The following is a 115343-nucleotide window of genomic DNA, read 5'->3' on the forward strand; positions in this document are numbered from 1 at the left end:
GAAATCTACCTTGTGTATCTTATTAACCTCACAGGTTTCAATGTTATTAATGTATGACCCAAACTCTTCTTTATATTTATACAAAAGAAGCTGAGCACTGCCTTTTCCTGAAGAACAAACTAGCAAAATATTTTTCTTATTTATTTTTGTTTTCTGTCTCTCAAGAGCTAGTGCAATTGGAAGTGCAATATAGCCTATTTCATCATCTTTAATCTGTTTGTTATAATGTTTACTTAAGATGCTACAAGCTTGGCTTGCCATTATATAAGCTAAAGCATACTTTTCCTTAATTTCATTTAATAATGGATTTTTCATATTCATATCGTATTTAATTCTAATATCCAAAGGAACAATATGTTGACTTAAAGACATTCTCAATTCAAAATTATCTCTAAAATCATATTTAAATACATCGTATATTGTCTGTAGCATTTCTGTAACAATATTACTTATATTTTGACTTATAACTAAATTGCTTTTACCTTTATTATAATTTCCATAAGTTTTTTTCCCTGCCAGATGAATAGTTATATATCCTATTTCTGATTGTGGAAAGTCAACATTGAAATTTTTTTTAAGTTTAGAAACAATCTCATGTGCAATTTTATATTCCTTTTGTTTTAAAAGTTCTTCTATATGGTTTTGTTCAAGTGGTACATAATGGCCATCTTCAATACGTTTCATGGCTATATATATGTGCACTATAAGGTTTTCAAAGGACATATCTGAAATACTAAATTCTTTCTCTCTAAGACATTCAGACACACATTTAGCTATTACTCCCATGGTACTATTTTTTTCTTTAGCGTCAAATTTAATGTATCTTATTAAATCATTTTCCTCTATATAATTAGCGATACATAAACGTAGATTAAATTCTTCCCCTTGAACCTTAATGCCATAGTATGGCTTCCTTAAAAGTGTTAAATTATATTCTTTTAATAACTTTTCAGTAACTTTCAAGTCCGCTGCCAGTGTTTTTTTTGATATATAAAGACACTCACTTAAATCATCAAGCTTCACATAATTCTTGGTATACAATAAATATTCCAAAAGATACCTAATTCGTTCTTCAGATGTTCCTGGTAAATCATTGTCATATTGCTTAAGATATGAGTCTTTGAATTCTTCAAATTTCTTAAAATCCTTTACAATAATCTTAGATCCAGATCCATACTTGGAATCAATGTGGGCGCCCTGATTAATCAATTCTTTTTCAAGTATTTTTATCAGATTTCTAATCGTTTTGCTACTTACTTTTAATTGTGAAGCCAATACCTCTGCAGTTAGGTATTCTTTGGTACTAAGTAATTGCAGCAGATTGTTTAATCTTTTATCTTTCATCTTCTCCTCCATAATCTACAAAGTAACATCCTTTATTAAATATATATTTCAGCTGTATTTTTATTGTGGTTTGTCGAATTAAGTCATATTTTATTGTAATCTTATTATATCATTATAAAATTTATATCTCCATTACCATTTTTAGCACATTTAAAGTGGAATTTGTTTCAACTAATGACTAGTGAGAGGAAGCCAGATTAATCAATCATGTTACGAAATTTAAAATAAGCTAATATTGCTGTCAGTTGATTTAGCGTTAGTTTAATAATTCTCAAATAACACTTTCAATATAATCCTTTAATCAAAATCATACATTCATTTGTTTTATTATTTTTAAACTAGCTAAAATATCTATTACTTTCTTATTAGATAAATTTTCATGAAAATTATAATCTATAAACTTAATTATGTTAAAAATAAAAAGCTATTTATAGCTTATAAAATATAAATATAGTATTTGGTGATATTTCAGATGAAAAATGAGAAATTAAAAAGAACTATAAATTTACTACTACCGTAAATTTATAGTTCTTTTAAAATTTGTGATATATATTTTTCTACATTTATAGAAATAATATACATATCATAAAACAAAATATCCATATAATAATATAATTTATTAAAAAATATATTATTTTAAAATAGAACCTTTTCTCATTTCTAAAAATGCTATTATACTATATGGAAACTTTTATATTACTCTCAGTAATGTATTTCATTTATAATGCATAATTAACTAAAATATTTTCATTTTGATTTTCCACTTTCTTATCTTAGTAAAGATTATCTTACAAGTAGAACACATGAAAGAAAATGATACAAAACAATTAAACTATACTAATATCTAATGCTTATAATAATAAACCTTAAAGTTGAAATAGTTATCTAGATTTGTTAGGTCCTATAGGGATGATTGCAATATCATCAAGGTAACTATCTATCTTATTTACATCATTATTTCTCTTTATTAATTTAATGGAATCAAGTATATAATCATAAGAAATATTTTGTGTTTCTATAGTAAATTTTTTAAATTTACCCCCAGAATTTTGTGTAAAAATTGATGTTCCAATGTTCCAACTTTCATGATTGTCCTTTTTTGTGAAGGCAATTATATTTAATGATTCATCATCAGTGGTAAAATCATGTTTTATATAACCAGTAATTAAATAATCATAATTGGGTTTTACTTTATCTTTAGGAATGGTATATTTAGACTCTTGAGGTATAGCTAAAGAACCAAGTCTAAGATTACCTAATTTATCAGACCAAGTTGCATTTTCCCATGGATAAGAACTGAATTTATCATCAAATCCAAGTGTCAAAGTAGCTAATCTGATAGTAATATTCATTTTAGGTGTTAATTTTATATCATATAATCCTTTAGCACTTCCATCAGATAATTGTCTCTTGAATTCTTTTGAGGTATCTTCATCTGTATATGTCATAACACTTTCTTCACTAAGTTGTTTTTTATTGCTTTTACCTTCATTGTCTGTATATTCATAAAATAGTATTCCATCTTTATCTTCACTAATTGCTTCAGGATACGCTATTTTAAGGCCTTCTTTAATTGTTAAGCTTGGAGTTTTATCTTCAGGGTTTTTATAATTTTTAGCAGCTATTCTTGTTTCCAAAGCTTTTCCGTCATCTGGATCAATAATAATTGAAGCTGTTCTTCCCTTTATTTGATCCATAATAGGAGCCCATCGATCACCTATTTCAGGCTTACCATCTGATTTAATTATTCCATATCTACCATCAGTTTGATCAGTATTTATTTTTATTACTTCATTATTTAATACTGCATTTAATTGAGATTTGTTTAAAGTAATAGGATGAGAATTAAAATCATCCATAGTCTTTAAAGAAATTCCTTCTTTGCTTGCAGGGTATCGACTTTCTGAAGGTATGCTTAAAGCAGTGGCATTAGATTTTGCTGTAATAGTTGCAATTGTAGAGTCTTTCAAAATAAAACTAGTAGTTGGCTGTGCATCATATATTCCACCAGTACCCACATTATTATAATGGACATTAGCATTTAAATAACCAGCTGAAGCAGAATTAAATTGTTCAGTATTACTTTTAGAACTTCCCCAATCAGAACCAACTGTTTCCGTATGTTGATAATTAGCACTGGCTCCAACGGAAAACCCTTTAGGCCCAAAGCCAGCTTCAATACTTGCCCCTTCACTATTTGCATAAGTATAGCTATTATTTGAATGTGACTCAGCAGAGTTTGATAAATTAGAATCCTTAGATAAAATCATTTTTCTCATATCTACATTTATACTAGGGAAAGCTGCTACTAATGGGTTATGTGTTGCAGCTGCATTAGATGCTGGAATATCTCCAGCTGCTTTTTCCCAGTCAGTATAAGGATCTCCTGCTGTATAAGCTTGATAAGGATTTGATAAATATTTAATGTATCCTTGTTCAGCAAATTTATCATCCCATTTTACAGCGACTTTTCTTTGTATGGTATATCCATTTTCTTCCCATAAATCAGGTATAGAATCACCATCTGTATCAGTATCTTCATCAATTTCTTCATTATCTGAAGATAAACTTTTTTTAGATGATGAAATCATATTTTTTTCAGATAATGGTTTTGAATTATCTGGAGTTAATAATTCATCTCGGTTAATTTCTATTTCTTCACCCTCGTTATTAATCTTAAAAATCTGCATGTTTTTAAATGTATCATTGTTAAAGGTCTTATCACTATTTATTCTATAATTAATTTCAATGAAAACAGGTTTGTCCTTTTCTAAGGTTATTTCTTTTTTATCATTACCTAAATTAGATACTATGTCTCCATTTATTGCAATTATCATATTTTCATCATGGGAACATTTAAACTTATATGTCCCATTTTTATTAGTATTTATTAATCCAACCCACCTAACTGATGCAAACTTTTGATCATCTTCGTTGATTAATTCATGAACCTTATCTTGGTCATAACTTAAGTTTTCACTTTGGGTTTGTGCAAAGAAAATCAAATTTTTAAAATCTTTTCCTTTATAGTAGTAACCCAATAACCCTTTACGATCTATATTATTACCATCTTGTTCTTTCTCATTAATACTAGTATTAGCTGATTCATCATTTTTAGCGGCATAAGCAGGAAAACTACTTATTGTAGATAATATAACTGAACAGGTTAAAATTCCAATTAAAGCTCTTTTCATATTTATTCCCTCCTTTTATTAAATCAATTATTTTTTTAATGTAGCATCGATAACGAATTTTTCTCCTTTGTTTGTTGTAGTTGTTGTTACTACCTTTGTAACCCTATTGATTTCATACTTACTTCCTTTATTTAATATTATTTCTTTTTCGTCTTTCTGTTTTGCTATTTCACCTACATAAGCTCCATTATAACCTTTGGGTACTTGTAACCTTAGGATATAATTTCTTTTCCCAAATGCTGATAGATATTCACTAGATAAGCTTGTACTCATAAATTCTTTGGTTTCTTTAACAGTACCTAAAAGTCTATTCTCAAAATCTTTTAATGTAGGACGCTCCCCTATTTTATAGCCCAATTCTACCGAACTACACCAGCGATAAACAACTATATTTTGTGGTATTGGCTTTTTTTCTAATGCTGAAGATATATTGTCTATCTTCTTTTCCAATTCCACATTTCCACTTTTCTCTTCTCTTAAATACTGATTAATTTCTTTATAACCTTGATCAGTATAGTCATATATATCTTTTCTTTGTTCTGCAGATAATTCTTTTTCCCAAGATTCATAATTCTTTTCCCCCCAAACTGAGGCCTTACCATTAATATCATTTTTAAAATCCAAGGTTTCTTTTAAGCTACCTTCTACCCTTAAACATTCTTTTCCCTTTATAGTAGTCTTAGTAATGTTATCTACATGAAGAGCATATCCATTATCAATTAATATCTTATATTCTCCTTTGTCATTAATTGAGGCTGCTCTGGTTTCTCCAGATTGTCCTTTACTACTTGGTACTTTAATCTTTAATAATACACGCTCATTACTATTAGTAGTTTGAATTGTCAAATGAGTCATTAAGTAATTATCAAATATAATATCCTTATTATTAAATTGCTTAATAAATTCTTCCTTTCCTTCTGAACTAATGGTATTTCCACTTATTAATTCTTTGTTAAAACCAAAATTAACAGCATCAACTAATTTATAAGTTATAACCGATTCAGATAAATTGGCTTTCTTCATGGATTTATCCATATCTTCCAACGTTTTTTTTTCATAAGTATTTAGTTCTGGATTAAATGAAAAGGTAAGACTTGGATATTTATCTAATATATTTTCTTTGTTTTCTACAAAATCCTTTACGCTATTTCGTTCTTGTTTATTAAGTTTATCTTCAAATTTCTTTTCTTCCTTTTTACCCCATTTTTCAGCTTCCTTTTTATCTTCTTTAAAATCTTTTGGCTTCTCTACGTATAGGAATAGGTAAGAATTTGATATTATCTCTTTCTTTTCCCCTCCTCCACACCGTACTGGCGACTTTCACCGCATACAGCGTTCCATCAATATTGCTCAAATATATTTAGCTTTTCATCAATACTGACTTGTGGCTATCCCTCCACTTGCTTTCACAAATTTCAACGGTACTGTGCCACTACTTTCACTAATATAAAAGCAAGTTATAACTCTTTATCTTTTCTTGCTACCACTTCAAAGGAAGTAAGTCCTCAATGTTATCAGCTTACCACGTTCCAATAACCTTATCCTTATATGTATATCCTTAGGTAATTCCTATGAGCCTGTGTGCTTGATACCACCTTTAATGGTATAAGGTTTTTCATAACGCAGATTTTTACTAAACCTCACACACCATATAACCTTGATATTTATAACATTTCTGTTTTATAACTTTTTAGACCCGTACATTCGGAATTTTGTCAGTCCTTATAGACATTCTTACCATAGATATTTTATGGACTCCCGATCTATATTATCCTCGACTACCTCTAGTTCGCATTTCCTCAGCATGACCTGTTAGGGGATAACCTCAATCGACTTTACCGAGCTTATAACAAACCCTTTCTCACTAAAAAATTTGCTATTCGGAGTATCAGAGAAAGCCCTTCAAGGCATTACCCCATCATTTGACTTTTCAAGTTATTAGTTCTTAAACAAATTTTATATGTTTAGGCAATACTTTTCATATTGCAACGTGTCGCACCTGCATAATAGTTAATGCCATCTTCAGTGTTCGCTTTAGCAGTTACTTCTGTTCCAAAAATTATAAAATTAAAAGAAACTAATAACAAAAAGTTACATAAAATTATAATTATTTTCTTGTTTATAATTTTTATATTTTTCATATTCTTCCTCCTTATAAAAATTTTAGTTCTGTTCAATTATTTTTTAATGTTTTAAAATTATCCAACCACAGTCATTTTACATGAATTTTGATAATAAGTCAATATTTAACATTATTCTTTTATATAATTATTTTTACTAAACAAGCTTTGAGTCATATAATATAAATTATGGGTACATCTAACAAAACCGACAAAGCCTATGTTTAAGAATTTAATTCTATAGAATCTAGTTATGGCACTTTTATTAAACCCGTTAAAATGTGTAACAAAAACAAAGTAGTTAAATAATATGAATTTTTTTTAAATTGGTATAGAAAAATAATTTAAATCTATAAAAAAAGTGTTGCTAGAATGATTTTCATTTACAAAAAACATTCTAGCAACACTATGCTATAAATAGTTATACTAGTTAATCATATAAAATTTATTTTATATTTTTATATAGATATAATGAAGATAAATACTGATTTTAAGTAGTTCCTCTTACCACTAATGAAACAGGAATAACAACATGTTTTGCATCTATAATTTCTTCTCCATTTATAAGTTTATAAAGTAGTTCTGAAGCCTCCAGCGCAATCTTCTTTTTATCTTGATATATTGTTGTTATAGGTGGATAGCAAAATTTAGATATAGATATACCATCAAACCCTACAATTTTCACCTTATGGGGAACAGAAATGTTATTTTGTTGTAATGCTACCAAAGCTCCATGAGCTCTCCAATCATTAGTGGCAAAAATACCATCAAATTCTAAACCTTTTTTTATTAAATATGTAACCATATCCCGGGCTTCTTCAAAGTTAGATCTGGTATCACTTAATTTTACAATTAAATTATCATCTACAGAAAAGCCATATTTTATTAAGGCATCTTTATATCCTTGAAGTCTTTGGTTATTAACAGATAAACTTTTCCCTTTTGTTACTGTTAAAATACGTTTGCATCCTTTTTTTATAAGCTCTTCTGTTGCCATAAATCCACCTAAATAATGATCAGACTCTACATATATTGCATTAGTATCACTTTTAGGCTTCCTATCTATGCAAACTATAGGTATATTTCTTTTTATAACATCTAAAGGAATATTCTCACGACCTGATATACATATAATACCATCCACAAGTTTAGAATCCAGGCTTCTAAAATAAGCTTCTTCTTTTAGCTCATCTTGATTTGTATTACATATAAAGACAGAATATCCTTTGTCAAAAAAGAATTTCTCTATTTCTAAAACCACATTAGAAAAAAATTCATTATTTATATCAGGCACTATTACACCAATTGTTTTTGATTTACTAACTCTTAAGCTTTTAGCAGCCATGTTAACAGTATAATCATGCTCTTTTATAATATCCATTACTCTTTTACCAGTTTCTTCTGAAAATCTACCATTATTATTGAGGACTCTAGAAACAGTAGCAATTGATACTCCACTTAATTCTGCTATTTCTTTTAGGGATATTTTTTTATTATTTTTCATAGTTTTTCCTCCATTTGAGTAATTAACATACTATTTAAATCATAGCAAATACATAATTAATTGTACATATATTTTATTGGTACTTTTCATTTCTCTATGATTTATTAATACCAAAGCCCTTAATTCCTATACTTCTAATATTTTTATATTTTTCTTGACAAGCCTAATTAGTGATGAGATAATAAAATCAAATTTGAGCAATCGTTTACCCAAAAATTACTCAAAATTAATTTTACATCACATTAATAAATTAAATTTAGGAGGAATATTAAAATGGAAAAATTACTTTGTCCTTCCATGATGTGTGCCAATTATGACTCATTAAAAGATGAAGTTAATAATCTAGATTTAGCAGGAACAGATATATTCCATATAGATATAATGGATGGAAGCTTTGTTCCCAACTTTGGTATGGGGACTCAAGATGTTCAATGCATAAGAAAAAACACAAAAAAACTAATAGATACACACTTAATGATTGAAAATCCAGGCAACTATATAGATTTATTTATAAATCTAGGTGTAGATATAATTTATATTCATCCAGAAGCAGACAAGCATCCTACCAGATCTTTGAGTAAAATTAAAGCTGCTAATAAAAAAGCAGGCATAGCAATAAATCCCGGCACTTCAATAGATAATATTAAAGAATTATTACCATTAGTTGATTACTTAATGGTTATGACAGTAAATCCAGGTTTTGCTGGTCAAAAATATTTAGACTTTGTAAACAATAAAATAAAAGCTTTGGTGGATCTAAAAGAAACCTTTCATTTTAAACTAATGGTGGATGGGGCAATATCCCCTACAAAAATTGAAGAACTTTCAAACCTTGGGGTAGATGGATTTATATTAGGCACATCTGCACTATTTGGTAAAGAAAAAGATTATAAAACAATTATAAAAAGTTTAAAGAATTATGAGGTGTAAAATGAACATAGGAATAGGAAATGATCATGTAGCTTACGATCTAAAACTAGAAATAATTGAATATGTAAAAAGCTTAGGCCATAAAGTAGTTGATTTTGGTCATGACAACACTGAAAGAACTGATTATCCAATTTACGGAGAAGCTGTAGCTAATGCTGTTGTTAATAAAGAAGTTGACTGTGGTATCTTAATATGTGGTACAGGTGTTGGCATATCTATTTCTGCAAATAAAGTAAATGGAATAAGAGCCGTGGTATGTAGTGAACCTTATTCTGCTATGCTTTCAAAACAACACAATAACACCAATATATTAGCTTTTGGTTCAAGGGTTGTTGGAAGTGAACTAGCTAAAATGATAGTTAATGCTTGGTTAAATGCTGAATTTGAACATGATAGACATACAAAAAGAGTTGAAATGATTAAATCAATAGAGGAAAAACAAAGTAAATAATAATAAATAAAAAGCCAATCCTTATATTATAGTTCCTGTTTTAAATATAATCCATATATTTAAAACAGGAACTATAATATTTGTTAAAATTAAACCTAAGCTCGTCTTCTTTCTTTTATTGGAAGATTTACATATAATCTTATTAAACAAATATTACATTAGAATTTGTTTTCACTAAAAAATTAATTCTTAAGATCTCATATAAAGTAAACTATAATATGAAATAGTTTCAATATAAAAAAATCAACTATTAACCATTATAAGCATAAGTCGTTAAAGTATGAGCAACATAGGTTGCATTTAATGAATTTTTTTCCAAAAACATAATCTGTGCACTCTCCACTTTTATTAAAAATATTATGGAGTTTACACAGATTATTTTATACTATATTAAGTTAATTTTTATACTCTATTAATTGTTATATTCCTGTTCACTGTCACAAGTTGGTGTATTGGGATCATCCTTAATAAGATTTGCTATTTCATCTTTACGCATAAACACTACCCCTTCATGGGATTTTGCATATTTAATAAACTCGTCAATAACTGATATTACAGCAGGTGTTCCTCCTATTCTGTCGTGCAAGCTAACAGACATCATCCTTCTCTTTGTTCCGGCTTCTGTATAAAGGTGATCAAATTCGTATTTCAATTGTGCTGCAAATTGGTTAGGAGACCAATTTTTTACCTCTAAATTTACAATATCATTATTACGAATAGTATATGGCATAACTACAAATCTTTTACCTGATACATTAGTGATAAATGGCTCGTCATGACTCAAATCATCAATGTGATATAAGAAATCAAGCTCCTGCAAAACCTTTAAGGTGTTGACGCTACGACGTAACCAGTTGCAATTATAACCAACAGCTCGCTTGCCTGTGATCTGCTCTACCAAATCCACACCTTCCTTAATAAAACTTAATTCTTCCTTATAGGACTTGTTATACTGGTCATCCCAAACAATACCATGAGCTGCAATCTCATGTCCACTGTCTGCAATTCGCCTTGCAAGATGTGGATATTTTTCTGCGGCTTTTCCAACAACATGAGAAGTAACTTTTATGTTGTGCTTATCCCACAAGTCAAGCATTCTGGGAATACCTTCAAAGGCACCATATCGAAACCAGCTTTCTGCCGGCAAATCAGGATACCCTTTTGGCAAAGGACTTATGGAAAAAGGGCTACTAGCTCCAGCTGGATGTCCTCCTGTTTCAAATTGCATTGAAAAGCTTATTACAAGTCTTGCTCCATTGGGCCAAAAATATTCATTATTTTTCATTTCCATTCTCCTTTCCTTAGATAAAGTTCTGTTAAGTTATATGAACATTGATTTCTCTCAACTTATTGAAATATAATAGTTTCTCTACAAACATATTAACTCCTAGAGATGAGAGAAAAATCAATGAACAAAGCTAATAAAATCTCTTCCATTTGTCTTTTGTTTTATAAACAAAATCCTATGATGATGATTAAATTATATATCTGTAATAGTATTAATACAATTACGCACTAATTTGATAGATACTAACATTTTGGTTAGTATTTAAAAAGGTCTGTGGCACTAAGAATAAATTCCACAATACATTGTGTTTAAATTCTTTAATGCCACAGACCCCATCATATCTATTATTCACTTTTTATTCTTGATTTATTAACATTAAATAAAAATAATTATATAGGAATCATCAAAATAATTCATCAATATTTCCTAATTATAATTAAAATAATCCTATTAAACTAGTTAACAAAAAAATAATTAAGGGTAAAATATATTTTCTTGGATGTTTCCATAATTGTTGTTTTGTTTTCCAGTTTAGCAAGGGAATCTTTAATTCTAATAGATAACCTATTATTGGTTCTATAATGGATAATAAGATAAATGTGATTATATTTAATATAAAAGGCATACTACCTGTAAATATATTTAATATAAAAATTAATATATTGCCACATAAAAAATATGATCCAAGAAATTTTTTATACATATTCCATATACTTGTTGAATCATTTGGCAGCATATTGGCCTGTTTTCTAATATATAAATCTCCAGATAACATGGTTAATATAGGTGTATTAATAGCTCCTATAGACCAAGTTAAGCACCATATTATATAATTACTTTTACTTATTAATGTTAAAAAACAGACTATAGCTATTAACATAAAAGTATTTATCAAATAGATTTTTTCATTTATAAAAACCTTTAAAAAATAATTTTTGCTATACCTTAATTTTCCTAATATATTTCTATTATTTCTCCTTATAGCTATATCTAAACTATTTTTTTTCAGTATACTAATTAGTGAAATTACTATACAAAGATATAATATTAAAAACTTATTTAATATTGAAATATGTAAAATAAAGGATAGTATAATACATAATAAAAGGAATATAAGGGGAATCCATTGAACTTTTCTTTTTCTATTTAATAATAAAAGAATCCATACATCTATCTCAATACATAGTATGACTGTGGAAATAATTAAAAAAATGTTTTCTAACGGATTATAAACATAGAGAAAAGCAATTACAATAATAAATGAAATTCTCTCTAATAAAGAAATTATTATTAATGAAAAAGTAAATGATAGTAAAAATCTTTTTTTATTTATTGGTAATGAAATGTAATTTTTTACCTTTTCAAATAAAGAATATGTATGAATAATGTAAGCATTAGATGTAATAGTAACCACTACAGTAATCCATATTAAAGTTTTTTCATTAATTATAGGTTTTATAAAAGCACCTAAATATTCTATGCAAGCTATATAAAATAAAAGTATTGCAATAATATATCTTTCAATGGTCTTTTTGGTTATCATATCTTTTAAAAAAATCTTACTTATCATGTAACCATACCTCCAAAGAATCAGTAAGATTCTCTGTTTTACTTAAATTGTGTAACTTACAATGTCCCTCCTTTAGTATAATTACTTTGTGGCATGTCTTTTCAATACTTTCAGCAATATGTGAACTCATAAGTATTGTTCCAAATTTCTTATATTGTAAAATTTCTTCATATAAAAAATTAGAAGATAAAAAATCTAATCCATCTAAAGGCTCATCTAGTATAAGAAAAGGAAGTTCTAAAGAGAAACCTGTAATTAAAAATACCTTTTTTTTATTTCCTGTAGATAAGTCTTTCATAGGATAATTTATGTATTTTTCAAACGTAAATCCTTTTATTAATTCTTCCAAATGATTGTTATTTATTTTTTTATCATAAACCTTTTCTATAAAATGCAAATACTCATTGAAAGACCAATAGGAAAATGCCTGTTCTTCAGTAAAAACTGTATATCTTTTTTTCTTCCATTTTATATCTTCAAAATTGAAATCTTCTCCATTATAATTTAATTTAGAATATTTATATCCTGAGTGTACCCCTGAAATAGTATTGAGCAAGGTGGTTTTTCCTGCACCATTTAATCCTAACAATCCTACCACACTATTATCACTTAAGGTAAATGATATATCTGAAAGAATGGGGATATTTTTATCATACCAAGCCTGAAGTCCCTGTATTGTAAGCATAATTAGCTATTCTTTCCTAATTTAAATGAGTTTACTATAAATACTATACCAACTATTACAAAAAGTATTGAAAGAAGATATTGTTTTCTTAATCCAAATGAAATTGCTCCTATAAACCATATAATGCCTATTATAATTCTAAATATTTTTCTACTATTGTTATTCATAGAACACTCCCCTTTTCTATAGAATTATTTTTTTCTATTATTAATAATTTAAATAATATATAGAATAAAACACCTGTGATACATATTGTAATTAAGTTTAAATTATGTGTTTTAACTCCAATTAACAAGATCATAAACTCAAATATCCCTTCCACTACCATTACAACCTTAAAGCAATTATATATATTTACTTTAGCTATTTTTTCAACAATGTTAGTAATTAAAAATAATATACTTAAATATATGGCTATAAATATTAATTCTAAAATACTAGAAGAAAAAATTAGTATAGATGTTACCATTATTTTAATCATAGTATTTTTAATATTTGTCCTGTTTTTTAATCCATAAAATATTGTTACTAATACAAAAGTTATTGCCTGTATTGCAATACTATATTTACCTAAATAATTATTAATAAAACTTACATTATTTCTTAGAAGTATATTACTAATTAAATATACTATTGAAAATATAAATAATTGATAATTTAATATATCCATAAAAGAATATATTAATTCAGGCTGCTCAAATAAATGCTTTTGTATATTATGCATTTGTATTGCACCTATATAAGAAAGTATGATTATCTGTATTAATATTATAGAAATACATATAAAATTCCTATTACTAAATTCTATTACAAAACTAGGTTTCATTATTACTGTTAAATAACACAACATAGAAAATAAAAAACATATTAATAATTTTGTTATAATAACTTTTTTCTTACTCATTAGCATATTCTCCAATTACTTTTTCCCAATTTTTTAAGTAGAAGCTTTCATCTATAAAAGTACAGTCACCGTAGGGAACATATATTAAATTTATGATATTTCTAACTTCATCACATAAAAATTTAAAGGAAATATTAGTTTTTAATTTATACCTAATTAAAGAATTCATTTTATATTTTAAAACATACTCTTTAAATAAATCATATTCTACAGGTAAAATAATTTCAAATTTATTATGTTTTGTGTTATAACTTGGGGAACCTAATTTTAAAATTTCATCAAAGAAAATATGTAGTGAGTAAAATAAAATTCTTCCACTACAGTTATCTTCTAGTAATATATGGGTTTCCCCTTTATAATTAGTAATATTTAAAATCATAATATGGTCAATCCAATTACATTTTTTATTAATATTTTCTTTATTACCTGTATTTTCACTAATTGATAAAGATGAAAAAATTATCTTTATATTTTTATCTCTTATAACTTTACTATATTTATTCAATTTATCTACGTAAAAACTATCTATATCCTTTTCAGTACCAATCATAAAATCAGCATTTTTAGTACCTAAAGTTTTTTTTAATATGTTATGTTCTTGCAATATAGTTTTCTTTTCTAACTGCAATTGTTTTTCGTTAAAAGTAGAATATAAAAACATATCTTTATGAACATCTTTTAATTTATCCAACAATAATTTTCCTGTAGCATCAATTAAAGTAATCTCAATTAAATTTTCAGTGGTGGTGGCATTAAATCTTACACCTTTTTTCTCTATATCTTTTAAATAACTATAATTAGAATTTATATACATGTGCTCTAATAAATGGGCGTATCCACAAGAAATATTTTTAGACTTATATCCAACTGGAATTAAATATTTCATTACAATTACATCTTCATCAATTTTGTATAGGTACTGATTTGATGATTTTTTTTCTAACCTATTTAAAGTAAGCTCCATTATACAGCCACCTTTATTTTTTTTATAATAATTTTGTTAAAAAAATCATTAATGATATCTATATTTATCTTATCTATATAATCACATATATCTTCTTTAGTTATGTTCTTTCCTATATATCTACTATAAGGCTCTAGTATATATGCAGTTCCATATTCAAAAATAAGATATTTTATTTCATTGATTAATTTTTCCTTAGCTAAGAAAAGTTTTTCCTCATTTATTTCCATATGTAACAATTCTTTTAAAATACTATTCCATAATTCTTCACTGTAGTTACCTATAATGCCTGTTAAAAATAAGCCCTTTGATGTTATATAACTAGAAATTCCGGTGTATATTTTCCCTTTTTCTCTAAATTTAAAATAAATACTATCCGTATCATTATCACCAATATATTTTTCTAGTATCTTAAAAACAATAAATTCTTTGCCATCATTATATTTATCCTTATTAATTATATAAATTCCCATAAAAGATAGATTTCCTTTATTTATTGTTTCTAAACAATCCGCTGCATGTATATTTTCTTTAAATACCTTCCTATTATAATCAGGTTTAAACCCCTCTATTAATTTGTTTTTTAAATATTTAATTTCATTATAATATTCATCTTTATTAACTAATTCTATATTCTCTTTATGAATATGGTTTAACACTACATCCATAATATTATTTTTATTCCTTGTTTTAGAAAAACTAATGTACTCTTCATATTTAGGAGTATTGGATTTTAATATAATCTTTTTAAAAATATCATTAAAGGATTTAATATTTAATATTGTATCTTCATAATATGTAATACTTACTAATATCTCTTTATTTCTACCATATAACATACAATTCCAAGTTCCTATAATATTTAAAGAAAATAATTCCATTTGAAACAAATGCTTATTAGTATTTAAAAATAATTGTATACTATCTTTATTTATATAAGTTCCCATATCTTTATATAAAACCTTCGTTTCAACCTTATTTTTATTATTCATCATGATTTAACAAGTCCTTGTATACCAATTTAATATATTGTTTAAATTGTTAGAAACAACCCAATCACAAGGTTTCTCTCGTTTTGAATTTATATTTAAAGCCTTTAAATAGCAACCTCTACATGTATAATAATCTTTACAAGATTTATCACAGCCATTATTTGTATTAGGTGGTTTTATGGATGATATATCACTAAATATATCTTTTTCAAATATTTCTTTATAGTCTTCATTAAATACATTTCCTAGAGAGATCTCTTTTGGTGTTAATACACAAGGTCTTATATTACCATTTGCTCCAATTACTATAGAAACAGTACCTGCGCCGCAATTTTTTAATCCACTTAAGTAATTTTCTGACTCTATAATTGGTATTATTTCTTTATATTTTTTAATAGTATCTTGTATATATTTATAATACTTATCTGAAGCTTCAGAATCTATTTTTTCTTTCCCATCAGTGAAGGTTTTAGCTCTACCAAAGTTTTCAATAAAATTATAAGTAAACACTTTAGCTCCTAATTCTGTTGCTAGTGCTGCTAACTTATCAATTTCCCACATATTATCATGAAAAATACAAGAAGCCATTCTAACTGTTAAACCAGCCTTTGCTAACCTTTTTATATTATTGCAACTTTTTTCAAATGCACCTTTAACTCCTCTAAAAGAATCATGCTTATTAGGATCTACACTGTCTATTGATACATTTAAAATTACTTTCTTTTTATATTGTTGTAGTAATAATATAATATCTTCATTTAATATGGTTCCATTAGTTAATATTCCTACTGTTGCAAACTTTTCTAAAGCTAATTTAATAATTTCATAATTATCAGGGTTAACAAATATTTCTCCACCTGTTAATTCTACATTAATAACTCTATTTTCTTTTAATTTTTTTACCAATGTTCTAAATTTTTCTATGTCAAAAAAATTATGATTTTTACTAGAAGCACTTAAATAACAATGCTTACAAGATAAATTACAGCTATCTGTCAGTTCTACTGTTACATGCATTGGTGAAATAATTTGTTTGTCACCTATTACTTTCCATATAAAAGATTTTTCCGGATGTTCTTTAAATTCAAGTATGTTACGGCCCTTTAGTTCTAATAAATACTTTTGAATCCAATCTATATTTTCATCATAGTCTATGTCTAATTTATTGCAAATACGTTTTTCAAATTCAGCTAAAGTTTCCATACCAGTTATTTCTTCTACTATTACTTTACCTGTTTCATTAATTCCAAAAAAATTATAATCAGATTTTTCATCATTTACTTGTTCAACAGATAAATTATAATTATTTTTAGTTAGATACATAACTATTCTTTTATTTAATACTATGTATTGATTTTCTAGATCTGACAATATGAACACCTCTTTATAATAGTGTAATCTTCTTATCCAGAAGAATAATTTTAATTTAATTTATTTATTTGATATATTTATTTAATATTTCTAAATAAGTATATTAGTTAGCTATGCCATAAAGTGCTGCAATACCAGCAACTTCAAAATCAGGAACTGGACCATCTGCTAAGCATATAGCACCAATTGAGCATGATGCACAATATTTATTATCTATGATTTGAGCCTTTTCAATATTTTTATTTTTCATGTTTTCCATTTTATTACCTCCAATTTTTAAATGATTCTTCTGGATAAGCTAAATCATGGTATACTACCAAAATTTTAGCTTGTACACTATTAATTGGTAATATATTCATAATTTGATTACTGTATCCATAATAGTCTTTTTTTTATATCTTTGCAAGTGTGAAACATGGAATTAATCATATTTTTAGATATATATAGATTTTTAATATGTTTTATATTCATATGTGAAATAATGTAGAAAAGCAGTTGCAAATAAAGGATTTGTAAGTGATTTTTATAACAATATTTTTTATGAAAAACAAAATGTTGTTAACCAAAATTTAATAATTAATATACACCTAATAAATGGTTATTCTTTAGGCATCTTCATCTATTTTATTATATATTTTATAAATAAATTGTTAAAACAAGTGATTTTTTATTTTTTTAAATCTATTTTTAATCTATTTTTAATATACTTTTATCTATTCTAATATTAATTTTTTATTATTCTTTTATATTTTATTACCTATAATAAATTTAACTTTACTTTGTTTATATAGCTTTACTTTTTTACCTTACTTTGTTATAATTATAACAAAGTTATTTCTATATCCTCGTTATTTTTCTACCATAAAACCTTAGGTTTTAAAAAAAGACAATAGTTTAAATAGTAAACATAAAATTTTATATGAATTCTACAAATAATAATCCACTTGTAAAAAAATATAAATGTTAAAACATTAACCAGCCATTCCCGTTACATTTATGTTTTTTATAAAAATTAATTTTGTTACTTTATAGTTGTATTTTCTTATAACTATAAAGTAATAGTAAAGTGACACCTTATTTAATTTATTTTTATAAGAGGATAAGAAATAAATTTAAATAGTCTTCTATTTAAATAAAAAAGTCATAGAATATGCTAGATATTTTTACTAGCATATTCTATGACTTTTTAGTTGTCCATTTAAAATATTTATTTCCAGGAAAATTATTGAGCTAGCTCCAATTTATTATTATAATTATAACGAACTTTTTTAAATACTTTATAAAATATAATAATTGTAATTTATCCTAGGAATTATATTAAGTATTTTATATATTAGTACTAATTCTATATGGTCAAACATATTATGTCATATAGTATATAATCTATTTGGTTCTCTATTAACGCCAATAGCTTTATCTTATACTAAAAACTATGTGTTTGTATATATTGGTACAGGCTTAATAGTTACAGCAATACTTTTAATTAATCTGTTTAAAAACTCTACCAAATTAGTAAACTCACAGGACTTGAAAGCATAATTTATTGCATATTTACTATTCTTAATAATAGAACCTAACTATTAATAGAAAGGTCTGATATTATGAAAAGAAAATACAACCGTAAATCAACAATTTTAATATGTTCTATATTAGTTCTTGTTATAGCATTTGGTTTAACTAAGTTATCTTTTAAATTACAGAAAGAATCTAGGCCTACTACATTAATTAATTTTTCTAATAATAACTCAAGCCACTATAAGATTGAAAAAGAAAGTGGTGAAAAAATCATATGGACAGATAATAGTTCAGGAAATGATTTTAGAACTTCTTATAATAAATTCAATGGTACTGAAATTAGATCCTTAAAAGTTTCTAAAGGAACTGAACTATTATTTAAAATTAGCTCTGAAGTAAAGGAAGGAAAGTTAAAAATAGAAATAAAAGATGAAAAAAATAAGGTTTTAGCTGATGCAGTTACAAATGGAGAGTATAAAAAAACAGTAAAAATAAATTATGATGGTAAATTGTTTATAAACGTAATTGGGGAAAATACAAAAGGATATTTTAATATATCTTATAAAAAGCGTAAATCCAAATAAAAAGATGCAATAATTAATTTTGCATCTTTTTATTTTTCATCATATTTTCACTTTCATTGTTATTTAATTGTACATAAAAACAATATGGGAAAGTTATATCTTTGCTGCCCTTCGAAAACAAAGGTAATAGCTATAAAATATGAAATATTAAAGAATAATATTGATTTTATGTAATCTATAGTAGGTTTTTTCTTAAAAAAACTAATTAATATACTTTTAAAATTATATATAACATAGAAAAACCCGAAAAAACTTAATATATAAATAAAACTATTTGTATTATTTATCATAAATTCACTTTTTAAAAATGAATTCCTATTTTCCATTTTATTATTATTCATTCCCCATTGATATATATCCCCTGCACCATTAAAAAATGTATTTTTCATCCTTTTTATTCCTAGCTCACCAAAATCTATAGGATGATTTACTATCCATTTTTCAGCCTGTTTTTTAAATAAATTATTTAATTCTGGCTTTAACATAACTTGACTTACTTCATTTTCAGCATTATTTTTATAATTAAAGTCATATTTTTTAAATTGGTTTTTTACTTTCTGTGATGTATGTATATCTGCTATCTGCATCCATGCTCCATTTTTATTGTCGCTATTATTATTAATAAATAGTACATAACCACCATTATAAGATACTGGGATTAACAAATTAAAATTTTTATAATTTCTATAAGCCCAAGGAGCAACTATTAAACATGTTATTGAAAAAGAAGCAAAAAATATTTTACTTGTTTCCTTTATATTCTTATTTTTTAACCATTGAACTACAGCTACTACTATAGGATACAAAATAAAAAAAGGTTTAGTCAAAGTAGCAAGCCCAATAAATATACCAATTAATCCATATCTAAACTTATTATTAAAATTGCATAATTGCAAATATATTATAATAGCTAAAAGTAAAGTTATTAAAATCTCTGATCCTAATACATTGTTATAGAAAATATGGTTAGGTAAAAAAGTTATAATAATGTAAGTTAGAAATATTGTTTTTTTATTATCATATATTTTAAATAATATTCTCAAAACAATTATTAATGTGATTAAAGAAAGAATTATATTATTATCTTCCATTAATATATAAAAATTTCCTAGAAAGAACGGATATCCCATTGGTTGAAAAGCCACAGGTTGTCCTAAATAGCAATGACCTTTTCCCATAAATATATTAGTAGCTATCTGTTGATATTTTTGAAAATCAGATATAGGTTCACAGGGTATTTTTAACACAAAAAAATACGCGCCAGTATTCCTAACAAAGTTATTATTTTAAAATATATGTTATTTTTCTTACTTTTTTTATGTATACACTCCATTAAATTTCTCCTTAGTATAAAATTTTTTATTTCAAACAAAAAGTGATTCTAACAAAATAATTTGGTTATAATTCCATGTAAATATTATAAATGTAACATATGTAACATTTTAACTATTTTACTTTATATCAATATACTTATATAAACTCAATTTAAAAACAAAATGAAATTAAATCTATATACCACTATAAATTGGTTGTTTCCTTTCAATTATCATGTTAAATTTATATTATAATTACAATAAAAAACAAAGGAGAAGATTAATATTATATGGTTAATTTTATTAAACAATATGCATTGATATTATTTATGTTAATTATCGCTATTAATAGTATTAGAAAAAATTACAGTATAGAAAGGCTCTCTGCTTTTATATCAGGAGTTATGATCTTAATAATTGTATCATGTGTCAAATAATTAACATCAAATTTAATTTAATACTGAAAGATACGTTATGATTATAAATTCATAATATGTAGTATTCTTTGTTGTGTATAAATTAAATAAATGGTTTTGTTTACTTCCATTAACAATAACAAGAGTTAATGTTGATGGATGGATTACTGATGCTTTAATTACAGCAGAGGTAAGTACATTAGATAGAGCAACTGAACTGGAGATTGATTAGCTGCACTGGGATTTTATCGTGGATATAAATGAAATCAGAGGTGATTTTTATTAAAATATAATTCAATAATATATGCATTACAAGTAAACATATTATGATAGTTATATCAATTATATCCACTATGGTTCTTGCTTATTGGAAATTATTTAATAAACAAACTAATATGGATTCAAGTATGCTTATTTTTTCTCTATTAATAAGTATATCAAGTTTATACTTATTAAATAAATATTAAAATAATATACTTAATGCTGTTAATAATATTCTTAACAGCATTGTTATTTATTTTTTATATAAAATTCTATAAACTCAAAGTATCTATTGCCATATCTACATTTTAAATTTTCAAATTTGTAAAATATCAAATATAAGTCATAATTTATTTGATATTAGTGAATTAAGTATGCCAAACATTCCCATTATAACAATACTTGTGAATAACTGAAAATTATATGATAAAGAACTATAATAACATAATAGTTGGTTTATAATTAATAATACTCCAATAATTAAAAGAGCTTTAACCCCTTTTTTATAGTTAGTACTTATTTTTTTATAAATCAAATATGATATTACATAAATTAAACCTATTATAATAAATACAATTGTTATTATATTTTTGTTCATAATTGGCTCATTCCCTCCTTATGAAAATTTAAGTTCTGTTAAGTTATATGAACATTGATTTCTGTATACATATTTAAATTTTATTTAATGATGTTAATAAAATTGTTTCTCCCACGGCCTAGTTACCCGAATGCTTCCATCTTATGGTGTACAAATAAAATCAATATTTGAAAATACCATCAATATAAATTTCTCTTTATTTCTTATATAAAATTTTTATTGCCATTTTAAAATCATATATTCAGTATTTATAGAAAATAGTAATAACATTGATAAAATTACAATATTTATTGTATAATATTATACAATAAATATTGCTACATATTTTATAAAAATATAGCAATAATTCACAAAGGAGAAAATATCAATGAGGAAAAAAAATCTAATTGTAATTATAAGTATTACTTTAATAGCCTTATTATCGGTTTGTATAATAAATATTTTTAATCATAAAAAAGATGTTTCAAAAGATTCATTATATGATATATATGTACAATCAAATAGTAATTTGAAATATGTTCAAATAAAAAATATAAAAAATGGACATATAGAGTATAGTAAATCTAAAGATATATCTTTTCAAAAAAAAGGACTAACTATGGATTCTATGTGCTATGTAGATAATAAAATTTATTGTTCTATATATAAAGAACATAATGGTAATAATCTAAGTAATAAAATTGCTGTTGTTGGAAATGGTAAAATTAAGAAATATATCAAAATAAAAAGTGAACACGGTCCTACTCGTCTTATAAGTGATTTAAATCATAAAAAAGTTTATTCAATGATGGTAATTCAACCTTATGAATATAATAAAAATGGTATTCATTTTGCAGAAGTTAATACAGTTAATGATACTTGTAAAAAATCTTTTTCTATAAAAGGAGAAATAAATGGTTACTCAATAAAAGATAACTATATTTATACTGCAGTTATTGATGGAACTTATTACGGATTTAAAAATCTTCCAAATAATTATATAGCATCAATTAATGTAAACAATAATCAGGTTAAGGTATTAACTCCTAAAGGATTAAATTTTAGTCCTTTAGATATAAAGTTAACTCCAAAAAATAAATTTTATATGGTTAGTGATATAATTCCTGAAAAACAAATTAGTAATCCAAAACTAAGTATTTATAATATTAATGGAGACTTTGAGAAAGAAATTAAATTACCTCCCTGCTGTAATAGTATTGAAATTGATAAAAACGGGTTAGCTTATGTTAACCATATAGGTAAAAAAGTTCAAGATACTTTTGATGGTGATACTATAACAGTAATTGATATCAATACTAGGAAAAAAATAGGTGATATTGATTTAGGTAAATGCGAAGACGAAGGTAATGATATATATCCTGCTAATTTAGTAGTAGTAAAAAATAATAAAAAATAAATGTAAGTAAACTGATACCTATAAATTGTACGCCAAATAAAAAGAGTGCAGTTTATAGTTTCTTTTTTGCCCATAGTTAATCATGAAGTCTATCCATAATACATATAGTAACTTTAATATTATATATTAAAAAAGTAAGTAGATAAATTGTAAAATGATCAATACATCTACTTACTTTATAAGTTTTTTAAAATTATTTAATTATGGAACATATTTTTTTCCAAAACAATTTGTTTTAACACACCTTTTCCTTGCATTGATACAGTAAGATGGTGAACTCCTTTTATAATGTTTAAAGGACCTTCACTAAATGATAATCTCATTTAGGTTGCTTGTCCATCGTTTAATTTAATACTTTAGTAATATTACTTAATAAAATATTTAAGATTATCTATTGCGAATTCTTCAAATGTACGAGGTTTTCTACCTGTTAATTTATAAAAACAATTTGTAACTTCTTTAGCTGTGCCCATTCTTGTCATAAAATATAAAGCAACAGTAACATTTACATATGTTTTATCAAGTCCTCGTTTATTAATATAATAACTTCTATATTTTAAGTATCCAGGTCTTAAATATGTTATTTTTCTTCCTGTCACCCCAGTTAAAATTTCTGCAATTTGAAAATAATCCAAAGCCTCTGATCCCGTTATTGTATGGGCAGTATTTTTGTATTTTTCCGGCTCATGAAGTAAAATGGCTGTTGCAAGTCCTATATCAGCTGCATCTATAAAGCTAGTTTTACTTTTCCCTGCTGGAATAAAAATCTCATTTTTCTCTCTTATTTCCACAGAGTGAATGCCAGATAAATTTTGCATAAATAATCCTGGGCGAACATGGGCATAAGGAATTTCTAGCTTTTCAATATATTTTTCAATCTTATGATGAGGAGGTATTGTATTATTTTCAACCCCCATTAAAGAAAGAAATGATACTAACTTAATATTATGAGCTTTAATCTCATCTATAAATGGATAGAGATCATCTGGTTTTCCAAGATGGGGCGGTCTCATAAGAAACACCCTGTCTACATCTTTCAAAGCTTTGTGAAAAGTGGTCTTGTCTTTAAAATCAAAGTCTATTGATTCAAAGAGTAAACTTTATTAAAAAAAATAAATATAAAATATGAAACATTAATCGTTATCAACATTCCCCTCAATCCCAACCCCTATTGATATTGTAAAATATTGGTATTATAATATTATTAGGCAGAAATTTTATACTGTAAAGGATAGTGGTGTGTATGACAAAATCAAGAAAAATAGAAATCATCTGTTTAGCAATAATTATTGGAATTATTTATATTTTTATTAGTTCCAATAACTATTTAGCACTAACCAAAGATTCTGTGGATGTTGAATACTTGGGTAATGAAAAATATACTGACAATGGTGCAAGCTTTGATCTTTCTGATTTCAAAGGGGCCTGGTCATTAATAACATTTAATTCTGTTAAAGACAATAAAATAACTATAAAAAACAACTCGAAAATTACCAAAGGCAAACTTCACATTCAAGTACTAGACTCGAATCGTAAAATTATTATTATTGATAAATCCAGTAAAAAAGATTTAAAATTTACCACCCCAAAAGATGGAGAATATATTATTAGAATTGCTGGTAGAAATATAAGTGGTAAATTTGATATTGAAATAAATTCTGATCTTCCTATAAAACTTTCTCATTATAATATTTATGGAAGTAAGATATAATTATTACAATTATGAATAAATAATTCTTCAAGCCTTTAAAAAAACTTTTAATAATCTTGTGTTATCATCTATTAAAAGTTTTCTTTTCCCATGACTCCCCTACCTTTATTATCTCTATCTTATCTATATACTCTATAATCTATATTATCCAATCTGATTTTTATATTTTCTTATTTTTCAATGTTTAATTACCTATCCTTAAGAATTTTTTGAAGCTTATTTATTGCTTTATCTTTAGTATATCTTACAGAATTATAGGATTTATCTATACTCTTTGCCACTTTATTAAGGCTATTATTTTTAATATAAAATTCATCTATAACTTTTCTTTCTTCTTCAGTTAGCCTGTCTATAGCCTTATATAATTCTTTTATTTTTTCATAAGCTACTAACTCATCTTCTATAGTAAATTCATATTCTTCTCCTTTGTTTAATATATTTTCATCTGGCATTTCCCTGTGATGCTTTATTTCTTTTTTTAGTAATGCTTTATAGTTGGTTTTTATGGCAGTTATGCAATAAGGTACAAATTTACTTTCCTGATCCTTAAACATATTAACTGCTTTTATAACTGAAAGATATCCATGCTGTACCAAATCTTCATAATCATACCCTTTTATTCTCCATTTTGATGCCTCTTTTAATATCAATGGATTAAAATTTTCTATAATTTCATTTAAAGCCTCTATATTCCCTTTTCTATACTCTTTTAATAATTTATACACCAAATCCCCACCCTTTCCTATTGGAAAAACATATTATTAATTCAAATTCACTTAGAAATCTTCTCTTTGTCACTATTTTATATAGTTTATAAATCACCATTTTTATATTTTATTTTCAGTTTACAATCTGATAATACCAGTTTCATTTTTTCTACCTTCCCTTTTAGCACAGTAATAAAGTATATTTTTATTTCTACCCCAATAATTTTCTCTCTAGCTCCTGAAAATCATATTCTCTCTGGTCATAATCCCAAGGATCTACTGGCTTTTCTTTAGATTTTGTTTTCTTATTTTTTTCTGTCCATTGTGTTTTATAAGCCTTTATATCTTCAGCTGAAGTTAAGTCCTTAGCTATCCAAGTGTTTAGTATTTTCTCTATATATTTTATATTTTTTATGTTGTGTCCTATGGCTTCTTCAATGGCCATAATAATAACTTCACTGCTAAATTTATTGGTCCACTGTAAAATCTTTTCTTTCTCCATAGGCACTACCTTGTGTATATTACTTTCAAAAACAGATAATATATACTTTAGGTTTTTAAAATTATCTCTAGAAAGTATACCCTCATTGGTGCAATCATTTGCAGCAATTGTTGTAGATTTACTTTTACATATATTATTTTTAAATATATTACCCGCTCTCTCTTTTTTACTATCCATAAAATTATTACTGTATACTTCTTCTTTATTACTACAACAACTATTGCTTATTACTTCTTCTTTTTTATTTATTATTTTTTGTTTATTATTTATTATTTCTTTACTTACAATGGGGTTATAAGCCCCTACATAGCCCCTTACAATACCCTTAAAATTATCATCATCTATGGAATTATCATTAACTGAATTTTTACTATTATCTTCATTATCTATAGAATTATCATCAATTATATTGTTACTATTATCTTCATTATCTATGGAACTATTGTTAATTTTGTTATATACGGCTTTATTTTTATGCTCTATTTCACAGAACAAATTATCCACATCCAATCCAAGGCGAAAATATTTTTTATATAACATATTTATGAAGTCTTTGTTTTTTATTTTTTTAATTTCTCTATTAACACATTTAATTGAATTTATATTATTAGGTTCATTGTATTTAGCCCAATTTAATATGATTATTTCATTAGTTTCTTCTGAATAAATTATTTTTTTATATTCTTCAAATTTTTTCAGTAATTTATTTATAGTTTCTTTTTCATATCCTGTTTGCATTTCTATAATTTTTTTAGGTAATTCATAAACTCCACATTGTGAAGTATTGGGATTAGTTAATAAGTAAATGTAAAAAGATTTTTCCTCAGGATCAAGATTTAATACAAAATTATCATTCCAAAATTCTGTATAAAGCTGTCTGTATTTTGCCATTTCAATCCCCCTCCAATATTTTTTATATTTCACATAAAAATCTATATATTATTTTCTTAAATCTATTTATAATATTGTTTTATTTTAAACTTCTGTTTAAATAACATTACCTATTTAGCAAATTCCAATATAAGTAAACAATCCACATTGTGGATAATTTGTAGACTATATATTTATAAATCTTATTTAAAAATTTTATAAACTTATATAATTTAACATTTGAAAAACTTGTGTAACCTTATAGCAACTATATCTATAAAAAAAATAGTTTGTTTAAAGGCTCATTTGGAAAAGCCTTAATTATTCCTGCTATTAACTGAGCTCCTGCCCCTCTTTGACCATTGATCCATCTACTTATAGTAGCACTGGAAACTTCAGCTTTCATGGCTAATTTATTTTGTGACCAATTATTTTTATACATAAGATTTATAATGTATTCTTTATTAGGTCTCAATTTATCATCTCCTTATTTCGTTTCTATTGGGTTACAATAAAATCTTATCAAATATCGTAATCACTTGTCAAATATATTAATTTTTTTCTATTGCCACCTGGCAACGGTTATTATATAATTATTTTATAGGAGGCTGTTTACTATGAAATTTGGTGAATTTTTAAAAAATCTTAGAAAAGATAAAGGATTATCTCAAAGACAACTTGCAGAACTTGCTAATGTAAGTAATACAGAAATTTCTCGTATAGAATCTGGTGAAAGACAAAATCCATCTCCTAATATATTAAAATGCCTTGCCCCTCATCTTGATATAAGTTATAAAGATTTAATGATTAAAGCAGGCTATATTGACGAAAGCATAGAGCATGAAAAATACACTGAACATATTTTTAGAAGTGCAGATGGTGAATTTGCTGACACTATAAGACTTGCAAAAAATATTCATAAAAAAGATTCTGAGATCTTGACTATTATGAACAGAGTTACATCTGAATTACCTAAGGAAGATATAAAATCTATAAAAGAATTTGCAAACTTTTATTTAGATAAGAACAAGAATAAATAATTATTTATTCTTGTTTTTTTCCTTTACTTGGTAATAAATTCATATTATAATAAAACTATAGAACACAAGTTCTTATTTCTATTATTTTATGATATGGAGGGATCTCATGGCTAATCATTATAAAAATAATTATTATACTCTAGATAAAATTCCTAAGCATAGGATTGAATATATAGATAAAACAGTATATACTTTTGCAGAGGATTTTCACTTAAAATACTGGCCTTTAGATTTTGTACAAATCATATTAAATATACAACAAACACAAAGCTTACCTATACAAATAAAGTCTCTAGGAAATTTATCTTATAAATTTGAAGCAGCTACAGTATATTCAAGGAAAAGCAACAAATTTTTAATAGTGGTTAATAAAAATAGAATTCACTATCCTTTCAAAATTTCAAAGCATCGTAGACTTAATTTTACGTTAGCTCATGAATTAGGTCATATTTATTTGAAACACTATCTATTGCCTCAAGAATGTAAAACACAAAAAGACTTGTATATAGAAGAATTGGAAGCAAATGAATTTGCAGGTAGACTACTTATGCCTAAAAATAAAATATTTAGTTATAGATTTTCATCTATTAATGAAATTGCATCAGATTTTAATGTTTCTAACTGGGCTGTATTAAAAAGATTAACCAATCTTAAACATTCTAATTTAAGATTTTATAAAAATTCTTTAGTTTATAGGTCTATATAGTATACAAAATTTATATTTAAGGATTATTGATTTAATTATATATTATATTGTAAATTTGATTACAATAATTATTCTATAAATATTTTCTTCACACTTCTAGTATAAATTTGAAAAATTATAACTATAATGATTTACAGCATTTTTTTTAATATAACTTTGAGGACTATAACTATAAAAATCTATCTCTTATTTCAAATACAATTTTAAAAACTATAACTATAAAGATTTCATTTCCCTCATATTTTAAATATAACTTTGAAGACTATGACTATAAAGATTTCCCTCATATTTTAAATATAGTTTTAAATACTATGACCATAAAGATTTTCCTTATATTTTAAATAAAAATATTACAATTGTAATAAATATAAATTTACTATTGAAAATATGAAAACAAGGATGGCTTGAATATTTGTACATGCTATCCTTGTTTTATTTCAATATTTTATTTTATTCAAAAGTTAGGGTTATAATTTTTGAATTATGTATTTCATCTTTATCTTCAGTCCAAGAATATCTTCCCGCTTTACCTATAGACCTATATATTTTAGTAACTGCACTTTCTAAATCATAAACATTTTTATTATAATTTAATATATTCATGCTTATTTCTCTTTTTCCACTGGTTACAGCTTGTTGTATAGAAGAGTAAAATTCATCATAATTATGTATTGTTGTTGTTTCATTTCCTTTATAATCTTTTTCTGATAGACCTAAATTTTGAAAATTAAATTTTGTACTATTGCATTTAACATACTTGCTTCCATTCCACTGATGGTTTCTTTTTATCTGACTATCAGAAAGATTAAAATATGTATGTCTAACAGTATTGGATCCATCCTCAGTTATAGGATCATCCCAAGTCACATCTAAGTGATGATATTCTCCTCCTATTTTAACTAAGTTCCAAGCATGTCCTATTTTCTTTCCACCATCACTACCAGTACCAACTATAATTTTAGATTCTATTCCAGCAGCATTTAAAAGTCTTTTCATAGCATCAGAATATCCGACACAAGCACCTAATTTATTTATTAATACTCCATATGCGGTATTAGATACCATTGGCATAGTTCCTTTATCCGCTCTAATATCATATTTTGAATTATTAACTATATAATCGTGTAGTGCCACTTCTTTTTCATAATCTTTCATTCCAGGCTTAATTACTTTTTTTATAATTTCCTTAGTGTTAGCTTGTACGGCTTTTTCCCTATTTTTTAATGTTTTTACATCATCTGAATATTTAAAATTTATTTCCATCTCTATTGGAATAGTAAATTTTTTTTGTTTTCCTTCAGCCTTAGTACAAATTTCATGTAATTCTGGATTATCCATTAAAACTTTTTCAACTGTATCTATATTATAATACGAATTATCATTCATATCAGTAATAGCTACAATTAATTTTTCATCGTAATTATGTATAGCTTTATCTATGGCCTTATAATATTCATCTTTATTTGTAACTCTTACTACCCCTTCAGGTAATTTTACATAGCTACTAAGTCTATAATTTATAAAACCCACTGCCACTATTAAAAGTACAATAATTACTAAACATACTTTAAGTAACCTTTTTAAAATTTTTTTACCCTTCATTTGCATCTCCCTTTGTTAAAATTTATAGTGTTTACAAGATTTAGCTAGATTCCCCCTATATATAGATATCATAAATTTTATAATAATTCAATAAAAATATATCCATTATACTGTTTACAAATTAAAATTTTATTAATATTAGGGTTGACAAATTTATTCCAATGATCTATTATAGTATTAAGCTTAGTAAGCATATATGATTACTAGGTAATATAAAAATATAAATAAATTCTTTACCTAAATACAATATAATCTGTTATGGTAAAGATCTAGAAATTAAATAAATGCTATGACAAGAATTAGTAGCATAAGGTAATCTAACAGAGAAAAATCCTAGTAGCTGAAAAGGATTTTAAGTGTAATTTATGTGAATGCATCTTTGAGCACTGTGTTGAAATATAGTAGATTGCAGCGTGTACGCCCGTTAAAGCGTTAAGGTATGATTGTACCAAGTGAAGATGTTATTGCATATTTTTTCAATAACAATTAGAGTGGAACCGCGGAATTTAACTTCTGCCTCTAAGTTTTTAGAGGCAGAAGTTTTTTTGTTATATTTATTCATTGGTTTTCTTCTCCTTTATTTTAGGTCATATGTTTATATGGAATTTGTTATATTTCTATAGGCGTATAAAAATCAATGTTTATATAACTTATCAAACCCAATTTACTTTTAAGGAGGAACAATAAAATGAAAATAGAATCATTATTAATACACGGTGGAATAGATGGAGATAAGCATACAGGGTCAGTAAATGTGCCTATTTATCAAACCTCAACTTATAAACAATATAAATTTGGAGAAAATACAGGATATGAATATTCAAGAACAGGTAATCCCACAAGAGAAGCTTTAGAAAAACTTGTTGCAGAACTTGAAGAAGGATACAAAGGCTTTGCATTTGCCTCTGGAATGGCTGCAATAACTGCGGTGCTTTCATTATTTAAATCTGGAGATAGTATACTAATTTCAAATAATGTATATGGTGGTACTTTTAGAGTTCTAGACAAAATATTTAATAATTTTGGTATCAATTATTCTATAGTTGACACTTCTAATCTAGATGAAGTAAAAAATAGTATAAATAAAACTGTAAAAGCCATATATATAGAAAGTCCTACTAATCCTCTCATGGATATAACCGATATAAAAATAATATCAAAAATAGCTAAAGAACATGGTCTATATACCATAGTTGACAATACTTTTATGACTCCTTATCTACAAAAACCAATAACACTTGGAGCAGATATAGTTATTCATAGTGCAACCAAATATCTTGGAGGACATAGTGATGTACTTTCAGGCATTGTGGTTGTAAATAATGAAGATTTAGCTAAAAGAATTCATTTTGTACAAAATTCTACTGGTGGAGTTTTAGCTCCCTTTGATTCTTTCCTTTTAATTAGAGGCATAAAAACTCTAGCTGTAAGAATGGATAAGCATAATTTAAATGCAAAAATTATTGCTGAATTTTTAAAAGATAGAAAAGAAATAGTAAAAGTATATTATCCTGGATTCAATACTCATTCAGGACATGATATTCAGTCAGAACAGGCTAACGGTTATGGAGGAATGATATCTTTTGTTCTTGAGGATGGTTATGATTATAAAAAATTCTTTGAAAGCCTTAAATTAATAACCTTTGGAGAAAGTTTAGGTGGCGTTGAATCTTTAGCTTGCCATCCAGCATCCATGACTCATGGAGCTATACCTTATGAATTAAGACCAAAAGTTGGTATTGTAGATAATTTAATAAGATTGTCTGTAGGTATCGAAAATGCCGAAGATTTAATAAATGATTTAAAAAATGCATTAAAGGAGAGTGTATAAAATGGTCAAAGTAGAAAGTTTTTCATTAGATCACACAAAGGTTAAGGCACCTTTCGTAAGAAAATGTGGAAACCAAAAAGGTGAAAAAGGTGATGCAATTACAAAATTTGATTTAAGATTCTCCCAACCTAACGAAGAAGAAATGCCTACTGGAGCAGTTCATACCTTAGAACATTTATTAGCTGGATATATGAGAGAAAAAATGGATAATATTATAGATATTTCTCCAATGGGTTGCAGAACAGGATTTTATCTAATAGCTTGGGGAGATGTTGAAGTTGATACTGTTATCCATGCTTTAAATTACTCATTAAATAAAGTTATAGAAACAGAAAAAGTACCTGCGACTACTGCAATTGAATGTGGAAACTATAGAGACCATTCACTTTTTTCTGCAAAAGAATATGCAAAGCATGTTTTAAGTAAAGGTATAAGCAATGAAGTATTTAAATAGTATTAAAGATCTTATAGGTAATACACCTATTATAAAACTTAATAATTTAAATATTAAGCCAAGTGTGAACATTTTTGCAAAACTTGAAAATAATAATCCTGGTGGAAGTGTAAAAGACAGAATTGGAATTTATATGATTAAACAAGCTGAAAAACAGGGTAAGTTAAAAAAAGGGTATACAATAGTTGAGGCCACTGCCGGTAATACTGGCATTGGCGTTGCCCTTGCAGCAATAAATAAAGGATATAATATAATATTTGTAGTGCCTGAAAAATTTTCAGTGGAAAAGCAAACATTAATGAGAGCTTTAGGGGCTACAATAATAAATACCCCTAAAAAACATGGCATGTTAGGTGCTGTTGAAAAAGCTAATGAATTATTACAAACCATAGAAAATTCAATTAGTCTAAGACAATTTGAAAACAAATCAAATCCCCTATCTCACTACGAAACTACTGGACCAGAAATATATGACGCACTAGATGGGGAACTTAAGAAAATTTTATATACCAACAAAATTTATAAGCGGGAAAGAATTTATTGTGTTCTCTCCCGCTATTTATTTAGTTCATTTTAAACTTTTTAATTAATTCATTTAATTCTTCTGAAATATGAACTAACCCTTCACTGGCATTAGCTATATGCTCTGCACTTGCCGCTTGCTCTTCTATGGATGCTGAAGCCTGTTCTGTTCCTGCAGCATTTTCCTCTGCTATAGCTGATAAATTTTGCATCAAATCCACAAGTTTTTCTTTATTTTCATTAACTCTTTCTGACAATTCATTGACTTTTCTTATTTCACTATTAGTTATATCTATGGATTCTGCTATTTTTTCAAATTTTTCTTCTGTGTCATTTACACTTTGTGCTTGATATGCGTTTATTTCTTTTACTTCTTCCATTTTATTTACTGCATTTTCAGATTCCATTTTTAGCCTATCTATAACCTTTTTTATTTCACCTGTAAAACTATTGGATTGTTCTGCCAGATTTCTAATTTCCTCTGCAACTACTGCAAATCCTCTCCCATGTTCTCCTGCTCTAGCTGCTTCTATAGCTGCATTTAAAGCCAATAAGTTTGTTTGCTCTGCTATAGATTGAATCATTGCACTGGCACTTTCTATTTTCTCAGCACTTTTGTTATTATTTAGTATAATATCATAAATATTTTTTGCTGCTTTGGTACTGTCCTTAGTTTTATTAACAAGCTCTCCCAATATGACAAATCCCTCTTCTTTTCTATTTTCTATGTTTTTAGCAGCTTGATTTAATTCTTTTATATGTTGTTTATTTTCTTCTAGTAAATTTCCCATTTCATCTACACTTACAGTAGAAGTTTCTGTATCCTTTGCCTGATTTTCTGCCCCTGCTGCTATATCTTCTATAGTTTTTGCTACTTCTTGAGAAGCTGTAGCTGATTGCTGAGATGTTGCTGTTATTTCTTGGGATGATGCAACTATTTGTTGAGCTGAATGATCTGTTTCTGTAACAAAAGCTACAATATTATTTCTCATTTTTCTTAAAGCTCTTACCATAACCCCTACTTCATCCTTACGATCCTTATAATTAGAAATCTCCTCATTTTCATATACTAGAAAATCCAAATCTGCCATTTTGTTAATTCTATCCGTTACCACCACAATAGGCCTAGTTAAAGTATTACTTACAAAATAAGTAGCCACTATTCCAAGAGCTATAAGTATTAAAGATACTATAATAATGGTTGTTCTAAGACCATATACTTCACTTAATACTTCTCCCATTTCTCCTCCAAAAACTACAGTCCAATTCGTTCCTTTTATTGGAGAATAACCAACAACATTCTTTTTTCCTTCATATTTGTAATCTCCATTGCCAACTTTCTTTTCTGATATTATCCTTTCTATTAAAGATGATAAACTCTTAAAAGATTCATCTTTTTTAGCTTGTTCAATCATATTGCTTTGACTTAAAACAAGTTCTTTCTTTTCATGTCCTACTGTAACACCTTTATCATTTACAACAATACCAAAGCCTGTCTTTCCATATTTAATTTTACTAACAATATCACTTAAAAAAGTTGCTTCTTTTACTCCATAAAAAACCCCCTGAACTTGACCATTTCTTGTAACAGGAGCTGCAATAACTATTACTGGTTTCCTGGTTACATTACTTACAAGAACATCTGATATGGATGCCTTACCTGCCATAGCCTTTTTATAATACTCTCTATCTTTAACATTGCTACTATTTTTAGCTTTATCAAAAACAATAGAATTCCCATTCTTATCTACAAAACAATAATTCATATATGCTGCTCTTTTAGCTTCTTCTTCAAAATATGCCACTTTTGTTTCCCAGGGAATTTTATTATCTATAATCTTATCATCCTGAGACATGGAATTCATATAAAGTATTTCCCCGTCAATTTTAGCTTTTATGTAATTAGCTTTTTCAACGGATAGATTTTGTAAATCATTATAATAATCCTTTGTTAAATTTGTAGTAACTCTATTTACTATTATAACTCCTAATACTACTGCTAGTACAAATATGAGTGATGCAAATATAGTTATAAGCTTTGTTTTCAATGATTTCATAAAACTTCCTCCCCTATTAAAATATTAAATATGATTTTGTGCCATGTATATTTCTTCTCCCCATACTTTTTACTAATCTCTGTTATTATATTTATATTATTTTTGTAAAAACTATTTATATTATTGGATAAGAAATACATTCATCGGACCTTTTTATATTATTAATAATCTGTGTAATTTGTATTTACATTTCAGATAATATTATAAAAATCATATTAACAAAAAATAACATCATTATTAAAGCACAACACACCTATATGCCTTTATAAATATATGATATTCTATATACAAAATAGCATTTAGCATTGTATATTGTTTACATACAAATTATCGTACATAAAAAAGAATATATTACTATTGAAATTGAATTATTATTTAAAATATGTAAATGCAAAACTTAAATTCATAAATTACCCATTTATTATTGGCATATACTATATTATATCAATATATTACCATATATATGGAATTTATTACATAGAAAAAGCCTCAGATTTTATCTAAGGCTTTTTTCTAATTAATTATATAAGAATAAAAGATCATAAAATTAAAAATAAAAGCATGGAAAATTTAAATAAATCGCCATGCTTTTTACTATATTATTATAAATGAAATTAAAATATTGTTCTAATTCTTCTATAGAATTCAACTGGAATGTATCTATTGCTATTAACTCTATTGTTTCTTTAGGAAGATTTTTTATCTTTTCTAGTTAAAAATTTATCTGCAAAGGCATATTAACATCTCTACTTATATTAAAATATCTTTATTTATCTAAAAAATCCTGTGCATACTGTGCATAAAGACTAGCACCTACTTCTAGAGCATCCTCATCAACAGTATAATGTGGGTGGTGTTGAGGATATATGGCATCTTTATGTTTATTTCTTACTCCAACTAAAGCTAATACCCCTGGAACTTTTTCCTGATATTCTGAAAAATCCTCTCCCCCCATAATTTTTTCCACTACTATGGATTTTGCACCAACCTTTTTTAGAGAACCTTCTGCCATCTTTGAATATTCTTCATTATTAATTACTGGAGCTGTGCCTGAATTATATTCAACTTCTGCTTCTGCTCTAAATGTAGCTGCAGTATTTTTAGCTACTCTTTCTATAATCTCTGGGAACTTTTCTTTTATTTCAGGATTAAAACATCTTGTGGTACCAGCCAAAATACTTTCACTGGCTATAACATTAAACCTTGACCCTGAATTAATAGATCCAACACTTACAACTGCTGGTTCTAGTGGATCTATTTCTCTACTAACAATACTTTGTAGATTCATAACTATGGCAGAAGAAACTACAACTGCATCTACTCCTTGATGTGGAGCTGAACCATGGCCTCCTCTACCAGTTACTTTAATATTAAATATATCCGCAGAAGCCATTAGTGGACCTGGTTGAACACATACGGATCCAACCTCTATATCACTCCATACATGCATACCAAATACTCCATCTACCCCATCTAATGCTCCCTCTTTTATCATCATTTTTGCACCTTTAGCAACTTCTTCTGCTGGTTGAAATATCAATCTTACTGTTCCCTTAAGTTCATCTTTCATATCCTTTAAAACCATAGCAGCTCCTAAAAGCATGGATATATGACAATCATGTCCACAGGCATGCATCAATCCCTGATTTTTTGATTTAAATTCACAATCATTTAGTTCTGTAACAGTTAATGCATCTATGTCCGCCCTTAGGGCTATGGTCTTACCAGTCTTTGCGCCTTTTATTTCAGCAATAATCCCCGTGTTTGCTACCACTTTATTTTCAATACCTAATTTATCTAATTCCTCTTTAATCATTTTGCATGTATTATATTCCTTTAAACTAGCTTCAGGATACTTATGAAACTTTCTTCTTAAATCTATTATATTTTGTTTGTATTTTTTAGTTATTTCTATTGCTGTCATATTATCCTCCCCTAACTATTTTAATTTATTTATGTTTAAAAAATTTGAATATTACAATAATTTTACAAAGAATCCTGCTATAATTACTGATGCTATTGTAACTGTAGTAAATCCTGCCACTAGCATTTTAGGAAGCATATCATCAAGTACATATTCTGTTTCTTCCTTTGTTTCACATACAGATTTAATGGCTTCATGTGTTAATATATAGTCTGCTGGAAATCCATATAATGCAGTAAGCATACAGGCAAACCCCATTTGTTTTGAAAATCCTAAGGCTTTTGATAGTATTAAAGACATTATATACATACCAATTACACCTAAAACAATGATTCCAAGTAGAGGAACTATTATTTGTTTTAACATAGCTGGTGTAGCCTGTGAAAGATTAGCAAATATAAATGCCATAAGTACAGTCATAAGAAATCCAAAAGCATTTGCTTTATTTAAAGCCTTTTCTTCTAAAAATCCTATTTCGCAGGCAATAACCCCTAATATTAAACAAACAACAAAATCATTAATATGAATAACAGGTCCAATCTTAGATGCAAGCCAAGCCACAGCACCTAATTTAAGTAAAATCATATATGGTGTTTGCAATTCTTCTGGTAATGGTGGAATAAGTTTTTTTCTCGGTTCCCCTACTGATAAAGCAGCTTCCTTTTTAGCTAACCTTTCTTTTCCACCATTTTCTTTAAAATTACTTAATACTCTTCTTGCTTCTTTTTTAAGACATATAGCTGAAATGGGATATCCCACAAATCCTTGCATAATATACATAGAAGTGGCAAGCACAGCAACTGCCGTTAATCCTTTATCTGTTGCCGCTTTAGCCATCAATATAGATGCCACAACACCACCTGTTAATGGAGGAGTAGCCGCTACAACATTTTCCCATCCAAACAGCAATTTCCCTACAATTAGTGACATTATACATATACTTACTATTCCAGCCAGAGCTATAACCACTGTTTTCCATTGAGATAATAATTCCTTTAAATTCATTAATGTACCCATATGAACTAACAATAAATACATAGCAACATATACTATTGGCTTTTCAAAGGATGCTTTAGTAATAATATCCTTTGGCATAATAGTCCAAAATCCAATTAAGAATAATACCGCCGATACAAAAACCGATGGAACAAATGCTTTTGTTTTTTGTGAAATGATTTCGCCAACTGTTAAAATAAATAATACAATAGCAAATGCCCCTATTAACATACTAAAATTCATAATAACTCCCCCTTTTTTTATTTTTTCCTATAAATTTTAAAATTTTATCAATTATATCAAAGGAAATTTATCATGTCAACGTACTAAATTTGTATATAATTTAATATTTATGGAAAAATATTTTTCTATCCAAAGAAATTTGTCGTATTTCCGTCTTTTAAAATTATAACCTTCATATTTACCTCTCATTTAATAAATGATCAATATAAAAGATATTGTTTACATAATCACCTATAACATTTACATCCAAAAATTTAATAAATATAATCCTTTATATGAAACATTGGATAAGTGCTACTTTTATCCATGTGAATATTTTTTCTGCATATCAAACTAAAATAACGGAAAACTTTCATAAATTTTTTTTTAATATCATAATAGATAAGTATAGTATTTTCAAGTTTTCACATATTTAACTAATACAATAAGTCAATTTAAACTTAAAATAAAAAAAGCCTTAGATTTTCTCCAAGACTTTAAGAATATAATATCTCTAAAGATCAATGTGATTAGGGCGTGTCTGAAAACAATATATCAAGAGCTTATTTAGATAAAACAAAAATGGCAGAAATATAAACAAATGCAAGAAAAGAAGAAGAAAGCTTATCATATCTAGTAGCAATTCTTCTAAAATGCTTCACTTTATTAAAAAAGCATTCAACTAGATGACGCTCCTTATATATCCACCAATCACAAGGCCAATGATTCTTTGAATTAGATTTTGGTGGAATAGTATATGAGGCCTCCTGTGACGTTATATATTCTCTAATTTCATTTGTGCCATATGCTTTATCAGCTAAAATATTACTACTTTGTATATCAATGTTTGAAAGGATATCTATTGCTTGTGTACTGTCATGTAAATTACCAGATGACAATTGGAAGTATACCGGATTGCCAAGGGCATCCACAACTGCATGAATTTTTGTCGTATGTCCTCCGTGGCTTAATCCAATATGTTGTTTCGTTTCGTTGTTTACAGCCCCTTTTTAGCACCTGCACTATGTTGGTGGGCTTTAATGCATGTTGAATCGATACTTAAATTTTCATAATCTGCTTCTGAGGTTAGCTCTTTAAAAATTACTACTAAAGTACCGTCATCACGCCACTTACAAAAACGACTATATACTGTTTTCCATGACCCAAAGCGTTCAGGTAAATCACGCCATGCAGCACCGCTTCTTGCAATCCATAGTATGGCATTGAACATAATTCTATTATCTTTGGGTGGTCTTCCTGTTTTTGCAACAGGAAATAAGTTTTTTATTTGATTCCATTGTTCATCTGATATTTCGTAGCGTTTTTGTGTCATTGTTTTAACCTCATAGTTTTTTATATTATTATAGCTAAAATTTAAGTCTTTTGCACTAGTTAGTTTTCAGACACACCCTAATAAAATTTTAAAATACCACATTGAGCCATATCATAACTAAAATTTATTCTTTTTTAATAAATACAATTGAATACATATAAATACAATACAATAAATACTAACATATCCTATGCCTTGTGCTACTGTACTTGTGGTAAAATATTCTCCCTCTTTATATATCTGAATAATATTATATAATGGTGGAAACACCCATGTTATAAAAGATGTAATAGGAAGCTTAATATTGATTGCACCCTTTATCATAGCCATCAATGAAATTATAAAATTTAGTACAACAGCTACTTTTCTATCTTTCATAATTCTAGGATGCAAAATAGTTCCTACTGTCCCTCCAAGTAATGCTATAAAAGAATGTAAAATGAAAGCCATAACTACATCCCCTATAGTAATACTTCTATTATAAATCTTAAAATTATTAATTATTTCATGCCCATATCAATATACAAATTATTTACCCTGAGTCCATAACATAATATACTCCATAAAATCAGAATCTATATTCTTTTGCTCTTTTTCAATTATAAATACACAATGTTTATAAAAATTAACAGCAGGTGTGTTATTACTATTTTTTATCCCTCTTATCCCCTTAAACTTATTAAATATATTTTTCTTATATGTTGTTAAAACTTAAACTTTTTTTGATCTACATTAATAACTATAAAAATTCAATAATTAAATCTATTTTATATTTTTTTAAAGCGTACATTTTTTCAACACACACAAATAACCTATAACTATAAAATCATTACACAACTATATTTTCCAATGATTTTTTAATGTTCTTAGTATATGCGCCTCCATGATAGCATACAATTTTATCTATTTCATAATTCAATAACTTCTTTATAGATTTTTTAGCACCTATCATATCCAATGTATATTGAGGATTTGCTATGGTCAATTTATTATCTTCTACCACTAATGTATCCCCAGCAATTAATGTTTTGCTTTCCTTTATGTAAATTGGCTAATGCTCCCATGTGATCATAATCATGATGAGTTATAATTATCTTTGTTAATTTGATAATATCAATGCCTTTTTCTTTTGCAGCATTTTTATAAGAATCAATTCATTTATACAAATTCATTGTTGTTATTAATTCGTATATCTTTAGTATCATTGCTTATTTCTACTTAATTTAATAACCTACATTTTTAATTGATTTAATTCTTATTATAGTTATACATGTACTAAATATATGATCTATAAATCCACTACACAAAATAATCTCCATATCCTTATATTATATTGGACCTATATGTTTTCTCAAGTTCATATATGATTCCATATAAAAGTTGTACACAACCTATAAAAAATCAATATAAACTGAGTATAAAATTCAACCATTTGTATTCTCTTTTAGTTAACCAATAACTAAGCTTTAACTTAGATGTTTTTCACTATATTCTATAAATTCACATAGTATAAATTATAAAATAATAAAGGTGTGATGATACTTATGCCAGATTCCTATTTTGGTACAACAATTTATACAGTACTTCCAGGGGATACTCTTTATAGAATTGCTTATAATCATACTACTACTGTAGAAAATATAATGAAATTTAATAACATAGTCAATCCCAATATTATTTATCCATTTCAGCAAATTGTTATACCGTGGTCTCCTCCCGAAACAGTAATATATACCGTTAGACCTGGAGATTCTCTTTACAGCATTGCAAAAAAATTTGGTACTTCTATTAAAGAGCTAGTTATGTTTAATTACTTAACTCCACCATATGTTATATACCCTAATCAACACCTAGTTGTAGTACCTTCAATGCTATAATATAAAACCAGTGATGCTGATATAATAAAACTTTTAGAAAAAGTTTCACTATAGTTTTATATTATAAAAATTAGCATAAACAAAGTTCTTGGCTTCAGAGGGAGTTTTACTCCCACTTTTAAGAAAAGCAGAGAGCCCAAATCTTCGATTTTGTGGGAATCGCTTTCACAAAGTGCGATGGGAGTATTAGATCGGGTTGTCATGGGATAGACTTAAAAATGCACCTTGAAATGTTAGTGATAATTATATATATTTCTAACATTTCAGGTGCACTTTGCTCATAAAGTTTAAAATCTTTTACTCATATCTGATATAATACTTTTCACTAATTCTTTAAAACCTATTAATTACATATTGTTTCAGCATTATTTTTGATTTCAGCCACTTTACTCATTATACTTATAACTTCATTTGTATTATCTTTAAATAGTATAGAAATATTTCCTATACCTCTAAATGGATCTTCCTTAAGGGTTTTATTATCATCAATGAATCCATTTTTAACCACATAATCAATTATGAGTTTTACAAAATGTATCTGCTTAGTATTTAAATTTTCATCATTTAAGAACTCAGAAAATAATTCATTTGCTATATTTCTATCTAAGCCTACCATTTTTCTTACAAGTTTATTAACAGGCATGTCTCCGAACTCTTTTTCATAGTCTGCTCTTGTTCCAAGTTCTTGCCACATAATTGATTCTAAAGTTTGTAAATCTTGTTTGGTTAATTGTTTATTATTTTTAAGCTTATATATAGCAAGTTCATTTTCATGTTCTTTAAGATAATATTCTACTTTTTTTCTATAATTTTTGAGCTCATTATCATTATACATAGCTCCATGAGATTCCTCATTTATTATCATATCTTCAAAATCAGTATAATAAATTTTTTGATTAGTTCTTCTTAAATACTTTAAAAGTTCTCTTAAAGCACTTCTCAATTCATCTAATTCAAATAAATCTACATCTTCCCAAAATTCATTCTCTCTAACCTTATCTATAATATACTTTTGCTGTTGAATTTCTGGTATAGTACCAAGCTTTGATAGACTTTCCGCTGTTTCTATAACACTTTTTATTGGTCTTGTTGCATTATTTCCTTGGAGATTGGCAAGCTCTATTGTATACATTAATATATCAAATCTTTTTGCAAATTCATCATCCTTTAATTTACTTATTAATGGGGATATATGTTCCTTAATATCCTGTGTACTAATAGCTCCAAGGCTTTGCCATTCATTTTTATTTTTATATTTTTGAACATATCTTATATTCATTTTTACCATAAAATTGTCTTCATTTAAACTATTTATATCTTCCATTAAATCCTTTAACAATTCATTTCTATAACTAACATATTCTTCATCTGAATATCTTAAATCTTGCAATTCTTTTATTAAATCCAGTTTAAGATTAAATATTCTTTCACTCAAAGTCTGTCCTAGGTTACCTTTAAAACCTTTTGGATTCATTCTAAAGAATTCAAAATTATTGCAGAAATCAAAAATTAAAAATTTATCCTTATGTTGTCCAATACCTAATAAATCTTCACAAAGTCTTGTACCTCTTCCTATCATCTGCCAAAATTTAGTCTTAGATCTTATCTTTTTAAAGAAAACAAGATTTAAAATTTCTGGAATATCAATACCTGTATCAAGCATATCAACACTTATAGCTATTTGTGGTATTTTATCTTTATCAGAAAAATCATCAATTACACTCTCTACATAATTAATTTGATTATCTATAACTTTTGCATAGTTTGAACTAAGTTCTGGATATAATATATCAAATCTTTATTTAATAGCTTCTGCATGTTTATGACTTTTAGCAAAGATTATAGTTTTACCTAACTTTTCATTTCCTTCAATTCTTAGTCCCTTTTCCATAAGTTTATTTAAAACTAAATCTATTTTATCAGCATTAAATAGCCACTGATTAATAGCAGAACTGTATATTTCTTCTCCGACATTTTCATCTTTATCAAATTTATCTTCATATTCTTCCTTATCTTCATCGGATAATTCATCATATTTAATTCCATCTTCCATTATTTTAGACTTAACTTCTATGGTTTCATATTCTACAAGGAATTCATCTTCAACTGCCTTATCAAATTCATAAGCATAAGTTGGAACTCCATTTTCCATATCAAAAACCCCATATGTATTCTTGATTCTTCTGGATTATCTTTGCTATCTAGTAAATTGCAAAGAGAAAGATCTGGAAGCAAATTTGAAAAATTCTTTTTAGCCTGTTTAACAAGGGCTGTCCTGTCTGCCAAAAATAATATATTCTTTACCCAATTATGCCTTGTTAATACATCCACTAAAGAAATTGCTGTTCTAGTTTTACCAGTTCCTGTTGCCATAACTAATAAAAACTTTCTCTTTCTTCTCTCTAATTCCTCACAACATGCAGTTATAGCTTCTTTTTGATAATATCTATTTGATATTTCATCCTTTATATTTATATTTCTTAAAGGCTTCTTTTGAGTTCTTCTGTCAATCATAAGCTGAAGCTCATCTTTTTTAAAGAAACCATAAATTCTTCTTTCAGAATAGTCATTATAATCATCCCAAATATATGTTTCCAATCCATTGGTATAGAAAATAACTGGCCTAACATTATATTGTCTTTCTATGCAATCCGCATAGAATTTAGCTTGCTCACGACCTATCTTAGGATCTTTACTTGTTTTCTTTGCTTCTACTACTGCAAGGGGCTTTCCATTATCACCATATGAGACATAATCAGCGTAACCTTTTTCTGCATTGTTGGGCATACCAAAAAGTTTTATTTCTTCTCCAATATCTTTATTAAAATCCCATCCTGCAAGTTTAAGTTCCACATCTATATAAATTTTTCTGGTGTGAAACTCACTTATTTCATCTATATCAAAATCATAATTTTCTTTGTTGTCTTTTCTCTTTTGGGTTATTTCTTTTCTAATCTCTTCATTTTCTTTTATGATCTCTTCTAGTTTTTTATCCTTTGAACTTAGCTTGTCATATAAATCTTTAAGTTCCTCCGGTCTTACTCTCTTTTCCTCACCCTGAAGTAAAGCATTTTCATCAAATTTCTTTTCTTTATAGTCATCTCCATAGCAGTAATCAATCCAATTAATAAATTGATATAAATTATGTAATGATAAAATAGCCTCTTCTCTTGTTACGTTTTTATTAGTATGTACTGCCACATTACCTAAACTAATTACAAACTTAAGTAAAGGTAACATTTCACTATCAATAAGTTCTAAAAAACTACCACTATGTATTAAACTACTTATATTATCCCTATATGGAATACCTAAATCCTCATCAAAACTATATACCCATTTAACCGCAAGTTCCAAAGCTCTTCTACTCAAAATAGCTGTAGTTGATGGGCTTACTAATATGCTCTTTTCTGCCTCAATACAAGCATCTGAAAATGCATTAAATTCTTCTTTAAACTTTAAAAATTCAAAGTTAGTACACAAAGGTCTCATCCCCCTTTTAGTGACATATATTATTATTTTCTATGAATATATTACCATATTAAAACAATATTTGACACAAAAAAGTCTTGGATTTTCTCCAAGACTTTTTTTGTATGGTTAAATAGAATTTTTTGTATTAAAAAAGACTAAAAATATCTTTCTAATTCTTCTACAGAATTTAGTTCAAATATATCTATTGCAATCAACTCTATTGTTTCTTTTGGAAGTATTTTTATTTTTTCTTTATACTCATTATGTACTTTTTTAAATTTTTTCATTAGTTGCTTAATTAAAAGTTCAGCTTTTCCTTCTTCTTTACCTTTTTCAATTCCTTGCTTTATACCTTTCTCGATTCCCTCTTGTATTAAGCTTTTACCAAGTTCAGTCATTCTTAATTCCTCCTTTACCTTTTCTAAATCTCTTCCACTTAAAAATTTATTTGCAAAGGCATACAATATGGATTCTACGTCATATTTATAATCTTTATTTATATCTTTTACTATCTCTATAGCATTAAGTATTTTATCTACTGTACTTATATTTCCACCCATAATAGGAGTGAAGGTTAAAGAAATTATATCTTGTTTTGTAATATCTATTCCAGATTTTATTTTTTCTACAATATCATTATATATCTTATCACCATCTCTACTGGCCATGGATATTGAATTTTCTCTAAATTCACTTATTCCTGTTTCTAAAATATTTACTGGATTTTTTATGTTACCGGAATAAACAACATATGTGACTACATCTTTTCCAGTTTGATGACTTAATAATGCTTCATAGGCCCTAAACCTTCTTAAATCTATTTTCCCTTTATTAGTTGTTTGAAACTCAAAATGTATAAAAGTATCATCTTCCATAGGTAAGCTTCTAAATTTTAATTTAGTTAAGCGAACCTACTCATTTGAATAAAATAAAAAGGAGTTTCCTTTAACTCCTAGTCCATAAACATATTTTTAGTCTCTAAAACCACTAACTCTGTTGGGCCAAGTTCCTTAACTTTTTTATTTATTCCAAAGAATTTTAGTCCTTCCTCTGCAAAAAGATCCATTGCTCTTTTCATTATTAAATCTTCATAGTTTGTGGGCTTCATTAGTTCACCTTCCTATATTTCTATTGTATCTTTATTTTAATTCATAAATAACGTTAATTCAAACAAATTTAATATGTACTATGATTTTTGATTACATTTAAATAATCTATAATACAAGCTCTTAAGCCCACAAAAATAATTGGACAATTACTTTTATGGGCTTAGGAGATACCTATTAATTTAAAAATTACACTATTAAACACAACTTTGTATAAATCTAATAAGTAACTGATATAGTTTATATAAAACTTATTACTATTCCAACTAAAATTACTGTTGGTAAATAAAATACACATTCTGATATTGATAAAAAACACTTGGCATACATAGTCTTATCTGATAATAAATCATCTGTTATTTTCATTGAAAAGTCAATTTTGTCTTCTTCTAAACTCCTAACTTTATCATATAAGTTTCTGTACTTACGCTCTTGTTGTAAATAATACGTATCTAATATCCAAAATACTATTAAAGGGATATATGTTATAAGAAAGAATTTCTGGTTACTATCTTTAGCTGAAAGGGCAAAAATACCAGCTACTAATGTTATTGACCATCCTTTTAATAAAAATGAATTTGAAGCCATTCTTTTAATAATTTCTTGAATCATTTCCAGATGCTTAATTTTCTTATCCATTTAAAGTAACCTCCTTTATGCTATTTATTAAGTTTATATATTTCATAGTCACCTATATTTTCATTTATTTCAATTGCTATATTAATATATTTATTAACATCTTCTATAAAATCGTCCCATTTAACACTATAAATATAAGATGAATGCCCTATATATACTGTTTTAGTGCTACATTCTTTCAGTGTCTTATTTTTTTGATTAAACATATTCTTTTGTAAAATTTTAAATAGTATAGGTGTATTTAACATTCTACATGTACAATTTCCACAGCTATTATCTTCAATATAGTAACTATAACTTCCAAATTCATCTGGAATAACTACTGCTAAAACTGCATTAGTAGCACTTGTTCTTCCATTTCTAGTGTGTTCTTTTAATGAATAAGATATTTCCCATGGTATCCATTGATCTTCTTCCAACGCATAATACCCTTTCATATTCTTTGAAATTAAAACTATAGTTATACTACTATCATATATCTTATCACGAAGTTTAGATGCAATTGTACTTTCTTTAAAGTCACTCAAATCTTCTCCGTCTTTTTCCCCTTTATTTGTGTTCTCTTCTCCTATTTTTTCTTGTAATATATCTACATAATCTCTTACTTTGGTATCGTATTTGTAATTTACCATTCTAACTCTATTATCAGCATATTTATACGATACAAATATTTTTCTCCCCATCACATACCATCTCCTATATTAATTTCTAATACTTACAATGCATAATTAGGCATTGCAACAACTGAATATTCAATGTCATTTTTAGTTACATCTTCAAAATTCATAAATTTTATATTGTCCATTTTTATTTTCAAATGTGTTCCAAGCTCAATATTATCCATTTCAATCGTTTTATTATTGTCACTTACCACAGCTGGAGCAATAAAAAATTCTTTTTTAACTTCTACTTGCTTTTTAAATATAGCTAAATTATTTCTAAATACATTAATATCCATATATTGATATCTCGAAAATATCGCAAAAAACGTTTCATCAACAAAAAAGCCTTGTTTTTCTGCCCTTTTTATACATTCATCCATATTAGTAGTTATGTGTACAAAATACCCATCAGCTCTACCTACATTCTTTTTTTCAATAATAGAAATTTCTATATCTTTAAATACATTTTCACCACAAAGTTTTTTCCAATCTTTAAATATCTTACTTGCACTTTCTTTATCCTTGTATAATAAAGCCATTAAAGGTGGGGTTTCATTTCTAGGATCAAATTTATATGCTACACCACTCCATTTTGCTTTATCCCAAGACTTTAAGTCAATCATTGACGTAACAAACATATTTTTTCTTTCTTTGGGTGGTAATATATTCTCTCCTACTTTACCAAGTGGTGGTTTTATAGTATTTTTTATACCCTTTAACCTATTGCATAGCTTCTTAAAGTCTTTTCCTCTATCTACATAATAATATGTTGAGCTTTGTAGTGGCTTCAATATCTTTGTAGTACTATAATCATTAAATATTATTGGTATAAACTTCGTATTGTTACAACATGTTTCATATAGATATTGATATATAATATTCAACTCCCAATTTACACCTTTTCCTCCTCCAGATTTGAAATTCATTACCTTATCATAGTATAACTGTGTACATACTATAAGTACATAATCTGAATTTTCAATTTGATTATCCATCCATCTTGGCCATCCTTCTGGTGGACTCTCTTCATATTGATCAATATTTGCATCTATATTATAACTTCTTAAGGTATTTGAAAACTCTAATACCTTATCTGCAAATTGTTCTGTATCATGAGCATATGATATAAATACTTTAACTTTAGGTATAACCATACATGTTCCCCCTTAATACCTCTTATTCAAATAACTCACACTTAAAAGCTCTTTGCATCAATGAATTAAAGCTATTTTCTAATTCTTCTAAGCTCTCCTTCATTTCAAATTTCAATTTGTCTATTTGATTAAATGACTCAGCAAATTCATTTTGTAGCTCAATTGGTGGAAATATAAATTCTAACTCTGACAATTGCCCTTTACTCAAAATTCCTTTTAGTGACATATTAATTGTACTTTGTATATATTTTTGTGATAAATTAAATTGCTCAAACATGAAAGACACATTATTGGTTAATGGTTCAATTCCATTTATTTGCTGATTAAAGGCTACCTTTCTATTAGCTATGGCAACATCACCAATACACTTAACACTTCCAGCAATACAGGTCATTAATATACTATTTTCCTCTACACTTCTACCTACCTCTAACCCCTTTTCAGATAAGTATTCTCGTGCTTTAGTTAAGTAAATGCCACTATCTTTTATATTGTCAGATTTAATCCACTCAATATAATCTCCATAATACTCTTCAACTTTTCTTGATGGAGTATTACCTGTAATAATATTACATTCATCAGATAATTTTTTCTTTTCCCATCCTTTTGGATTTAAAATAGGATCACCAAACATCTCTATAACTCTCGATTTAGCTAATTCATCCAAAGCTTCTATTTGAGCTTTTCTTTTATCTATTAAGTATTGAGCTTGGTCTAGTATATTTACTATCTTTTGTTGAACTTCAACTTTAGGAACATTTATTTTAATCTCTTGTATAGTTTTAACTGATAAATGTTTAACTGTAACAAAAGAAGTAGCATCTTCTATTTTTTTCAATTCAAAAGGTAGAATTCGATATATATAATCATCTAATAAAACATTACTCACACTTTTTATTTTACAAACTCTTTGATTTAATAATGCTTTTCCACCATTACATTTTTTTATTACAAAATTACCATCCATACTAATTAACATTTCACAATCTTTAACAACATATTTTTTATCGTACTCCCCTGAATAATATGTGTTTGATTTTCCAACATTTACATCTCTTATCCGTATGATTGGCATACCTTCATTTTTATCGTTAAACAAATTAGATTTAAAAGCATACCCAGAATCAATTTTCACTAATTTTCCTGATTTACATTCCATATTACATACCTCATTTTTCTTTTTAAATGAAACTTCAATCACTTAGTTCTTTATTGTTCTTTCTAATATTTATCTATTCAATAAACAAATATTTAGGTTTACAAATGTTCACTAGCTCATCTTTTTCTACTTTCTTTCCAATACTATTAATATATTTTTCATATGTATATTCTATTGAATTTAATATTTCTTCAATGGTTAAACTCGGGTTATTTTTCTTATAATGTATTATTAGTCCTAAAATGTTATTGTTATATTGATATAATCTTAGGGTTTTATAATTAATATTTTTAATATCTCTATTTCCTGAATGTATTAAAATATTTCTATATCTATAAATTCTGATTAAATCCATTTCTACTTCTATAGATAGCTTTTTTATTAAACCACTTCTAATTTTCCCATCAGATAATAGAGAACCTATTTCAGCTATACTTCTTTTCAATACATCATTAAATGCAAATTCTTCAATTATATCTTTTCCTCTTATAGAAACAAAATTTATAAATTTCTCCAGATCATATCTATATTCATCTTCATCAATTCTGCAATTTTTTATTATTTCACCAACAATTTTATAAGACGAAGATTTATATTGATTTAAACTATTCCAAAATAAATTTATTTTATCTTTTAATACATATAAGCAACAAACTTTTGGAACTATATCTTTAGCTTTAGCTATTATACTATCACCTTTATGAAAAGTTAGCATATACTCAAGAACAGACCAAAGATTTATTAATCTATTTTCTTTAGATTGCTTCTTTTGACCTTTAATTATATTTATAGCTCTTTGTATATTAGGAATTTCATCAACGCCTATTTTTTTAATATATACTTTATCTCTATATAATATAAAATCCTTTATATCTCCTTTTTCTCTTCTCTCCGATTCATGAAAAAGTATATTTTCGTCATACATTTCTTTTCTTAATTTTTCATAAACACCATCTGATACTTTAACTACTATCTTATCATTTAAAATAATTTCAGCATTATCACTTAAATAATTTATCACTTTAGTTATGCAAAATAAAAATCTAAATTGGTAAAACTACCAAAAAATAAATATGGCATACTTTCTCTCACTGTGTTATATAAAAGTTACCATACAAATATAAACACAGGAGGTAAAAAGTATGCCAAGTACTAATATTGTATCCATTAATAATGAACTTTACAATTACTTAAATGATGTAAATTATGGAATGTCTAAGCCTCAATTTAATCATTTAACCAATATTGCCAATGGATTAATTAATTTACCTGGCACTAAAACTTTATCTGAAATTGCTAAAAATGTGTTGTCATCAAAAGATAAAAGTTGTATTTATAGATTTTTAAGCCATTCTAAATGGGACCATAGTCTTCTGAACAACAATAGAATTAGCTATTTAAACTTTTTCCTTGAGCATAATATTAAACCTAAATCCGTAGGATTTTTGATTATAGATGATACTGTAAATCCCAAGAAATCAGCAAAGAAAATGCAAGGATTATCTTATAATTACTCTCATACAGAAGACAAAAATATTTGGTCACATTGTGTGGTTACTTCAAATTTTGTTGTAAATGATAAATCTATTCCTTTACAATATAAACCTTACTATAAAAAGGAATTTTGCAAAGATTTAAATAAAAATTTTAAATCTAAGATTGATATTGCAAAAAATTTTATAACTTCTTTTAAAACTCCATCTAATTGTGAAAAAATGTATTGTCTTATGGATTCATGGTATACAAATAATAATTTAATAGAAGCATCTTTAGCAAAGGGCTACCACCTAATAGGAGCAATTAAATCTAACAGAAAAATATCTCCATTAGGAATTTCAATGCAGTTATCAAAATTTGAAAAATTCCTTAGTCCTAACACCTTAGACCTTGTTACAGTTGAAGGTAAGGACTATAGAGTATATACCTATGAAGGTAATGTTTCTAAATTCCCTTATGCTAAAATACTTATTTGCTATGAAGTCACCCATGATGGATTCAAGAACCCAGTATATTTGCTGTCTACCGACATCTTATTAAATGCAGAAACTATAATTAAATATTATTCTCACAGATGGACTATAGAAACTTCATATAAATATTTAAAAAGCAATTTAGCTTTTGATAAATATAGAATGCGTAGCATTTTGTCTATAGAACGATATTTTCTTATAGTGTTCTTAATCTATAATTTTTTAGAATTATTTAGAGTTAGTTCCAACCACGGAGATTTTAAGACTATAGGTGAAACTCAGAAATATCTAAACAGCCTGACGGCAAAAGCACTTGTGTGCTTTATATATGAAAAATCAAAACAGAATATTGAACTAAAAGATATTTTATGTGAGCTAAAAATCCCTTAGAGTTTTTAAAAATTCATCATATAAAATTGGGCAAGTGTTTTCATATTATATGGATAATATATCATAATAAGTATAATATAGTCTCAATAGGTAATTTAGCTTTTGAAATTGCCTAACTAAAGTTATCATTTGAAAATATGATACTATAGAATCAATTATTATTTCCAATCCTTTATAATAATCTTTAGCCTTAATTTTTATACTATAAACATTGATATCCTGTCCGTACTGAAGATAATTTTTAGTTTCTTTTTCATCTTTAATATTGATTAATGATAAAGCACTATATTCTTCTGTTTTCATTATTAAATTACAATTCAAATATATTGTCTCATCTAATGATATCTTACTTTTTATAGTTAAATAATACTTAAAATCAGTCTCTTCTTTAAATAGCTGGCCAAATAAATCTATTACTTCATCTATATCATCCTGTTCACATCCATTTAATCTGTTTGGAATGTAAGAATTATACCATTTTTCTAAGTATTTCAATGAAAATCCATCATATAATAATTCACTAATCATAGCTTGTATAATTCCATCCATTTCTTCGTAACCATAAGTATTTTTAACTACTTTCACTAAATAATCATATATATTATCATTATCTATTTTCTTAACTATGGACTTGCATTTATTATAAATTTTTATCTCATCAAATTGATTCAAACTACCATCTTGAACCTTTTCTAAATCTTTTATTAAAAAATCTATCTCTTCTTTGTATATTTTTTTCTTATGAAATACACTTTCCTTCAAATAAAAAATTATAGCTACTATTAAATCTTTTTTAGCTTTTATAAGCAATTTATTTTCTAAATCATGTATAATATCTTCATAAATATTTATATAATCCCATAATAATTCCCTTATACTAGGTTGTAATTTTTTTGATAAAATCTTATTTTCATTTGATATATACTTTTTAAGCCCAAAAATAAAATATTTTTTAGCTGAATACATTTTTTCTTTTTTAATTTTTTTGTCTTCATCTGAATATACTTTTTCTTTTTTATCCATTTGCCACCTCTAACTCTTATTTATATTTTATCGCATTTACTTGACAATCATGGTATTATATTATAATATAATGCATATACTGTTATTAGAGAAGAATGAGTGCCGCTCTCGTGGAAATGGGTTACCTTGGTAATTCCCCCCATGATGATTGCACTCTTTATTTATTTTCTACTCATCTATCATTCTTTCTACCTCATCTATTCCTTCAGTTATCTCTTCTTCCAATTTCTTAACTCTCTCTAATATAACCTTAGGCTCATCATAAACTACTTCTTCATATTCCATCTATTTATACTTATTAATGGATAAATCATAGTTATTTTCTCTTATTTCATCTACTGGTACAAAGAAGGATTGTTCTGTTCTTTTTCTATCTTCTTCTTTATCTAGATTATTAAATCTTTCTATTATATCTGGTATATCATTATCTTCAATAGTGTTTCTCTTATCATCTAAGGAATATCCATCTGCTTTCATATCATAGAACCAAACTTTATCTGTTCCACCAGTACCTGTTTTAGTGAATATCATAATTGCTGTAGATACTCCTGCATATGGTTTAAACACTCCACTTGGCATGCTTATTATAGCTTCAAGTTTATTGTTATCGACTATTTCACGTCTTATATCCTTATGTCCTTTAGTTGAACCAAATAAAACCCCATCTGGAACAATGGATGCACATCTTCCACCGGTTTTTAATATTCTTAAAAATAATGCTAAAAACAATAATTCTGTTTTCTTTGTTTTGCTGACTTTTAAAATATCTGCTGAAACCGCTTCGTAGTCTAAACTGCCTTTAAATGGAGGGTTTGCAAGTACTAGAGTATACTTTTCGCTATCTTTATTAGTTTCTGAAAGTGAATCTTTATACTCAATATTAGGGTTATCCACCCCATGAAGCATCATGTTCATGGCACCAATTCTAAGCATAGTTCTATCCATATCAAATCCATTAAACATCTTATTATTAAAATGCTCTTTTAATACCTCAACAAAAAATAGATCATTATGATTTGTTCTTAAATATTCTTCTGCTCCAACTAGAAAACCTGCTGTACCCATGGCTGGGTCTACTATAATATCCTCTGGTGTTGGTTTCATTAATTCTGCCATCATTTTTATTATGTGTCTTGGAGTTCTAAATTGTCCATTTGTACCTGCCGTAGCTACCTTGGATAATAAATATTCATAAAGGTCTCCCTTAGTATCTTTCTCCCCTATTTCAAGATTATCTATTGCATCAACTATTTTAGATAACATAAGTGGAGTTGGTATTTTAAACATAGCATCCCCCATATATTTTGAGTATGCAGATTGTTTATCTCCATGAATGTCTTTTATAAAAGGAAAAACTTCTTGTGATACTATCCTATACATTTCCCCTGCCTCAATATTTTTAAATTTACTCCATCTTAAATACTGCCTATCACTTGGAAACATTCCCTCAAAGGGTATACCAAGTAATTCAGCATCATTTTCTCCTAATATTTCGTTATCATCTAAATCTTTTACAAATAAAAAATATGTAAATTGTTCTATAACCTCTAATGGATTACTTATACCACCAGTCCAAAAGGTTTCCCAAATTCTATCTACTTTGCTTTTTAACTCACCTGTAATCATTTATTGCCTCCAGTATTATTTATATTATTATGGATTGTCAGACTAAAAAAATTATATACAATATATTGATTTACAAATTTAAAATTATAACAATATATTTCAACACTTCTTCTTAGTGCAACAACCCTTTTTGTTTTAATAATTTTCTCTTACTTTATATGTAAAAAATAATTGCATTAGTTTATACTAATGCAATTATATTATAACCTTATTTTTTTATGTTTTCCACGCTTTTCGACAAAGCTTTTCTTTCCTAAACATGTGTTAGTCATATACATAATATTATTTTCATTATAACAAAATCATTTTCTATGTCCAATGGTGTATTATAATCTGTGCTCCACGTTCCAGACTATTTAAGTAATCTCTTATACTACCCATCTATCCATATCTTCCTATTTTAATATGATCATATACACAATCTGGAAAGTAATCATAATTAATGCTGGTATTATTTGATTCTTTATAACTCCCATTCTATCTTTCATATCAAGCATAGCAACTGGAACAATATTAAAGTTCGCTGCCATAGGTGTACATAATGTTCCACAATATCCTGCTGTAAGTGCAACCATACCAATTACAACTGGATTAGCTCCATACGCTAATACAAAAGGAGCACCAATACCTACAGTCATAACAGTTATAGCCGCAAATGCATTCCCCATAATCATAGTAAATAACATCATGCCTAGTCCATATACAATAATACCTACATTAACATTTCCTTTTGGAATAATATTGCCCACTAAAGAAGCAATTACATTTCCAACTCCAGCTGCTGTAAATATAGCTCCAAGACTAGCTAAAAGCATAGGTAACATACTAAGTGGTCCAACTACAGATAATAATCTCTCAGAATCTCTTAAAAAAACCTTTGGTTTATTTTTAGGAGAGAACATCATCAACAAGATAACAGATGCAACAATTCCTACACCTACTCCAACCAATGCTCCCATCTTTGTAAAAATAGCAAATATAATTGCGAACACACCAATTACTAATGCAGGAATAAATATTTTCATTCCAATTTTATCAAAAGCATCTTTTGTTTCTTCTTGAGTAGGAGTATGAATTTTTCCAATCTTAACTTTACCTAAAATTGATGGAACCGTCATAATAACAATCAATATTCCGTTACCAATTGGTGGAATCCATCTACCAAATGAAAGCACAATACCTAATGAACACCAAAAGATTGCCGTTCCCGCTCTAGAGGGATTTTCTTCATCCATTGCATTTTTAATACCAGTATAAATTGTAATTAAACCAATCACAATATAAATAACTTCTAAAAGTTTATTTGCTAGTAAAATTTTTGGATCCATAAAAAAATTCATATTATTTTTCCCCTCCTTCTACATCATAATATTTCTTAGAAAGCTTTTTATCTTTTAAATAGTAATAAATAATTGCTACAAGAGTACCAACAACAGCTACTGGAATTTCTACCTTAACTAAATCAATCAATTCCACCTTATAACCAAGAGAAGCCAATGTTGATTGTACTAATAGTCCACCTGCTCCACCTACAAATAATACTTGGCAGAAAAACCATGCAACATTCTCCATACCTGAAGCCATTCCTTTTATTTCTTCCAAGTGTTTTTCATTTATATCTTTTCCAGAAGCTTCAATTGCACCTGTTGCCATAGGCATAATAATAGGTCTTACAAAACCTGCAACTCCACCGAAGCTTACATTAAATGCAGCAAAAATACCTCTCATAATACCATACATACCAATAACCATACCTGGAGATGCGCCTTTTACCTTACCTATAAGCTTTGCAGCAGCTTCTTTCAAACCATTTCTCTCCAAGGTTCCTGTAACTAACATTATCAATATAAATATTGCCATACTTCGATTGGCAACAAAAGAATTTCCGAAAGTTTCTAGAAGACCTGTGATGCCAAGCCCCCCAACAAGTGCTGTCACTACTGCAGCACACAATATAATCAAAATAGAATCTTTCTTAAGAGCGAAACCAACAATAACAATAAGAATTCCTACTAATTTAATAAGTTCCATATTTTCCATCTCCTTTTATATTACTTATTTTTAAGTCATACTAAACAATTATTGGTCTATGTCTTATATAACTTATCAAAACCTTATCTTCTGTTATTTCACATTTACTCTCCAATAAAGGTGTACAGTTCATAAGCATTTTAATTACGGCTTCATCATGAATTACATGTGTTTTCCCACAAAGATTCAAATACTCTCCTTGAGCTGTTTCATCTGCAACCTCACTTGTATAACATACAGTTGTTATCCAAGGAAAACGTATGGATGGGTATCGATGTAGAGGATCAAATTTAAATGGAATCCAATAATTAATCATATTGTTATAATAATCAGCAGGAAATAATTTTGGCATCCATCCATGAGCATACTTCTCAAATTTTGTCATCCATTCTTTGTTCCACATTGTAATTTTATCATCTTGTGCAATTGCATTAGCAATTACCTCTTCTATTTTCTTATTTACTGAATAATTTCCCTTATATTCATCATCTGTCACTGTCCAAAAATATCCATATAATAAAGAACGAGGTAACCAAAAACCTTTATAGGAAGGGGATGTATATCCTGAAAATTGTTGTTCCCATTCATGGCTTGGAACTCCATGATTATCAACAACTACATCCGGTAGATATTTATTCCATAATCTTGTAAATCCCATAGCTTCAGTATGAATTGTATCTAACTTAAAATGTTCACGATAAAACTCTTTTCCTATTGCATTAAATCTAGCAACATGCAATTTCCATTTAGGATTTTCCTTTTGGAGTTCATAATGTATGCAAGTTCCATCCACATTTTCCATTGGTACAATAACAAGATTTAATTTATCTGGAAGATATTTATATTTTTCTTCTGTCAACAATTTTTTTAAAAGCATAAAGGCTGCATTTGTACTAGATACTTCATTTGCATGATGTCTAGAATTAATAATTTGTGAAGGAAGATTTGTAATACGTTTTGTTCTTGAAACATATCCTTGTTCTTTTGGAAGTATCTCAATTGCATAAATATCTCTTCCTAAATAAGATGTAGCTATAGAATATACATTAATTCCAGGTACATATTTTAACTTGTCTATAATAGATAAATATTGTTCATATCCTATTAGAGTATCTTCCATTAAATCAATATCTAAAATACTTAGATTTTTTTCTGGATCTTTTTGTTCCATAATTGAAGCGGCATAACAATTTTCTTCAGTAATTATTTTCAAAGTTTTTATATGGTTAAATTCTTTACTGACTTTAAGTAACTTATGCTCTAAAAGATACATATAGCTTTCAATGAGTCTCTCTTCTTTAATATTAGTTTTTAAAAATGCGGTAATTTCACCATCTTTATAACCTAATTTTTTTATATATAGCTCTACTTCATATCTTTTTAAATCACTTGTTATTAATTTATTCTTTGATTTTATACAAGGTATTTTTTCTAATTCATCATATAGTGTTACCTTAAATGTTGGTTTCCCCATTTTCTTCTTTATAATTGGAAGAATAAGTCCTGGTGCATCTAATAAAATATTTCTACTTTCTGTACCATAAATTTTAAAATAATCTGCTCCTACAAAATACATATCTTCATGTAAAGAATCTAATGAGGAAATCAAATCTTCTCTGTAAGGTAAAGAATAATCTGGCTCACTTGCATTTACTTCTAAACGTAGTTGAGAAAAAAATGGCTGTGTCTCTATGCTAATATTTCCCTCTGTTTTTCTCTCAATGAATCTTTTACAATCTGGCAATACTTCTTTTTGATATATATTCCAAATATTTTCTACATCTGTTGCTATATATTCATTAAGCACCTGAGTTCCATTTATGATAACCTTTATAAATCCTGTTGAAGGATGTACTTTTCCCATCTCTGGATAATCATCTAAATAAGGTCTTTCTGAATATGCAGCTTTGTAAACTGATGTAAATATTATTTCTCCCTTATCCGTAAGTGCTTTCACATTGTAAGTTATATCTTGTTGCCCCTTATATGGTACAAATTTAACTTCCTCCCTATGGATTCCAAGCTTATTTGCAATAATATCATCTATAGGATACAATTCTTGTAAATAACGGATGGGAATATCAAACCATTTATCAGGATCATCTACCTTTACATTATTATAAGATGGAATAGCCCCATCTTCATCTGACCATTCTGTTACCCCTAATGGAAGAAATGGTTTAAAGGCAATTTCTATATTTTGTACTTTCTTATTCTCCAATTGTGGAAGTATTACTTCTTCAATCCATGAAAAGCCTTGTTTATATGCACATAGTATTTGGATTTTACTTAACTTCACTTCTCTTTTCTTAAGTTCTGCATCTATTTCATTAGTTAAGCAATTTCTAACATCAACTTCTTCACTAAGTGCACCATAAATTTCAACTTCATCTCCTGACTTTAAATTATCATATACTTTTTCTTTTAGAATATTTTTAAAAACATCCACTTCCCAAGGTATATCATAGGATTTTTCATATATCTTCTTTTTTTCTTTATGATTTTTAAATTCTGTCTCTGGAAAAGTTGGTTGAATTTCACTTAATACTTCTTGAATCTTTGGAGACACATATGCCGTGATATCTCCTTCTAGTTCTTTTTCATATGCCTTTAGATATGATAATTGTCCATCTAAATTCTTCATCACAAAACTATCTGTCATATCTTGAAGATGGTCTACCCAATTCCTGCCATTACCTAGTAAAGGAAAGGACTCACATATATGAGCTGAAAACTTTTCAAGTTCTTCTCCTTGACCATATACACGTACAATTTTTCTTTCTTCATTTTCTGTGAATTCCATTCCACATTTACTATCTTCCTCAAAAACTAGTAGGTTACCCTTGCAATCTTCCTCAACTATAATTGGGCCTTCATAAGCAGTGGTCTCCATTCCAAAGCGAAAGGCAAAATTACATGCTGCTATCAAAATAGAAATATTACAATTTTTAGGAATTACTATTTTAAAGTTTAATTTATCAGGTAATTGATCAAAGTTTTCGTCCTTTAAAAACATTCCATTTAAAAATAAATATTCTAACCCTTTTTTCTTTCTCCAATCAAAGTCCAAAATTGGTTTGGCTTTTTTAGTGGATGAGTTATAATCTTCTGGCCACTTTTCAGATGTTGCACTATATATTTTCTTTAAATCAGTCAAACTATCTGGAACTTTTATTCCTCCCTCTTTAGATGTCACTGGGAACTTTGCAAAAGTAGAATAAAAACCATTTATTAAACTCATTTCAACAGCATTTTTCTTTTGTTTCCAGCTTAAATCTTCTGTTAACCAAATTCTGTCCATTATATTACACCTCCAAACTCAGAAAGTTTTTAATAATAAAAAACTAATACCAAAATTAAAACTATTTTATACTATTATAATTAACATACCTATTTTTTTTATAATTACTCTATCTAAAGGTATATAGTACTGCGTTCCGTACTTTGTTTTTATTTAAAATTATAATAATATTTTATATCTGTGTCAAGTTTATTTGAATTATATTAAAGTTTTTGTATTAAATTTCTGACTATTCTGTCCATTTTTAATTATCCTTTAGAGATTTATATAAAAATCACAAACTTGGATTTTTACTGCAAATTCCAAAGAAAAATTTGCATAATAAATTTTTCTAAAAACTATTTGTTGCTGTTTTATGGAAATTGCAAAAAAATTATTTGTATGTTATTATTCAATTTATAATAAATTCTTACAATTAAGGGAGTATAAGAAATATGGAAATGAAACAAAAATCTAGTGTTAAAGAAAAAATTATAGATACAGCTTGGAAATTATTTTTAGACCAAGGCTATAAAGATACTACTATTAATCAGATCATTGAAACTTCTAAAACATCACGTGGTGCATTTTATCATCATTTTCATGGTAAAGAAGAATTACTGTTCTGCATTGCTTATTATTTTGATGTGGATTATGTAAATTGGTTCAATAAAATTGATCCAAATTTAAAAGCATTAGATAAATTATTTAAATTTAATTTGTTCGTAATGGAAAATCTAGAAAATTCTCCTTATAGATCACTTTTAGCTACCTTATACGGATTACAGGTTACAACAACAGGTCAGCGTCATATTATTAATCCTGAACGAGCATATTATAAAATAATCTCATCTATTATGAAGGAATGTATAGATAATGGTGAGGTTAAAACTTCTCTTTCATATTTGGAATTAACAGAATGGTATTCTATTCTTGAACGAGGGCTTACATATGACTGGTGTCTAAATCAAGGACGCTATTCACTTATCCAATATGGACAACATATGATTGAATCTTTTATAAATATTATAAAAGCATAAAAAATGCAGCAATTTTTCTTAAACATTAGAAATGGGTATTAATTAGGTTAAATTATAATTAATACCCATGCCATATTTACATCAAATTTATATTAGTAAATAAAAAGCAAAGACTACACAAAATAACCTTTATCAAATCATATATAATAATATAGGCCCTGAACAAATTTTTTTACTTTATTTGTTCTCTCTGTGTAATCTTTGCACAGAGCCTAAATACGCAACCAAATTCACTATAGAATCCACTTATTTCACCTCATTTTTTATTAATTAATTAGATATTATGTACTTGGATTGTTATATCTATATTAATATCATTGTACTATATCCTATTGCTCTATTAATAAATCATAACTGCAATTAAATTCTTTTCCAATTTCTAGGTTCATTACCCCTGCTTTTTCTCTATAGTCTCCATTAAAGTCAACAAAGTCTGCGTGTCCAAACCAAGGTTCAATACACACAAAAGGTACTCCATCTGGTTTTGACCATATTCCTAAGTAAGGAAATCCTTGAAAATTCATTGTTATTGATTTATTATTTTTATTACTTTTTAGAGATACTTTATTTGAATTTAAATTTTTAAATACTAAAGCATCTTTCTCAAATAATTTTTTTGAAAGTTTTATAATATTGTTGTTTTCTAAAACAGGGTCACTTTTTCCGGTAAATAGACCTAATTTAGTATGAAGTAACTCTGTTCTAGCATTTTCATTTTTATTAAATTCTAAATAATAATCCTCCATATGCTCACCACTTAATAAAGGACAATTAAATCCAGGATGTGCCCCTATAGAGAAGTATATCTTTTCATTATCTATATTTTTAACTTTATATTTTATTTGTAAGTTATTTTCCTTTAATTCATATCCAACATATAGTTCAAATTTATAGGGATAATTTTTTAATGTATCTTCTGAACTTGCTAGCTTATACACAACCTTATTATTTTCATTTCCCACTAACTCAAACACAGAATCCCTTGCAAAACCATGCTGACTAAGTTTGAATTCACTTTTACCTATTCTATATTTATTGTCTTTAACCTTTCCTACTATGGGAAATAAAATAGGTGCGTGTCTACTCCAGTATTTAGAATCAGCTGTCCATAAATACTCTACATTATCTTTTTTTCCTTTTATACTAATAAGCTCTGCCCCGTTGTCATCTAATAAAACTTGCAACAATTCATTTTCTAATTTTGTAACCATTTGTTTTCTCTCCTATGTTTTATTTAAAATTATATTGAGTATAACATATAAAAATAATTTGAACTTACTATATTTAATATTAATAAAATACGTTTATCATTTTATTAAAAATGCTCTCACCTTTACATGAAAGCATAATAAAATCCTTATTATCTTTTTAAATATTTCTTACTTATTATAGTTTTAATAGGAATTTTCTTATATTTATTTCTATAATATTTTGCATAATTACTATTATTAAGAACTTATTTCTGTTCAACAGAGTAGTTTGTAACTGTGTTAATTTTTTTAAGCTTTTTGTATCTTTTATATACTCTTCTTATGGTATTTAATAAAAAATTAGGAATTGGTATGGACAATTTATATACAAATGGAATATATAACTTGTAATAGGCTTTTTTAAAATCCTTCCATAAACTGCAATATTCCTTATGTTTAAAATCTGAAACATCCACTACTACTCCTCTATTGTTAACTATCATAACATTTTTAGCATGAACATCATGGGGATTTAGCCCTTTTTCTCTAGCATATTCAAGGGTATTATCTATATCTTTTATAATATGCTTTTTTATTTTTATTCCTTTTCTCAAACAATTATAAAAAGTGATACCCTTTAGTCTTTCTAACACTAAATAATTATCTTTACTATATAAAAGTTTAGAATAAGCAGGATGCTCTCCAATAGTGTTGTACACTTCTATTTCTTCTTTTAAACCACATCTTCCAGGCGCATAAATCTTTATGGCTAAATCATTAAAATCTGGATGAGTAAAAACTCCTGCATAGTTGCCACATCCCAGCAAAATCCAAGGCTTTGGAACAGACTCCACCTTTATCGGATCTGAAGGATTTATACTTTTCATTTTTAAATTAGGAATAAGTTTACTATCTATAATATTTACAAATTTTCTAATATAGTCTTTATCAAATAATTTTTTTTCCATAATTAGATCACCTTAGTTTTATTATATATGCTTTTTTTATGTTTTGCTCCAGTAAATTAAACTGTTAATGAAAGCTTAAGAATTATTGGTAGCTTTAATTATAACACACTTTTATTCATGTCACATCAACCCATAAAAGCCCTAGCTAAATTAATAACTAAAGCTCTTGCTATTTTATATAAAAACAAATTTTATTTATAATTTACTCAGATTACCTGGATATTCTTTTAATATAATTTCCTGCTCTCTAAATAAACTACCTACAGCTTCATTATAGCAATTTAGCTTTTGAGCTTTTTTTATTTTCTTAGCATATTTTTTATTATCTGAAAATATGTAAATCATGTATCCCCATAGTTCTTTCATTCTAAATAATGTATTTTTATTTTCTTTATACAATTCCAGATATTTATTTAAAACTTCATCATGAAAATCTTTTAGCCTTTCTTTATCTAGATTTCCATTATTTTTTATTTCATTTATTAAACCTGGATTTGCTAATATTCCTCTACCCAGCATCACCGTTTTTAATTTCTTAAAAGTTTTTGTTAATTTATTATAATCACTGACAGTAAAAACATCTCCATTGTAACATATAGAATTAGTACTTAAAGATAATGCATCTTTAAACACATCTAAATTAGGTTTATTTCTATAGAAATCTTTTTGTGTTCTAGGATGAATAATCAATTCCTCTATGGGATATTTGTTGTAAATTTTTATAAGTTCATAAAATTCTTCAGGACTATCTTTTCCTATTCTGGTTTTTATAGAAATTTTCATATTATCTATCTTAAATATTTCATGTAAAAATATATCTAAATCTTCTCTTTTTGCCAAAAATCCTGAGCCTTTATTTTTTGAAACCACAGTTCCAGCAGGACAACCTAAATTTAAATTAATCTCATTATAACCCAATTGTTGTAACTTTCTAGCAGTTACAATAAAACCTTCTGAATTATTGGTAAGGATTTGAGGTATTATATTTATTCCATTATTATTTTCTTTCAAAACATCTCTTAATTCTTTAGTTTTAAGACTTCTGCTTGTATTTGGAATAATAAAAGGGGTAAAATATTTATCAATATTGTTAAAAAACTTTTTATATGCATTTCTATATATGTATCCCGTAATACCTTCCATTGGTGCTAAATAAAATTTCATGTATTAACTCCTTTTATATGCTGTGATAACCATCACAATGATTTATTGTACTTGTTTTATAAATATTCTAAGAAATATTATATCAATCTTATTTTTTATTATCTACTTTAGTTATGCAAAATAAAAATCTAAATTGGTAAAACTACCAAAAAATAAATATGGCATACTTTCTCTCACTGTGTTATATAAAAGTTACCATACAAATATAAACACAGGAGGTAAAAAGTATGCCAAGTACTAATATTGTATCCATTAATAATGAACTTTACAATTACTTAAATGATGTAAATTATGGAATGTCTAAGCCTCAATTTAATCATTTAACCAATATTGCCAATGGATTAATTAATTTACCTGGCACTAAAACTTTATCTGAAATTGCTAAAAATGTGTTGCATTCAAAAGACAAAAGTTGTATTTATAGATTTTTAAGCCATTCTAAATGGGACCATAGTCTTCTGAACAACAATAGAATTAGCTATTTAAACTTTTTCCTTGAGCATAATATTAAACCTAAATCCGTAGGGTTTTTGATTATAGATGATACTGTAAATCCCAAGAAATCAGCAAAGAAAATGCAAGGATTATCTTATAATTACTCTCATACAGAAGACAAAAATATTTGGTCACATTGTGTGGTTACTTCAAATTTTGTTGTAAATGATAAATCTATTCCTTTACAATATAAACCTTACTATAAAAAGGAATTTTGCAAAGATTTAAATAAAAATTTTAAATCTAAGATTGATATTGCAAAAAATTTTATAACTTCTTTTAAAACTCCATCTAATTGTGAAAAAATGTATTGTCTTATGGATTCATGGTATACAAATAATAATTTAATAGAAGCATCTTTAGCAAAGGGCTACCACCTAATAGGAGCAATTAAATCTAACAGAAAAATATCTCCATTAGGAATTTCAATGCAGTTATCAAAATTTGAAAAATTCCTTAGTCCTAACACCTTAGACCTTGTTACAGTTGAAGGTAAGGACTATAGAGTATATACCTATGAAGGTAATGTTTCTAAATTCCCTTATGCTAAAATACTTATTTGCTATGAAGTCACCCATGATGGATTCAAGAACCCAGTATATTTGCTGTCTACCGACATCTTATTAAATGCAGAAACTATAATTAAATATTATTCTCACAGATGGACTATAGAAACTTCATATAAATATTTAAAAAGCAATTTAGCTTTTGATAAATATAGAATGCGTAGCATTTTGTCTATAGAACGATATTTTCTTATAGTATTCTTAATCTATAATTTTTTAGAATTATTTAGAGTTAGTTCCAACCACGGAGATTTTAAGACTATAGGTGAAACTCAGAAACATCTAAACAGCCTGACGGCAAAAGCACTTGTGTGCTTTATATATGAAAAATCAAAACAGAATATTGAACTAAAAGATATTTTATGTGAGCTAAAAATCCCTTAGAGTTTTTAAAAATTCATCATATAAAATTGGGCAAGTGTTTTCATATTATATGGATAATATATCATAATAAGTATAATATAGTCTCAATAGGTAATTTAGCTTTTGAAATTGCCTAACTAAAGTTATCTACTTAATATTTAATCTTTCATGATGCTCTCTAATTTTTCTCATATTATTACTATAATCAATAACATTTACTACAAGGCTCATAACCTTCATTTTTAGCATCTTGAACGCTCATCTGTGTAGCTTTATTAGGATTCATTCTACCGCAATTAGGTCTAGAATGATACTTGTCTCCTGTAGCTGGTATCCACACAGAACCTCCAACTTGCTGCTGATTTGATTCATTTACTTTACTATTTTGTTATGGTTCTTGTGATGAAACTGTTTTAGCTGTATTTTCTTTAACACTGTTTGATACATTAGTAGAATTATTATTAACATTACTACTTGTACTAGATTTATTAGTAGATGTATTCTCATCATTAGCATATCCATTGTAAGATGCTGGTTTACAATTAAATGTTATATTCTTGCCATCACTTGTTGCTATAATAGTGCCATTTTCATCTGTTCTATAAACATTTATATTTTTACTCTTAAGCCTATCCATAACTCCTTGGATTGGGTGTTTATACTTATTATCTTTACCTACAGATATAACTGCATATTTTGGATCAACTTTGTTTAGGAAATTGGCTACTGTAGACGTTTTAGAACCATGGTGTCCCACTTTTAAAACATCTGCTTTTATATCTAAATTGCTATTAACCATTTCCATTTCACAAGTACCTTCAGCATCACCAGTAAATAAGAATGATTTGCTTCCAAATTGTACTTTTATAACTATAGAATAATCATTTGCACTTTTATATGAATTCCCCTTAGGAGCCAATACTGTACATGTGGCTTCCCCTAATTTAAAACTTTCCCCTGGAGTTGGATTGGTAAATTTCAAACCTTTACTTTTGGTTGCAGTTACTACATCCTTGAAAGTTTTAGTGGTACTTGTAACTTTTGGCATATATATCTTACCAACTTTAAAACTGTTGATAAGATAATCCATACCACCAATATGATCTTCATGTGCATGTGTTCCTACTAAAAAATCTAAATTATTTACACCTTAGTCTGATAAATATTTTTTTACCGTTTGGCTATCATCATTATTTCATTAAATTATCTATAGGTTGTACGGTAAACATTAGTATATAAGATAACTGATACGTTATTTATATATATTTAACGTAACTTATTATTTTAAATTCGTTTCTGACTCATCACTTTGCTTTAAATAACGATAAAGGGTAGCCTTAGAAACATTTAAAGTTTCACGAATATCTTTTATGGAATTATTGGGGGCATTAACTAAAGCCTTTGCCATAGAAATCTTTTTATTATCCATTACTCGTGGTCTTCCACCAATTCTTCCTCTAGCTCTTGCAGCTTTAAGACCTGCATTTGTCCTTTCTCTTATAATATCTCGTTCAAACTCAGCTAAAGATGCAAATATATGAAATATTAATTTTCCTCCACTGGTAGTAGTATCAATCTTTTCTTGAAGACTTTGAAATCCTATATTTTTTTCACTTAAATCATTTACGACTTCAATTAAATGCTTTAAGGATCTGCCAAGTCTATCAAGTCTTCAAACAACTAATATATCTCCTTTAAGCAAATAAGTTAAAGCTTCCTCTAATCCCTTACGTTCAGTTTTAGCTCCACTTGCAATATCTGTAAAAATCTTTTCGCATCCAGATTTTACCATAGCGTCTTTTTGCAATTCTAAATGTTGATCCTGAGTAGATACTCTTGCATAGCCAATCAACATAACAATATCTCCTTTCTCTTATGTTGGTTAAAGATATTTTATAATAATAGAGTCTTATAACTCAAATTCATAGTCAAGTTATAATACTATGAATTTGAGATAACTTTTGATATTATTTTCAGGTTATTTCATATATTTTTAGTTATTTTGAAAAAAGCTTCTATATTTTTTATTTTATTATAAAAGTTAATTCTTATATCAAATTGTATAAAACTTATGTGAACAATATCATAATAAACACTTTTAAGACCATACTCTTGCTACGTTAAGATTAACATTTCCGATGGCTCCGCCGGAATTTATGTTTCCTGGATATATTTCTATCATAAAATTGTCATTAAATTTAGTATATGAAAATTTGTTTGAACCACTCCATGGACAATCCCAGTAAATTGTAAATAATTTATTTTTATTTTTATCACAAATATCAAAACGTCCTTCTGTACCAGACGGAGAATCTTTACGTCCGGAAGATTCTATTATAGCAATTTCATTTTTTGAAATTTTTGTTTTATTAACATCTTCAGCGCTAATTTCATGATTTTGATTATCTGGATTATAAAATTTACCCCATGAGAGGGTTGCATTTTGAATTGTAAGTTCTTCATTTACGGCTTTAATATGAAATTTCACCCACTGCTTATATGCTCTACCCTCTATAAAATTTTCTTGTTTATCCATTCTGTTATCAAAACAATTTTTCTCATTTTCGTGATTCATATTTAAATCCTCCTACCTCAATAATTTAATATTTTCTTTAATATAGTTACAGTCTAATTACTGTATTTTATCTTTTAGAACTTAGATAAGCCTCTAATATATTAATCTTGTGAAAATTAATTTTTATAACCAGATTTTTGCTACGTTAAGATTAACATTTCCAATGTCTCCACGCTCATTTATTTGTGTTGGTAATTTCTCCATGATAAATTTTTCATTATGTTTAATATATGAAAAGGAGTTTAGTCCTCCCCATGGGCAATCCCAATAAATTGTAAATAATGTTTTTTTATTTTTATCACAAATATCAAAACTTCCTTGTGTACCAGACGGAGAATCTTTACGTCCGGAAGATGCTATTATAGCAATTTCATGTTTTGATATTTTTGTTTCATTAACCTTTGAAGGGCTAATTTCATGATTTTGATTATCTGGATTATAAAATTTACCCCATGAGAGGGTTGCATTTTGAATTGTAAGTTCTTCATTTACGGCTTTAATATGAAATTTCACCCACTGCTTATATGCTCTACCCTCTATAAAATTTTCTTGTTTATCCATTCTGTTATCAAAACAATTTTTCTCATTTTCTTGATTCATGTTTAAATCCCCCTACCTCAATAATTTAATATTTTCTTTAATATAGTTACAGTCTAATTACTGTATTTTATATTTTAGAACTTAGATAAGCCTTTAATATATTAATCTGTAATAAAACATTGTAAAGCAATCATTAATATGTCTCAAATTTAGTATTTTCAATAAATAATTAATAATAGTTATCAGTTATTACAAAATCACTTGGTGAACCATTTTAAATAATGTCTAATTACAAGTAAACCTATTATTTTTTACTTTAACTTATTGGGATAAATTCTATTTTATCAATAATTAAAAGTTGGTCACCTTTATTTATAATTGTTTTAGCTTCATATGGTATCTTTAATTGCATAATTACTTCTTCGTCATCTGGTAATAAAGTAATTTCTGTACTTGAATCAATATATTTATAATTTTGAAAATGGAAGGCATCATTAGAATGTGATCCAGTAAAAGTTAATTCAGGATTAAATTCAACTACTATATCGCTTTGTACATTAGTTTTCATAATAAGAAATATTTCACTAATATCATTGTTACAAGCATAATAAATACGAATTTTGAATTTATGCTCTTGTTTAAATTTAAAATGCACTGGAATTGTTATAATTCCTTGAGGTATCTCGTCGTATTCAGGATTCAATTTAGTTACATTTATCTTAGATAAAATTACATCTCCTCCTGTAAAACCAGGACCTTCTACAATTGATAAAGTTAAATCATACATATTTAGTAAATTACTAGCTTTTACAACTGGAATTTGTGTTATTGTAGGATGTCCTTTTTTCATAAAAACTATATTATTATTTAATCTAATACTTTGATGTGTCCCACCGAATAAATAAACTCTTACTTTATCCTTATAATTATTATTTATAGTAACAGCACTTAATATCATATCAGATAAAATATAGTTACTGTTCTTATTTTCTATATGACCAATGCCCACAGAAGTTTTATAATAGTTTTTGGTACTTTCATTTGTCGGTATCGAATTATAAGTCAGTTCTCCATCATTATAAAAAAACTTCATTTCTCTAATACTAGTAGGTTTTCCATTCAAGGTATTACTGAGTATCTCAATATTATTAACATTTTTGTGACCGTTATCATCTTGAAAGTACATTACTTCTGTGTTGTCAGTATCATCTCCATAAGATTTTTTAAAGATCTTTTTATCACTCTTTCTAAATCTATTTAAATGTCCTGTTAAATACTCATCATCTTCACTTGTATAGCAAGTAATGGATTCCAATCTAGAAAATAATTTCTTGGGAGGTGTTAAATTTTCACCATCAAAAATAACAGATTCATAATTAACTGGGTCTGAATATAAAGTCCTAGTAAGAGCTTGTACAGCTACGGGTTTATCATATATAATTGGATCATAAAGTAAAAATAGTGATATAATATCTAAGACAAAAACATGCATATTTCTAATATATTTATTTAAATCAACCCAATTCTTATTAGGATTTTCCTTAATATCTTCTAGTCCATTCCAATACCACATAACACAATGATTAATATACTTATTTGTCAATGACACCATTTCCATATAATATAGTTCATATAAAGCTTTATCCATATTTTTTTCTTTTCCAATAATTAGCCTTTCTCTTAAAAGCATCAAATGAAGATTAGCCGCTTGTGCATAAACAGGTAGTAGTGCTATTTCATAATCTTTAACTTTAAAGTGAGGCATAGAGCTTTGAAATTGCGAATTAGCAGTGAGAATAGTATCAAACAATTCCTTAGTTAAATAGGGGTTATCCCTATCTTTACTCCAAGCATCTAAACGACTATCATAAATATTAAGTACTGACTTCAAAGACTCTAGTTGTACCTCTGCATTTTGCTGTACCACTTTGCTGATTACTTTATCCGTAATTTGTTCTGCATCAATCATAAGATTATCAAAAAGATTCTTTTCATCTTCCATTGCTTTAAAAATAAGGGGAAGTATTATGGATATTACTAAGGCTATAGTTCCTATAGTAAGACCTACTGGATTTGTTGAAGAAATTGCAGCAATGATAGTGCCAGTGACTGCCAATGTTCCAGTAACACCGTCAATTACAGTTAATTCTAGTACCTCAGGTTCCACTATATCCTCACGTAATGAATTATTAGATATATTAGAATAGTCCTGTGATATATCTAATAATTTATATTGATTGCTAGTATCTTTATTCATTTTTTACCTCCTAAGTTAATTTTCCCATCTGTTAAGTTATATGAACATTGATTTCTCTATACCTATTTAAATATAATAATTTTTCCACAAACATATACAAAACGTAATTTATATTAGGGTAATTAAATTTTTAGTTTTTAATTAATAGGAATCAATTCTATCTTATCAGCAATTAAAAACTTAGGAAAATCATTAAAGGTTCCATCATCGTAATAAAATTGTAAAGATATCTTATCGATGCCGCCTTTAGGTATTGATAAGGGTTCATCAAAATAAGAATACTTAAAATAATTGTACTTAAGATCAGGGTAATAGTCTCCGTCTGGAAAAGTTTGCTCTATATCAGTAGTTATATAATTATGACCAGCAACAAGTCTCATAATACCAATATCATGATTAGAAGCATAATAAATACGTATATTAAAGTCACGGTGTGTAGATATTAAATTAGGTTCTATTGGTATTATTATCTCATTTTTCATATAATAGGAAGGTGTTTCATTAGGAGGTTGGTAAACTTTAGATAAAATTACATCTCCCCCTGTGAAACCCGGACCTTCTATAACTGATATCTCGCTATGTTTTTCAGAACTTGTAATTTTACTTCCCTTAACTAGGGGAATTTGAGTTATTAAATCATCAGTATCTTCTAAATTTCTTTCTTCTATATAGTTGGTTCTATCAATACCTTTATATGTCCAAGCAAATGAATAGCTGTGAGGTCTATCCATAGCATGAAACTCATTTCCACCATCAGCTAAAATCATATTTGATAATATATGTGTATAGCTTTCATCATTTAAATCAGCTGAGCTTCCTTCTATATTACGAGTAAATTCAATATTATTAGAATTAGATTCCATTTCTTCATAAATCCATTTTTTATCAGATTCCGTTCCTGTAAAATTAATTGATTTTATAGAAGTAGGTTTAGTATTATTTATACTATTATAAAATATTTTTGTTTCCAGAACTCCTATATCTTTAAAATCTATAACTTGTTTCTTATTAGCGTTATCAAAATTTCCATATCGAGTCTCTTCAAAATCTTCACTATTAATATCAGTACTTTTATATCTATTAATATAACCACTTAAAAATTTTTCTTTCTGTGTATCAGTATAAAATGTAATCCCATATAGTGTAGAAAACAATTTTGGAGAAATCATATATTTTTTGTCATATTCATCTATAGTCATATTATTATTTAGTATAAAATTTGTTGGATCTGAATAAACCTTTCTAGTAAGAACTTGCATTTTTATAGGTTTATTATATATACGTACATCATAAACTGGAAAGATAGAAATCATATCTTTTACATAAAATGTCATATATCTGCAATACTTATTAACATCAACCCAGGATTTTTTTTGACTAAATTTTATATCTTGTAAACCATTATTATAATAATTTACACAATGGCTAATATATTTTTTCGTATTTTCCAGTACATATTGATAATATTCATTCTGACTATCATATTCCAATTGTGAATATAAATTCAATTTTTCACCATAAATCATACCATCTCTTAAAAGTAATAAATGAAGATTTGCCAATTGTGTATAAATTGGTAATAATACTACTTCATAATGTTCAGGTCTAAATATGTGCATGTTATATTCATAAATAAAATTAATTTCTTTAAATGTGTATACTAATTGATCAATTAAAGATTTATTATTTTGGTCATTAATCCAAACTTTTAAAGTATCATTATAATCTTTAAATTTTGAGTAAAGATCTTCTAGTTTCATCATTACTGAGTTTTGTATCATAGATGGTACTTCCTTATTAGTAATACTCTTTGTATCACTAAGTATTTCATAGAAAATATTATTTGGTTCTTGATCATTGTTCCATAATATGGATGATATTGTATCTATTACGAAATTTTCATCTGATAGATTATTAAAATCCATATGTTGAAATACATTATGAATAGTATCAATTATCTTAAGAGTACTCATAATACCATTTGAGAACTCTGAATCTAAAGACTTCGGAATATTTAATAATGTGTTGTTATTTTTATTCATAATCTTCCTCCCATTAATATATATAGATCTGTTAAGTTATATGAACATTGCGCTTTTCCACCTTATGAAACACAATTTTATTTTAGGCTTCTAAATAAAGATTTCCAAGTTTCCTTTCCTACAATTCCATCTTGTTCTAAGTTACAATCTCTTTGAAATAATTTTACTGCTGTTACTGTGTTAGTTCCAAAAATTCCATCAGCTTCATAAGAACCTACAGGATAGCCTATGTTAATAAGCATTTCTTGTATAATCTTAGTTATGTTACCTCTTGCACCCTGTTTACATATTGGGGCACTACTAAGAGTTGCCTCTCCCGCCGTGTTGTCTACTGCAATGTTACCCAAGCCTTGGTTATTTATTTCTTGTTGTAATGCTCCTATTAAACTGTGTCTACCATAGATAGTTGAGGAACTCTCTCCAGATGGCTTTGAAGGTTGTACATCAACTTTACCTATGAAAATTTTATCAATAAAGTTACTTAAATCCACATTTCCACTAACACCATTTATACGTCCAGTTTCAGTGTATTGATGCCCAACCACAACTTTGAAACCAGTTTCCATGGGCTGATTAACACCATAGTGAGCGATCCAACCAGGATATTCTTTAACTCTACTATCTAAATTATCTCTACCAAAATAACCTCCAGTATAAATCATACAATCATATCCGCTTAGAGATTTAAACTTATTTAGAAAATCTATGCATCTGTTAGATATTTCTGTTCTACCTCTCCCCATGTTATTAGTTTCTATATCTAAGCAAGGTAATATATTAAATTGTTTATTTTTTATAGAGTTCCAGAAGTCTACTGCTTGTTGTGTAGGATTAGTTTTCTCACTCATAAAGTGATAAAATCCTACGTTAAGATCTGCACCTTTTGCTCCATTGTAGTTTTTATCCAATAATGGGTCTACATAATCTACTCCTTCCGTGGCCTTGATTATTACTACATTAATTCCACTATTCTTTACAGAATAAAAATTAACGTTGCCGTTGTGCATACTTATATCTATTCCTTTCATATAAACATCCCCTTTTTATTAAAATACATCTTATATGATTATAAAATTATTCTATTTACAGATATTTATCTTTAAGTCTATTGATTTTTTCAAGTTTGCTGTATCCCTCCCTTCCTATTGTCTTAAATTCCATTTTATTTACTACTTGATATTTATATTGGTAATACTAATATAAATTATTTTATAGTACTAATAATTATATAATCATTATTAGTAGTATTACACACTATTTGTAAATTTTCAACCTTTTTTTATTATTTTACCAATTTTTTAATTATTTTCATTCTGTTTTATATATATATCAAGCAGTTAAAGAAGTTAAATTTGTTGGTATAGTTACTGACAAACACTGGATTACAATATTAACATTTTATGATTAGATAAAAAAACAAGGCTCATGAAACATATTGAAAAAGGTAGAAAATCAAGGAATTAATCCTCATATTTTCTACCTTTTCTCATATATAATTACCATCTCTTTTAAGTTAATCATACTTTTAATTATTTATATATCTGTCCATATAAAACCTCAATCTGTTTCTTAAGTTCTTTATTTTCTTCCTCAAATTGTTTAACTCGATTTCTCAACGTTGTAAGCATGGTATCTTTCGAAGCATCACTTGTTTTTATTCGAGGTTTTGCAATAGGTTTTCCTTCCTTAATCAATTTCTTAATTCCTTCATCAGCTCTTTTTAATGCTTCATCACGCCGTTTTTGGGCACTTTTAATTAATCCTTCAATATTACGTTTATGTGTTATTTTTATCGGATTGACCCCTTTATTTTGGACAATAGCTAATGAATTCTCATAAATACTTTTTATTATACCCTTACTTCAATATTTGTTAGTTCTTCCCCAAGATAAAGGTGGTAAAATTCCTTAGGAGTCATGTATCTTAAACTTGAGTGAAGTCTTCTGTTGTTATAAAAAACTATGAAATCATTTACTATTCTGTATGCATCCTCATAACTTTGAAATTCATTATTTTTAAAACACTCATCTTCCAGTATTCTATGAAAAGATTCTATATGTGCATTTTTATTTGGAGTTTTTACCGGAATTCTTTCATGATGAATTTTAAGAACCTCACAACAATTTTGAAATTTATGGCTCACAAATTGTGAACCATTATCAGTTCTAACAATTGGATTTTTACTGCCTTCTTCAAATAGATTTCTTCTAATTAGGCTTTTCCTAAGTAATGCGCTAGAATCCTTAGCTTCACAATGGAAACCTATATGATAATCTATAATATTTCTATCAAAAATATCTATAACACTTAACATATAAAAGAATTTATCTTCACCTTCGATATGTCCATATTTAATATCCATTTCCCATAGTTGATTTGAAGCTGTTATAATTCTATTAATAGCAATACTTCTCTTAACTTTAGGGTTTATAGTTCTTTGATCTTTTAAAATATTAAGTTCTTTACATAATCTATATACCTTTTTATGATTAATAATAAGGCCATATTGTCGTCTTAAGTAATGCATCATTTTTCTATATCCATAGTTTATAGCATCACCGTCTAAAGCTTTTAGGATATATTCTTTTATTTCTTCATCACATATTTTTTTATTCTTAGTGCTTAAAGAATATCCCTTTGGTTTGCCGCCTGACGGCTTATTCTTTATTTTACCTTCGACGCTTAAATTATAATAATATGTTGATCTAGATAATTTAACTATTTTTAATACGAAAACTGCGTTATATCCTTGAGTTATATACTTTTTAGCAACAATTACTTTATCTTTAATTGAGGGTTGGCTTTTTTTATCAATTCCTTAAGAATAGCCATTTCTAAGTCTTTTTCTCCTAATATCTTCTTTAAAGTATCATTTTCCTTAGTTATTTCTGTTATTTCTTTTTCAAAATCATTTTTTCCCTCAACTAAAGCTTTTCTTCCTGGTTTTACTTTAATTTCATCTCTTTTTTTAGAATTTCTAATCCATGTAGAAATAGTTGAATTTGAAATTCCATGTTTCCTTGAAACCAATGAAATATTTCCTACTTCTTTTACCTCTTGCATTATAGATTCTTTTAATTCTTTTGTATAACTTCTGCCTCTCATAAGTTACCTCCAATTACTTTTTTATATTGTATCTAATTTATAAGCAATTGTCCAAATAACTTTCGGGGCTCAAGAGGGAACATAATATAATTATTTCCATGGATAATTTTTATTAATATTTTCCTATTTAAAAATGATATTAATATATTCCCTGAATTTATAAAAGAATATATAATTATTATAATAAAACATGTTAATGTAAAATTGAAAGAATTATATACAAAAGGGGTTAAAAAATTATGGAATCTATAACTATGCTTGGCACTGGATCTGCTATGGTAACTAAGTGCTATAATACCTGCTTTACTTTATCAAAAGATAATGAGCATTTTCTTGTAGATGCTGGCGGTGGAAATACTATATTATCAAATCTTGAAAAATCAAATATAAAAATAAATCAAATACACCATATGTTTATATCTCATAATCATAACGATCATATTTTAGGAAGCATTTGGGTTATCCGTGCAATAGCTACTAACATATTAAAGGACAACTATGATGGAATTTTTAATATTTATTGTAATAAAAAATCTATTGAAGCTATAAGATCTATTTCTCACTATGTACTTCAAAACAAATTTTTAAAATTGTTTGATGATAGAATAGTATTTAATGAAGTTGAAAATAACTATGAGTTTACCATATTAGATAGAAAAACTGTTTTCTTTGATATACATAGTACTAAAGAATTGCAATTTGGCTTTAAAACTTACTTAACTAATGGAAAATGCTTAACTTTCTTAGGGGATGAGCCATACCGACACACTGTAAAAGATTTTTGTGAAAATGTGGATTATTTGCTACATGAAGCCTTTTGCTTATATTCTCAAAGGGATATATTCAAACCTTATGAAAAACATCATGCCACTGTAAAAGATGCCTGTGAAAATGGTGAAATGTTAAATGTAAAAAATATATTACTATATCATACGGAGGACAAAGATTTATCCAATAGAAAGAATTTGTACATAAAAGAAGGGCAAGAAGAGTTTCACGGAACAATATATGTGCCTGACGATTTAGATGTAATTGATTTATAAATAAGTTCATTACATAATAAAAAAATTGCTAATGTTTATATAATAAATTTTTCTCACCACATATTGATAAAAATTTATTTAGAAAATTCATACTCAATATGGCTAATCTAAAAAATTTATTTAGAAACCGCATGTATTATTTACTGAAATGGAGTATTAAACTTACTTTTTTAAGAAAGTAGATAAATTTGTTTTAACCCAAATCTATGTACTTTCCTTACTTTTTTATATGTTTAAATTTAATTTCAAACAATCTTTATAGGGCTGTGGCATTAAAAAATTTAAGCACAATATATTGTTTTACAATTTAAAGTTAACACCATATATTGTAGCATTTATTCTTAGTGTAACAGACCCATACATAAACTTTTTACCTATGTGTAAAAATTTATATATATAAACTTTTTTGCCCATATAATTTGCCTATATAAAAACTTTTTTCCTATTTACACATGGTACATTCTAAATAATATACCGAATCATTAAGGCACACTAAAATCTTTTTTCAAAAGCTATTCTTTCTCCCCCATCTTCTAAATAGATTAGACCACAATATTTAAATTGATTTTTCTTAAGCAGATTTTGCATTGATTTATTATTTTTATGAGTATCAATTTTAATACTATGTATATGTTTGTTTAAACAAAGCTTTTCTACATTTTTTATAATTTCAGATGACAAACCTAACCCCTTATAATTGTTATCAACAGCTATTCTATGTATAACTGCATATTCATCATTACTAATCCATTGTCCCTCATAAATAGAATCATATGTTTTTTCTTCGTCAAAAGAAACTGCTAAAGTTGCCACAATATTATCATCTTTTATTAACACATAACTATCACCTCTAGTAATATCATCTTTTATTGTTTCCTCATTAGGATAGTTATTCTGCCATTGATCAATGCCCTGCTCTTTAAAATACACTTGTGCTTGTGTAATAATTTTCATTATACTATTAATATTTGCTTTAGTTGCTTTTTTAAATTCCATATATTCTCTCCTTTTATACATACAAAATTATACAATATCAATGATACTTTTAGTAAATTTTCAAAGTTATTATTACTATATCTTAATTTAAATAAAAAATAAACTTATTTTTTTAAATTTTATAATAAATTTTCCATTTTTCATTTTAATTAAATATAATGGATTTTATTGCATATATATTAAAAAATAATTTTACTTATTAAAAGTTTAATAAATTTCTTGACTATTTATAAAACATTTATTAAAATAAAATAAATCGAAATTTAATTTTAAAACATAAATATAAAAAACTATGATGGGAAGAGTAGTTATTTTGAGGTAGTCAAAGCGAGTCAGTGATGGTGAGAGACTGATACGAAACAAATAATGAAGAACATCCCGAAGTTTCCAACCGAAATTTATTAAAAGTAGTCTTGGACGGAGCCAACCCGTTACAACTTGGGCAGTATGAAGTTTTTATTAATTCCATGCTGATTAAAGAGAGCTTTATAAGCTAATTTAGGTGGTACCGCGAAAACACAAGTCTTTCGTCCTATTTTTATAGGATAAAGGACTTTTTTATTTATACTAAGGAGGAATTATTATGTGTACTATTATGTGTTATACAGGAACAGATATGAAACATGAAAAATTTGCAGATGCTCTACAAAGGACTGAATCTAGAGGACCGGACATGACAGAGATCCTTACTTTACCCTCTGGTATTTTAGGATTTCAAAGACTTTCTATTATGGATCTAAGCTTTAGTGGAATGCAGCCATTTACAAGAAATACAGATGCATCTATCTGTAATGGAGAAATTTATGGCTTTCGTGAAATTAAAAATGAACTAATTAAAAAAGGTCATAAGTTTATTTCTGATAGTGATTGTGAAATATTACTTCCAATGTACTATGAATATGGATTAGATATGTTCTCAAAATTAGATGCAGAGTTTGCAACTGTTATATACGATGGAAAAAAAGATAGGTTTATTGCAGCAAGAGACCCAATTGGAATTCGTCCTCTATTCTATGGATATTCTAACTCAGGTAAAATCATATTTTCTAGCGAAGCTAAAAACTTAGTTGGTCTTACAGACAAGATTATGACTTTTCCACCAGGTCATTATTATGCTGATGACAAATTTACATGTTACTGTGATATAACAAAAGTAGAAGGAGACTATTGTAAAGATGATTTAGATGTTATCTGCAGTAATATTCACCATAAATTAGTAGCTGGTGTAGAAAAACGTATGGATGCCGACGCTCCTGTAGGTTTTCTATTAAGTGGAGGATTGGATAGCTCATTAGTATGTTCTATTGCTCAAAAAATCCATCCAGAAAAGCCAATTAAAACATTTGCCATTGGTATGACTGAAGATGCAATTGACTTAAAATACGCTAAAGAAGTTGCAGATTATATCAATAGCGATCACACTACTTTATATATGACAAAAGAAGAAGTAATAAAATCCCTTGATGAAGTTATTAAACTTTTAGGAACATATGATATTACAACAATAAGAGCAAGTATGGGAATGTACTTACTTTGCAAAAAAATACATGAAACTTCTGATGTGAAAGTTCTTTTAACAGGAGAAATCTCTGACGAATTGTTTGGCTATAAATATACTGATTTTGCTCCAAATGCAGAAGAATTCCAAAAAGAATCTGAAAAAAGAATAAGAGAACTTTACATGTACGATGTTCTTCGTGCTGATCGCTGCATTAGTTCAAACTCTTTAGAAGCAAGAGTTCCCTTTGGTGATTTAGATTTTGTAAAATACGTTATGTCCATTGACCCTGAAAAAAAATTAAACAAATACAAAATGGGTAAATACCTTTTAAGACATTCATTTGAAGGTGATTATCTTCCTCATAACATTTTATATCGTGAAAAAGCGGCTTTTAGTGATGCTGTAGGTCATTCTATGGTGGACTATTTAAAAGAATATGCAGAAAAGTTATATAGTGACGAAGATTTTGAAAAACTATGTGAAAAATATAAGCATCATGCTAAACCATTCACAAAAGAATCATTATTATATAGAGAAATTTTTGAAAAACATTATAAAGGACAATCAGAAATGGTAGTAGATTATTGGATGCCAAACAAAGAATGGGAAGGCTGTAACGTGAATGACCCTAGTGCTAGAGTACTATCAAACTATGGAAATAGTGGTAAATAAATAAAATACTAAAGTTTATTATAGACATTTACATGATACAAATTGTAGCTCGGGAAATGTAGCATGATAAAACAAACAATTAAAAGAGTATCTTCATTTTTTTGAAGATACTCTTATTTATTTTCGTCTTTATTTTAATAAATTTATCCTTTAAAACTTCTTTTAATTCATCATTTTTTCTTATCCATTTAGCTCATTTCCTTCATATAAGTTTTAAATCATCTCAAATAATACACTGTTCTCTTTATATATATGGATAAATAAATCTTTTTCTAAGCTATGGATCTTATCATAAGTTAATCTATAGCTTGTACATGCGCCTTTTGGAGCTTTAAAATCTCTTGTTATTTTTTCTAATTCTTTCAATATATCTCCAGCATTATCATGTTCATCTTCTGTTTCTTTTATAAATCTATCTATTTCTTTTTTTATATTTTCATCTTTAGTCAATTCATATTGTTCTATTAGTGGAAATAGATTTTCTTCTTCCTTTACTAAATGTTCTTCTAATTCTATTTTTAAAAGTCCAAATAATTTATGAACTTTTAATAATTCTTCTCCATGGTGTACAAAATGAACTTTTAATACTTTTGATAATAATCCATCTATTTCTTTAAGCTCTCTTTTTGTATAATCATGATGAGTATCTACTATATTTTTCATAAGATTTATTGGTTTTTCTTTTCTCCAATCTATATACTCTTCATTTGACTCTACAAACTTTTCATATTCTTTATTAAGTTTTTCAATAAACTCCTCTGAATTTATTCCTTTTTCCTTTAGAGCTTCTCCTAAAGTATCATGTCCACCACAACAATAATCTATTTTAATATCATTGAATATTCTACTTGATCCTGGGAATATGGAAACAACCTCCCCAAGTTTTTGATTTATATTAATAGTATTTTTCATAACAGTTCCTCCTATTTTAAAATATTAATTTATTTGTTAATAAGTGTTTACCACAACCCCTATATTGAGTTTAATAATAAATCTGCTATAAATATAGTGGCTTTCTTTATTTCTTTTTTGTCATTTTCTTCTGGTGAAAATTTAATTCTTATTGGGAATTTTACATCTGTCATTCCTGTGGATTTTATAATGTATGAAGTACTTAAAACCTTCATGTTTGTTTCATTTAAATAGTCTTGCACAACTTCAATACCTTCTCCACTCCATCCATAAGATCCAAAAGCTGCTGCTATTTTATTTTCTAAATTCATACCCTTTAAACTTTTTAGAACATCTTCTAATTTTCCAATCATATCTGCATATCTTGTAGATGTTCCAACAAGTACTGCATCTGCTGTGTTAACATTTTTTAAGATTTCTTCATCTAATATTTTATTAACATCAATTAGATCTGTATTTATATTGTCTTTTTCAAAATATCCTTTAATTAATTGTGATATCTTTTTAGTATTGTTTGTCATTGTAGAATATAAAATTAAAACTTTCTTATCTGTATCTGTATTTTTGCTCATCTCATCATAAATATTTATAAACTCTTCAGCATTATCCCTTAGTATAAATCCGTGAGATGGTGCTATAATTTCTATATCTAAAGCTCTTATTTTTCTTATGATATTTTGTACATATCTTCTATGAGGATGCATTATTAAACTGTAGTATGTTTTAAAATCTTCTACTATATCTTCTTTAGCTTTATCATTGAAATATTCATAATTCGCTACATGAGTACTAAATATATCGCATGGGAATAATATTTTATTTTCTTTAGCGAAAGTCACCATAGTTTCTTCTGTATGAAGATAAGGTGTTTCCATAAATTCAAGAGTTTCTCCACCTATATCAAGATTATCCCCATCTTTAACTACTAAAAATGTTCTATTATGAAGTTTATACATAGCTTTTAATTGATCAACTGCTTTTTCAGTACAAACAATAGTTGCATTTTTAGCATTGTAAGCCAAACTTCCTAAAGCTCCTGAATGATCTGGTTCTGCATGGTTTATTACTATATACTGAATTTTTCTAAGTTTATTAAAGTTTTTAAACCTTCAATATACTCTCTTCCAAAACTTATATCTACAGTATCAATAATTGTAGGTTTTTCTGTAAGTAAAAGATAACTATTATAAGTAGTTCCCTTTGTTAAAGTTAATCTATGAAATGGTACATCTCTATCATCAATTTTTCCTACTAAATAAATTTTTTCTTTAATATTTACATTTTTTATCATATTAATTACCTCCAATATTTTATTAGTATTTATGTTATTTAATTTATTTTATTTTTATTAGCATTCATGTTAGTTACTTTGTTTTGTTGCTTGCTATGGCTTTATTATATAAACTATTGACATTTAAAAATATGATTTGAATCAAATTTTAAAAATAAAAAAAACTCCCTCAAAGGGAGTTTCAACCATAGCTTTAAAAACATCTATAAACTATGCTAAAATGAATATTATAAACCTAATAAAATTAAAAAATTTATACAAAGGAGCTTAATATGTACAAATATATTTATGTTTAACTTTATATCTGTTGATTTAAACCATGTTATTTAGTTAAAATGTCATTGGAGGTTAAATACATGAAAAAGTTAATTAAAGTTGTTGGTGCTATTATTGAAAATGAAAATAATGAAATATTATGTGCCCTAAGATCAACTAAAATGTCTCTTCCTAACCTATGGGAATTTCCTGGTGGTAAAATCGAAAAGGGTGAATCTTTATCTGATGCTATAGTTCGGGAAATTAAAGAAGAGCTTGATTGTACTATAAGATTTATAGATGTTTTTAATGATAATACTCATGAATATGATAAATTTATAGTTAATTTAACAACTGCTAGATGTAAATTAGTAGAAAGAAAGCCTACTGCTAATGAACACGATAAGCTTATTTGGCTTTCTAAAGAAAATTTACTTTCTTTAAATTGGGCCCCTGCTGATATTCCTGCTGTACACCAATTAGTTAGAGAAAAAATGTAGCACCCTTATAATAAGTGCTACATCCTTTTATTTCTATATAATATTATATACTTATAAATATCATGCTCTTTTCTCCTGTTTTATTTTGTTATCTTTCCTATGATATTATATATTCATAAATATCTTCTCTTACTGGTGTAATTAATTTATATTTTATTTCTACAGCTGTTTTTGTAGTATTTTTCATTGTGAATTGATTAGGTTTTTCTATTGCTTTTATTTTTCCTAAAAAGTAAAACTCCTTTGAAATTTTATCATCTTTATTTTTTCTTACAAACAAAGTCATTTCTACTCCATCCTCTTCTGCATTATATGCCTTAACAATATCATCTGATGTTGCAGTTCTGCCTGACTTTGAAATTGCTATTAACTGTGATTCTGATTCAAATCTATCCTCATAATTTATAGTGCTTCCTATATTATCTGATTTATCATAATTAATAAATACAGGATAAGTTTTAGTGATTTTATCATATTTATAACCACCAATATTTAAAGCTACTTCCCCCTGTTCCCATTCTAATAGTCTGCATACATCTTCATATGTATATTTTTCATATAATTGAAAATTAGTATTCATATATCTATTACTATAATTTCTGTTATATCTACTTAATCCAAAATCTATTAATTCTATAACCATTTCTTTAAAATAACTATTTTCAATACATTCTTTGAATTGAGCTGAACTTACATAATAATTTGCTTGTCTCTCTAAAAAGATACATTTTGAATAAGTCTTTTTTGCTGATCCTGTTGGAAATTCGTTTGTTAATACATTAATTACATTTATCTCTGTAATTTCTTTAAAATCTATATTATATATTTCCTTAAGTTCATATTTTAACTCCCCTATTAAATCTACTTTATTATGTATTATATTTTTAATCATTATAAGTTCGTGAGGTCTTTTACCAGAAGCTAATTTTTTAGAAATGAACTCAATAAACAAAGCCTCTAACTCATTAAGCTCTACAGTGTATTCTTTATCATACTTGTTTAAAAAATTATAATAAGATCCTAATTTAGTAGAAAAAATTCTTAATGGATCTATGGAATTAAAATTATCAAAATCGCTTAAGCTAGGTATTCTACCAATCTTTTGTTTAAGATTAAAATAACTTTCTTTAATTAATTTTATATTGTTAAAATTTGCTGAATCTATTGATTCAAATATTCTCTTTTTTGATATTTCATCAAAATTAATAGTAGAACAACCTGGTATAACTCTTGTACCTTCTATAATATATTTTCTAATAGTATCTTTATTAAAAGTTCTATCACCAGATAAAGCTATCGGAATTAAAAAGTTACTGTTATAATTACCTACAAAATCTATTATTACAACATACTCTTTGAATTTATCTTTTCTAAGCCCTCTACCTAATTGTTGTACAAATACTATGGAAGATTTAGTTGGTCTTAACATTACAACTTGATTTACAGAAGGAATATCTACGCCTTCATTAAATATATCTACTGTAAAAATATAATCTAATGAATTTAAAGTTTCATCTTGTTCTAATCTTTCAATGGCTTGTTCTCTTTCCTCTTGTGAATTTTCTCCTGTTAAAGCAACTGTTTTATAGCCATTTGCATTAAATATATCTGAAAGCTCTTTAGCTTCTTTTTTATCACTACAAAATATTAACCCCTTTACTCGTTCACCACAATATCCATAAAAATTTATTTTATCAATAATATGGTTTACTCTTTCCTCTGCTACCAAATATTTAAAATTAGTGTTATCATCTAGCACAATGCCATCAAGTGTAACATCAGAAATTCCAAAATAGTGAAAGGGACATAGCAAATCCTCTTCTAATGCTTGTTGCAATCGTATTTCATATGCAATATTGTGATTAAACATTTTAAATATATCAAAATCATCACTTCTTTCAGGTGTTGCTGTCATACCTAAAAGAAATTTAGGATCAAAATAATTAACTATCTTTTGATAGCTATTTGCACCTGCTTTATGAACTTCATCTATTATAATATAGTCAAATTCATTTTTATCAAAAGATTGCAACACTTCATCCTTTGACAATGTTTGAATTGTACAAAAGATAAAATCCTTCTCCACCTCTTTACTGGTACCTGATAATATTCCCATACTCCTTGTATCACCAAATACATTTCTAAAACTATTTAAGGCCTGTTTTGCTATTTGCTCTCTATGCACAATAAATAATGCTCTTTTAGGATTATAATTTCTAAGTTCAAAGGCTGATAAATAAGTCTTACCTGTTCCAGTTGCAGAAATTAAAATACCTTTATCTTGTCCATTCTCTCTAAGCCTTTCTAAACCTTGTATTGCTTCTACCTGCATCTTGTTAGGCTTTAACTTATATTGAGAAAGTCTTGGAACCCTACTTTTCCTAGCAAACTCAACTTGCTTTTTGTATATGTCCTCATAGGTTTCTATCCATTGAATAGTTAGTTCATCTGCATCATTCCAAAGCCCATTAAACTCTGAAATAACTCCTCCTGTTAATGCCCCTTCTTCTAAAGATGAAACCTTTAAATTCCACTCCTTATTTTTAGTTAAGGCTGTTTGTGTTAAGTTTGAACTGCCTACTATTAATTTATAATGATCTTTATATCTAAAAATATATCCCTTGGTATGAAAGTTTTCTTTGCTATATAACTTCATTTCTATATTGGGAAATTCTAAAAGCTTTTTTAACGCCTTTGGCTCACTAAAATTCAAATAATCAGTAGTTAAAATCTTACCCTTAACACCTTTTTTCTTTAAAACTTTCAGAGTTTCTAATAAAGGGAGTATTCCACTATTGGTAATAAAAGCAACAGATATAAAAAATTCCTCACATTTATTAAGCTCAGATGTTATTTCGCTTAGCACTTTACTTCCTTTAGAATAGTCATTAACAATTAACTTTGGAGTTAAGGCTAAATTTGAATCTATTAATTTATTAATAAGTCCTGTTTCACTAGCTTTTAGTATTTCATTTTTTATTAAATTATCATTAATAATCTCAATGGATTTATGCTGAATATTTTCTCCAATTATCTTATCTTTATCATATACACTTACTGATTCATTCTTTAGTTTTTTTAAATCTACATATACTTCTGAATCCACATTATTCCTCCTTAACCTTAGAAATATGTTAAGTTATATACTATATCCTTATCTATCTATAAGACAATCTTCTTCTCTTAAAACTTCAAAATTAAAAATCCTACACATAAGCAATTGTCCTCTATGGATATTATATATATCCTCTGAAAATTTAGCTTATACCGCCAATCTTATTCATAGTATACCCTATATTTAATGGGATTTGAACACAAGATGAAATTTATAATCCTTCTGGAGCCTTTGTCATTTGTATTTTTTTCTTAAGTGATATGTTCTTAATACAATTTTGTCCTTTCAAAAAATATATATGATTCTCTTTATGATTTTAATTCATCCCTAAGTTTGTTAATTTTAAGTATTATATTTTCTAAAAACTGTTTTGACTCAACTATTGAATCTAATTGTTTTTTAGAAAGATGAGATATATCTTCTACATATGCAGTAGTTTCTTCTGATACTGATGCTATATTGCTAAAGAAATTTAAGGCATCCTTAATTTGAGTTGAGAATTCATCCATAAGTCTATTTATATTTACGGTCTCTTGTTTTATAGATTTATTTTCTTCAAAAACATTACTAAATATTTTTATATTTTCTTTAGTTAATTTAACTCCAGCATCTGTAACTAAAATTCCAGATGCAATTTTTTCTTTGGTTTTATTTATATTCTCTTTCATTTTAATTATTATCTTTTGAATCTGATGCTCATATTCATTAGAATTTTGAGCTAATCTTCTAACTTCCTCTGCTACAACTGCAAATCCTCTTCCTGCTTCTCCAGCCCTAGCTGCTTCTATAGATGCATTTAAACTTAAAGTTTCCGTTTGATTTACAATTTCCTTTAGCATTTCTATAATTTTAACTATTTCTTCACTATTTTCATCTACTATGCCAAGCTCATTGTTAACATTTTTAACAGCCAATTGTATTTCTTCTATTTTTTCACCCATAATTCCCATCTTATCATTTACATTATTAGAAATTTCAAGTGTGTTCTCTGCTGATTTCTCTACGTTATTTGTTTGGCTATATACATTTTGTGCCTTTTCAGATAAAGTTTCTAATACATTTACAGATTTAGTAATTTCCTCTGTTTGTCCCTTTGCACCTAAAGATATATCCTCTATATTATGTGTAACTATTTCTATATTACCATTAACTTCATTTAATCTCTCATCCAAATCATTAATAGAGTTTATTACCACTTCTGTTGTAACTTTCATTTTATCAAAATTATTGCTTATTTTCTCTTCTGCTATTTTGGCCTGTGAAGCTTTTTTTATAATGTCCCTCATTCTTTTTTCACCTAATTTTGCTTGAAAATATGCAATAGCTCCACTTAATATTAACGCCAACACATTAAAAAGTACATGATGAAAATCTATCTCTGAATACCAACTACTTACTTTGAAAAAATGTTCATATCCTAAAACAAAAATTCCAATATTAATTAATGCTCCCAACAATGTAACAACTATAACGTTAGTTGGTCTATTGTATAAGGTAGCCACATTTATAGCTATAAAATATATCAAAAGCATTAAAATAGAATATCCTACCATATACATCATAAAGAAAGAATACAATTCTATAACTATTGGTATAATATAAGGACTATACTTGTCCAATTTATGACTGAACAATGTAGAAACATCTACTAATGTAATTATGATACCCCCTGCCAAATATCTAATCATTAAATATTTATCACTCTGAATAAATATTATACTCAGCGAAGCAATAAAAAAACAAATAGTTATATATTTATTGATTTTCCTATAAGTCATAGTATTTTTATTTTCCATTTAAAGTCCCCCTTCTCACCTATGTCATATAAATTCATTTTCACTTCCCCACTTAAGATTATATCCCTTTTTTTACAAAATATAAATACTATTACTATTATTATACAAATTTTGTATATTTACTTAATATTAAAAGGACTTTTGATATTATTTTATCAAAAGTCCTGAATTTAATTTATTGATTTTTATTATTTAATTACTGTCATCCCCCCCATATATGGTTGTAGGGCAGTTGGAATGTTTACAGAACCGTCTTCGTTTAAGTTATTTTCTAAGAAAGCTATAAGCATTCTTGGTGGAGCTACTACTGTATTGTTTAATGTATGTGCAAAATATTTTCCGTCTTCTCCATCTACACGAATCTTTAGACGACGTGCTTGAGCATCCCCTAAATTAGAGCAGCTTCCTACTTCAAAGTATTTCTTTTGTCTAGGAGACCAAGCTTCTACGTCCACTGATTTTACTTTTAAATCTGCTAAATCACCAGAACAACATTCTAAAGTTCTAACTGGTATATCTAAAGAACGGAATAAATCTACTGTGTTTTTCCATAGTTTATCATACCAAACCATACTTTCTTCTGGTTTGCATACTACAATCATTTCTTGTTTTTCAAATTGATGAATTCTATAAATTCCTCTTTCTTCAATACCGTGAGCCCCTTTTTCTTTTCTAAAGCACGGTGAGTAACTAGTTAGAGTTTGAGGAAGAGATTCTTCTTTTAATATTGTATCTATAAATTTACCTATCATAGAATGTTCGCTAGTTCCAATTAAATATAAATCTTCCCCTTCGATTTTATACATCATAGAATCCATTTCTGCAAAACTCATAACCCCAGTTACAACTTCACTACGAATCATAAAAGGTGGTATACAATAAGTAAATCCTTTATTTATCATAAAATCCCTTGCATAAGAAATCACTGCAGAGTGAAGTCTTGCTATATCTCCCATGAAGTAATAGAAACCATTACCTGCAACTTTTCTAGCACTATCCAAATCAATACCATTTAATTTTTCCATAATTTCAGTATGATATGGTATTTGAAAATCGGGTATTATAGGTTCACCAAATTTTTCAACTTCAACATTTTCACTGTCATCTTTACCAATAGGAACACTTGGATCTATTATATTTGGAATAACCATAAGAATATCTTTAACTTTTTTATTTAAATCAGCTTCTTTTACATCTAACTTAGCTAAATCTTCAGAATGAGCAGTAACTTTTTTCTTAGTTTCTTCTGCTTCTTCCTTTTTTCCTTGAGCCATTAATGCACCAATTTGTTTTGAAATCTTATTTCTATTAGCTCTTAATTCTTCTACCTCTTTTTTAGTTTTTCTTAATTCAGCGTCTAAAGCAATTACTTCATCTACTAAAGGAAGCTTCTTATCTTGAAACTTATTTTTTATATTTTGTTTAACGATTTCTGGATTCTCTCTTACAAATTTTAAATCTAACATTTGTTACCTCCTAATAAAATATAAATAATTATTGTTTTAATAAATAATAAAATAAAAAACTCCCATCCCACTATATACTTAATATATAACTGGGACGGAAGACATCCGCGTTGCCACCCAAATTGCTGATAAATAAACCAGCCTCTCAACATGGTACTATAAAGGGTACTAACCTTTCGATTCATCACCGACAGCTCCAAAAGTGGAAAGATTTTAACTTTCACCGATTTTCACCACCCATCGGCTCTCTAAAGAAATTTAAAATCGTAGCTTTTATAATCACCATTTTTTCTATATAACATTATTTGTTATTATGTATCTTAATCAATCTATATATACATACATATTTAAAAGTATATATTAACTTTTATATTCACTATCTATAATATCACATTAGCAAGGTAATTTCTAGTATTTTATGAAAGTTCATTAATAACAGAATTCCATACTATATTAAAGGAACTATGATTTATTCTTTATACTTAATTTATTCTCTATCATTTAAAATTTCTACAAGAAATATTTTCTTTAATGTTTTATTTAAAAGCATCATTACAACTAAGTAGGTGATAAATATTATAAATCCAATTATTTATTTTAAATTAATCCATTAATATATAGTTACTTATGCAATAGTAGATGATATGAGTTTAGTAATAAAATATAATATTTATAAATAAAATTTTCAATAAAATATTAGCTGAAATATACTAACTACCATTCAGAATATATAGCCAATGTATAGGTATACTTAGTTTTTTTCTAAATATTCTGTATCCTTATTATAGGTTATTTTCATTTTTATAGTGGTAAGACCACATATTTTCCTATTATATCCTTCCATTTACTCTAAAATTCATCTGTATAATGCTTAAACCGTTAATTGACCATTCCAATTTTAATATTTAATATGAGTATATAGTCATCCAATAAAAAGTACTGAAGGAGATACAATAATGGAAAAATTATTCTTGAAAAAGTTTTTAAAAAGTATATTCTCAGATACCTTTCAAGTACAATTCTGGGACGGAACAACTGAAAAAATAGGTGAAGGAGATGTAAAGTTTAAGATATTCATAAATGAGCGTATATCTAAAAGTGATATTTTAAGAGATCCATTTTTAACTTTTGGTGAAGCATATATGAATAAGGATATAGACTTTGAAGGCAGTGTACAAGAAATTATAGAATCCATATATAAAAACAAAGATAGTTTTCTACATAAGGCTTCTATATTCTCAAAATTATATAAGGTTACTCCTCACTCTGTAAAAAACAGTAAACAAGATATATCTCATCATTATGATTTAGGTAATGATTTTTATAAATTATGGTTAGATGAAACTATGAGTTATTCTTGTTCTTATTTTAGATCAGAAAATGACTCTCTATATGACGCACAATTAAATAAAATTGATCATATATTAAAAAAATTGAATTTACATAAAGGCGAAACCCTATTAGATATAGGCTGTGGTTGGGGTGGGCTTATACTAACTGCAGCAAAAAAATATGGTGTTAAAGCACTTGGAATAACTTTAAGTAAAGAACAATTTAATAAAGTGGAAGAAATAATAAAAGAACAGCACCTTGAAGGTCAAGTAGAAGTTAGACTACTAGACTATAGGCAACTGTTAAAAACAGGAGAAAAATTTGATAGAATCGTTAGCGTAGGCATGTTAGAACATGTTGGTAGAAAAAATATTCCTGTTTATATGAATACTGTAAGTGATCTATTAAAAGATGGCGGTGTATCTTTACTTCATTGTATAACAGCTCAAACAGAAGGTGAAGCTAATGAGTGGATTAAAAAATACATATTCCCTGGTGGATATATACCGTCTATAAGAGAATTAGTTTATAATATGGCAGAAAATGATTTGCATTTAATAGACTTAGAAAGCTTACGTCTACATTATTGTAAAACATTAGAATGTTGGGCTAAAAACTTTGAAAATTCTTTAGATGAAGTGAAAAAATTAGGTTTCGATGATAAATTTATTAGAATGTGGAGATTATACCTAGATTCATGTGCTGCCTCATTCAATTATGGAGTAATAGATTTGCATCAATTCATATTAACAAAAGGATTAAACAATGAAATTCCTATGACAAGAGATTATCTTTACAAATAAACTAATAAAGTAAAGTTTATAATATAATACACTCTCAACTGATTAATTATATAATTTTGACATATCACACTTTTAATCAATTAGTTGAATCACATAAAATTGTATGGTTTAATTAATTTTCATTGGTTAAATCATACAATTACAAATTTATTTATTTTAGTTAATATATATTTAAAATTTATTTATTCTTAATTAATTTATATAAATTTTAAATTTAGCGCACTTTTTGATTAATTAAAATTCAATATAGTGCACCCTTATAATAATTAAATTTTAATTTAGCGTACTCTCAATTAATTAGCTCATATAAATTTTTATACCCCATTTTAAAGGCTTTCATAAAATTAATGAAAGCCTTTAACCCTATTTATATCTGTGAAGCATCATAACCTGTTTTTTTAACAGCATGTATTAATTCAAATATTGGTACATCCTTACCTTCTTCTAATATAACAAAGGCTTTTTTCTTAAAATGGCTTGCCTTTGCTTTCCTTACACCCTCTACCTTTTCAAGAGCTTGTTTAACTGTAAGTTCACAATGAGCACACCTCATTCCCTCTACCTTTAGTTCTATTTCTTTTCCTTTAGATTTTTTATTAAAAAACAACATATGTTACACTTCCTTCATATATCATTGATATTAAAATTCATTGTCAATATAATTATACCACTTCTCCCTAATTTTTGAAGTTTATTTATCTATAACTTATTGAAGCTACCTCATCTATCTCTATCTCACTATCTCACCTATTTCATCTATTTCTCTTAATCTCACTTACTTCAGTTATTTTGGTTACTTTGACTTCATCACTTAACTAAGCTATTTACTTTAGATGATATTAAATTAATTATAATAACAATTTCTCAATGTACCCTAATGAATTAATCTACACTCTTTATATAAAAAACTAATTTTACATTATAGGGGTATAAACCTCATTATGGAACGGTTTATTTGAAATCTAATATTATATATTATAATAGTAATTTTTAAAAGGAAGTCTTATATATGTCAAGTGGAATGTATCAAACAGTATTAGATGTAAAGATGGGCGACGTAATTTCAAAATACTCTAGAGATAAGGTTACTCTACTTGGTAGCTATTTAGAAAAAGACAGTAAATTTGTAGATAATTTAGAATTAGTTATAACTCCAGGGGATGGCAGTCCAACTTTAATTACAAAACTCCCCTATAGTGGATATGATCTACAACTTTTCCTAGGGGATTTTAATGGTGATAATAAAGATGAGATCATGGTTAGAGGTTCCTTTGGTGGATCAGGAGGATATGCTATAGCAGAAATTTATGATTATAAAGCAGGAAGACTTATAGGAATATTTAACCCAGATAAATTTTCTGAAAACTATAAAGTAATAGCAAGATACTTAGATGGATATAAAGTTTTGGTTAATTCTATTACCTTAAATGAATATTTTATATATGATATTTCTCATACACCTAAAGAGTATCTAAACATGATCTATGATGAAAATGGAAAAGTCATTAGCTCCGATGAGCCTACTATTTCAGCCATTAATGATGCCTTCCCTATTAAGCTTATATCTGAAAATAACTACTATCTATTCATTAGGCAAAGAATAATTGGTGTTTCCAATGCTGATACCATAGGATATGTAGAAAGCTTTGTAGATTTATTAAACAATAATATGAAAGTAGTACAAATGGGCTATTATAATTTTGGTCTAAAGGGTCCAGTTCCAACCCCAACAAATAGAACGGTTAAAACTGATAGTTTAGAAGATAAATTCCCTGTGGGTAGTACTCTTATACCAATTAATGAGCTTGGATGGGATAACGATGAAATCAAAATTGATTTAGATTATGATGGAAATGATGAATGCCTAGTTCCATACACATTGGATGGATGTCCTTATCTAGGCTTGTTAAGAATGGATGACTCTTCTTATTCACTGGAAGACAGTTTTAAAGGTGAAGGGTATACAATTAAAGATTTGATAATTAAAAACATGGGGGAAGAATATCATATTTTCCTAGGATTTAAAATAGACGATAATATAGGTAAACTTCACATACTAACATATAGAAAAGGTAAATTAGTAAAAGCATTTAAAGATGATGGATATTATTACAGCAAGATTTACCTTAAAGATTTAGATTTTGATGGAAAAGAAGAATTAATCTTATGGACACACGACAGCTATGAAGCGTACAATATCCATATTTATTCCATTAAAGAAAAAGGATTAAAATCAACTAATAAATACGATAGATTTTATTACAAAGAAGTTATAGATTATTATACAAACTTGTTAGAGAAAGATCCTGATTTTTCAATCTATCTTTACTATTTAGCCTTAGCTTATATGAAAAGTGGAGATTTTAAGAATGCTATTGCTGCTGTAGATAAAGCTTTAGAAGCAGAAGATCCATATCCTGCAACAAGAGCATTAAAGAGTCTAAGAAGAAAAGCAACAAGACACATAAAATAACTTTAAAATTTATTAAATCTTACTCACAAGAAAAATAAATAAAATCTATAAAATAAATAGTAAGCACATAATTAAATAAAATAGATTTAATTTTAATATGGCAAATATAAAAATTACACCTAATACCACATAAATAAGCTTTAAAAATCCTTAATGTTTCTTAATTAATTTTTATGTAATTATGTAAAGAATACATTTTTATATTAGGAATGTGATGTTATATTAGCAGTTTAAAATTAAATCTATTTAAAATTAAGGTAATTTACTTATGAAAACCTATTTTTTTATAAAATTCTTCCCAATAAATATTTTTTATCACATAGTTCGGAACACCCAATATAACATTATTAGCTTCTACATCCTTTATTGTAAGCATACCTAAATAAAAAAGTAGTGATTTAAAGTTCTCTCTATTATCATACATTGATGTTATATTAAATTTTTCTACTAGTTTAGTGCTAGTTTTCCCTATATTCATTATATCTGTTATTAATGATTCATCTTTAAAATTCATGGCTAATCTATTTATTCTTCCATAATCTGTCCTTATATTATAATCTATCATTTCCTCAGGATATCTTTTATATCTTAAATAATTCTTTAAAAAATACATAGTCATATCCGGATTAAACACTGTTTCTCCATTTTTATTAAACCTATATCCATTATAATAAAAGTCCATATCTTTTATCACATTATTTCTATCATTTATATTCATTTCATCTATAATAGTTTCTAATTCCATTTTTGTAAATCCGAAAACATCATTCAAATCCTCTTCCATAGTTAAGTTTTCAGTTATATTAAATCCACTAGTTAAATCATCTAGCATTATAGGACTTACTCCAGTGATAAATATTCTATTAAAATTATCATTTGTGGCATCTTTTATAGCCTTATAAAATGACTTAACAAATCCTTCCCCATGAAGTATTGTTTCATAAGCAGCATCATTTCCCACTGTTATTAGTTCATTAGCAAAATTATCGTATTCATCTATTAGTACAAATACAGGTATTTTTATTTTACTAGCAAAAAAAGATATGTATTGTACTATTACTTCTGCACTTTGTACTTCTTCAGGAATAGAGACCTGTTCTAATAAATCTGAATATTGCTCTATAAATTTTCTTGCAGATAACAGTACTTTTGCATTAAAACTTTTTCTAAGCTCCTCTTCACCGTGTCCTGAATCAATTCCTGCAAAACTTATTTTCCAAACAAGAAACTTATTTCTCTCCTCTGTAGGATTTTTACCTATATATAAATCACCAAATAATCCTTGAAATTTATCCTTCTTATTTATATCATAATAATTCTCAAGCATAGATATAAATAAACTCTTTCCAAACCTTCTAGGTCTTATAAAAAATTGATATGGAGCATATCCATCAAGTAATTCTATATATGGAGTTTTATCTACATAAAAATAATCTTCTTCTTTTAAAACTTCAAAATTAGAAATACCATAGGGTATCTTTTTCATTTATTTTCACTCCTTTTATTTATACTTTTGCTAATAAAATTAATTTATAATATAAGCTAAGTATGAATATATTTTTCATTCCTATTTATTATCTACCCACTTATGAAAATTTTATAATATATCTGTTATAAAAAACATAAAGAATACTGTAGTATAAACTTGTTATTATATATAAACTCACATTTACTTCATTTTATCCATATATGAATAGTATACCCTATGTTTAGTATCATTTAAATAAAATAACATATTCAATATAATAAGATTCTGTCTACCTTAGCAAATTACATATTTATTATTTAAATAAAAGTAACTCAATTTATTTTAGTTTCCATTCACACTATTTACTAAGTAAGGTTTTTTACTATTTTTAAATTTTTATTGTTTTCCAACACCCTTTAATATAAATTGAACCATATCCTCTACATCATTTGAATGATCTACTTTAGCATCACTAAACAATGCAAATCTAAAGATAAAACATCCTATAATATGAGTTAACATCATCTCAATAATTGTGGGAGTTTCTATATCTTTTATATCTCCCTTTTTTTTATAGGTATCAATACTAAGGGTTAGATTTTTTAAAACTCTACGTTCAAATTCATCCATCATCTGCTGTTGTAACTCTTTTCTATGTAATAATTCTGATATTATGATTTTAAATATTTCTTTATTTTCTTCTATAAACCCCAATCTATTTGTTATAAGCTCTCTTAAAAAATCTTGAAAACTATCATAATTATTCTTTAAAACATCTTCTACAAGTTCATCTGTAATACTAGCAATAGCATCAATTAAAAAAGTTATTATTATAGCTAATAATAACTTTTCCTTAGTTTCAAAATGTCTGAATATAGTCCCCTCTGCAACCCCAGCCTCTCTTGCAATTTCACTGGTAGATGTGGCTGCATATCCTTTTTCTGCAAATAACTTAATATCAATTTCTAATATTTTTCCTGTTTGGTTGTCATTTTTTTATTTATATTTTCTTCTGCTAACTTTAACAAATTTTCATATATAAACCTACTGTAAGGAGATGAACTACAAATTCTATCCCCTTATTACATTCCTTTCATTTTACATAATTAAATTTAAATAATTTTCACTAACTTATATGCTACCATATTTCTTTAGTGTAAATATATTTAATACTATAAATACTGCTGCAAATAGAACTAGCATAAGTAAATCCATTTTTATATCATTAAATAAGAATCCTTTATACATAACATTTTGAAGAGCTTTTCCACCATAGTACATAGGCATAAATTTGGCTACAACTTGTAACCAATGGGTCATATTTTCTATTGGAAAAATACCTGCAAAGAAAATTTGTGGTATTATAATTACGGGTATAAATTGTACCATTTGAAACTCTGAATTTGCAAATGCAGACAACAAAATTCCTAAGCTTAATACTATTTGTCCAATTTATACCCAATGCCCCATATTGTTTCAATATAATGATTTTCTGCCCCTGCTTTACATATCTTATTTCTCAAATTGCTTATATGTACATTTATAGTATTATCATCACATAGATACTCACTACCCCATACACTCTCAAACAGATTGGCCTTAGTAAAGACTTTTTTAGGATAGCTCATTAAAAGCTCCAATATATTAAATTCTGTATTAGTTAACATTAATTCTTTATCATATACAAAAGCTTCTCTACTATCTTTGTTAAGAGACAATTCTTTATACTTTAATAATTTTTCTACATCTAAAGTGGAAAATTCCTTATATCTTCTAAGATGTGAGTCTATTCTTGCAGATACCTCATCTATATCAAAAGGCTTTGTTATATAATCATCTGCTCCCATTCTTAAAGTTTCTATTTTAATATCTTTTTCCTCTTTAGCTGAAATTATAATTACAGGCATATTGCTGGTTTTTCTTATATTACTTAGAAGTTTTTTGCCATCCATACCAGGTAGCATTAAATCCAATAGAACCATATCCCAATTGTCCTGTTTTACATATATTAAAGCTTCTGTGCCAGAATATGCTGATTGTGTAACATACCCATTTTGTGTTAACATATCCCTCAATAATTTATTTATATCATCATTATCTTCAACCACTAATATTTTTATATCTTTATTCATTACTATCCCCCTAGGAAAATCTATTAAAATTATAATAATATTCTATATTAATTATATTTTACCATAATCGATTTTCAAATAAGATATATAAAGCCTTCCACCATTAAAGTCAATATAATTACTGTAATACTATATCATGAAATAAGATTTTCAAAAGAATTTTTACATAAAAATGTACTGACTATTTGGGTAATAATACAATGTATAAAAGGAGCTGTGACGCTAATAATAAATCCTACAATATATTGTGCTTAAATTCTTTAGTGCCACAACTCCTTTTTTTATATTATTCTCTTATACTTATAACTCTACAGTATAGATATCCTTTTTTCCAACTACAATAATTAATACTTTCTTTAAATCATGTACTCCAAGTTCTTCTTTTACCATTTTGCTTTCAGCATATCCTTGAAGCTGTTTTATTCCTTCCTCTTTTACTTTCTCAAAAGTATTTTTATCACTTTCTTTTATATATTTTAACTCTATAATCCACTGAAATTTAGTTATATCTTTAAACTGAATTTTTCTTTTAAGCATTATATCAACATAGCCTTTATTATTTTCATCCTCACTTTTTATAAAGTAAGTGCTATCTACACCTAAAAGAGTTAATAACATCATCTTTATGTTTTTTTCATCCATTTTTATTAAATCTCTATTTGATAAATCCTCTAATATAGCACTTACAACTTCTATTAAAGGGTGAATATTTCCGTTCATTCTCATTTCATTAACTGCTATTCTTATATCTTGTAGTTGAACATTATATTCTAAATTTATTCTTTGAAAATATTGTTCCCAATAAATAGTCTTTATAACATAGTTAGGTATCTTTAAAATAGTACCCAATGGACCTTGCTCCTTTATTGTAAGCATTCCTAAATAAAAAAGTAGTGATTTAAAATTTTCTTTCACACTATACATAGTATGAATATTAAATCTATCTACTAGCATAGTAGAAGTTTCTCCTGTAGTCATTATCTCCTCTAGTGCTTCTCTATCATTAAAATTATAAGCCAACTGATTAACTTTACCATAGTCAGTTTTCACATTATTATCTATCATTTCCTTAGGATAGCGACTGTATAATGAATAATTATATAAAAAATACATAGACATATCTGGATTGAAAACTGTTTTACTATCCTCATTAAATTTATATCCGTTATAATATTGGGTCATATCAGTGCATATCTTTTCTCTAATTTCTTTATTTTTTATTCCAGCCTCATCCATAACACAAGAAATCTCATCTCTTGTAAAACCCATCATAGCATTAAGATTTTGATCTAATGTATAATTCATTGTAATATTAAAACCACTAGTTAAGTCATCTAACATTATAGGGCTTACACCTGTCATAAATATTCTGTTAAAGTTGTCCGCTGTTGCGTCCTTTATAGCTTTATAAAACACTTTAACAAAACCTTCACCATGAAGTATACCACTATAGGTACTTTGTTTTGATCCTGTAATCAATTCATTAGCAAAGTTATCATATTCATCTATTAAAACAAATACAGGTATCTTTATTTTACTAGCTAATAAAGATATATATTGAACTATTATTTCTGCGCTTTCCATTCCTTTTGGAATAGTATCAGCATCTAATAAATTTGAGTATTTATTTAGAAATTTTATTGCAGATAAAAAAACTTTTGAATTAAAACTATTTCTTAATTCTTCTTCACCATGTCCTGCATCTATCCCTGCAAAACTTATTTTCCACACAAGAAAGCTATTTCTCTCCTCTGTAGGATTTTTACCTATATATAAATCACCAAATAATTCTTCAAATTTGTCTTTCTCATTTATATCATAATAACTCTCAAGCATAGATATAAAAAGACTTTTACCAAATCTTCTAGGCCTTATAAAAAAATTATAGGGAGCATATCTATCTAATAGTTCTATATAAGAGGTTTTATCCACATAAAGATAATTTTTTTCTCTTAAAACCTCAAAGTTAGAAATCCCATAAGGTATTCTTTTCATTTACCATCACTCCTCATTTAATTTCATCTCTTCTTTATCACTTTATTTTTCTATAATCAAGTTTAATATTTAATTTATTTATAGTATACCCTATTTCACTATTACTTTCATTCAAGGTATATTGTATAGTATAGACAATAAATAAAGCCTTAGCTAATATTACTGTCAGTTGATTTAACGCTGGTTTAATGTAGAGAATATTATTCTGTAACCATAATTTAACTAGTACAAGGAGTTATATTAATTATTTTTACCACAATGAATTTTCAAATAAGACATATAAAACATTCCACCATGAAAAAGTAATACTAAATTATTAGATAAGATATTTAAAATAATTTTAACATAAAAAGGTAATTCCAGTTTTAGTAATAGCAAAATCTAAAATAAAATATATAAAAGCACTCCACTATAAAAATGGAATGCTCTTCATTATATTCTTTAAAAATATTGTCTTATACCCTATCATAATTTTTCTTTTGCTATTGAACTTGCTCCCATCTTCTATTAAATAGCTTTTTCCATAAGATTATATTAACCAAAATTAAAATTACAATATATACATATATAGCAAAATTATATTCTGTAAAACTTCTAATTAACTTATGCAATCCAAAAAAAATTCCTGTGATGGCTGCAGAAAGTATAACCGTAGTAAAAGAATTTCCTGCATTGCTTTGAAAATCTTTATAAAAAGGCAATTCTTTTTTATATAAGTTTTGTATAACAACTATTAAAATAAGCATGCTGAAAAACATTACTATTATATCTGGTAATATTCTTAATCCACACATTATTAAAAAAACAATACAAATACTGAAAAATACTGGAGAAATATATCTTAATATAAATCCTTTTAAAACTCCTTTTTGGATCTTTCCTGGGCTTTCTATAGGCAAAACCATATATATCCATGAGCCTTTATATTTTTCACTCTGGCTTAAAAGTTCTATGCCTGCCACTAACATAAACACTGCTAAATAAATCCCAAAATAATAATTTCCCTTTGAAAATTTGTTAAGAGCCTTTGAAACTGATTTATATTTTGAAAAAGAGCCTATCATCATTATAAAAGGGAAAATCACAGCAAAAGCCAAGGTTGGGTACAATTTTAGCTTCAACTTTCTTTCTGTAGATATCATATTTCTTGAAAACCGAAAAAATATATTTTCTATTTTATCTCTACAAAAAATACATGCATATCTTTTCTTTCTTAATCCTTTATCTTCTTCAATGGTTCCTTTTTTACTTGTACTACTGTCAAGTTTTTGTAAATTTTCTTCAAAATACGGAACAATAAATTTATAGTATATACCAAAAATTATAATTGGTATCACCACGCACATTATGCTTAATAACACATACTGTATTCCAGTATTATGTTCAATTATTAAGCTATATGGAGCCCCGAACCACACTGGTGGAACTAGATAACTCCACCATTTAATTTCAAAATTCATATTTACACCATTAATATCAAATACTCGTGGTATAATTTGATATCCTAAAGCAAGTACTATTGATAAAACTATTTGAAAATAATTTATTATATCTTTAAGCTTTTCTCCATCAAAAATTTTTAATATAAAATAATACAATATGGCAGTTATGAATATAGTAAAAAATGAAAGTAATATTATTTGAAAAAAGAAAATTATAAAAAATTTAAATTTGTATCTAATAACACCAGCTATTAATGTTGGCCCTGCAATTGCCCCGGCAATAGATGTGATATAAATTAATATGTGAGTAGTCTTAGCTGCATTTATTGTCCTTTGATCTATTGGTTTAGTATTTAATATATTTTTATCACCCAGATCCAAAAGTACAGAAGAAAAATCTGCAATCATAGTACTCATGATTAAAAACATTATGGCACCTATATTTATACTCATTTTTACAATCATAGGCGATGGAATAAAAATAAAAACAGCAAGAAAAATTCCCATTAATCCATATAAAAGTAGTGATTTTATAAAAGTATTCTTTTTATTCTCATTTTCCTTATCTTTATATATTGTTGGAACTCTTCTATTATCCATTAAAAGCTTTAATTTAAGTATTGTTCTCATGGAAGTATAATTAACACCAAGTTTATCATATATAAATTTAAATTTATCAACAAGCTTTAATATTTTAAAATCTTCCACTTCTATACCTCCTTTAATATGGAGATAAATTCATTTGCAATATCTTCATGCTTTGTAAATCCAGTTATTTCATTAAATATTTGTTCTAGAGAACCTTCCATATTCTTTTCCTGTAATTCTTCAAAGGTACCATCCGCTGCAATTTGTCCATTGTTTAATAATATTATTCTACTACTTATTTTCTCAACAACTTCCATTATATGAGATGAGTAAAATATAGTTTTTCCTTCTGATGCTAATTTTGAAAGCACCTCTTTAAAAACAAGTACACTATTTGCATCAAGTCCACTTAAAGGCTCGTCCAAAAACAAGATATCAGGATTATGAATGAGGCTTGATATTATCAAGAGTTTCTGTCTCATGCCCTTTGAATAAGAAGATATTCTTGAATGATATGAATTTTCTATACCAAAAAGACTCATAAGCCTTTTAGCCTTATTATTTACTTCTTCTAATTCCATGCCATATATTTCTCCTAAAAAAGTTATATACTCATAAGCTGTTAAATTATCATATATTTCCCCATTTTCAGGAACATACCCTATTTTGTATTTATATTCTATATTGTCATGGCATATATTGTTTCCAAATATTTTTACTTCACCTTCATATCCCTTAACTAAGCCAAGCATTATCTTAACAGTAGTACTTTTTCCCGCACCATTAGGTCCTATATACCCAATAATTTCCCCTTTGTTTACATCTAAATTTATTCCCTTTAACACCTGTTTATTTCCATAACTCATTTTTAAATCCCTTATAGAAACTACTATATTATTTGACTGCTCCATACATTACCTCCATAATCATTTATTGTAAAATATTATATAATTATCTCGAATATGTTCCTAATTATACCATATGAAAATGTTACTAGACTACATTTTTCTATGCTATTTTAAAATAAACAGATTTCTAAGCTTCAGAGGAAGTTTTTACTCCCACTAAATCTTATTAACATAATTTTTAGGAGTTTTACTCCTTAGAAGTCATTATCCTTTAGGAGTCAATGGTTATCCATGGACGTACCCGCTCTTTACTCCCACTTTGAAGAAAAGCAGAGAGTCCAAATGTTAGATTTGGTGGGAATGGTTTTCACAGACCATATTAACAGTATTGTAATTTTCAGGTTAAATTTTAGTTAAAATTGTGTATAATCATTTAATATTTAATTTAAACCATTTGTGATTATTTATGATTTATGATATATTATTTCTAAAATTACTTATATATTTCAAACTAGAAGAAAAGGTGGAGTTTATATAATGACTAAGTATTTAATAGTATTTTTAATATCCATGGTTCCTATTCTGGAATTACGTGGAGCTATCCCATATTCACAGATATATCATTTACCTTTGTTTCAATCTTATATCATTGCAATTATAGGTAATATGCTACCTATGCCTTTCATATATCTATTTGCAAGAAAGATACTTGTGTGGGGCTCTAGCAAGCCTATTACGGGAAAATTCTTCACGTGGTGCCTAGAAAAAGGAGAGAGCGCAGGTAAAAAATTGCAAGCAAAGACAGGTAAAAAAGGTTTGTTTTTCGGTTTATTACTCTTCGTTGCAATACCAGCTCCTGGTACTGGTGCATGGACAGGCACTTTAGCAGCTAGTTTATTAGATATGGATTTTAAAACTAGCATTATAGCTGTTATGCTTGGAGTATTACTTGCAGGTATTATTATGGGTACTGCTAGTGTTGGATTATTTAGTTTCTTTTAATATATAATCTGTAAAATACATATGTATAAGTACACATAATTCCAATACGAATTATGTAAAACAAACATAATTATAATATAGAATAATAAAATACATATGATTGTGCTATAGAATCTACGGTCTGTTATGGTATATTACAAATTTTCAAATTAAATGATTAAAGTTAGTTAATTTTATATTAAAATTGTCAACCTTAAACATTAACAAAATATTTACCCCATTCAAATTTAATTTCCATGTAATAAAAGCTATGAAGATTAAACTAAAACAGTTTTCTTCATAGCTTTTAATTAATTTTTTATACTTTAAACTATTTTTTCTTATTCTTTTTTAGAAACAATATTACCCCACTTATAGTTGTTAATGATCCAACTGTCATCAATCCCTTAAAATCCAACCACCCACCAGTTTTAGGAAGAAGATCATTTATTTTATTTTGATAATCTGAGGCCCCATTAACTATCGCTTCTCCCTCTTTATTGCTATTTTTAGATGGATTATTAATTATTTTATTTATAAGCTTTTCAGGTTCATTCTTAAGTGTAAACTTTTGAATCTCAGGAGAATTAATATTAATTTCTAACTTCTTTTCACTTAAATTGTATCCTTTAGGAGCTTTAGTTTCTTTTATGGTATATTTACCGTAATCCACGTCCTTAAAAGCTGACACTCCATTCTTATCAGAAATTGATGAGGCTATTTTTTTACCTTTATCATCAAACAAAGTAAATTCAGCTCCTTGAAGTAATTTTTCTTTCATATCTGTCTTAGTAATTAAAACCGTACCTTTTATTCTATTATTTATTACTTCATATATATACAATTTTCCATCTTCATTTACAAATACTTTTATATCACCTTCTGAAACTAAATACCCTTCAGGTGCTTTTGTCTCTTTTATAGTATATTCACCATAAATAAGATCTCTAAATATTGCAATTCCATCTTCTCCTGATATAGAAGTATTAATTGCTTCTCCCTTTACATTATATAACGCGAATTCAGCTCCTTTAAGTGGTCTATTGTATTTATCCAATTTTTTTACACTTACATGGCCCCTTATTTTTGTATTAGAAATAATTTCAGGATTTACTTTTACAACCTTTCCATTTTCTTTTATAGATACCTTTAATACTTCATGTGAAATATTATATCCTCGTGGGGCTTTTGTTTCCTTTATATTATAATTACCATACTCTATATTTTTAAATTCCACATGGCCATTTTCATCACTTATAGCCTTTTGTATGGGTTTTTCAAATTTTTCATCTGTTTCTTCATATATCTTAAATTCTGCTCCCTGTAATAGTTTTTTATCTTCTCCCTGCTTAGTGAACTCTATATTTCCTCTAATTTTTGTATTAGAAATACTGTATGGATTTGCTTTTACTGTAGTTCCATTTTCTTTGATGGATGCCTTTAATATTTCATTTGAAATATTATATCCTTCAGGTGCTTTTGTCTCTTTTATAGTATATTCACCATACTGAAGATCTTTAAATATTGCAATTCCATCTTCTCCTGATACAGAAGTTTTAATTGCCTCTCCCTGTGTATTGTATAGCGTAAATTCCCCTCCCTTAAGTGCATTCTTGTCTTCACCTAACTTCTTAACTTCAACATTGCCTCTAATTCTTGTATTAGATATACTATTAGGATTGGATTTCACAGTACTACCATGCTGAGTTATTTCTGCAGTTAAAACTTTACCCGATATAGCGTATCCTTCTGGGGCTTTTGTTTCTTTTATATTATATTTACCATACTCTACATCTTTGAATTGAACATAACCATTTTCATCACTTACAGCCACTGCTATAGGATCTTTAAAATTATTATCCCATTCTTTATAAAGCTTAAATTGTGCTCCTTGTAATGGTTTTTTATTATCTCCCTGCTTAGTAAATTCTATATTTCCTTTAATCTTTGTATTAGAAATGCTTTCAGGAGTTGGCTTTACAATTTTTCCATTTTCAGTGATATTGGCCTTTAATGTTTCAGTTGAAATATTATATCCTTCTGGAGCCTTTGTTTCTTTTATAATATATTCTCCATACTCTACATCTTTAAAATGTACTATTCCTAACATATCACTGGTTGCTATGGCTAATGGATTTTCATATTTTATATCTGAAATACTATAAAGAGTAAACTCTGCTCCTTGTAGCGGAGTATCATTATGGCCGGTTTTTACAAATTTAATTTCACCTTTAATCTTTTCATCTTTATAGTTATAGGATATATTTTTTTGTTCCTTACTATTTTCAACTTGAAATTTATATACTTCATCACTTATAAGATATCCTTGTGGTGGAGTTTTTTCTTTAACATAATAGTCTATATCAAATTTTAATTTATTAAATATTACATCTCCATTTACTCCAGTAGGTTCTGAAGTTTTTATTACGTTTTGATATTTATCAAGTAATTCAAATACAGTTCCTTGTAACTTGTCATTCTCATTATTCTTATTTACTTTTACTACTTTAATGCTACCAGTTTCACCAACACCGCCACCACCAGCACCTTGAAATATAACATCAACCTTATTTGAATCTGATTTTTCTGTTATTCCTGTTCCTTTAAAAGATATAGTGTTAGTAAATGGTGACTTTTTCTTATCTACTACATTAGTTCTAAATGTTAAAATATAAGCTTCACTTGTACTAGAAGGTAATTGAAAATTGAATTCTCGTGTTATAGCATTATATTTTACATCATCTTTTCCTAGAGTAATTTCTTCTCCCATTGATAAACTACCATTTGAATTAAGCATAGCTTTATATAGCTTTATAGATGTGGTATCAAGTTCAAGTCCTTCTTGAAGAATATCTGTTAAAACAGCATTTTTAATTAATATTTTATTAGAATTAACAGTTACATTCCAATCTATATAGTCATTACCTCTTGTATAGTCAGAATTTTTATCTATTAAAGCATTTTTCACCTTTACTTTGCCAGTACTTTCTACACTTCCAGGTACAATGTCAGTTATTAATTTTGCAGTGTTCTTAAATTCTTTTTCTCCATTGGTATTAAATATTGAACTATCTGCTATTCTGGTTTTAAAAGTTAATATTTGATGAGTTTTTATTTCACTTGGGAAATTATATCTTAAAGTCTTAGTATCTTTATCATAATTATAATTTGATTTTTCTGCAGGCTTCCCATTAATCATAACAGAATTGTCAACAAATTCTTGCTTATCACCTGTAATGTCTGTAACATAAGCATTAGGTAAAGTCATTCCATTTCTATTTATAATAATTTCCCATGTGAATTCTCTTTTTATATAATCAAAATTCCTACCTATTTTCTGTATAACTTGGCTTTGTACATTTTGTCTTCCTTGAGAGGTTGAAGGTATAATATTATCTCCTTCTAACTTAGCAACATTAAAATAATTTTCGTTTCTGTTTCCAGCATAAACATTAGGATCTGTTACTCTAGTTTTAAAAGTTATAGTATGAATTTCATTTATAGCATCATTAAAAGTATAAATTAATGTACCAGTTTTTAGCTTATCACTTCCATCTGCTTTTTCATATTTAAAAGAACCTTTAGCTGTCCCCTTTTCTATGGATGCAGACCCTTGTACGTATTCTTGACCTATTCTTATATCATCAGTAACTACTGGATTTTTTATAGATATTTTATTATTATTTATAGTAACTTTCCATGTTATCTCTCCAGTAGCTGGATTATATCCTATCCCTTGTTTTTCTATAATACTAGTTGGAACATTTATTCCCTTAGAATCAGTTGCATTATCAGGAACACCCTTTCCTTCCAAATCAACTTTATTTTTATATTCTTTTCCTACATTTGAGTTATAAGCATTGGGATCTACCACATCTGTTGAAAATGTTATTGTATGTGGCTCATTAATCTCTTTTTCGAAGGTATATATAAATTTTTGTCCTTCTACTTTATAACTATTACTAGAAGCGCCATCCAACTTAACAGAACCTGCTGTTAACTCAAGTCCCTGTGGAATACTGTCTATAACTATTGCATTTTCTATATGTTGTGCATTATTATTTACATTAATAATCCAGTTTATTCTCTTTGTTACTGGATCATAGCTTCCATTTTTATTAATAAAGTCTGTAACTACTTTTATAGAAGCCTCATTAGATTCCTTACTAGTTCCATCATGATTTAGAATTGCTTTATTATACTCATATGTGGTAGCCCCTTCAGACTGAGAAATTTTTGGATCTATTACCTTAGTTTTAAAAGTTATTATCTGTTGCCTGTCAATTACCTCTCCAAAATTACAAGTTAATTTTTTGTTTTGGTAATTGTAATCTGTAGACTTAGCATAAGCTCCATTTATTTTAACAGAACCCGGTATAAATTCTTGTCCTTCTAAAATATTATCTACAACTTGAGGATTATTCACCTTAACATTTTCAGGATTTACAGTTATTTTCCAAGTAATCTCATTTTTTAAAGGATCATAACTACCATCTTTTTTAATAGAAGCTTTGGGAGCTTCTGGCTGTTCAAAATTCACCTCAATTACATTAGGTCCAGAATCTCCTCCAAGATCGAATTCTATACGTACTGGATTATCATTTCCTATTTGGTCAGGATTAAATTGTGTGTCAATATAAAAAAATCCAGAAACATTAGAATTATTTTCAGCAAATTCAGTAAACACTATATTAACTTTTCCATCCGTATCTATTGTAACATCTGCAATTTTATCTCCATTATCTAAAATAATTGGGAAATTCAATTTACTTATAATCTTTATTTCTTTAGGTATTTGCATAGTATAATGGTCACCTTTTTTTACCTCCTGATTATTTGGTATATTGAATTTATAAGTTAACTTAACCTCTGAATTCTTACTTACAGGGTTTGATGATTCATTTATAGGTTTTCCATCGTTGCCAGTCAATTTTACTTGGGTTATAAATTGAAATTTATTTGTAATCTCTTGAGCTTTTACTCCAATAGCAGGCAAAAGAGAAATGACTTGAAAAAATATAGCAATTAATGCTATACATACAAACCGTTTCTTCCCCTTTTTATAATTATATTTTCTATTCATTTGCATAACTCCCTTCATGGATTTTTTTACAATATTCTTATTGAAACTTAATATTTGTTTCATTAATTAGCTTGAATATAATTTATTGTTATTACATTCCTTATATAATTTTTTATAAATCTCAGATTGAATAACAGAATATTCTGAACATCGTTATCAGAATGAATTTATTTAAAATAGTTTATATTACTATCAATAACCGTATAATTACTGCTTTTTATAAAATAAGTTACTCTATGCAAAATAATATTTTTAAATTCCAACAATAATAAGTCTATTAACAGCTTTATAAAGTTATACTAAATTTTTAAAAAAATATTTCAAATTTAAATAATTATCAAATTATCTGGGTTATTTATAATAGATTAAAACTATAGAAATATTTTTTATATACTTGAAAATATCACTATAGATATATACATATTATTCTTTATTTTTTCAAATGTGACTAATAAATTATATAATTAGTTAATATTATGATGAATTATTAATACTAGTTTCCAATATGTTATATTCATCTATAAATAAATATGTTCGTAACCACTTAAAAATCAATGTATAATAAAGCAATCATTAAAACAACAATTTTTAAACTTATAGCAACACAAAAAAATCAGGCTGTGGCACTAAGAATAAATACTCCAATATATTATGTTAACTCTAAACTTGTAAAACAATATATTGTACTTAAATTCTTTAATGCCACAGTCCCATTTTTAAAGATGTATTAACTTTTATGCCTTAAATAACTATTGAAGTTTTGCCTTTATAATCAATCTATGGGTTGCAACTCTAATAGGAGTACAAGTAATTAAAGTAAGCTCTGTATGCTTGGTATTATTCAAAACGGAAACTTCTTCTGGCAGAACTACCTCTTTTTTATATACTATATATGTAAATTCCCCTTTTTTAGTTTTAATTAATATTTTATCCCCATTAGCTATCTCATCCAATCTATTAAAATGCTCACTATAGGTATAACTTCTATGGCCTGCTATGGCACTGTTTCCCTTTTCTCCTGGATATGGGGTATTAGTAAAATGTCCTACAGCGTATTTTAAAGTATCTTTATCCACTCCATCTCCTATAGCTACTTTTAAATCTATTTTTGGTATATTCATAATTCCTATGGCTCCATTACTAATAGAATTAACATTATTCTCTGCTTGTTGCTTTTGTGAATTATCATTCTTCTTTTTATTCTGATTATTGGGATCCTTTGCTGACTCTTCTTTATTCAAATCCTTAATAGTATCTTCAAAACTATCTATCATTTTCTTCTGTTTTGCATATGCACTATATTTCATAAAAAAAGCTGTACCAATTATTGATATTCCTATTATTATTAAGAATATACTTATATATTTTCTATTCATGATCCACCTCTTTATTTGATTATATAAACTTATATGAATTTATATTCATATACCAGCTAATTATGCTAATTTGTTATTTATATAAAATTATTAGAACTAAATTTATTTTAAATAGGCTGATTTAACGTTAGTTTAATGTGCAAAATATCATTCTGTAAGCTTAATTTAACTAGCACAACATATTGATTAACTTATTCTAGCTTTCTTTCTATTAGCTTTAAATATAGTAAAAGCTATGAAGTTAACCTAAAATAGATTTCTTCATAGCTTTTAAAATACTTGATTTTATAATTTACTTTGAATTGTCTTTATTTTTAATAACAATCCCCTGCTACTTTGAACTATGTCTATTTCCTTATTTCCAGTAGCAATCCATACTACTTTGAACTATGTCTATTTCTTTGTCTTTAGCATCAATACTATGCCAGTTAAAATTGCTATTGATCCAATGCCAATCATAACCTTAAAATCTAAGAAACTACCAGTTTTAGGCAAAACACTAATTGCTTTAGTGGGTTTCTTAACTTGATTAGGTGGTATATGGCCTTTTTTAACTATAGGAGTATAAGCTTCATTTTCAATTATGAAATTTTGAGTTTCCGTAGAATTTACATTAACTAGCAACTGTTTTTTTCTAAGAATATATCCTTTAGGAGCTTTAGTTTCTCTAATTATATAGTTACCATAACCCAAATCTTTAAAAACTGCTATTCCATTCTTATTAGAAATTACTGTAGTTATTTCTTTACCATCACTACTAAACAAAGTAAATTCTGCTCCTTCAAGTCTTCTTCCCTGAGAATTAACTTTAGTAACTGTAACAGTTCTCCTAATTCTATTGTTTATAACTTCATAAGTGTATAGTTGTCCATCTTTATCCACTTTTACCTTTATAGTATTTTCTGAAGGCAAGTATCCTTCAGGAACTACTGTTTCCTTTATTATATATTCACCATATTCAACATTTTCAAATAAAGCAATTCCATCTTTTTTTGATGCAACAGTCCTAACAGGGTTACCATCCTGGTTGTATAGTGTGAATGAAGCACCATTAAGAGGTTTTTTATCTTGATCTAATTTCTTTATTTTTATATAACCCTTAATCTTTGTATCAAAAAGAATATATGGATCTGCTTTTATTATCTTTCCATTTTCACTGACATTAGCCTTTAATATTTCACTAGAAAGATTATATCCTTCTGGAGCTCTTGTCTCTCTTATATTATATTTTCCATACTCTATATTGTTAAATTGTACATGCCCATTTTTATCACTTATTGCCATTGCTATAGGATCTTGAAAGTCTTTATCCCATTCTTTATAAAGTTTAAACTCTGCTCCTTCAAGTGGTCTTTTATCTTCTCCTTCTTTAATAAACTGTATATTTCCTATGATTTTCTCATTAGAAATACTATATGGATTTGCTTTAACCACTTTACCATTCTCAGTAATAGAAGCCTTTAATACTGTATTGGAAACACTATAACCCTCTGGTGCTTTTGTTTCTTTTATAGTATATTCTCCATAGTCAACATTTTTAAATTTTACTTCCCCAATTATATCACTTTTAGCTGTAGCTATTGGATTTTCATATGTTGTATCTGAAAGCTTATAAAGAGTAAACTCTGCTCCTTGTAGAGGAATATCATTATCTCCAATTTTAAAGAATTGAATTTCACCTGTAATTTTTTCATCTTTATAATTGTAGACTATGTTTTTATCATCTCCAGAATTAGCAAGTTGAAATTTATATACTTCATTACTTAAAATATATCCTTTTGGAGAGGTTTTCTCTCTAACATAGTAATCTGTATCAAATCTTAACCTATTAAATATTGCCTCTCCGTTTCCTCCTGTTTCCCCAGAAGTCTTTATAACATTTTTATATCTATCAAGAAGTTCAAATACAGCTCCTTGTAATTTTATATTTTCATCATCTTTATTTACTTTTATTACTTTTATGCTACCAGTTTCACCAACACCGCCACCAGCAGCATCTTGAAATATAACATCAACCTTATTAGAATCTGATTTTTCCGTTATTCCTGTTCCTTTAAAGGATATAGAGTTAATAAAAGGAGATTTCCTCTTATCTACCACATTAGTTCTAAAGGTTAATATATAAGATTCATTTGTTAAAGAAGGTAATTTAAAATCAAATTGCCTTGTTGTAGCATTATATTTTACATTATCTATACCTAAAACTAGCTCTTCTCCTTTTGATAATGTTCCATTTGAACTTAAAATAGCTTTATATAGTTTTACAGAAGTAGTATCTAATTCAAGCCCATCTTGAAGAATATCTGTTAAGATAGCATCCTTAATCAATATTTTGTTAGAGTTAATATTCACATTCCAATCAATATATGAATTACCTACAGTATAGCTAGCCTTTTTATCTACTAAAGTACTTTTTATAGTTGCAGTACCAGTACTTTCTACTCCTGAAGGTAAAATGTCAGTTACTAGCTTTACTTTGTTATTAATGGTTTTTTCTCCATTACTATTAAATATAGAATTATCAATTATTTTAGTTTTAAAAGTTATCACTTCCTGATCCTCAATTTCACTAGGGAAATTATATGTTAGAGTTCTAGTATTTTCATTATAGTCATAATTAGATTCTTTTGCATAGTTTCCATTAACCATAACAGAGCTAGGCACAAATTCTTGGTTTTCATTTATAACATCTATAATGTGTGCATTTGGTAAAGTCATCTTATTTCTATTTATTATAATTTTCCATGTAACTTCTTTTTTTATGTAATCAAAACTCTCACTAGTTTTATTTATAACTTGGCTTTGTACATTTTGTCTTCCTTGAGAAGTTGAAGTTATAATATTATCTCCTGTTAGCTTAGCCACATTATAATAGTTTTGATTTTTATTTCCAGCATATACATTTGGGTCCGTTACTCTAGTTTTAAAAGTTATAGTACGAATTTCATTTATAGTATCATTAAACTTGTATGTTAATGTTCCAGTTTTCCCTCTATCATTTACAGCTGCTTTTGTATACTGAAAAACACCATTAGGTGTTCCTTTGTCTATGGATGCGGACCCTTGTACGTATTCTTGACCTATTCTTATATCATCAGTAACTACTGGATTTTTTATAGATATTTTATTATTATTTATAGTAACTTTCCATGTTATCTCTCTAGTAGCTGGGTTATAACCTATACCTTGTTTATTTATAATACTGGTAGGCACTCCAACGCCCTTTATATCCGATGCATTGCTTGGTACCCCTTGTCCTTTTAAATCAACTGTATTATTATATACCTTTGATTGATTAGAGTTATAAGCTTCCGGATCTACTACATCTGTTGAAAAAGTAATTCTATGTGGCTCATTAATTGAATTTTTAAATGGATATATAAATTTTTGTCCTTCTACTTTATAACTATTACTAGAAGCGCCATCCAACTTAACAGAACCTGCTGTTAGCTCAAGCCCCTGTGGAATACTGTCTATAACTACTGCATTTTCTATATGTTGTGCATTATTATTTATATTAATAGTCCAATTTATTCTTCTTGCCACCGCATCATAGCTTCCATTTTTATTAATAAAATCTGTAACTACTTTTATAGAAGCCTGATTTGATTGTACAGTGGTTCCATCATGATTAAAAATTACTGTATTATATTCATAGGTTGCAGTCCCTTCAGACTGAGAAATCTTTGTATCTGTTACTTTAGTTTTAAAAGTTACTATTTGTTGAGTATGTATTGGGCTTAAGAAATTATATGTTAACTTTTTATCTGTATAGTTATAATCTGTAGTTCTAGCATTAACTCCATTGACCTTTACGGATCCTGGTATAAACTCTTGTCCAGTTAAAATATTATCCACAATTTGTGCATTGTTTATATTAACATTTTCAGGATTTACTGTTACTTTCCATGTAATCTCATTCCTTGAAGGATTATAACTTCCTTCCTTTTTAACAGAAGCTTTAGGTGTTTCAGGTTGCTGAAAATTCACATTAACTACATAGGGTGAAGAATTTCCTCCTAAATCAAATTCAATAGCTTTAGGGCTAGAATTCCCTATTTTATTAGCATCAAATTGAGTATTAACATAAAAATATCCAGAAACATTAGAGTTATTTTCATCAAATTCAGTAAACACTATATTAACTTTTCCATTAGTATCTATTGTTACATTGGCAATAGTATCTCCACTATCAGCATTAATAGAAAACTTAAGTTCCCTTATAACCTTTATTTCCTTAGGTATATGTATAATATAACTATCACCTTTTTTTATTTCTCCCTTATTAGGTATGGTAAAGTTATATTTTAACTTAACCTCTGAATTCTTATTTATGGGATTAGATGATTCATTTATAATCTTCCCATCATCTCCAATTAAAGTCACTCTAGTTATAAATTGATATTGGTCAGTAATATCTTGAGCTTTTGCCTTGGTGGCAGGTAAAATTGAGAAAAATTGAAAAAATAAAGTAATTAATAATATAATTGCAGATGTTTTCTTTAGTCTTTTGTAATTATTTCTTTTGTTCACTATAAAAAGCCCCCTTCATAAACTATTTATTAAAAATGACCTTAATATGAAAAATCAGCATTACTCTTAATAGCAATGTTTCATACATTTCATATTTATGGTTTAAAGTAGATATAAGAACAGAATATTCTGGAAATTTCCATTGCATTAATACAATCTACAATGGAAT

86 protein-coding genes, 10 pseudogenes and 3 other annotated features (1 of these 99 only partly in view) are annotated in these 115343 nt (G+C 27.0%); of the genes and pseudogenes, 23 read left to right on the top strand and 73 right to left on the bottom strand.

The genetic code is table 11. The annotated features are described in order from the left end of the window. The 5 genes from NGI68_RS10225 to NGI68_RS10245 form a co-directional block, all read right to left on the bottom strand. A protein-coding gene (locus tag NGI68_RS10225; protein ID WP_251861382.1) for a BglG family transcription antiterminator crosses the window boundary here: on the bottom strand, positions 1 to 1344 show its 5' portion. The gene continues 600 nt to the left of window position 1, outside the view; only the first 1344 of its 1944 coding nucleotides appear in the window; it begins with the start codon at positions 1342 to 1344; its stop codon lies beyond the left edge, outside the window. A gap of 881 nt (positions 1345 to 2225) precedes the next feature. Next, entirely contained in the window at positions 2226 to 4538 is a 2313-nt protein-coding gene (locus NGI68_RS10230) for a binary toxin-like calcium binding domain-containing protein (protein WP_251861383.1), read from the bottom strand. Positions 4539 to 4565: 27 nt separating this feature from the next. Beyond that, complete coding sequence (locus NGI68_RS10235) at positions 4566 to 5819, bottom strand: ADP-ribosyltransferase (protein WP_353505381.1); 1254 nt, start codon at positions 5817 to 5819, stop codon at positions 4566 to 4568. A 683-nt stretch (positions 5820 to 6502) separates the two neighbouring features. Further along, positions 6503 to 6679, bottom strand: a complete 177-nt coding sequence (locus NGI68_RS10240) for a hypothetical protein (RefSeq protein ID WP_251861384.1) — start codon at positions 6677 to 6679, stop codon at positions 6503 to 6505. 469 nt (positions 6680 to 7148) lie between these two features. Next, positions 7149 to 8162: a LacI family DNA-binding transcriptional regulator gene (locus NGI68_RS10245; protein WP_251861385.1), complete on the bottom strand. Its 1014-nt coding sequence runs from the start codon at positions 8160 to 8162 to the stop codon at positions 7149 to 7151. A gap of 273 nt (positions 8163 to 8435) precedes the next feature. On the opposite strand from NGI68_RS10245, the gene rpe reads away from it, so the two are divergent. Further along, a complete protein-coding gene (gene rpe, locus NGI68_RS10250; protein ID WP_251861386.1) occupies positions 8436 to 9092 on the top strand; it encodes a ribulose-phosphate 3-epimerase in 657 nt (218 codons plus the stop codon). A 1-nt stretch (position 9093) separates the two neighbouring features. Beyond that, on the top strand, positions 9094 to 9543 hold the full coding sequence (rpiB, locus tag NGI68_RS10255) for a ribose 5-phosphate isomerase B (RefSeq protein WP_251861387.1): 450 nt from the start codon (positions 9094 to 9096) through the stop codon (positions 9541 to 9543). A 412-nt stretch (positions 9544 to 9955) separates the two neighbouring features. On the opposite strand, the gene NGI68_RS10260 is transcribed toward rpiB, so the two are convergent. The 9 genes from NGI68_RS10260 to NGI68_RS10300 all read right to left on the bottom strand — a co-directional run bounded on the left by NGI68_RS10260 (position 9956) and on the right by NGI68_RS10300 (position 17576). Further along, positions 9956 to 10828 carry a polysaccharide deacetylase family protein gene (locus NGI68_RS10260; RefSeq protein ID WP_251861388.1) on the bottom strand — a complete coding sequence of 291 codons (873 nt, stop codon included), beginning with the start codon at positions 10826 to 10828 and terminating at the stop codon, positions 9956 to 9958. Between the two features lie 439 nt (positions 10829 to 11267). Continuing rightward, entirely contained in the window at positions 11268 to 12401 is a 1134-nt protein-coding gene (locus NGI68_RS10265; protein ID WP_251861389.1) for a hypothetical protein, read from the bottom strand. Beyond that, complete coding sequence (locus NGI68_RS10270; RefSeq protein ID WP_251861390.1) at positions 12391 to 13086, bottom strand: ATP-binding cassette domain-containing protein; 696 nt, start codon at positions 13084 to 13086, stop codon at positions 12391 to 12393. The genes NGI68_RS10265 and NGI68_RS10270 overlap by 11 nt, the downstream gene beginning before the upstream one ends. A gap of 2 nt (positions 13087 to 13088) precedes the next feature. Next, positions 13089 to 13253 carry a hypothetical protein gene (locus NGI68_RS10275; RefSeq protein WP_251861391.1) on the bottom strand — a complete coding sequence of 55 codons (165 nt, stop codon included), beginning with the start codon at positions 13251 to 13253 and terminating at the stop codon, positions 13089 to 13091. Further along, entirely contained in the window at positions 13250 to 13990 is a 741-nt protein-coding gene (locus NGI68_RS10280; protein WP_251861393.1) for a hypothetical protein, read from the bottom strand. The genes NGI68_RS10275 and NGI68_RS10280 overlap by 4 nt, the downstream gene beginning before the upstream one ends. Continuing rightward, on the bottom strand, positions 13983 to 14954 hold the full coding sequence (locus NGI68_RS10285; RefSeq protein ID WP_251861394.1) for an insulinase family protein: 972 nt from the start codon (positions 14952 to 14954) through the stop codon (positions 13983 to 13985). Before NGI68_RS10285 ends, NGI68_RS10280 begins: the two co-directional genes overlap by 8 nt. Next, positions 14954 to 15946, bottom strand: coding sequence for a hypothetical protein (locus NGI68_RS10290; RefSeq protein WP_251861395.1), 993 nt, complete (start codon positions 15944 to 15946; stop codon positions 14954 to 14956). The genes NGI68_RS10285 and NGI68_RS10290 overlap by 1 nt, the downstream gene beginning before the upstream one ends. Positions 15947 to 15952: 6 nt before the next feature. Beyond that, positions 15953 to 17317, bottom strand: coding sequence for a radical SAM/SPASM domain-containing protein (locus NGI68_RS10295; RefSeq protein WP_251861396.1), 1365 nt, complete (start codon positions 17315 to 17317; stop codon positions 15953 to 15955). Positions 17318 to 17420: 103 nt separating this feature from the next. Further along, entirely contained in the window at positions 17421 to 17576 is a 156-nt protein-coding gene (locus tag NGI68_RS10300) for a subtilosin A family bacteriocin (RefSeq protein ID WP_286010105.1), read from the bottom strand. Between the two features lie 1052 nt (positions 17577 to 18628). Here NGI68_RS10300 and NGI68_RS10305 point away from each other — a divergent pair. Together NGI68_RS10305 and NGI68_RS10310 are read left to right on the top strand one after the other, a co-directional pair. Continuing rightward, a complete protein-coding gene (locus tag NGI68_RS10305; RefSeq protein WP_286010109.1) occupies positions 18629 to 18856 on the top strand; it encodes a hypothetical protein in 228 nt (75 codons plus the stop codon). Positions 18857 to 18918: 62 nt separating this feature from the next. After that, positions 18919 to 19416, top strand: a complete 498-nt coding sequence (locus NGI68_RS10310) for a hypothetical protein (protein WP_251861397.1) — start codon at positions 18919 to 18921, stop codon at positions 19414 to 19416. 59 nt (positions 19417 to 19475) lie between these two features. Here NGI68_RS10310 and NGI68_RS10315 read toward each other — a convergent pair. Beyond that, positions 19476 to 20749, bottom strand: a pseudogene (locus NGI68_RS10315) (hypothetical protein). Positions 20750 to 21239: 490 nt separating this feature from the next. On the opposite strand from NGI68_RS10315, the gene NGI68_RS10320 reads away from it, so the two are divergent. After that, a complete protein-coding gene (locus NGI68_RS10320) occupies positions 21240 to 21377 on the top strand; it encodes a hypothetical protein (protein WP_251861399.1) in 138 nt (45 codons plus the stop codon). A gap of 994 nt (positions 21378 to 22371) precedes the next feature. Then, positions 22372 to 23400, top strand: coding sequence for a YncE family protein (locus NGI68_RS10325; protein ID WP_251861400.1), 1029 nt, complete (start codon positions 22372 to 22374; stop codon positions 23398 to 23400). A gap of 197 nt (positions 23401 to 23597) precedes the next feature. On the opposite strand, the gene NGI68_RS16960 is transcribed toward NGI68_RS10325, so the two are convergent. Both NGI68_RS16960 and NGI68_RS10330 read right to left on the bottom strand, forming a co-directional pair. Then, the gene (locus tag NGI68_RS16960) at positions 23598 to 23723 is read right to left on the bottom strand and encodes a hypothetical protein (protein ID WP_286010106.1); all 126 of its coding nucleotides are present in this window, start codon (positions 23721 to 23723) and stop codon (positions 23598 to 23600) included. A 42-nt stretch (positions 23724 to 23765) separates the two neighbouring features. Then, positions 23766 to 24482, bottom strand: coding sequence for an NmrA family NAD(P)-binding protein (locus tag NGI68_RS10330; RefSeq protein WP_286010110.1), 717 nt, complete (start codon positions 24480 to 24482; stop codon positions 23766 to 23768). 161 nt (positions 24483 to 24643) lie between these two features. Here NGI68_RS10330 and NGI68_RS10335 point away from each other — a divergent pair, with 161 nt between their 5' ends. Next, positions 24644 to 25111, top strand: a complete 468-nt coding sequence (locus NGI68_RS10335) for a hypothetical protein (protein ID WP_251861402.1) — start codon at positions 24644 to 24646, stop codon at positions 25109 to 25111. Positions 25112 to 25299: 188 nt separating this feature from the next. Here NGI68_RS10335 and NGI68_RS10340 read toward each other — a convergent pair whose 3' ends face one another. The 3 genes from NGI68_RS10340 to NGI68_RS10350 form a co-directional block, all read right to left on the bottom strand. After that, positions 25300 to 25836, bottom strand: a complete 537-nt coding sequence (locus NGI68_RS10340; RefSeq protein ID WP_251861403.1) for a sigma-70 family RNA polymerase sigma factor — start codon at positions 25834 to 25836, stop codon at positions 25300 to 25302. Between the two features lie 193 nt (positions 25837 to 26029). Then, positions 26030 to 27211 (bottom strand): DnaD domain-containing protein, encoded by a 1182-nt coding sequence (locus NGI68_RS10345; RefSeq protein WP_251861404.1) that lies wholly within the window; start codon positions 27209 to 27211, stop codon positions 26030 to 26032. Positions 27212 to 27464: 253 nt separating this feature from the next. Beyond that, entirely contained in the window at positions 27465 to 27665 is a 201-nt protein-coding gene (locus NGI68_RS10350; protein WP_251861405.1) for a helix-turn-helix domain-containing protein, read from the bottom strand. A gap of 142 nt (positions 27666 to 27807) precedes the next feature. Here NGI68_RS10350 and NGI68_RS10355 point away from each other — a divergent pair, with 142 nt between their 5' ends. Both NGI68_RS10355 and NGI68_RS10360 read left to right on the top strand, forming a co-directional pair. Continuing rightward, positions 27808 to 28230: a helix-turn-helix domain-containing protein gene (locus NGI68_RS10355; RefSeq protein ID WP_251861406.1), complete on the top strand. Its 423-nt coding sequence runs from the start codon at positions 27808 to 27810 to the stop codon at positions 28228 to 28230. A 106-nt stretch (positions 28231 to 28336) separates the two neighbouring features. Then, the gene (locus NGI68_RS10360; protein WP_251861407.1) at positions 28337 to 28936 is read left to right on the top strand and encodes an ImmA/IrrE family metallo-endopeptidase; all 600 of its coding nucleotides are present in this window, start codon (positions 28337 to 28339) and stop codon (positions 28934 to 28936) included. Between the two features lie 450 nt (positions 28937 to 29386). Here the strand turns inward: NGI68_RS10360 and NGI68_RS10365 are convergent, their stop codons facing one another. Continuing rightward, complete coding sequence (locus NGI68_RS10365; protein ID WP_251861408.1) at positions 29387 to 30538, bottom strand: transglutaminase domain-containing protein; 1152 nt, start codon at positions 30536 to 30538, stop codon at positions 29387 to 29389. A 280-nt stretch (positions 30539 to 30818) separates the two neighbouring features. Next, positions 30819 to 31062 (top strand) — a binding site (T-box leader). A 164-nt stretch (positions 31063 to 31226) separates the two neighbouring features. Here NGI68_RS10365 and NGI68_RS10370 point away from each other — a divergent pair. The 3 genes and pseudogenes from NGI68_RS10370 to NGI68_RS10380 all read left to right on the top strand — a co-directional run. Next, the gene (locus NGI68_RS10370) at positions 31227 to 32369 is read left to right on the top strand and encodes a trans-sulfuration enzyme family protein (RefSeq protein ID WP_251861409.1); all 1143 of its coding nucleotides are present in this window, start codon (positions 31227 to 31229) and stop codon (positions 32367 to 32369) included. 1 nt (position 32370) lies between these two features. Continuing rightward, positions 32371 to 32823, top strand: a complete 453-nt coding sequence (locus NGI68_RS10375; RefSeq protein WP_251861410.1) for an S-ribosylhomocysteine lyase — start codon at positions 32371 to 32373, stop codon at positions 32821 to 32823. Next, positions 32807 to 33316, top strand: a pseudogene (locus NGI68_RS10380) (PLP-dependent cysteine synthase family protein); the annotation flags it as partial. The gene NGI68_RS10375 and the pseudogene NGI68_RS10380, both read left to right, overlap by 17 nt. Before the next feature lie 70 nt (positions 33317 to 33386). On the opposite strand, the gene NGI68_RS10385 reads toward NGI68_RS10380, so the two are convergent. The 7 genes from NGI68_RS10385 to NGI68_RS17270 form a co-directional block, all read right to left on the bottom strand. After that, the gene (locus tag NGI68_RS10385) at positions 33387 to 35402 is read right to left on the bottom strand and encodes a methyl-accepting chemotaxis protein (protein ID WP_251861411.1); all 2016 of its coding nucleotides are present in this window, start codon (positions 35400 to 35402) and stop codon (positions 33387 to 33389) included. A gap of 766 nt (positions 35403 to 36168) precedes the next feature. Further along, positions 36169 to 37326: a M20 family metallopeptidase gene (locus tag NGI68_RS10390; protein ID WP_251861412.1), complete on the bottom strand. Its 1158-nt coding sequence runs from the start codon at positions 37324 to 37326 to the stop codon at positions 36169 to 36171. Positions 37327 to 37377: 51 nt separating this feature from the next. After that, positions 37378 to 38565 carry a hypothetical protein gene (locus tag NGI68_RS10395; RefSeq protein WP_251861414.1) on the bottom strand — a complete coding sequence of 396 codons (1188 nt, stop codon included), beginning with the start codon at positions 38563 to 38565 and terminating at the stop codon, positions 37378 to 37380. A 542-nt stretch (positions 38566 to 39107) separates the two neighbouring features. Beyond that, positions 39108 to 39877 (bottom strand): IS5 family transposase gene (locus NGI68_RS10400; protein ID WP_251861416.1). Its coding sequence is split into 2 segments (ribosomal slippage): positions 39108 to 39550 and positions 39550 to 39877, totalling 771 coding nucleotides; the frame shifts between segments, so codons are not numbered across the junction. A gap of 117 nt (positions 39878 to 39994) precedes the next feature. Beyond that, positions 39995 to 40327 (bottom strand): hypothetical protein, encoded by a 333-nt coding sequence (locus NGI68_RS10405; RefSeq protein WP_251861418.1) that lies wholly within the window; start codon positions 40325 to 40327, stop codon positions 39995 to 39997. 379 nt (positions 40328 to 40706) lie between these two features. After that, positions 40707 to 40880 (bottom strand): MBL fold metallo-hydrolase, encoded by a 174-nt coding sequence (locus NGI68_RS17265; RefSeq protein WP_251861419.1) that lies wholly within the window; start codon positions 40878 to 40880, stop codon positions 40707 to 40709. After that, positions 40867 to 41031: an MBL fold metallo-hydrolase gene (locus tag NGI68_RS17270; RefSeq protein ID WP_502799386.1), complete on the bottom strand. Its 165-nt coding sequence runs from the start codon at positions 41029 to 41031 to the stop codon at positions 40867 to 40869. Before NGI68_RS17270 ends, NGI68_RS17265 begins: the two co-directional genes overlap by 14 nt. A 390-nt stretch (positions 41032 to 41421) precedes the next feature. Here NGI68_RS17270 and NGI68_RS10420 point away from each other — a divergent pair, with 390 nt between their 5' ends. Further along, positions 41422 to 41754 carry a LysM peptidoglycan-binding domain-containing protein gene (locus NGI68_RS10420; protein WP_251861421.1) on the top strand — a complete coding sequence of 111 codons (333 nt, stop codon included), beginning with the start codon at positions 41422 to 41424 and terminating at the stop codon, positions 41752 to 41754. A 343-nt stretch (positions 41755 to 42097) separates the two neighbouring features. Here the strand turns inward: NGI68_RS10420 and NGI68_RS10425 are convergent. The 7 genes and pseudogenes from NGI68_RS10425 to NGI68_RS10455 all read right to left on the bottom strand — a co-directional run bounded on the left by NGI68_RS10425 (position 42098) and on the right by NGI68_RS10455 (position 50969). Continuing rightward, positions 42098 to 45237 (bottom strand): annotated as a pseudogene (locus tag NGI68_RS10425) (DEAD/DEAH box helicase family protein). Between the two features lie 146 nt (positions 45238 to 45383). Further along, a pseudogene (locus NGI68_RS10430) lies at positions 45384 to 46336 on the bottom strand (DUF4351 domain-containing protein). A gap of 238 nt (positions 46337 to 46574) precedes the next feature. Next, positions 46575 to 46973 (bottom strand): hypothetical protein, encoded by a 399-nt coding sequence (locus tag NGI68_RS10435; RefSeq protein WP_251861423.1) that lies wholly within the window; start codon positions 46971 to 46973, stop codon positions 46575 to 46577. Between the two features lie 20 nt (positions 46974 to 46993). After that, on the bottom strand, positions 46994 to 47656 hold the full coding sequence (locus NGI68_RS10440; RefSeq protein ID WP_251861425.1) for a TIR domain-containing protein: 663 nt from the start codon (positions 47654 to 47656) through the stop codon (positions 46994 to 46996). A gap of 32 nt (positions 47657 to 47688) precedes the next feature. Then, positions 47689 to 48789, bottom strand: coding sequence for a toll/interleukin-1 receptor domain-containing protein (locus tag NGI68_RS10445; RefSeq protein WP_251861427.1), 1101 nt, complete (start codon positions 48787 to 48789; stop codon positions 47689 to 47691). A 22-nt stretch (positions 48790 to 48811) separates the two neighbouring features. Beyond that, positions 48812 to 49948, bottom strand: a complete 1137-nt coding sequence (locus tag NGI68_RS10450) for a restriction endonuclease subunit S (protein ID WP_251861428.1) — start codon at positions 49946 to 49948, stop codon at positions 48812 to 48814. A gap of 73 nt (positions 49949 to 50021) precedes the next feature. Further along, positions 50022 to 50969, bottom strand: coding sequence for a hypothetical protein (locus NGI68_RS10455; RefSeq protein WP_251861430.1), 948 nt, complete (start codon positions 50967 to 50969; stop codon positions 50022 to 50024). A 121-nt stretch (positions 50970 to 51090) separates the two neighbouring features. Between NGI68_RS10455 and NGI68_RS10460 the strand changes: the two genes are divergently transcribed. Further along, a complete protein-coding gene (locus tag NGI68_RS10460; protein WP_251861432.1) occupies positions 51091 to 52308 on the top strand; it encodes an IS701 family transposase in 1218 nt (405 codons plus the stop codon). A gap of 45 nt (positions 52309 to 52353) precedes the next feature. Here NGI68_RS10460 and NGI68_RS10465 read toward each other — a convergent pair whose 3' ends face one another. The 5 genes and pseudogenes from NGI68_RS10465 to NGI68_RS10485 form a co-directional block, all read right to left on the bottom strand. Continuing rightward, on the bottom strand, positions 52354 to 53331 hold the full coding sequence (locus NGI68_RS10465) for a hypothetical protein (RefSeq protein ID WP_251861434.1): 978 nt from the start codon (positions 53329 to 53331) through the stop codon (positions 52354 to 52356). A gap of 168 nt (positions 53332 to 53499) precedes the next feature. Then, positions 53500 to 54957: pseudogene (locus NGI68_RS10470) on the bottom strand (class I SAM-dependent DNA methyltransferase). Between the two features lie 395 nt (positions 54958 to 55352). Then, a complete protein-coding gene (locus tag NGI68_RS10475; RefSeq protein ID WP_251861436.1) occupies positions 55353 to 56297 on the bottom strand; it encodes a DUF979 domain-containing protein in 945 nt (314 codons plus the stop codon). Position 56298: 1 nt separating this feature from the next. Further along, positions 56299 to 56988 (bottom strand): DUF969 domain-containing protein, encoded by a 690-nt coding sequence (locus NGI68_RS10480; RefSeq protein ID WP_251861438.1) that lies wholly within the window; start codon positions 56986 to 56988, stop codon positions 56299 to 56301. A gap of 40 nt (positions 56989 to 57028) precedes the next feature. Further along, positions 57029 to 60289, bottom strand: a complete 3261-nt coding sequence (locus NGI68_RS10485; protein ID WP_251861439.1) for a M14 family metallopeptidase — start codon at positions 60287 to 60289, stop codon at positions 57029 to 57031. A gap of 434 nt (positions 60290 to 60723) precedes the next feature. Between NGI68_RS10485 and NGI68_RS10490 the strand changes: the two genes are divergently transcribed. Continuing rightward, positions 60724 to 61308, top strand: coding sequence for a TetR/AcrR family transcriptional regulator (locus tag NGI68_RS10490; protein WP_251861441.1), 585 nt, complete (start codon positions 60724 to 60726; stop codon positions 61306 to 61308). A gap of 329 nt (positions 61309 to 61637) precedes the next feature. On the opposite strand, the gene NGI68_RS10495 is transcribed toward NGI68_RS10490, so the two are convergent. The 3 genes from NGI68_RS10495 to NGI68_RS10505 form a co-directional block, all read right to left on the bottom strand. Further along, on the bottom strand, positions 61638 to 62519 hold the full coding sequence (locus NGI68_RS10495; protein ID WP_251861444.1) for an aldose 1-epimerase family protein: 882 nt from the start codon (positions 62517 to 62519) through the stop codon (positions 61638 to 61640). Positions 62520 to 62764: 245 nt separating this feature from the next. After that, entirely contained in the window at positions 62765 to 63466 is a 702-nt protein-coding gene (locus NGI68_RS10500; protein WP_251861445.1) for a serine/threonine protein kinase, read from the bottom strand. A 195-nt stretch (positions 63467 to 63661) separates the two neighbouring features. Then, entirely contained in the window at positions 63662 to 64630 is a 969-nt protein-coding gene (locus NGI68_RS10505; protein WP_251861446.1) for a tRNA dihydrouridine synthase, read from the bottom strand. Between the two features lie 227 nt (positions 64631 to 64857). On the opposite strand from NGI68_RS10505, the gene NGI68_RS10510 reads away from it, so the two are divergent. Continuing rightward, entirely contained in the window at positions 64858 to 66075 is a 1218-nt protein-coding gene (locus NGI68_RS10510; RefSeq protein ID WP_251859462.1) for an IS701 family transposase, read from the top strand. A gap of 184 nt (positions 66076 to 66259) precedes the next feature. Here the strand turns inward: NGI68_RS10510 and NGI68_RS16965 are convergent, their stop codons facing one another. The 3 genes and pseudogenes from NGI68_RS16965 to NGI68_RS17275 all read right to left on the bottom strand — a co-directional run bounded on the left by NGI68_RS16965 (position 66260) and on the right by NGI68_RS17275 (position 67483). Further along, a complete protein-coding gene (locus NGI68_RS16965) occupies positions 66260 to 66394 on the bottom strand; it encodes a hypothetical protein (RefSeq protein ID WP_286010107.1) in 135 nt (44 codons plus the stop codon). 48 nt (positions 66395 to 66442) lie between these two features. Next, positions 66443 to 67186 (bottom strand): annotated as a pseudogene (locus NGI68_RS10515) (ComEC/Rec2 family competence protein); the annotation flags it as partial. 147 nt (positions 67187 to 67333) lie between these two features. Further along, on the bottom strand, positions 67334 to 67483 hold the full coding sequence (locus tag NGI68_RS17275; protein WP_502799387.1) for a helix-turn-helix domain-containing protein: 150 nt from the start codon (positions 67481 to 67483) through the stop codon (positions 67334 to 67336). On the opposite strand from NGI68_RS17275, the gene NGI68_RS17280 reads away from it, so the two are divergent. Further along, positions 67425 to 67595 (top strand): hypothetical protein, encoded by a 171-nt coding sequence (locus tag NGI68_RS17280; protein WP_502799389.1) that lies wholly within the window; start codon positions 67425 to 67427, stop codon positions 67593 to 67595. The genes NGI68_RS17275 and NGI68_RS17280 overlap by 59 nt on opposite strands. On the opposite strand, the pseudogene NGI68_RS17285 reads toward NGI68_RS17280, so the two are convergent. The 9 genes and pseudogenes from NGI68_RS17285 to NGI68_RS10560 all read right to left on the bottom strand — a co-directional run. Next, positions 67565 to 67909: pseudogene (locus tag NGI68_RS17285) on the bottom strand (recombinase family protein); the annotation flags it as partial. The gene NGI68_RS17280 and the pseudogene NGI68_RS17285 overlap by 31 nt on opposite strands. Before the next feature lie 243 nt (positions 67910 to 68152). Then, a complete protein-coding gene (locus tag NGI68_RS10525; protein WP_251861448.1) occupies positions 68153 to 68629 on the bottom strand; it encodes an aegerolysin family protein in 477 nt (158 codons plus the stop codon). A 123-nt stretch (positions 68630 to 68752) separates the two neighbouring features. Continuing rightward, positions 68753 to 69229, bottom strand: coding sequence for an aegerolysin family protein (locus tag NGI68_RS10530; protein ID WP_251861449.1), 477 nt, complete (start codon positions 69227 to 69229; stop codon positions 68753 to 68755). Between the two features lie 256 nt (positions 69230 to 69485). Continuing rightward, positions 69486 to 71426: an insecticidal delta-endotoxin domain-containing protein gene (locus NGI68_RS10535; protein WP_251861450.1), complete on the bottom strand. Its 1941-nt coding sequence runs from the start codon at positions 71424 to 71426 to the stop codon at positions 69486 to 69488. Between the two features lie 137 nt (positions 71427 to 71563). Next, the gene (locus NGI68_RS10540) at positions 71564 to 73468 is read right to left on the bottom strand and encodes an insecticidal delta-endotoxin domain-containing protein (protein ID WP_251861451.1); all 1905 of its coding nucleotides are present in this window, start codon (positions 73466 to 73468) and stop codon (positions 71564 to 71566) included. Between the two features lie 77 nt (positions 73469 to 73545). Then, positions 73546 to 74496, bottom strand: coding sequence for a GH25 family lysozyme (locus NGI68_RS10545; RefSeq protein WP_251861452.1), 951 nt, complete (start codon positions 74494 to 74496; stop codon positions 73546 to 73548). A gap of 501 nt (positions 74497 to 74997) precedes the next feature. Further along, positions 74998 to 75162 carry a hypothetical protein gene (locus NGI68_RS10550; RefSeq protein WP_251861453.1) on the bottom strand — a complete coding sequence of 55 codons (165 nt, stop codon included), beginning with the start codon at positions 75160 to 75162 and terminating at the stop codon, positions 74998 to 75000. A gap of 155 nt (positions 75163 to 75317) precedes the next feature. Then, complete coding sequence (locus NGI68_RS10555) at positions 75318 to 76283, bottom strand: IS3 family transposase (protein WP_353505382.1); 966 nt, start codon at positions 76281 to 76283, stop codon at positions 75318 to 75320. After that, on the bottom strand, positions 76244 to 76573 hold the full coding sequence (locus tag NGI68_RS10560; protein WP_251861454.1) for a transposase: 330 nt from the start codon (positions 76571 to 76573) through the stop codon (positions 76244 to 76246). The genes NGI68_RS10555 and NGI68_RS10560 overlap by 40 nt, the downstream gene beginning before the upstream one ends. Before the next feature lie 239 nt (positions 76574 to 76812). Between NGI68_RS10560 and NGI68_RS10565 the strand changes: the two genes are divergently transcribed. Beyond that, the gene (locus NGI68_RS10565) at positions 76813 to 77616 is read left to right on the top strand and encodes an MBL fold metallo-hydrolase (protein ID WP_251861455.1); all 804 of its coding nucleotides are present in this window, start codon (positions 76813 to 76815) and stop codon (positions 77614 to 77616) included. A gap of 492 nt (positions 77617 to 78108) precedes the next feature. On the opposite strand, the gene NGI68_RS10570 is transcribed toward NGI68_RS10565, so the two are convergent. Continuing rightward, a complete protein-coding gene (locus tag NGI68_RS10570) occupies positions 78109 to 78612 on the bottom strand; it encodes a GNAT family N-acetyltransferase (RefSeq protein ID WP_251861456.1) in 504 nt (167 codons plus the stop codon). Positions 78613 to 78895: 283 nt separating this feature from the next. Continuing rightward, positions 78896 to 79150, top strand: a binding site (T-box leader). 45 nt (positions 79151 to 79195) lie between these two features. Between NGI68_RS10570 and asnB the strand changes: the two genes are divergently transcribed. Continuing rightward, positions 79196 to 80785, top strand: a complete 1590-nt coding sequence (asnB, locus tag NGI68_RS10575; protein WP_251861457.1) for an asparagine synthase B — start codon at positions 79196 to 79198, stop codon at positions 80783 to 80785. Positions 80786 to 80998: 213 nt separating this feature from the next. Here the strand turns inward: asnB and ric are convergent, their stop codons facing one another. Beyond that, a complete protein-coding gene (gene ric, locus NGI68_RS10580) occupies positions 80999 to 81697 on the bottom strand; it encodes an iron-sulfur cluster repair di-iron protein (RefSeq protein ID WP_251861458.1) in 699 nt (232 codons plus the stop codon). Positions 81698 to 81756: 59 nt separating this feature from the next. Continuing rightward, positions 81757 to 82988, bottom strand: a pseudogene (locus NGI68_RS10585) (FprA family A-type flavoprotein). Positions 82989 to 83344: 356 nt separating this feature from the next. Between NGI68_RS10585 and NGI68_RS10590 the strand changes: the two are divergent. Beyond that, positions 83345 to 83743, top strand: a complete 399-nt coding sequence (locus NGI68_RS10590; protein ID WP_251861459.1) for a (deoxy)nucleoside triphosphate pyrophosphohydrolase — start codon at positions 83345 to 83347, stop codon at positions 83741 to 83743. Positions 83744 to 83840: 97 nt separating this feature from the next. Here the strand turns inward: NGI68_RS10590 and NGI68_RS10595 are convergent, their stop codons facing one another. The 3 genes from NGI68_RS10595 to serS all read right to left on the bottom strand — a co-directional run bounded on the left by NGI68_RS10595 (position 83841) and on the right by serS (position 90120). Next, positions 83841 to 86777 (bottom strand): DEAD/DEAH box helicase, encoded by a 2937-nt coding sequence (locus NGI68_RS10595; RefSeq protein ID WP_502799388.1) that lies wholly within the window; start codon positions 86775 to 86777, stop codon positions 83841 to 83843. Between the two features lie 389 nt (positions 86778 to 87166). Next, positions 87167 to 88654 carry a methyl-accepting chemotaxis protein gene (locus NGI68_RS10600; RefSeq protein WP_251861461.1) on the bottom strand — a complete coding sequence of 496 codons (1488 nt, stop codon included), beginning with the start codon at positions 88652 to 88654 and terminating at the stop codon, positions 87167 to 87169. Positions 88655 to 88842: 188 nt separating this feature from the next. Beyond that, a complete protein-coding gene (serS, locus tag NGI68_RS10605) occupies positions 88843 to 90120 on the bottom strand; it encodes a serine--tRNA ligase (RefSeq protein WP_251861462.1) in 1278 nt (425 codons plus the stop codon). An 87-nt stretch (positions 90121 to 90207) separates the two neighbouring features. Next, positions 90208 to 90409, bottom strand: a binding site (T-box leader). Positions 90410 to 91076: 667 nt separating this feature from the next. Here serS and NGI68_RS10610 point away from each other — a divergent pair. Beyond that, positions 91077 to 92255 (top strand): SAM-dependent methyltransferase, encoded by a 1179-nt coding sequence (locus NGI68_RS10610; protein WP_251861463.1) that lies wholly within the window; start codon positions 91077 to 91079, stop codon positions 92253 to 92255. Positions 92256 to 92622: 367 nt separating this feature from the next. On the opposite strand, the gene NGI68_RS10615 is transcribed toward NGI68_RS10610, so the two are convergent. After that, positions 92623 to 92865 carry a heavy-metal-associated domain-containing protein gene (locus NGI68_RS10615; RefSeq protein ID WP_251861464.1) on the bottom strand — a complete coding sequence of 81 codons (243 nt, stop codon included), beginning with the start codon at positions 92863 to 92865 and terminating at the stop codon, positions 92623 to 92625. 399 nt (positions 92866 to 93264) lie between these two features. Here NGI68_RS10615 and NGI68_RS10620 point away from each other — a divergent pair, with 399 nt between their 5' ends. Further along, positions 93265 to 94728, top strand: coding sequence for a tetratricopeptide repeat protein (locus tag NGI68_RS10620; protein WP_251861465.1), 1464 nt, complete (start codon positions 93265 to 93267; stop codon positions 94726 to 94728). Positions 94729 to 95005: 277 nt separating this feature from the next. On the opposite strand, the pseudogene NGI68_RS10625 reads toward NGI68_RS10620, so the two are convergent. From NGI68_RS10625 to NGI68_RS10655, 8 genes and pseudogenes are all read right to left on the bottom strand, one after another. Beyond that, positions 95006 to 96214: pseudogene (locus NGI68_RS10625) on the bottom strand (AAA family ATPase); the annotation flags it as partial. Positions 96215 to 96592: 378 nt separating this feature from the next. Beyond that, a complete protein-coding gene (locus tag NGI68_RS10630; protein WP_251861467.1) occupies positions 96593 to 96910 on the bottom strand; it encodes a hypothetical protein in 318 nt (105 codons plus the stop codon). 129 nt (positions 96911 to 97039) lie between these two features. Further along, positions 97040 to 97168, bottom strand: a pseudogene (locus NGI68_RS17110) (helix-turn-helix domain-containing protein); the annotation flags it as partial. A 159-nt stretch (positions 97169 to 97327) separates the two neighbouring features. After that, the gene (locus tag NGI68_RS10635) at positions 97328 to 97648 is read right to left on the bottom strand and encodes an ABC transporter permease (RefSeq protein WP_353505383.1); all 321 of its coding nucleotides are present in this window, start codon (positions 97646 to 97648) and stop codon (positions 97328 to 97330) included. Next, the gene (locus tag NGI68_RS10640) at positions 97636 to 98328 is read right to left on the bottom strand and encodes a response regulator transcription factor (protein WP_251861469.1); all 693 of its coding nucleotides are present in this window, start codon (positions 98326 to 98328) and stop codon (positions 97636 to 97638) included. Before NGI68_RS10640 ends, NGI68_RS10635 begins: the two co-directional genes overlap by 13 nt. A 300-nt stretch (positions 98329 to 98628) precedes the next feature. Continuing rightward, positions 98629 to 100323 (bottom strand): PD-(D/E)XK nuclease domain-containing ATP-binding protein, encoded by a 1695-nt coding sequence (locus NGI68_RS10645; protein ID WP_251861470.1) that lies wholly within the window; start codon positions 100321 to 100323, stop codon positions 98629 to 98631. Between the two features lie 482 nt (positions 100324 to 100805). Continuing rightward, on the bottom strand, positions 100806 to 102473 hold the full coding sequence (locus NGI68_RS10650) for an ABC transporter permease (RefSeq protein WP_251861471.1): 1668 nt from the start codon (positions 102471 to 102473) through the stop codon (positions 100806 to 100808). Positions 102474 to 102475: 2 nt separating this feature from the next. Continuing rightward, positions 102476 to 103264: an ABC transporter ATP-binding protein gene (locus NGI68_RS10655; RefSeq protein WP_251861472.1), complete on the bottom strand. Its 789-nt coding sequence runs from the start codon at positions 103262 to 103264 to the stop codon at positions 102476 to 102478. Positions 103265 to 103738: 474 nt separating this feature from the next. Between NGI68_RS10655 and NGI68_RS10660 the strand changes: the two genes are divergently transcribed. Next, positions 103739 to 104203 (top strand): COG2426 family protein, encoded by a 465-nt coding sequence (locus tag NGI68_RS10660; RefSeq protein WP_251861473.1) that lies wholly within the window; start codon positions 103739 to 103741, stop codon positions 104201 to 104203. A gap of 310 nt (positions 104204 to 104513) precedes the next feature. On the opposite strand, the gene NGI68_RS10665 is transcribed toward NGI68_RS10660, so the two are convergent. From NGI68_RS10665 to NGI68_RS10675, 3 genes are all read right to left on the bottom strand, one after another. Next, entirely contained in the window at positions 104514 to 109265 is a 4752-nt protein-coding gene (locus tag NGI68_RS10665; RefSeq protein WP_251861474.1) for a SpaA isopeptide-forming pilin-related protein, read from the bottom strand. Positions 109266 to 110014: 749 nt separating this feature from the next. Then, positions 110015 to 110641, bottom strand: coding sequence for a class D sortase (locus tag NGI68_RS10670; RefSeq protein ID WP_251861475.1), 627 nt, complete (start codon positions 110639 to 110641; stop codon positions 110015 to 110017). A gap of 393 nt (positions 110642 to 111034) precedes the next feature. Continuing rightward, positions 111035 to 115174 (bottom strand): SpaA isopeptide-forming pilin-related protein, encoded by a 4140-nt coding sequence (locus tag NGI68_RS10675; protein WP_251861476.1) that lies wholly within the window; start codon positions 115172 to 115174, stop codon positions 111035 to 111037. Positions 115175 to 115343: the final 169 nt, after the last annotated feature.

It is taken from the genome of Clostridium sp. Marseille-Q2269, from assembly GCF_943736985.1.
In the GTDB taxonomy this organism is placed as follows: domain Bacteria; phylum Bacillota; class Clostridia; order Clostridiales; family Clostridiaceae; genus Clostridium_F.

What these genes read in the sequence shown, in the direction of transcription:
- NGI68_RS10230 (WP_251861383.1), bottom strand. Translation starts at nt 4,538, where the DNA reads ATGAAAAGAGCTTTAATTGGAATTTTAACCTGTTCAGTTATATTATCT.
- NGI68_RS10240 (WP_251861384.1), bottom strand. Translation starts at nt 6,679, where the DNA reads ATGAAAAATATAAAAATTATAAACAAGAAAATAATTATAATTTTATGT.
- NGI68_RS10245 (WP_251861385.1), bottom strand. Translation starts at nt 8,162, where the DNA reads ATGAAAAATAATAAAAAAATATCCCTAAAAGAAATAGCAGAATTAAGT.
- rpe (WP_251861386.1), top strand. Translation starts at nt 8,436, where the DNA reads ATGGAAAAATTACTTTGTCCTTCCATGATGTGTGCCAATTATGACTCA.
- rpiB (WP_251861387.1), top strand. Translation starts at nt 9,094, where the DNA reads ATGAACATAGGAATAGGAAATGATCATGTAGCTTACGATCTAAAACTA.
- NGI68_RS10260 (WP_251861388.1), bottom strand. Translation starts at nt 10,828, where the DNA reads ATGAAAAATAATGAATATTTTTGGCCCAATGGAGCAAGACTTGTAATA.
- NGI68_RS10265 (WP_251861389.1), bottom strand. Translation starts at nt 12,401, where the DNA reads ATGATAAGTAAGATTTTTTTAAAAGATATGATAACCAAAAAGACCATT.
- NGI68_RS10270 (WP_251861390.1), bottom strand. Translation starts at nt 13,086, where the DNA reads ATGCTTACAATACAGGGACTTCAGGCTTGGTATGATAAAAATATCCCC.
- NGI68_RS10275 (WP_251861391.1), bottom strand. Translation starts at nt 13,253, where the DNA reads ATGAATAACAATAGTAGAAAAATATTTAGAATTATAATAGGCATTATA.
- NGI68_RS10280 (WP_251861393.1), bottom strand. Translation starts at nt 13,990, where the DNA reads ATGAGTAAGAAAAAAGTTATTATAACAAAATTATTAATATGTTTTTTA.
- NGI68_RS10285 (WP_251861394.1), bottom strand. Translation starts at nt 14,954, where the DNA reads ATGGAGCTTACTTTAAATAGGTTAGAAAAAAAATCATCAAATCAGTAC.
- NGI68_RS10290 (WP_251861395.1), bottom strand. Translation starts at nt 15,946, where the DNA reads ATGAATAATAAAAATAAGGTTGAAACGAAGGTTTTATATAAAGATATG.
- NGI68_RS10300 (WP_286010105.1), bottom strand. Translation starts at nt 17,576, where the DNA reads ATGGAAAACATGAAAAATAAAAATATTGAAAAGGCTCAAATCATAGAT.
- NGI68_RS10310 (WP_251861397.1), top strand. Translation starts at nt 18,919, where the DNA reads ATGAAAAGAAAATACAACCGTAAATCAACAATTTTAATATGTTCTATA.
- NGI68_RS10325 (WP_251861400.1), top strand. Translation starts at nt 22,372, where the DNA reads ATGAGGAAAAAAAATCTAATTGTAATTATAAGTATTACTTTAATAGCC.
- NGI68_RS16960 (WP_286010106.1), bottom strand. Translation starts at nt 23,723, where the DNA reads ATGAGATTATCATTTAGTGAAGGTCCTTTAAACATTATAAAAGGAGTT.
- NGI68_RS10335 (WP_251861402.1), top strand. Translation starts at nt 24,644, where the DNA reads ATGACAAAATCAAGAAAAATAGAAATCATCTGTTTAGCAATAATTATT.
- NGI68_RS10345 (WP_251861404.1), bottom strand. Translation starts at nt 27,211, where the DNA reads ATGGCAAAATACAGACAGCTTTATACAGAATTTTGGAATGATAATTTT.
- NGI68_RS10355 (WP_251861406.1), top strand. Translation starts at nt 27,808, where the DNA reads ATGAAATTTGGTGAATTTTTAAAAAATCTTAGAAAAGATAAAGGATTA.
- NGI68_RS10360 (WP_251861407.1), top strand. Translation starts at nt 28,337, where the DNA reads ATGGCTAATCATTATAAAAATAATTATTATACTCTAGATAAAATTCCT.
- NGI68_RS10365 (WP_251861408.1), bottom strand. Translation starts at nt 30,538, where the DNA reads ATGAAGGGTAAAAAAATTTTAAAAAGGTTACTTAAAGTATGTTTAGTA.
- NGI68_RS10370 (WP_251861409.1), top strand. Translation starts at nt 31,227, where the DNA reads ATGAAAATAGAATCATTATTAATACACGGTGGAATAGATGGAGATAAG.
- NGI68_RS10375 (WP_251861410.1), top strand. Translation starts at nt 32,371, where the DNA reads ATGGTCAAAGTAGAAAGTTTTTCATTAGATCACACAAAGGTTAAGGCA.
- NGI68_RS10385 (WP_251861411.1), bottom strand. Translation starts at nt 35,402, where the DNA reads ATGAAATCATTGAAAACAAAGCTTATAACTATATTTGCATCACTCATA.
- NGI68_RS10390 (WP_251861412.1), bottom strand. Translation starts at nt 37,326, where the DNA reads ATGACAGCAATAGAAATAACTAAAAAATACAAACAAAATATAATAGAT.
- NGI68_RS10395 (WP_251861414.1), bottom strand. Translation starts at nt 38,565, where the DNA reads ATGAATTTTAGTATGTTAATAGGGGCATTTGCTATTGTATTATTTATT.
- NGI68_RS10405 (WP_251861418.1), bottom strand. Translation starts at nt 40,327, where the DNA reads ATGGCTTTCATTTTACATTCTTTTATAGCATTACTTGGAGGGACAGTA.
- NGI68_RS10420 (WP_251861421.1), top strand. Translation starts at nt 41,422, where the DNA reads ATGCCAGATTCCTATTTTGGTACAACAATTTATACAGTACTTCCAGGG.
- NGI68_RS10435 (WP_251861423.1), bottom strand. Translation starts at nt 46,973, where the DNA reads ATGGATAAGAAAATTAAGCATCTGGAAATGATTCAAGAAATTATTAAA.
- NGI68_RS10440 (WP_251861425.1), bottom strand. Translation starts at nt 47,656, where the DNA reads ATGGGGAGAAAAATATTTGTATCGTATAAATATGCTGATAATAGAGTT.
- NGI68_RS10445 (WP_251861427.1), bottom strand. Translation starts at nt 48,789, where the DNA reads ATGGTTATACCTAAAGTTAAAGTATTTATATCATATGCTCATGATACA.
- NGI68_RS10450 (WP_251861428.1), bottom strand. Translation starts at nt 49,948, where the DNA reads ATGGAATGTAAATCAGGAAAATTAGTGAAAATTGATTCTGGGTATGCT.
- NGI68_RS10460 (WP_251861432.1), top strand. Translation starts at nt 51,091, where the DNA reads ATGCCAAGTACTAATATTGTATCCATTAATAATGAACTTTACAATTAC.
- NGI68_RS10465 (WP_251861434.1), bottom strand. Translation starts at nt 53,331, where the DNA reads ATGGATAAAAAAGAAAAAGTATATTCAGATGAAGACAAAAAAATTAAA.
- NGI68_RS10475 (WP_251861436.1), bottom strand. Translation starts at nt 56,297, where the DNA reads ATGAATTTTTTTATGGATCCAAAAATTTTACTAGCAAATAAACTTTTA.
- NGI68_RS10480 (WP_251861438.1), bottom strand. Translation starts at nt 56,988, where the DNA reads ATGGAACTTATTAAATTAGTAGGAATTCTTATTGTTATTGTTGGTTTC.
- NGI68_RS10485 (WP_251861439.1), bottom strand. Translation starts at nt 60,289, where the DNA reads ATGGACAGAATTTGGTTAACAGAAGATTTAAGCTGGAAACAAAAGAAA.
- NGI68_RS10490 (WP_251861441.1), top strand. Translation starts at nt 60,724, where the DNA reads ATGGAAATGAAACAAAAATCTAGTGTTAAAGAAAAAATTATAGATACA.
- NGI68_RS10495 (WP_251861444.1), bottom strand. Translation starts at nt 62,519, where the DNA reads ATGGTTACAAAATTAGAAAATGAATTGTTGCAAGTTTTATTAGATGAC.
- NGI68_RS10500 (WP_251861445.1), bottom strand. Translation starts at nt 63,466, where the DNA reads ATGGAAAAAAAATTATTTGATAAAGACTATATTAGAAAATTTGTAAAT.
- NGI68_RS10505 (WP_251861446.1), bottom strand. Translation starts at nt 64,630, where the DNA reads ATGAAATTTTATTTAGCACCAATGGAAGGTATTACGGGATACATATAT.
- NGI68_RS10510 (WP_251859462.1), top strand. Translation starts at nt 64,858, where the DNA reads ATGCCAAGTACTAATATTGTATCCATTAATAATGAACTTTACAATTAC.
- NGI68_RS17280 (WP_502799389.1), top strand. Translation starts at nt 67,425, where the DNA reads ATGGAATTATTGGGGGCATTAACTAAAGCCTTTGCCATAGAAATCTTT.
- NGI68_RS17275 (WP_502799387.1), bottom strand. Translation starts at nt 67,483, where the DNA reads ATGGATAATAAAAAGATTTCTATGGCAAAGGCTTTAGTTAATGCCCCC.
- NGI68_RS10525 (WP_251861448.1), bottom strand. Translation starts at nt 68,629, where the DNA reads ATGAATCACGAAAATGAGAAAAATTGTTTTGATAACAGAATGGATAAA.
- NGI68_RS10530 (WP_251861449.1), bottom strand. Translation starts at nt 69,229, where the DNA reads ATGAATCAAGAAAATGAGAAAAATTGTTTTGATAACAGAATGGATAAA.
- NGI68_RS10535 (WP_251861450.1), bottom strand. Translation starts at nt 71,426, where the DNA reads ATGAATAAAGATACTAGCAATCAATATAAATTATTAGATATATCACAG.
- NGI68_RS10540 (WP_251861451.1), bottom strand. Translation starts at nt 73,468, where the DNA reads ATGAATAAAAATAACAACACATTATTAAATATTCCGAAGTCTTTAGAT.
- NGI68_RS10545 (WP_251861452.1), bottom strand. Translation starts at nt 74,496, where the DNA reads ATGAAAGGAATAGATATAAGTATGCACAACGGCAACGTTAATTTTTAT.
- NGI68_RS10560 (WP_251861454.1), bottom strand. Translation starts at nt 76,573, where the DNA reads ATGAGAGGCAGAAGTTATACAAAAGAATTAAAAGAATCTATAATGCAA.
- NGI68_RS10565 (WP_251861455.1), top strand. Translation starts at nt 76,813, where the DNA reads ATGGAATCTATAACTATGCTTGGCACTGGATCTGCTATGGTAACTAAG.
- NGI68_RS10570 (WP_251861456.1), bottom strand. Translation starts at nt 78,612, where the DNA reads ATGGAATTTAAAAAAGCAACTAAAGCAAATATTAATAGTATAATGAAA.
- asnB (WP_251861457.1), top strand. Translation starts at nt 79,196, where the DNA reads ATGTGTACTATTATGTGTTATACAGGAACAGATATGAAACATGAAAAA.
- ric (WP_251861458.1), bottom strand. Translation starts at nt 81,697, where the DNA reads ATGAAAAATACTATTAATATAAATCAAAAACTTGGGGAGGTTGTTTCC.
- NGI68_RS10590 (WP_251861459.1), top strand. Translation starts at nt 83,345, where the DNA reads ATGAAAAAGTTAATTAAAGTTGTTGGTGCTATTATTGAAAATGAAAAT.
- NGI68_RS10600 (WP_251861461.1), bottom strand. Translation starts at nt 88,654, where the DNA reads ATGGAAAATAAAAATACTATGACTTATAGGAAAATCAATAAATATATA.
- serS (WP_251861462.1), bottom strand. Translation starts at nt 90,120, where the DNA reads ATGTTAGATTTAAAATTTGTAAGAGAGAATCCAGAAATCGTTAAACAA.
- NGI68_RS10610 (WP_251861463.1), top strand. Translation starts at nt 91,077, where the DNA reads ATGGAAAAATTATTCTTGAAAAAGTTTTTAAAAAGTATATTCTCAGAT.
- NGI68_RS10615 (WP_251861464.1), bottom strand. Translation starts at nt 92,865, where the DNA reads ATGTTGTTTTTTAATAAAAAATCTAAAGGAAAAGAAATAGAACTAAAG.
- NGI68_RS10620 (WP_251861465.1), top strand. Translation starts at nt 93,265, where the DNA reads ATGTCAAGTGGAATGTATCAAACAGTATTAGATGTAAAGATGGGCGAC.
- NGI68_RS10640 (WP_251861469.1), bottom strand. Translation starts at nt 98,328, where the DNA reads ATGAATAAAGATATAAAAATATTAGTGGTTGAAGATAATGATGATATA.
- NGI68_RS10645 (WP_251861470.1), bottom strand. Translation starts at nt 100,323, where the DNA reads ATGAAAAGAATACCTTATGGGATTTCTAACTTTGAGGTTTTAAGAGAA.
- NGI68_RS10655 (WP_251861472.1), bottom strand. Translation starts at nt 103,264, where the DNA reads ATGGAGCAGTCAAATAATATAGTAGTTTCTATAAGGGATTTAAAAATG.
- NGI68_RS10660 (WP_251861473.1), top strand. Translation starts at nt 103,739, where the DNA reads ATGACTAAGTATTTAATAGTATTTTTAATATCCATGGTTCCTATTCTG.
- NGI68_RS10665 (WP_251861474.1), bottom strand. Translation starts at nt 109,265, where the DNA reads ATGAATAGAAAATATAATTATAAAAAGGGGAAGAAACGGTTTGTATGT.
- NGI68_RS10670 (WP_251861475.1), bottom strand. Translation starts at nt 110,641, where the DNA reads ATGAATAGAAAATATATAAGTATATTCTTAATAATAATAGGAATATCA.